This is a genomic window from Thermophagus xiamenensis, from assembly GCF_900112795.1.
Lineage (GTDB): Bacteria > Bacteroidota > Bacteroidia > Bacteroidales > Marinilabiliaceae > Thermophagus > Thermophagus xiamenensis.
Genome location: NZ_FONA01000001.1, coordinates 1 through 115,343 on the forward strand (window position 1 = coordinate 1; position 115,343 = coordinate 115,343).

88 protein-coding genes (1 of these 88 running past the window's edge) are annotated in these 115,343 nt (G+C 40.6%); 61 read left to right on the forward strand and 27 right to left on the reverse strand.

Translation table 11 applies throughout. From position 1 onward, the window contains the following. The 4 genes from BM130_RS15730 to BM130_RS00020 form a co-directional block, all read left to right on the forward strand. The coding region (locus BM130_RS15730; protein ID WP_139217714.1) for a PKD domain-containing protein at nt 1-1,399 on the forward strand (1,399 nt) is incomplete at its 5' end. A 124-nt stretch (nt 1,400-1,523) separates the two neighbouring features. Next, nucleotides 1,524-2,600, forward strand: coding sequence for a PorP/SprF family type IX secretion system membrane protein (locus BM130_RS00010; RefSeq protein ID WP_010527337.1), 1,077 nt, complete (start codon nt 1,524-1,526; stop codon nt 2,598-2,600). A gap of 455 nt (nt 2,601-3,055) precedes the next feature. After that, on the forward strand, nt 3,056-3,631 hold the full coding sequence (locus BM130_RS00015) for a superoxide dismutase (protein ID WP_010527336.1): 576 nt from the start codon (nt 3,056-3,058) through the stop codon (nt 3,629-3,631). A gap of 131 nt (nt 3,632-3,762) precedes the next feature. Then, a complete protein-coding gene (locus tag BM130_RS00020) occupies nt 3,763-4,341 on the forward strand; it encodes a nitroreductase family protein (protein ID WP_010527335.1) in 579 nt (192 codons plus the stop codon). A gap of 72 nt (nt 4,342-4,413) precedes the next feature. Here the strand turns inward: BM130_RS00020 and BM130_RS00025 are convergent, their stop codons facing one another. Beyond that, nucleotides 4,414-5,622, reverse strand: coding sequence for a T9SS type B sorting domain-containing protein (locus BM130_RS00025; protein ID WP_237706117.1), 1,209 nt, complete (start codon nt 5,620-5,622; stop codon nt 4,414-4,416). A 144-nt stretch (nt 5,623-5,766) separates the two neighbouring features. Here BM130_RS00025 and BM130_RS00030 point away from each other — a divergent pair, with 144 nt between their 5' ends. From BM130_RS00030 to BM130_RS00175, 29 genes are all read left to right on the forward strand, one after another. Next, on the forward strand, nt 5,767-7,926 hold the full coding sequence (locus BM130_RS00030; protein WP_010527333.1) for an alpha-L-fucosidase: 2,160 nt from the start codon (nt 5,767-5,769) through the stop codon (nt 7,924-7,926). Nucleotides 7,927-7,981: 55 nt separating this feature from the next. Then, complete coding sequence (locus tag BM130_RS00035) at nt 7,982-10,288, forward strand: ATP-dependent helicase (RefSeq protein ID WP_010527332.1); 2,307 nt, start codon at nt 7,982-7,984, stop codon at nt 10,286-10,288. A 359-nt stretch (nt 10,289-10,647) separates the two neighbouring features. After that, complete coding sequence (locus tag BM130_RS00040; RefSeq protein ID WP_010527331.1) at nt 10,648-11,253, forward strand: DUF4290 domain-containing protein; 606 nt, start codon at nt 10,648-10,650, stop codon at nt 11,251-11,253. A 30-nt stretch (nt 11,254-11,283) separates the two neighbouring features. After that, the gene (gene murA, locus BM130_RS00045; RefSeq protein ID WP_010527330.1) at nt 11,284-12,588 is read left to right on the forward strand and encodes a UDP-N-acetylglucosamine 1-carboxyvinyltransferase; all 1,305 of its coding nucleotides are present in this window, start codon (nt 11,284-11,286) and stop codon (nt 12,586-12,588) included. 278 nt (nt 12,589-12,866) lie between these two features. Beyond that, entirely contained in the window at nt 12,867-13,394 is a 528-nt protein-coding gene (locus tag BM130_RS00050; RefSeq protein ID WP_010527329.1) for a TlpA family protein disulfide reductase, read from the forward strand. A gap of 160 nt (nt 13,395-13,554) precedes the next feature. Then, nucleotides 13,555-14,295 (forward strand): nucleotide exchange factor GrpE, encoded by a 741-nt coding sequence (locus BM130_RS00055; RefSeq protein WP_010527328.1) that lies wholly within the window; start codon nt 13,555-13,557, stop codon nt 14,293-14,295. 15 nt (nt 14,296-14,310) lie between these two features. Continuing rightward, nucleotides 14,311-15,462, forward strand: coding sequence for a molecular chaperone DnaJ (gene dnaJ, locus BM130_RS00060; protein ID WP_010527327.1), 1,152 nt, complete (start codon nt 14,311-14,313; stop codon nt 15,460-15,462). A gap of 306 nt (nt 15,463-15,768) precedes the next feature. Next, on the forward strand, nt 15,769-16,701 hold the full coding sequence (locus tag BM130_RS00065) for a LysR substrate-binding domain-containing protein (protein WP_010527326.1): 933 nt from the start codon (nt 15,769-15,771) through the stop codon (nt 16,699-16,701). A gap of 895 nt (nt 16,702-17,596) precedes the next feature. Then, on the forward strand, nt 17,597-19,021 hold the full coding sequence (locus tag BM130_RS00070) for an anthranilate synthase component I family protein (protein ID WP_010527325.1): 1,425 nt from the start codon (nt 17,597-17,599) through the stop codon (nt 19,019-19,021). 345 nt (nt 19,022-19,366) lie between these two features. Then, nucleotides 19,367-19,936, forward strand: a complete 570-nt coding sequence (locus BM130_RS00075; RefSeq protein ID WP_010527324.1) for an anthranilate synthase component II — start codon at nt 19,367-19,369, stop codon at nt 19,934-19,936. A gap of 47 nt (nt 19,937-19,983) precedes the next feature. Beyond that, the gene (gene trpD / locus BM130_RS00080; RefSeq protein WP_010527323.1) at nt 19,984-20,979 is read left to right on the forward strand and encodes an anthranilate phosphoribosyltransferase; all 996 of its coding nucleotides are present in this window, start codon (nt 19,984-19,986) and stop codon (nt 20,977-20,979) included. Nucleotides 20,980-21,049: 70 nt separating this feature from the next. Beyond that, nucleotides 21,050-21,844, forward strand: a complete 795-nt coding sequence (gene trpC / locus BM130_RS00085; protein ID WP_010527322.1) for an indole-3-glycerol phosphate synthase TrpC — start codon at nt 21,050-21,052, stop codon at nt 21,842-21,844. 39 nt (nt 21,845-21,883) lie between these two features. Next, nucleotides 21,884-22,495: a phosphoribosylanthranilate isomerase gene (locus BM130_RS00090; protein ID WP_237706116.1), complete on the forward strand. Its 612-nt coding sequence runs from the start codon at nt 21,884-21,886 to the stop codon at nt 22,493-22,495. 168 nt (nt 22,496-22,663) lie between these two features. Then, on the forward strand, nt 22,664-23,869 hold the full coding sequence (trpB, locus tag BM130_RS00095; RefSeq protein ID WP_010527320.1) for a tryptophan synthase subunit beta: 1,206 nt from the start codon (nt 22,664-22,666) through the stop codon (nt 23,867-23,869). A 110-nt stretch (nt 23,870-23,979) separates the two neighbouring features. After that, entirely contained in the window at nt 23,980-24,753 is a 774-nt protein-coding gene (gene trpA, locus BM130_RS00100; protein WP_010527319.1) for a tryptophan synthase subunit alpha, read from the forward strand. Between the two features lie 607 nt (nt 24,754-25,360). Beyond that, nucleotides 25,361-26,224 (forward strand): formyltetrahydrofolate deformylase, encoded by an 864-nt coding sequence (gene purU / locus BM130_RS00110; RefSeq protein WP_010527317.1) that lies wholly within the window; start codon nt 25,361-25,363, stop codon nt 26,222-26,224. A 10-nt stretch (nt 26,225-26,234) separates the two neighbouring features. Beyond that, nucleotides 26,235-26,765 (forward strand): TlpA family protein disulfide reductase, encoded by a 531-nt coding sequence (locus tag BM130_RS00115; protein ID WP_081474940.1) that lies wholly within the window; start codon nt 26,235-26,237, stop codon nt 26,763-26,765. Beyond that, on the forward strand, nt 26,765-27,367 hold the full coding sequence (gene hisH / locus BM130_RS00120; protein ID WP_010527315.1) for an imidazole glycerol phosphate synthase subunit HisH: 603 nt from the start codon (nt 26,765-26,767) through the stop codon (nt 27,365-27,367). The genes BM130_RS00115 and hisH overlap by 1 nt, the downstream gene beginning before the upstream one ends. A gap of 31 nt (nt 27,368-27,398) precedes the next feature. Continuing rightward, entirely contained in the window at nt 27,399-28,133 is a 735-nt protein-coding gene (gene hisA, locus BM130_RS00125) for a 1-(5-phosphoribosyl)-5-[(5-phosphoribosylamino)methylideneamino]imidazole-4-carboxamide isomerase (protein WP_010527314.1), read from the forward strand. A 123-nt stretch (nt 28,134-28,256) separates the two neighbouring features. Continuing rightward, the gene (locus BM130_RS00130) at nt 28,257-28,616 is read left to right on the forward strand and encodes a four helix bundle protein (protein WP_010527313.1); all 360 of its coding nucleotides are present in this window, start codon (nt 28,257-28,259) and stop codon (nt 28,614-28,616) included. 85 nt (nt 28,617-28,701) lie between these two features. Beyond that, nucleotides 28,702-29,457 carry an imidazole glycerol phosphate synthase subunit HisF gene (gene hisF / locus BM130_RS00135; RefSeq protein ID WP_010527312.1) on the forward strand — a complete coding sequence of 252 codons (756 nt, stop codon included), beginning with the start codon at nt 28,702-28,704 and terminating at the stop codon, nt 29,455-29,457. Between the two features lie 264 nt (nt 29,458-29,721). Next, complete coding sequence (gene hisIE / locus BM130_RS00140; RefSeq protein WP_010527311.1) at nt 29,722-30,318, forward strand: bifunctional phosphoribosyl-AMP cyclohydrolase/phosphoribosyl-ATP diphosphatase HisIE; 597 nt, start codon at nt 29,722-29,724, stop codon at nt 30,316-30,318. A 252-nt stretch (nt 30,319-30,570) separates the two neighbouring features. Continuing rightward, nucleotides 30,571-31,128, forward strand: coding sequence for an HD domain-containing protein (locus tag BM130_RS00145; protein WP_010527310.1), 558 nt, complete (start codon nt 30,571-30,573; stop codon nt 31,126-31,128). A gap of 38 nt (nt 31,129-31,166) precedes the next feature. Further along, on the forward strand, nt 31,167-31,919 hold the full coding sequence (locus BM130_RS00150; protein ID WP_010527309.1) for an acyl-[acyl-carrier-protein] thioesterase: 753 nt from the start codon (nt 31,167-31,169) through the stop codon (nt 31,917-31,919). A gap of 163 nt (nt 31,920-32,082) precedes the next feature. Beyond that, nucleotides 32,083-33,675 carry a tetrathionate reductase family octaheme c-type cytochrome gene (locus BM130_RS00155; RefSeq protein WP_010527308.1) on the forward strand — a complete coding sequence of 531 codons (1,593 nt, stop codon included), beginning with the start codon at nt 32,083-32,085 and terminating at the stop codon, nt 33,673-33,675. Between the two features lie 11 nt (nt 33,676-33,686). Then, entirely contained in the window at nt 33,687-34,325 is a 639-nt protein-coding gene (locus tag BM130_RS00160) for a cytochrome b/b6 domain-containing protein (protein WP_010527307.1), read from the forward strand. A 19-nt stretch (nt 34,326-34,344) separates the two neighbouring features. Then, complete coding sequence (locus tag BM130_RS00165) at nt 34,345-34,869, forward strand: YeeE/YedE thiosulfate transporter family protein (protein ID WP_010527306.1); 525 nt, start codon at nt 34,345-34,347, stop codon at nt 34,867-34,869. A 20-nt stretch (nt 34,870-34,889) separates the two neighbouring features. Beyond that, nucleotides 34,890-36,089 carry a YeeE/YedE thiosulfate transporter family protein gene (locus BM130_RS00170; protein ID WP_010527305.1) on the forward strand — a complete coding sequence of 400 codons (1,200 nt, stop codon included), beginning with the start codon at nt 34,890-34,892 and terminating at the stop codon, nt 36,087-36,089. A 749-nt stretch (nt 36,090-36,838) separates the two neighbouring features. Next, complete coding sequence (locus tag BM130_RS00175) at nt 36,839-38,812, forward strand: alpha-L-arabinofuranosidase family protein (RefSeq protein ID WP_010527303.1); 1,974 nt, start codon at nt 36,839-36,841, stop codon at nt 38,810-38,812. Nucleotides 38,813-39,482: 670 nt separating this feature from the next. Here the strand turns inward: BM130_RS00175 and BM130_RS00180 are convergent. The 8 genes from BM130_RS00180 to BM130_RS00215 form a co-directional block, all read right to left on the reverse strand. Beyond that, on the reverse strand, nt 39,483-41,630 hold the full coding sequence (locus BM130_RS00180; protein ID WP_010527302.1) for an alpha-glucuronidase family glycosyl hydrolase: 2,148 nt from the start codon (nt 41,628-41,630) through the stop codon (nt 39,483-39,485). Nucleotides 41,631-42,068: 438 nt separating this feature from the next. Further along, nucleotides 42,069-44,735, reverse strand: coding sequence for a glycoside hydrolase family 3 C-terminal domain-containing protein (locus BM130_RS00185; RefSeq protein WP_157998103.1), 2,667 nt, complete (start codon nt 44,733-44,735; stop codon nt 42,069-42,071). 35 nt (nt 44,736-44,770) lie between these two features. Then, nucleotides 44,771-45,853: an endo-1,4-beta-xylanase gene (locus BM130_RS00190; protein WP_010527300.1), complete on the reverse strand. Its 1,083-nt coding sequence runs from the start codon at nt 45,851-45,853 to the stop codon at nt 44,771-44,773. Between the two features lie 119 nt (nt 45,854-45,972). Further along, entirely contained in the window at nt 45,973-48,729 is a 2,757-nt protein-coding gene (gene galB / locus BM130_RS00195) for a beta-galactosidase GalB (protein WP_010527299.1), read from the reverse strand. A gap of 75 nt (nt 48,730-48,804) precedes the next feature. Beyond that, nucleotides 48,805-50,763, reverse strand: a complete 1,959-nt coding sequence (locus BM130_RS00200; RefSeq protein WP_010527298.1) for a RagB/SusD family nutrient uptake outer membrane protein — start codon at nt 50,761-50,763, stop codon at nt 48,805-48,807. Nucleotides 50,764-50,774: 11 nt separating this feature from the next. Then, on the reverse strand, nt 50,775-53,843 hold the full coding sequence (locus BM130_RS00205) for a SusC/RagA family TonB-linked outer membrane protein (protein ID WP_010527297.1): 3,069 nt from the start codon (nt 53,841-53,843) through the stop codon (nt 50,775-50,777). Nucleotides 53,844-54,242: 399 nt separating this feature from the next. Continuing rightward, nucleotides 54,243-58,502: a hybrid sensor histidine kinase/response regulator transcription factor gene (locus BM130_RS00210; RefSeq protein WP_010527296.1), complete on the reverse strand. Its 4,260-nt coding sequence runs from the start codon at nt 58,500-58,502 to the stop codon at nt 54,243-54,245. Between the two features lie 342 nt (nt 58,503-58,844). After that, entirely contained in the window at nt 58,845-59,993 is a 1,149-nt protein-coding gene (locus BM130_RS00215; RefSeq protein WP_010527295.1) for a helix-turn-helix domain-containing protein, read from the reverse strand. Nucleotides 59,994-60,485: 492 nt separating this feature from the next. On the opposite strand from BM130_RS00215, the gene BM130_RS00220 reads away from it, so the two are divergent. From BM130_RS00220 to BM130_RS00235, 4 genes are all read left to right on the forward strand, one after another. Then, nucleotides 60,486-61,514: a LacI family DNA-binding transcriptional regulator gene (locus BM130_RS00220; protein ID WP_010527294.1), complete on the forward strand. Its 1,029-nt coding sequence runs from the start codon at nt 60,486-60,488 to the stop codon at nt 61,512-61,514. Between the two features lie 101 nt (nt 61,515-61,615). Beyond that, the gene (locus tag BM130_RS00225; protein WP_010527293.1) at nt 61,616-62,362 is read left to right on the forward strand and encodes an SDR family NAD(P)-dependent oxidoreductase; all 747 of its coding nucleotides are present in this window, start codon (nt 61,616-61,618) and stop codon (nt 62,360-62,362) included. Nucleotides 62,363-62,428: 66 nt separating this feature from the next. Next, nucleotides 62,429-63,637, forward strand: coding sequence for a D-mannonate dehydratase ManD (gene manD, locus BM130_RS00230; RefSeq protein WP_010527292.1), 1,209 nt, complete (start codon nt 62,429-62,431; stop codon nt 63,635-63,637). 71 nt (nt 63,638-63,708) lie between these two features. Further along, nucleotides 63,709-65,091, forward strand: a complete 1,383-nt coding sequence (locus BM130_RS00235) for an MFS transporter (RefSeq protein WP_029626559.1) — start codon at nt 63,709-63,711, stop codon at nt 65,089-65,091. A 200-nt stretch (nt 65,092-65,291) separates the two neighbouring features. Here the strand turns inward: BM130_RS00235 and BM130_RS00240 are convergent, their stop codons facing one another. Continuing rightward, complete coding sequence (locus BM130_RS00240; RefSeq protein WP_010527290.1) at nt 65,292-66,266, reverse strand: hypothetical protein; 975 nt, start codon at nt 66,264-66,266, stop codon at nt 65,292-65,294. A gap of 364 nt (nt 66,267-66,630) precedes the next feature. Here BM130_RS00240 and BM130_RS00245 point away from each other — a divergent pair, with 364 nt between their 5' ends. Continuing rightward, on the forward strand, nt 66,631-66,951 hold the full coding sequence (locus BM130_RS00245; protein WP_010527289.1) for a single-stranded DNA-binding protein: 321 nt from the start codon (nt 66,631-66,633) through the stop codon (nt 66,949-66,951). A gap of 129 nt (nt 66,952-67,080) precedes the next feature. Here BM130_RS00245 and BM130_RS00250 read toward each other — a convergent pair whose 3' ends face one another. Then, nucleotides 67,081-67,824 carry a CDP-alcohol phosphatidyltransferase family protein gene (locus BM130_RS00250; protein WP_029626558.1) on the reverse strand — a complete coding sequence of 248 codons (744 nt, stop codon included), beginning with the start codon at nt 67,822-67,824 and terminating at the stop codon, nt 67,081-67,083. Between the two features lie 475 nt (nt 67,825-68,299). Between BM130_RS00250 and BM130_RS00255 the strand changes: the two genes are divergently transcribed. From BM130_RS00255 to BM130_RS00325, 15 genes are all read left to right on the forward strand, one after another. After that, a complete protein-coding gene (locus BM130_RS00255; protein WP_010527287.1) occupies nt 68,300-68,695 on the forward strand; it encodes a bacteriohemerythrin in 396 nt (131 codons plus the stop codon). 26 nt (nt 68,696-68,721) lie between these two features. Further along, complete coding sequence (locus tag BM130_RS00260; protein ID WP_010527286.1) at nt 68,722-69,129, forward strand: bacteriohemerythrin; 408 nt, start codon at nt 68,722-68,724, stop codon at nt 69,127-69,129. A 223-nt stretch (nt 69,130-69,352) separates the two neighbouring features. After that, nucleotides 69,353-70,213 carry an ATP phosphoribosyltransferase gene (gene hisG, locus BM130_RS00265; protein ID WP_010527285.1) on the forward strand — a complete coding sequence of 287 codons (861 nt, stop codon included), beginning with the start codon at nt 69,353-69,355 and terminating at the stop codon, nt 70,211-70,213. Nucleotides 70,214-70,420: 207 nt separating this feature from the next. After that, nucleotides 70,421-71,701 carry a histidinol dehydrogenase gene (gene hisD, locus BM130_RS00270; protein WP_010527284.1) on the forward strand — a complete coding sequence of 427 codons (1,281 nt, stop codon included), beginning with the start codon at nt 70,421-70,423 and terminating at the stop codon, nt 71,699-71,701. Nucleotides 71,702-71,970: 269 nt separating this feature from the next. Next, the gene (locus BM130_RS00275; RefSeq protein WP_010527283.1) at nt 71,971-72,804 is read left to right on the forward strand and encodes an alpha/beta hydrolase; all 834 of its coding nucleotides are present in this window, start codon (nt 71,971-71,973) and stop codon (nt 72,802-72,804) included. Nucleotides 72,805-72,870: 66 nt separating this feature from the next. Beyond that, on the forward strand, nt 72,871-73,905 hold the full coding sequence (gene hisC, locus BM130_RS00280) for a histidinol-phosphate transaminase (RefSeq protein ID WP_010527282.1): 1,035 nt from the start codon (nt 72,871-72,873) through the stop codon (nt 73,903-73,905). Between the two features lie 43 nt (nt 73,906-73,948). Then, entirely contained in the window at nt 73,949-74,857 is a 909-nt protein-coding gene (locus BM130_RS00285; RefSeq protein ID WP_010527281.1) for an alpha/beta hydrolase, read from the forward strand. Between the two features lie 94 nt (nt 74,858-74,951). Further along, nucleotides 74,952-76,088: a bifunctional histidinol-phosphatase/imidazoleglycerol-phosphate dehydratase HisB gene (gene hisB / locus BM130_RS00290; protein WP_010527280.1), complete on the forward strand. Its 1,137-nt coding sequence runs from the start codon at nt 74,952-74,954 to the stop codon at nt 76,086-76,088. Between the two features lie 63 nt (nt 76,089-76,151). Beyond that, on the forward strand, nt 76,152-76,631 hold the full coding sequence (locus BM130_RS00295; protein ID WP_074964205.1) for a hypothetical protein: 480 nt from the start codon (nt 76,152-76,154) through the stop codon (nt 76,629-76,631). Between the two features lie 117 nt (nt 76,632-76,748). Beyond that, complete coding sequence (locus tag BM130_RS00300; RefSeq protein ID WP_010527279.1) at nt 76,749-77,192, forward strand: DUF6146 family protein; 444 nt, start codon at nt 76,749-76,751, stop codon at nt 77,190-77,192. Between the two features lie 175 nt (nt 77,193-77,367). Then, nucleotides 77,368-78,309 (forward strand): ABC transporter ATP-binding protein, encoded by a 942-nt coding sequence (locus tag BM130_RS00305; RefSeq protein ID WP_010527278.1) that lies wholly within the window; start codon nt 77,368-77,370, stop codon nt 78,307-78,309. Further along, nucleotides 78,306-79,652 carry an ABC transporter permease gene (locus tag BM130_RS00310; protein WP_010527277.1) on the forward strand — a complete coding sequence of 449 codons (1,347 nt, stop codon included), beginning with the start codon at nt 78,306-78,308 and terminating at the stop codon, nt 79,650-79,652. Before BM130_RS00305 ends, BM130_RS00310 begins: the two co-directional genes overlap by 4 nt. Nucleotides 79,653-80,068: 416 nt before the next feature. Further along, nucleotides 80,069-81,010 carry a Ppx/GppA phosphatase family protein gene (locus tag BM130_RS00315; RefSeq protein ID WP_010527276.1) on the forward strand — a complete coding sequence of 314 codons (942 nt, stop codon included), beginning with the start codon at nt 80,069-80,071 and terminating at the stop codon, nt 81,008-81,010. Nucleotides 81,011-81,206: 196 nt separating this feature from the next. Further along, a complete protein-coding gene (locus BM130_RS00320) occupies nt 81,207-82,370 on the forward strand; it encodes a sigma-54-dependent transcriptional regulator (RefSeq protein WP_010527275.1) in 1,164 nt (387 codons plus the stop codon). 11 nt (nt 82,371-82,381) lie between these two features. Next, nucleotides 82,382-83,845, forward strand: coding sequence for a lyase family protein (locus tag BM130_RS00325; protein WP_010527274.1), 1,464 nt, complete (start codon nt 82,382-82,384; stop codon nt 83,843-83,845). A 159-nt stretch (nt 83,846-84,004) separates the two neighbouring features. Here BM130_RS00325 and BM130_RS00330 read toward each other — a convergent pair whose 3' ends face one another. Continuing rightward, entirely contained in the window at nt 84,005-85,003 is a 999-nt protein-coding gene (locus BM130_RS00330) for a TolB family protein (RefSeq protein WP_010527273.1), read from the reverse strand. A gap of 379 nt (nt 85,004-85,382) precedes the next feature. Between BM130_RS00330 and hydF the strand changes: the two genes are divergently transcribed. Beyond that, nucleotides 85,383-86,606 carry a [FeFe] hydrogenase H-cluster maturation GTPase HydF gene (gene hydF, locus BM130_RS00335; protein WP_010527272.1) on the forward strand — a complete coding sequence of 408 codons (1,224 nt, stop codon included), beginning with the start codon at nt 85,383-85,385 and terminating at the stop codon, nt 86,604-86,606. A gap of 19 nt (nt 86,607-86,625) precedes the next feature. Here the strand turns inward: hydF and lpxA are convergent, their stop codons facing one another. The 3 genes from lpxA to gltB all read right to left on the reverse strand — a co-directional run bounded on the left by lpxA (nt 86,626) and on the right by gltB (nt 93,795). After that, entirely contained in the window at nt 86,626-87,435 is an 810-nt protein-coding gene (lpxA, locus tag BM130_RS00340) for an acyl-ACP--UDP-N-acetylglucosamine O-acyltransferase (protein WP_010527271.1), read from the reverse strand. A 300-nt stretch (nt 87,436-87,735) separates the two neighbouring features. Further along, complete coding sequence (locus BM130_RS00345) at nt 87,736-89,154, reverse strand: glutamate synthase subunit beta (protein ID WP_010527270.1); 1,419 nt, start codon at nt 89,152-89,154, stop codon at nt 87,736-87,738. A gap of 120 nt (nt 89,155-89,274) precedes the next feature. Then, nucleotides 89,275-93,795, reverse strand: coding sequence for a glutamate synthase large subunit (gene gltB / locus BM130_RS00350; RefSeq protein WP_010527269.1), 4,521 nt, complete (start codon nt 93,793-93,795; stop codon nt 89,275-89,277). A 704-nt stretch (nt 93,796-94,499) separates the two neighbouring features. Between gltB and BM130_RS00355 the strand changes: the two genes are divergently transcribed. From BM130_RS00355 to BM130_RS15330, 7 genes are all read left to right on the forward strand, one after another. Beyond that, entirely contained in the window at nt 94,500-95,225 is a 726-nt protein-coding gene (locus tag BM130_RS00355) for a LiaI-LiaF-like domain-containing protein (protein WP_010527268.1), read from the forward strand. 229 nt (nt 95,226-95,454) lie between these two features. Then, complete coding sequence (locus BM130_RS00360) at nt 95,455-96,540, forward strand: sensor histidine kinase (RefSeq protein WP_010527267.1); 1,086 nt, start codon at nt 95,455-95,457, stop codon at nt 96,538-96,540. Continuing rightward, a complete protein-coding gene (locus BM130_RS00365; RefSeq protein WP_010527266.1) occupies nt 96,533-97,288 on the forward strand; it encodes a LytR/AlgR family response regulator transcription factor in 756 nt (251 codons plus the stop codon). The genes BM130_RS00360 and BM130_RS00365 overlap by 8 nt, the downstream gene beginning before the upstream one ends. 673 nt (nt 97,289-97,961) lie before the next feature. Beyond that, nucleotides 97,962-98,186 carry a DUF4492 domain-containing protein gene (locus BM130_RS00370; RefSeq protein WP_010527265.1) on the forward strand — a complete coding sequence of 75 codons (225 nt, stop codon included), beginning with the start codon at nt 97,962-97,964 and terminating at the stop codon, nt 98,184-98,186. A gap of 79 nt (nt 98,187-98,265) precedes the next feature. Beyond that, a complete protein-coding gene (locus tag BM130_RS00375) occupies nt 98,266-99,873 on the forward strand; it encodes a cytochrome ubiquinol oxidase subunit I (RefSeq protein ID WP_010527264.1) in 1,608 nt (535 codons plus the stop codon). Then, nucleotides 99,866-100,999 (forward strand): cytochrome d ubiquinol oxidase subunit II, encoded by a 1,134-nt coding sequence (gene cydB, locus BM130_RS00380; RefSeq protein ID WP_010527263.1) that lies wholly within the window; start codon nt 99,866-99,868, stop codon nt 100,997-100,999. Before BM130_RS00375 ends, cydB begins: the two co-directional genes overlap by 8 nt. 165 nt (nt 101,000-101,164) lie before the next feature. Beyond that, nucleotides 101,165-101,326 carry a hypothetical protein gene (locus BM130_RS15330; RefSeq protein WP_169313095.1) on the forward strand — a complete coding sequence of 54 codons (162 nt, stop codon included), beginning with the start codon at nt 101,165-101,167 and terminating at the stop codon, nt 101,324-101,326. 165 nt (nt 101,327-101,491) lie between these two features. Here BM130_RS15330 and carA read toward each other — a convergent pair whose 3' ends face one another. From carA to argC, 12 genes are all read right to left on the reverse strand, one after another. Continuing rightward, nucleotides 101,492-102,577, reverse strand: coding sequence for a glutamine-hydrolyzing carbamoyl-phosphate synthase small subunit (carA, locus tag BM130_RS00385; RefSeq protein ID WP_029626556.1), 1,086 nt, complete (start codon nt 102,575-102,577; stop codon nt 101,492-101,494). A gap of 200 nt (nt 102,578-102,777) precedes the next feature. Continuing rightward, nucleotides 102,778-104,124 carry a citrate synthase gene (locus tag BM130_RS00390; RefSeq protein ID WP_010527261.1) on the reverse strand — a complete coding sequence of 449 codons (1,347 nt, stop codon included), beginning with the start codon at nt 104,122-104,124 and terminating at the stop codon, nt 102,778-102,780. Between the two features lie 18 nt (nt 104,125-104,142). Beyond that, nucleotides 104,143-105,477 (reverse strand): argininosuccinate lyase, encoded by a 1,335-nt coding sequence (gene argH, locus BM130_RS00395; RefSeq protein WP_010527260.1) that lies wholly within the window; start codon nt 105,475-105,477, stop codon nt 104,143-104,145. A gap of 787 nt (nt 105,478-106,264) precedes the next feature. Further along, complete coding sequence (locus tag BM130_RS00400; RefSeq protein WP_010527259.1) at nt 106,265-107,338, reverse strand: M20 family metallo-hydrolase; 1,074 nt, start codon at nt 107,336-107,338, stop codon at nt 106,265-106,267. 65 nt (nt 107,339-107,403) lie between these two features. Next, on the reverse strand, nt 107,404-108,180 hold the full coding sequence (gene argB / locus BM130_RS00405) for an acetylglutamate kinase (protein ID WP_010527258.1): 777 nt from the start codon (nt 108,178-108,180) through the stop codon (nt 107,404-107,406). Between the two features lie 28 nt (nt 108,181-108,208). Beyond that, nucleotides 108,209-109,156, reverse strand: a complete 948-nt coding sequence (locus BM130_RS00410; RefSeq protein WP_010527257.1) for an N-acetylornithine carbamoyltransferase — start codon at nt 109,154-109,156, stop codon at nt 108,209-108,211. A 46-nt stretch (nt 109,157-109,202) separates the two neighbouring features. Beyond that, entirely contained in the window at nt 109,203-110,450 is a 1,248-nt protein-coding gene (locus tag BM130_RS00415; RefSeq protein WP_010527256.1) for a glutamate-5-semialdehyde dehydrogenase, read from the reverse strand. Between the two features lie 37 nt (nt 110,451-110,487). Then, the gene (proB, locus tag BM130_RS00420; protein ID WP_010527255.1) at nt 110,488-111,597 is read right to left on the reverse strand and encodes a glutamate 5-kinase; all 1,110 of its coding nucleotides are present in this window, start codon (nt 111,595-111,597) and stop codon (nt 110,488-110,490) included. Next, complete coding sequence (gene proC, locus BM130_RS00425) at nt 111,594-112,400, reverse strand: pyrroline-5-carboxylate reductase (RefSeq protein WP_010527254.1); 807 nt, start codon at nt 112,398-112,400, stop codon at nt 111,594-111,596. Before proC ends, proB begins: the two co-directional genes overlap by 4 nt. Further along, nucleotides 112,393-113,004, reverse strand: coding sequence for an NUMOD4 domain-containing protein (locus tag BM130_RS00430; RefSeq protein ID WP_010527253.1), 612 nt, complete (start codon nt 113,002-113,004; stop codon nt 112,393-112,395). The genes proC and BM130_RS00430 overlap by 8 nt, the downstream gene beginning before the upstream one ends. An 11-nt stretch (nt 113,005-113,015) precedes the next feature. Further along, nucleotides 113,016-114,143, reverse strand: a complete 1,128-nt coding sequence (locus tag BM130_RS00435) for an aspartate aminotransferase family protein (protein ID WP_010527252.1) — start codon at nt 114,141-114,143, stop codon at nt 113,016-113,018. 262 nt (nt 114,144-114,405) lie between these two features. Further along, nucleotides 114,406-115,343, reverse strand: partial view of an N-acetyl-gamma-glutamyl-phosphate reductase gene (argC, locus tag BM130_RS00440; RefSeq protein WP_237706115.1) — the 3' portion only. Its footprint extends 31 nt past the window's final position; 938 of the gene's 969 nt are visible here — the last part of the coding sequence; its start codon lies beyond the right edge, outside the window — the gene reads right to left on this strand; it ends in the stop codon at nt 114,406-114,408.

The window sequence follows — 115,343 nt, forward strand, 5'->3', positions numbered from 1 at the left end:
GAAGGTTAACCATTTGGGTGAAAATTTAAAATTAAATATCGCCTTTAAAATTAATACTTTCAACACAATTATTAATTCCTATTACATAATCCGGGTTTATCCGGTCCGTGAAATAACCCTTACCGCCAACCCAATGGAAGGCTGCGCCCCCCTGGCCACACAACTGACCACCGAAACGGGTGCCAAAGAATATCTTTGGGATTTTGGAGACGGAATCAATGAATCGGGTTCTTATCAGACAACACATATATTTGAAAATAATTCCAATGACACGTTATCCTACACTGTAAAAGTAACAGCCATTTCATCTTTTGGATGTTTGGAAGAGGCGTCCACTCAATTAATGGTGCATCCCACGCCACAACCGGAATTCTCTGTCGCGCCGGAGACACAACAAATGCCCGGCAGGACCGTCACTCTGGAAAATCAAACTGATGGAAATTGGCAATTTGAATGGGACTTTGGCGACGGTAACGCTTCCTCGTTACGACAACCGGGCAGTTATCAATACAACTTCTCCGGCAATTATACAATAACTTTGAGAGCTTTTGATGACTTTTGCGAAGCTTCTCTTTCCAAAGAAATTGTCATAACCCCCATGTTACCGGCCATCGATTATGGTCCCAATGCAGAAGGGTGCCCGCCGTTGACGGTGAATTTCTATAATAACACCCTGGATGCCACATCTTTTCTGTGGGATTTTGGTGATGGAACATTTTCCGACGAATTATCACCAACCCACACTTATCGTATTGCAGGTACTTATACTGTAACGCTGAAAGCCATTGGACCAGGTGGTGAAAACTCGGCTCAAGAGGTTACCATCCGAGTGTTTCCTAAACCCACAGCTCTTTTCGAACCCATCCCAAAAGTTATTTATATTCCGGATGACCAGGTAACTTTTATAAACAAATCAGAAGGGGCGGTCTCATATTTCTGGGATTTGGGTGACGGAAATACTTCCGACACATTTTCACCCACTCATATCTACTCTGAAACGGGAACTTACGATGTTACATTAGAAGCATTTAATGAATTCAACTGTTCAGATAAATTGGTTCTTCCTGAAGCCGTAAAAGCATTACAAGGCGGTGAAATAAGTTTTCCCAATGCATTTACACCGCAAGAAAACGGACCGACCGACGGCAAATATCAGTATGGTGACAGACAAAATCTTGTTTTTTACCCTTTTATTCAAAAAGGAATTGTGGAATATCATCTTCAGATATATACCCGATGGGGCGAATTGATTTTTGAAAGCCATGATATTAACCAGGGCTGGGATGGCTATTACAACAATCGTCTTTGTCCGCAAGGGGTTTACATTTGGCGAGTAATTGTTGCCTTTAGCGATGGCCGGCGTATGGAAAAAACAGGTGATGTCACATTGCTTCGGTAGAAAAATTTGCGGGGAGGGAAGTACCCAGCTTCATGTTTTGGGATGAACCAGACGGCTCGATTTAAAGCGGTGAGCAATGGATTAAAGATTCCCTAAATCAACACCTTAAGAAAACTTTTGACAAATGAAGAACTTTTTTCAAAAAGCATATTGTCTGATTGGGATTATTCTAATAATGACAGTAAAGACAAAGGCTCAGGATCTCCATTTTTCACAGTTTTATGCTTCACCTTTGTATCTAAGTCCTTCCCTGGCAGGTGCTACAGATGGTGCCCGATTGGCAATGAATTACCGCAACCAGTGGCCGGGAATAGAAAAAGCATTTACCACCTACGCCGTTTCCTTCGACAATTATTTTAATGCCTTTAATAGTGGTTTGGGCGTTCAGCTAATACAGGATAAAGCCGGCACGGCAGGATTAACCACTACTCAGGCGGCCTTCCAATATTCCTACAATATTCAGATTTCAAATTTTTGGCAAGTAGTTCCGGCCATTCAGTTTGCCTATGGGAACAGGTCAATCAATTTCAGCAAACTAAGATTTGCTGACGAAGAAATAGGTGGCGGCGCATCAGGTTCATGGGATCAGCTATCAAATGATCAGGCTCAATATGTCGATTTTGCTTCGTCTGTTCTTTTTTACAGTCCACTTATGTGGGTTGGCGTAACAATAGACCACCTTACCAAACCTAACTATTCATTTTTGGGAGAAAAAATGCAGCTGCCCTTAAAGTTTGTTTTTTATGGTGGCATTAACATATGGACCGAAAGGCGTAGGCGCAAAATGGAATCAAAAACCTTTGCCGCTACTTATCGCATTCAACGACAAAAAGATTTCAATCAGGCCGATATAGGTGCCTATTGGTTCAATGACCCTTTAGAAATTGGTGTTTGGTACAGAGGTCTCCCTTTGTTTAAGAGTGAACCTGAAAATAAAATCAACCAGGATGCAATTGTTGTTTCCCTTTCATACCGTCACGGTTCCATAAGATTTGGATACAGTTATGATATAACCATTAGTGGGCTTGGTTGGAATTCGGCCGGAGCACATGAGCTATCATTGATTTATGAATTCAATCAAAATCTTCGTCTTCGAAACCGTGGCCGTCGGCCGGCGGTTCCCTGCCAGGATTACTCCAATCCTCTAATCAAGCAGGATTACACCGGAAAATATAGAAAAAAGAACAAAAGAATTTTCTAGAATATTTGCACCATGCGTTTCTTTTATCCGAATAAAATTTACTTATTTCATTGAACTATTGATTCTTAAAGTTAGTCATTAGTGGTTAGTCGTTAGTGGTTAGTTGGTTAGTTGGTTAGTTAATTGTCTGTTTAGCCACTCAATCCCTTCAATCTCTTCAATCTTTTCAATCCCCTCAATCCCTTCAATCCCCTCAATCTCATTATCTAACGACCTGGTGGCCTAATGACCTATCAGCCTATTGGCCTAATAACCTAACAACTTTGCTGCCTGGGTACTTCTACCTCCATCATTTAATACAAACCCTTTTATGACAAAAGTCGCACGTTCATTTCCATTCAAAAATTTCATCATTTTATCCCCATAATTTTATTATATTTGTTAGAAAAGTCGAAACAATTATCAACAACATTTTTGGGCAGAGATTAATTGTTAAACTCAAAATAAAAAGCAACATGAAATTTTCACTTCCTCAATTACCCTATGCATTAGATGCATTGGAACCCCGTATTTCCAAAAGAACGTTGGAGTTCCACTATGGCAAACACCATCAGGCCTATGTCAACAATCTTAACAAACTCATCCTGGGCACCAAATTTGAAAATGCTGACCTTGAAACCATCATCAAAGAGGCTGAGGGCGGCATTTATAATAATGGTGCACAGGTATGGAATCACACATTTTATTTTTCATCCCTCTCACCTAATGGAGGTGGTGTTCCAACAGGGCCATTGGCTGAAGCTATTAATGAATCGTTTGGTTCTTTTGATGCCTTTAAAGAAAAATTTTCTGAAGCAGCAGCTACCCTTTTTGGTTCCGGATGGGCCTGGTTAGTAAAAAATGATGATGGCAAACTTGAAATTGTTAAAGAAAGTAATGCAGGCAATCCTTTGCGCCAAGGTAAGGTTCCCATTTTAACCTGTGATGTTTGGGAACATGCTTATTATCTTGACTACCAAAACAAACGACCGGACTACATACAAGTTTTTTGGGACTGTGTCGATTGGAATATAGTTGGCGGGCGATTCTAACTTTTAGTCGGTTGATTAAACTTTATACGAATGAAACGAGCATGGCGACTTTTGCCACAAAAGGATATGTATAAATTTTACTAAGCCATGCGAGTTCCATTCGGCCAATGAGTTAAATAAATTATATACGAATGAATAGTTTAAAAGATCTTGTCAGGCGAAACAGGAGTTATCGTCGATTTTATCAGGATGTTTCAATCCCGGAATATGTATTGGAGGGGTTGGTGGATCTGGCTCGCCTGTCTCCTTCAGCTCGGAACGCCCAAACCTTGAAATATTTTATATCATGTATGCCCCAAACCAATGAAAAGATATTTCCCCATTTATCGTGGGCAGGTTATCTGAAAGACTGGGATGGTCCGGCACCGGGAGAGCGCCCTGCGGCTTATATCATCATTTTAAATGACACAACCATTTCGGACACTTATTTTTGTGATGATGGTATTGCCGCACAATCCATCCTTCTTGGGGCGGTAGAACAAGGCTTGGGCGGATGCATTATTGGATCGGTAAACCGGTTAAAATTGCAAAAAGCATTAAACATTCCGGAACATTTAAAAATTATAGAAGTCATTGCATTGGGAAAACCACGTGAACAAGTGGTGATTGAAGATATGAAAAACGGGGATTATAAATATTGGCGCGACGAAAACCAAGTTCACCATGTCCCCAAGCGTTCGTTGGAAGAGATCATCATTAAATGTAAATAATAGCATTATACGCATTATCAGCTATGCTATCCATAATTTCAAACGCTCTGTAATAACCTCGACAGAGCGTTTTCATTTCCCTCGAATCAAATGGACCGCACCCTCCTTCTTATAAACTTCACCTTCGTTATATCCTTCTGCATATATATAATAAAAGTAGACCCCCGGGGCATGCCCATCGCCATCCCATCCTTTAGCCGGGTCTTTGCTCTGGTAAACCTTTCTTCCCCAACGATTAAACACTACCATTTCAAATTTTTTCAATGATTTATATGCAACCCTGAATTCATCGTTTATTCCGTCGCCATTTGGTGTAAAAACATTAGGCACCTCCAGTTCCGATTCGGAGATATTGATTTGAAAAACATCACTTATACTTTCACATCCCGAGTCCCTGTTTAGCACATAGAGGGATACCTCATAGGTTCCGGCCTCTGCAAAAACAAATCGCGGATTTTGGTCAATAGAACGCCCCGCCTCACCAAATGTCCATTCCCACGCACTTATCTTCCCCTGAGAATTATCCACAAATTGAATTTCATAGGGCGCTGAAAGATTAACCTCATCATTTCTTTCATTTAATACGGTATCTTTCAAACTTTTCACCTCAAAGTCTGCCTTTACTGCTATGGCCTCATACTCAATACTATCATTTACGCTGTTACCAAACTGGTCTGAAACGTTAACCACAAAACTAACATCATTGAAAGGGGCATTAAAAGAAACCTCCTGTCCCGTATATTGCTCATCGCCCTCGGGATCGGTAGTCCAGGTATAAGATAAATCATACATTAATGGAACATAGCTACCATTTGCCGGATCAAAATAAAACAACGGCTTAATTGTTGATGTGGCATATAAATCAACACCATAGCAATCGTCATTTACAATCTCAGCCTTAACATCTGTTATGGATTGCGAATTAAAGACCCAGAATCGTCTGTCGGCAACCATACTACCATCTTCTTGAACAACCACACGATAACCACCCTCTTCGGTAACCTGTAACTGTTCTCCACCATTCTGAATAATATTATCCCACGAATTATCATTTACATCATACTTGAACCATGTCATAGAAAAGTTTGTACCACCATCAAATCTAACAACCATTGGAGAAGTGGGTTGAAAGCAAAAAATTGTATCGTTCATTACCCCCGAAGGGTAATCAGTTAAAGTTATAATTGCAGATTGATCGACAGACAACTGACCATAACCAAAAGTTGTCGGCAGAAACATTATTAATCCAATAAAAACCAACGTGTAGAAGTTAACTCTCATTTCTTCTTTTTTAGGACACGAAAAATACAATTTATTAACGTATTCAGCGGTTTTAAAATTGTGAAGATTTAAGCAAACATTATTTTCATGTTCCATCGCTTAGGAATTCTTATCTTTGGATTTCAAAAATTATAACAGACAGCCATGTCAAAAAAGAGTTCATTTTTTATAATTGTCAGCATTTTACTATTTTTTATTCGATGCACGGAAAAGCAGCAAGAATCTCAACAAGCAATAGCAATAAAATCTGATTTTCCTAATAACCAAGAGCTTAAAGAACAATGGGGTGCAAATAAAATTTCCCTATTCGTTCATTTTGGTGTTTATTCTTCTCTTGGTGGTGAATGGAATAACCAAAAAACAAATGGAGCTGCTGAAAACATTTTGGCCAATATGCCAATAGCGACCGATGAATATCAACAAATAGCGAGAGACTTTTCACCAAAAAAATGGGATGCTGATGAAATTGTAGCTCTGGCTGAAGAAATTGAGGCCGGGAGTATAATTTTCACGGCAAAGCATAACGATGGATTTTGCTTGTTTAAAACAACAACAACGCCCTTTAACGTAGTTGATTTTACCATTTTTAACCGCGATATTTTGGCCGAATTGTCGGATGCCTGTCAAAAAGCCAATATAAAATTGGGTATCAATTTTTCGCTTACCGACTGGAATCTGCCTGAGGCATGGCCTGTTACTTCTCACAACGGTGGGCCGGTAACAAATGCTCATTTTCAAATTAATTTACAACAGATTAAAGAATTATTGACCAACTACGGGCCTATTTCCACCATTTATTTCCATTCAGGCCTTCACACTCCGGAACAGAGCAAAGAGTTGCGCCAACTTATTAAAAGTTTACAGCCACAATGTTTAATAAGTGATGGTATTGGTAATGACATGGGCGATTTTATTGCCAGTCCATTTAATCAGCCATTATCTGAATTGCCTGAAACGCCGTGGGTATATCGATCTTCTTTCTTTCCTCCATCGTTGGGCTATGATAAAAACAAAAAAAGTGTCGATCCGCTTTTTCTGGCTCAACAAAAAATTCGTGAGTTGGTTAAGGTTATTTCTGACGGTGGAAATTATGCGCTTAATTTGGCGCCACGTGGTAACGGCTCACCAGACCCCGTCGAAGTTGAGATTTTGCAGCACATGGGCCGATGGATTAAAGTTAATTATCCTGCTATTTCAAACACAGACGGAAACGCAGCAACTGTTCAGTCCCCACCCTTTTGGATGGCGACCAGCAACGAAAATCTTCTTTATCTGTTCGTAGACTCAGTTCCCTCCACACAAAAACTCAATTTACCCAATCTAAATCAAACCATTGCCAAAGTAAGATTTTTGGGAAGTGGCATTGAACCCCAGTTTTACCGCAATCTTCCGGGAAATGAAATTATCTGGACTTCTCCGGCCATGGCCGATCCTATGCAATTGCCCGTCCTTGAAATTACTCTGGAGGAATCACTTCGCCCCATGCCTGAGGAAAAAATATCTGTTGCACCAAACGACACCGTTATACTGAATTCCAACAATGCTTTTTCTGACAAAAGCTTCTCCGGAATTGATGCTCTTTCATCCATCCCTTCCACCACTAAGCTAAGGTGGAACCTCGATGCTGAAAACCTATTCACTGCTCAACTAAGGTTCACCGACCATGAAACAGGGCGATCGCTTAAGCTCAAAACCGATTCTTTTGAAACCATTGAAGCATTAAAAGGCAAACTCGGTGAATTTATTCATGCCACCGGAGATACCATTAAAATACTTCATATTTACAGAACTACGCCATATTATGGTCCTTTTAACGAGCTTCATATAAATCCGAATGGGAATAATCGAATTCAGGTATCTTCAGGTTCATGGATGGTGTGGCCGCCCAAAAAAGACAATACAATAACACTACCATTAACAAACTACTATTATTATGTGGAGATTAATTCGGACATTGCTCAACAATATTGTTTTGAGATTCGGGGAAACAATGGCATCCAGCTTTGGGTCAACGGTCAGGAACGATATAGAAAGATTAATTATGCTCCCGACCAACCCTTAGGCTGCAAAATTGTTCTCGATTTGAAAAAGGGGATTAATATACTGTTGATTCGAAACTTTAACCGATGGGGCGGTAAAGACCATTTTGAACTCACCCCACTTCCCGATGCCCGATGGCATGTACAATCGGTTGACATTCCAGGGCGTCAGAATTACCTGGAAATAACAGAAGCATCCCCAGCAAATCCCCATGCGGATATAGATTTACCCAATTTTTCAATCGAAATTTTGCCCAAAAATTAATTTAGAAATAGCGGGTAGAACACTTCGCACAACTTAATAAAAAACAAGCACACTTGTGAAAAGTTATCTCGAACATCTCAATGAAGCCCAACGAAAAGCGGTTGTTGAAACAGAAGGACCGGCCCTGATCATTGCCGGTGCCGGCTCAGGGAAAACACGCGTTCTCACCTACCGTATCGCTCATCTTATCAGTCAGGGCGTTCCGCCCTGGTCTATATTGGCTTTAACCTTTACCAATAAGGCGGCACGAGAAATTAAAGAACGCATCAGCCATATAGTAGGTCAGGAATTAGCCGCTAAAATATGGATGGGTACTTTCCACTCCATATTTGCCCGTATTTTACGGATGGAGGCCGAACACATCAATTTCCCCGGCACCTTTACCATTTACGACACCACCGATGCCAAAAGTCTTATCAACAGCATCCTAAAAAACATGAAGCTTAACAAGGAAAAAGCATACAAGCCGGGCACCATCCTGGGGCGTATCTCTTCTGCCAAAAACGACTTGCTGGTACCGGCGGCGTATGCTCAGGATGCCAAACGTTCCATGGCCGATGCTGCTGCCAATATTCCCATGATGCCCGAGATTTATGAGCGCTACGTCCGCGAATGCCGGAAAGCCGGAGCCATGGACTTTGACGATCTGCTGCTTTACACCAATATTCTTTTTCGAGACCATCCCGAAGTTTTGGCCAACTATCAGGAACGTTTTCGATACATCCTGGTAGATGAGTACCAAGACACCAACTTCTCGCAATACCTCATCATCCGGAAATTGGCCGGAAAACACAAAAACATCTGTGTTGTGGGCGATGATGCCCAAAGCATTTACAGCTTCAGGGGGGCCCGCATCGAAAACATTCTGAACTTCCGAAACGATTATCCCGATTATAAACTTTTTAAGCTGGAACAAAACTATCGGTCGACCCAAACCATCGTTAATGCAGCCAACAGTGTCATTGAAAAAAACACCGGGCAAATCAGGAAGAAGGTTTTTTCTCAAAACGATGAAGGCGCTAAAATTACTGTGATTCAGGCCCACTCTGATGTTGACGAGGGTTTTATTGTTGCCAACCACATCAATGAAATGCGGTTGCGGCACCGGTACCAATTTCAGGACTTTGCCATCCTTTACCGCACCAATGCCCAGTCCCGGATTTTTGAAGAAGCGCTCAGAAAAAAGAACATTCCCTATAAAATATACGGAGGCCTCTCTTTTTATCAACGAAAAGAAATTAAAGATATTCTGGCTTACCTTCGGCTGGCAGTAAATCCGCACGATAATGAGGCACTGAAAAGGGTTATCAACTATCCGGCACGAGGCATTGGCAAAACCACGCTCGACAAACTGGAAGCTTTGGCCAACCATTACAACGTTAGTTTGTGGAATGTTTTAACCAACCCGGGGCTGCCACAAGCAGGCTTCCATTCCGGAACCGTAAAAAAACTTAATGCCTTTACAAACCTTATTTCCGGCTTCATCAGCCAGGTGCCCAACATGTCGGCCTTTGATATTACAAACGAAATTGCCTCTCAAAGTGGAATATTAAAGGAGTTACACCAGGATAAATCGCACGAGAGTCAAACACGTTTGGAAAACCTGGAAGAGCTTTTTAACGCCATCCGCGAATTTTCTGACAATAAGGAGGAGAGCGGCGAAAATAACGGGTTGGTAGATTTTCTGCAGGAAGTGTCGTTACTTACCGACCAGGATACTGAAAAACCCGACGATATCAATAAAGTAACCCTCATGACCATCCATTCGGCAAAAGGGTTGGAATTTAAAACCGTGTATATTGTTGGAATCGAAGAAGGATTGTTCCCTTCAGCCATGGCCTCAACCAGTGAGGCCGGACTGGAAGAAGAACGTCGCCTTTTTTACGTTGCCCTCACCCGGGCGCAGGAAAGAGCTACATTAACCTTTGCCAGAAGTCGGTATAAGTTTGGAGAATTAACCTTTGCGCGCCCCAGTCGGTTCCTTGGCGAAATAGACCAATCCTATCTTGACATTTCGGCAGGTGCCAACAGCTTTGACCCTGCCAATGCCTTTTCGTCAGTATCCGAAAGGTCCGAAAGAAAATCTTTTAACCTTAAGCGCAACAACGTATCGAAACCGCAGTTCCGTTTCTCGGAAGAAAAACTAAAAAAACAGTCAGCTTCACCCTCATTCCATTTTTCAGACCATGACTCTTCATCGCAAATTCAACCCGGTGTCATTGTTGAACACCAGCGTTTTGGCCGCGGAAAAGTCATTCAGGTAGAAGGTGAGGAGCCCAATATCAAAGCAACGGTAGATTTTACAAATGCCGGAAAGAAACAATTACTATTAAAATTTGCCAAACTAAAAATAATCACTTAGCTTTGCAACAGCAATAATCTGCAATGCCTTACAACCACAAAGTTTATTTTCACTTGCCGGAAAATACATACTGGAAATAACATTTTTTTCTACGAACGTAAATTTTTTAATGTAAAAGTCGATATTTGCAGCTCAATTTTATCAGCTCATACGTTTTAATTGTATTAGCTGATAACAGAAAAATATACTTTTTACTATCGATCAATTATCTCAGGAATTTCTATTCCTGAGTTTTCTCCCGATTAGTAAAAAGCGATATCTATAAATTAATTCTTTATAAAAATTGCTGTGGTGCACAAAAATTCTTTTTAAGGAGAAGCTGACCGTTTAACAGCCATGTCTAATATTTCTTAAATTTTATGGATTATAATTCAAACCGAAAGAAGTTGGTTTTGCCTGAATATGGCCGTCATATTCAGAAAATGGTAGATTACGCCTGTACAATAGAGGACAAAGAAGAGAGAACACGTGTTGCCAAAGCCATTATCGGCGTAATGGGGAACCTTTTTCCCCACTTGAGAGATATCAATGACTTTAAACACAAGTTATGGGATCATTTAGCCATTATGGCCGATTTTAAACTGGATATAGATTATCCGTTCGATCCCCCCAAAAGAGAAAAATTTCAGGAACATCCAAGGCGTATTCCTTACAATCAGGGAAACATTACCTACAAACATTACGGCCGTATAGTGGAACGGATGATTCATGAAGCTACAAAAATGGAAGATGGGCCGCTCAAACGCCATTTAATTATGCTCCTGGGCAACCACATGAAAAAGTCGCTCTCTAACTGGAATAAGGATAATGCTACGGACGAACGTATTTTGAGTGACATCAAAAAACTTTCCAGAGGTAAATTACAGATTGATGAGCAAGCCCGCATCGCCGATTATCGCGAACATCAGTCCAGCAACAACAACCATGGGCGAAACAGAAAAAAACATATTCGCAAAAACAATTAAATCCTTCACCAAACCTTTTCTCCACAAAGCATGAGTAGTTTTGAAGTCATTGGGGGCCGTCCAATTAAAGGGGAAATAACTCCTCAAGGTGCAAAAAACGAAGCTCTTCAGGTTATTTGCGCCACATTGCTTACAAAAGAGACGGTTATCATCGATAACTTACCGGACATTCTGGATGTTAAAAACCTAATTCATTTAGTTTCTGACCTGGGTGTCGAAACCCAAAAGCTTTCTGACCGAAAATACAGCTTTAGGGCGCAAAACATCAATCTGGATTATCTAAAGACCCGGGAGTTTAAGAAAAGAGCCGCCGCCCTGCGGGGATCCATTATGATTATGGGACCTTTATTGGCGCGATTCAAAAAGGCGTTTTTCCCAAAACCCGGTGGCGACAAAATTGGCCGGCGCCGACTGGATACGCACTTCTATGGCTTTGAAAAACTGGGTGCTTCGTTTGATTTCGATTCTGAAGAGTTCTTTTATACGGTTCATGCCGATAAACTTAAAGGAGCCTACATGCTTTTGGATGAAGCCTCGGTTACAGGTACAGCCAACATTATCATGACAGCCGTTCTAACACCGGGCACAACCACCATCTACAACGCAGCGTGTGAACCCTACGTTCAGCAATTATGTAAAATGTTGAATTCCATGGGTGCTCGTATTAATGGTATCGGCTCCAACCTGCTGACCATCGAAGGCGTTTCTGAACTAAATGGTTGTGAACATCGTATTTTGTCAGATATAATAGAAATAGGAAGTTTCATTGGTCTGGCAGCCATGACAGGCGGAGAAATCACCATTAAGGAAGCCAACACAGAGCATCTGGGTGTCATCCCGTTGGCATTTAGAAGAATGGGAATAGAAATGGAAATCCGCAACAACGAAATTTACATTCCGCCCAATCAACGCTACACCATAGAAACCTTCATCGATGGTTCCATAATGACAATTTCCGATGCTCCGTGGCCCGGTCTCACCCCCGACCTGTTAAGTGTTTTTTTGGTGGTAGCTACGCAAGCCAATGGCAGTGTGCTTATTCACCAAAAAATGTTTGAAAGCAGATTGTTCTTCGTAGATAAGTTAATTGATATGGGTGCTCGCATCATACTGTGTGACCCACACAGAGCTACCGTCATCGGCCTTAACCACGAAACACCCCTCAAAGGCAGCATTATGACCTCGCCGGATATAAGAGCCGGCGTGGCTTTGCTTATCGCGGCCCTTTCGGCTAAAGGAAAAAGCATTATACACAATATTGAACAAATTGACCGCGGTTATGAACATATCGATAAAAGATTGAGAACTCTTGGAGCAGAGATTAAACGCATTTAAAGAATATTTTCTTCAATAATCTACGCATGTTTGCCTTTTTTACAGCTTTTTAACTAAGCCGTAAGACTCTGTATATCAATAATTTGGATTTATTGGCCTAAAAAATAAAACTTTTTTTGTCATTTCCAACTTTTTCCCCTTCATATTTTCATGTTTTACAACATAGCTTTGTGCGCTCAAATCGTTACCCCGTCACATAAATCGGGTCATTCGTCTAAAATTTGTCAGCTGTTTAAATAAATAGTCGAACCTTTGCGGAGTAACAAACAGGGATTTATATGAAAAACAAGTTGTTATTAATTACCATTTTTGCAGGTATTCTATTCCTGTCTTTTGTCAATGGTACGCCAGAACCTCAGACAGGAACCGATATTGGCAACCGAATACCTGCTATTAACCAGCCTTTGGTTAACGGAGCCCCATTTCACTCCGATAGCCTTAGAGGGAAAATGGTACTCTATGATTTTTGGGCCTCGTATGATGCGCCCTCAAGAATTGAAAGTGCAAGAAAAAAAGAGTTGTATCAGAAATATCACAACAAAGCATTCCTCAATGGTGAAAAATTTGTGATTGTCAGTATCTCACTCGACAGGTTCAAAACCCCGTTAATGGAGGTTATCGAAAATGATAGCCTGTTTGACATGTATCACATTTGTACATTTGAAGGCAGAGAATCGGAAATCGCCAAAATATTCAATACCACCGATGAAATGAAAGACTATCTGGTGGATGGGGATGGGCGAGTAGTTGCGGTTGCCAACAATATCGACGACATCGATAAAAATCTGGCTCGATTGCAACGGTAATACCTACAATTATTAATATTTTAATATTACTTTTGGCAGGCCAAAGACTGTGGAAAAATTTTTCATGGTCTTTGGCTTTTTCTAATGCCAAAATGTCCCCCTTTTCAATATGGCAAAGAAATTGTATAAATTTGTCCGCCACATTTAAACGTACCCTGATATGAGCAAGAAAAAAGAGACACAAAAGCAAGAAGAAAAAATAAATAAATCACAAACAAAGACAAACCATACTGAACAGGAACAACATACATCAAAACCTGAGCAACAGGTTGATGACATACCCGAGGTAAAAGAACCTCAGGAAGTTGAGGCAACTCAGGAAAGCGAACCTACTCAAAGCACCGAAACGCCTCAGAACGAAAAAATAGGTAAAGAAAATAAAGAGACCCAACCGGCTGATGAAGCTCAGTCAAAAGATAAGAAATGCGAAGAAGCCATACAGGACGCGCAGGATGAAAAAGAATTATTAAAAAGGCAATTGGAAGAGTTAAACGATAAACATTTGCGGCTCATTGCAGAGTATGATAATTTCCGCAAGCGCACACTCAAAGAAAAAATGGAGCTGTCGAAAAGTGCCGGTGAAAGTGTTTTATTAGGGCTTTTACCTGTGATAGATGATTTTGACCGTGCTTTGGAGCATATTGATTCTGCCAAAGACATTAATGCTGTTAAAGAGGGTATAAATCTTATTTACAATAAATTCCAAAACTTTTTGAAACAACAGGGCGTAACCGAAATCGAAACCAAAGAGCAGGAATTTGACAGCGAAACACATGAAGCCGTTACTAAAATCCCTGCGCCTTCCGAAGAGTTGAAAGGTAAAATCATTGACTGTATTCAAAAAGGATACAAGCTCAATGACAAAGTAATACGCTATCCCAAAGTTGTCGTAGGCGAATAAAACCAAACCATTATCATGTCAAAAAGAGATTATTACGAAATACTTGAGGTTCCCAGAAATGCCAGCGCAGAGGAGATAAAAAAGGCTTACCGAAAGAAGGCCCTGAAGTATCACCCCGACCGCAACCCGGGTGATAAAGAAGCCGAGAATAAGTTTAAAGAAGCGGCTGAAGCCTACGAAGTCCTTAGCAATCCGGAAAAAAGACAGCGTTATGACCAATTTGGGCATGCAGGAGTGGGAGGTGCTTCTTCCGGCGGATTTGGCGAGGGTGGAATGACCATAGAAGACATTTTTGCCCATTTTGGCGATATTTTTGGCGGAGGTTTTGGCAGTTTTGGAGGGTTTGGTGGTTTCGGAGGTTCTTCGCGCGGAGGACGCAAAGTCAGTAAAGGTTCCAATTTAAGAGTTAAAGTAAAATTAACGCTCCGGGAAATTGCCAATGGCGTAGAAAAGAAAATCAAAGTCAAAAAATACGGGGCGTGTGACCACTGTAACGGCACAGGTGCTGCCAACGGCACGGCCTATTCTACTTGTTCAACATGCGGAGGTAGTGGTAGGGTTACCAGAATTTCGAACACCATTCTGGGGCAAATGCAAACGACCTCTACCTGTCCAACATGTAACGGCGATGGACGTACCATAACGCAAAAATGTGCGCATTGTAATGGTGAAGGGGTCATCAGAAAAGAAGAAATTATCAGCATCAATATTCCTGCCGGAGTGGAAGAAGGCATGCAACTGTCGGTTTCCGGCAAAGGAAATGCTGCACGGCGCGGAGGTATTAACGGCGACCTGTTGGTCCTCATCGAAGAAGAAAAACACCCGGAACTCAGGCGGGAAGGGTCCAACCTTGTTTACGATTTAATGCTAAGTATTCCTGATGCCATTTTAGGTACAGCCGCAGAAATACCTACGGTTGACGGAAAGGTTAAAGTAAAAATAGAACCCGGCACTCAACCCGGGAAAATATTGCGTCTGAGAGGGAAAGGTCTGCCTGAGGTGAACAGTTATCATCATGGCGACCTGTTGGTAAAAATTAACGTTTGGATTCCTTCTGCTGTCTCAAAGGATGAAAAGAAAACGTTGGAAAAAATGAAAAATTCACCTTCTTTCTCACCAAAAAAAGAACAAAACGGGTTCTTTAACAAGATGAAGGATATCTTTTAAATTACCTCTATCGGTTTTAGTAGCAAAGCCGGCAACCTAACACTCAACAGGAGATGCCGACCAACGGTTTGTGAGAGAAAAAGGTTTAATTAACTTAACAGCTCCGTTTTCAGCCAGGATGGTTTTTCCATCAACAGAGGTGTGAGTGTTAAAAACCTGACATAAAAAATTTTAACAATATATCATCAAAACCGTACACGAATATAATATTTAAGCAAATACAACACTAAGACCATAATATTATAAAAACGGGCTCCTTTGAGTTTCCGTTTTTTTTATATCTTTTGCGCAAAATTTTTCGAAACCATGAACATTCAGCAACTGGAATACATCGTGGCCCTTGATGACCACCGACATTTTGTGGAGGCAGCCGAAAGCTGCCACATCACGCAGCCTACCCTTACCATGCAGGTAAAAAAATTGGAGGATGAAATCGGTGTGCAAATTTTTAATCGGGCTAAAAAACCGATTGAACCCACACCGGCAGGAGAAGAAATTATCATTCGGGCCCGACAAATTTTAAGGGAAATAGCTGAATTACGCAATTTCGTTTCTAACGAACAAAAAAGTATTGAGGGAGAATTCAGACTAGGAATTATACCTACTCTGGCACCCTATCTTATTCCCAGATTTCTGCCTCAATTTGTTAAAGACAACCCTAAAACCCATCTGCATATCGAAGAAATTGAGTCGGAACAATTGCTCAAAGCCCTTCACAACGACCGTATTGACCTGGGTCTGATGGTAACACCCGCTGAAGAACGTCAAATTCGGGAAATACCCCTCTTTTACGAGCCTTTTCTTTTCTATGCCCCGTACGACCATCCCTATATGCATAACGAGTTGATTGATGACAAGTCGCTGGACCCGGCTAAAGTATTGGTTTTGACTGAAGGCCACTGTTTTAGAAATCAAACTCTTGATATTTGCGGAAAAAACCGGCAAAACAACAACGCTTTCGGCTTCTTTTATGAAAGCGGGTCTATAGAGGCTCTCAAGTCTATGGTCAAAAAAGGCATCGGATATACACTGGTTCCCGAACTCTCGGTTGACCCTTTAACCGATAAACCCTTTGTTCGAAGATTTGCTGAACCCGAACCGGTACGGGAAGTCAGCATCGTGGTTCATCAAAATTTCACACGCGAACTTCTCGTTGAAAAACTCAAAGAAGCTATCCTCGACAACCTACCGGATAATTTCAAAAAAACCAAATCATTCAAAAAAATTAAATGGAGATAACCTACCCCAACAATTAAATTGCCCAAATTTTATGTCCCTCAACCCATGAAATACCGGCAATGAGGTGTTGTAATATATCCATTTCGCACTCTAAAGCTTTATTGAACCAAAACAAACTGCCAATGAAGCAGTCTCAACATTCAATACTTGATAGTAACTGACAATGATTCAGTCGCACTATTCAATGTTTGAATCACAACTATCAATGCGTCAGCCACAACCTTAAACGACTGAACAAAAACTGTCAATGCGTCAGCTCTATACTTTGATGATTAGGCAGAAACTGTCAATGCGTCAGTCGTTGGGTTCAATTCTTAAAGTTAAACTGTCAATGCGTCAGGCAAAACCTTCTGTGATTGAATACAAACTGCAAATGCGTCAGTTATCGCATTAAAAGAACAACCACAAATAAAAAATGAATCAATTCCCCTGTCAAATGGCTGACTTTAAACTGGCAGGGGGACAGCCGCCACGTTAAATGACAAACTATAGAATTTAGCCGAACCAATTGCTGGAATATTGAATTGCATCGACCTTAAAAAACACCGTCAGCGGGAAAGATTTAGGCCCTTTGTTCCGGAATATAGCAAACAGCTATCTTATCACATCCATTTTTGTTAAAAAAAGTAAATACTTGCATTTTAAAAAATCATTGCCTAATATTGCACTGTCAAATCATAACAAAAAACCTATAATCGGAAACAAAATATCATTCAAACGAATATGAACAATACAATTTACAATATTTGGTGGTGGCGTCATTTCTTGCATCCTATATCGGGGTGAAGGTGATGCCCGTTTACCATTTGTTGTAAAGATGAAATAAAAGGCTTGCCGAACCCCGGCAAGCCTTTTTTTATGGAATTAATCTGAAAACCAAAAAAACATCGCACCTATGAACCAACAAAAATTAAATCTCAAGTGCAGTCGCATCCCCGCCCATGTTGGCGACATAGTGACACCCGTGAGCGTATATCTAAAATTACGCGACCTTTTTCCCAACACCATTCTGCTTGAAAGTTCAGATTATCATGGCAATACCAATTCGCTGTCGTTTGTTTGTTTTAAACCTATTGCCGATTTTATTGTTGAGAATGAGACGGTAAAGTACCGCTATCCGGATGGTACCGCTCAACAAATAAACATAACTGCCGATACTTCTGTCACCAATCTTATTCAGGAGTTCATCAACAGCTTTGACATCAGCCAGGAAGAGCAAAAACAATGCCCGGTACCTGCCTCCGGATTGTATGGCTACACCGCCTATGATGCAGTACGTTATTTCGAAGATATCCACATTGATGTTGACCCACAGGCACCCTATGCCATCCCCGACATTCGTTACCACCTGTATCGTTCTATTATAGCTTTCAATCATTTTACCAATCAACTTTACTTCATAGAACATCTTTTACCCGGTGAAACTTCACAATTTAATGAAACACTGGAGATATTAAAAAACCGCTCCATCCCTTCCTTTAAATTTCAACCCGGGAATAATGAGCAATCTCCCATCGATGGAAACGCCTATATGGAAATGGTTCGCCATGGCAAGGAACATTGTTACCGTGGTGATGTTTTCCAAATAGTATTATCCAGACCATACAGACAGTCGTACAAAGGCGATGAATTTAATGTATACCGGGCCTTGCGACATATCAACCCATCCCCCTACCTCTTCTTTTTCGATTACGGCAATTATCGTTTAATGGGTTCATCGCCCGAAAGCCAACTGGTAATCGAGAAGGGCGTCGCAGCCATCAATCCCATTGCCGGAACATTCCGTCGTACGGGCAATGACCTAAAGGATATGCAATTGGCGGAAGACCTGGCAAAGGACCCTAAAGAAAATGCCGAACATGTGATGCTGGTGGACCTGGCACGTAACGACCTGGGACGTAACTGCCACAGTGTGGAAGTAAAGACCTACAAAGAGGTTCAATATTATAGTCATGTTCTCCATTTGGTGTCAGAAGTTAGTGGTGTATTGCGTAACCCCAGGGAAATTGCCAAAGTTATGGCCGATACCTTCCCGGCAGGAACTCTATCCGGAGCACCCAAATACAAAGCAATGGAGTTAATCAATAAATATGAGGCGCAAAACCGTGGATTTTATGGCGGTTGCATCGGAAAATTAGGACTGGATGGGTCATTTAATCAAGCCATTATGATTCGTTCTTTCTTATGTAAAAACAACACCCTCTTTTATCAGGCCGGCGCAGGTATCGTTTCCGAATCGGTTGAAGAAAAAGAACTGCAAGAAGTTAACAATAAATTGGGAGCCCTAAAAAAAGCCATAGAAATGGCTGCCAGGTTTTAATGAAAATCAAAGGCAGAAGAAGTCATTAGTCATTAGTCATTAGTTAACAAGTGGTTAGTATTAAATAACTAATGACTAACCACTAACCACTAATAACTACTTATATTATAAGAAGCAATATACCAACGAAGTAAGTAAAATTTATACGAATGAAACGAGCATGGCGACTTTTGCCACAAAAGAGCATGTATAAAATGATATAGGCAGAAGTGCACAGGCAGAAGGCAGAAGTGAGATTTATCGATTTTATGATTGCGGGTTGGGAAATTTCCCCTTTAGGGGATTAAGGGGTGAGGGATGGCCATAATGGACTTTAAACTAATTATATAAGTAAATTATATACGAATGAAAATATTAGTTATCGACAACTACGACTCTTTTACCTATAATCTTGTTCATTATCTTGAAGAAATTGCTGAACAAAAAGTAGCTGTTTATCGCAACGATAAAATCAGCATAGAAGAGGCCGGCAAATACCAAAAAATAGTTCTGTCGCCCGGTCCGGGAATACCTGATGAAGCAGGAATCCTCAAACCACTTATCAAAGCGTTGTCGCCCACCCATTCCATATTGGGAGTATGTTTGGGTTGTCAGGCTATCGCCGAAGTATTTGGCGGCACTATTACCAACCTCTCTAAGGTATATCATGGTGTGGCGACACCCATTTCGGTATGCGACCGCGATGAATTACTGTTTAACACCCTTCCCGATACTTTTTTGGGCGGACGTTATCACTCGTGGGTTGTTAATGAAGCCAACCTTCCCAACGACCTTCATATCACTGCCCGAGACATGCAGGGACAAATCATGGGCATTACTCATAATAAATTCGATGTCAGAGGTGTTCAGTTCCATCCCGAATCTATTCTCACCGAACATGGAAAGCAGATGATTAAAAACTGGCTCGAAGGTTAATTCCCTAACTCATATGATTATCGTTTAACCAAAAAATTTTGAATACCATGTTACAACATACATTAACCAGACTTTTTAATTACAATACACTATCACGAGAAGAAGCAAAAGAAATCCTCATCAATATTACCAGTGAGAATTACAGCCAATCGGAAGTGGTGGCTTTTCTCTCTGTCTTCATGATGCGTCCGGTAACAGTAGAAGAACTCTCAGGTTTTCGTGATGGCCTTATGGAACAATGCAAAACCATAGACCTCTCTGATTTCGAAACCATTGACATGTGTGGCACCGGTGGCGACGGGAAAAACACCTTTAACATATCTACCCTGGCATCATTGGTTGTGGCAGGTGCAGGCTATAAAGTGGCCAAGCACGGGAACGCAGGGGTTAGTTCGGCATGTGGCTCGTCCAATGTTATGGAATATTTTGGATATAAATTCACCAACGATAATGACCGGTTAAAGAAACAGACAGATAAAGCGGGTATTTGCTTCCTTCATGCACCACTTTTCCATCCGGCCATGAAGGCGGTAGGTCCTATCCGTCGCGAATTGGGCATTAAAACCTTCTTTAATATGTTGGGGCCAATGGTTAATCCCTCGAATCCGCAAAATCAACTGGTGGGCGTTTTCAGCCTGGAGCTTAGTCGCATCTATCAATATATCTACCAGGAAACCAATAAAAACTTTAGCATTGTACACAGTATCGACGGCTATGATGAAGTTTCATTGACCGATTCCTTTAAGGTAATTTCTCATAGAGGAGAAAAATTGCTCTCGCCGCAAGACATTAACCTTCCAAAAAATAAACCTGAAGAGATTTTTGGGGGTAACACTGTCGAAGAGTCGGCCGCCGTTTTTAAAAAGGTACTGAACGGTGAAGGTTCCGATGCTCAAAACAACACTGTTTTAGTAAATGCAGCTTTAGCCATCCAAACCATGGACGACTCATTATCTTTTGAGCAATGCATGGAAAAAGCCCGTAGTTCGCTTTTTGACGGAAAAGCTTCTGATGCACTTAAAAAACTTCTTGAATTACAATAACTTTAAAAAAAAACAATGTGCCTTAGTGCTTTTGGCTGAAGACACTTAATTATTTCAACACCTTAGAATTATGAATATTCTCGATACAATAGTTGCCCAAAAAAAGAAAGAGTTGCAAGAGATTAAAGAAAAGGTATCGGTAAAAGAACTGCAGTATTACAGGCACTTTTCATCGCCGGTAACTTCATTGAAAAAAAGTTTGGCAGAAAATACCGAATTCCCCATCATTGCAGAGTTTAAACGAAAATCACCATCAAAAGGCAATATACATATCGATGCCAACATAAAAGATGTCGTAAAAGGCTATCAGTTGGCAGGTGTCTCAGGCATTTCGGTGCTTACCGACACACAATTTTTTGGTGGTTCGAATGAGGATTTAAGCGATGCCCGCGATTTAACCTCAGTCCCAATTCTTCGGAAAGAATTTATTATCGACCCCTACCAGGTATACGAAGCCAAGGCTATTGGTGCCGGTGCCATTTTACTTATTGCGGCCATCCTGACAAAGGAAGAGGCCCGCGATTTGGCAGCCCTGGCCAACTACCTCGGATTGGAAGTCTTAATGGAAATCCATGACATGCAGGAAGTAGAAAAACTAAACAGTTACGTTGACATGGTCGGCATTAACAACCGAAACCTTAAAACGTTCGAAGTAAATTTGGAGCATGCCGCCACCCTGGCTTCTGCACTGCCGGATGACATTCTTCCCATTGCTGAGAGTGGTATTCATTCGGCTCGCGATATTCTTTTCTTAAAAGAGGCAGGGTTCAAAGGATTCCTCATAGGTGAGTATTTCATGAAACATGACCATCCGGAAAAAGCGTGCATGAATCTTAAAGAAGAGTTAATAAAAATACAAGTATAATCCGATATGGACAAAAGCATTAAAATAAAGGTTTGCGGAATGCGAGAACACGCCAATATTGAAGCATTGGTCACATTGCAACCCGACTATATTGGTTTTATCTTCTATCCCAAAAGCCCCAGATATGCCGGTGATATCTTAAAGTCACATACAACTAAAAACATCCCCGCCACCATAAAAAAAACGGGCGTATTTGTCAATGCCGACAACAAGACCATTACTGACATTGCCAAAATTCACAACCTAAACGCTGTTCAGTTACATGGCGAAGAGTCACCCGAACAATGCCGGCAATTACAAGCCGAAGGTCTTGAAGTGATAAAAGCTTTTAAACTCACTCAAGCATCCGATTTACAGGCAACCAATGCTTATCACGCTTCATGCCACTTTTTCCTTTTCGATACCCCCACCCGACATTATGGGGGTAGTGGGAAAAAATTCGACTGGTCTGTTTTATCTCATTATAAAGGCAATAAACCCTTTTTCCTTAGTGGTGGCATCGGCGAGGAGGACATTAATGCCATCATCGAAAAATGTCCCCTAAAACCCTATGCCGTGGATATTAACAGCCGTTTTGAAACAGAACCAGGACTGAAAGATATTCAATCCATTCAAAGATTTTTGGCCTCAATCAAAAAATTTAATTTTTAACCAACAACACAGAAAACAGAAGGATGAATGGATGACAATAACATGAAACGCTTAAATTCCGGCCCAAAAATCCAAATCCTTTAATACCGTAAATAAGCAAAACCTGATAACCGTAAAAACATCCTTAAGCATCAACCATTAAAAGGCAATAAAAAATTAATATTAATCATGACAAAAGAAGAACTCTCAAAGTCATTTCATCCCGACGAAAAAGGATTCTACGGTCCTTTCGGGGGAGCATTTATTCCTGAAATGCTCATTCCCAACATCGAAAACCTTAAAAAAAACTATTTAAAAGTAATCCATTCCGAAACGTTTAAAAAAGAATTCAAGTCATTATTGCAAGATTATGCCGGCAGACCCACCCCGCTTTATTATGCCAGCCGACTCTCAAAAAAATACAATAGTCACATATGGCTCAAACGAGAAGACCTGACACATACAGGCAGCCATAAAATCAACAACACCATAGGACAAATCCTACTGGCCCGCGAAATGGGGAAAAAACGTATCATTGCCGAAACCGGTGCCGGACAACATGGAGTAGCCACAGCCACCGTTTGCGCACTGGCAGGCCTCGAATGCATCGTTTATATGGGTGAAATCGATATTAAACGGCAAGCACCGAACGTTGCCCGCATGAAAATGTTAGGGGCCGAAGTGAGAGCCGCCACCTCAGGCAGCCGAACCTTAAAAGATGCCACCAACGAGGCTATTCGCGACTGGATAGCTCATCCCACTGAAACCTATTACCTTATTGGGTCGGTAGTAGGCCCCCACCCTTATCCCGACCTGGTGGCAAGACTACAATCAATCATCAGTGAAGAATCGAAACAACAATTCCGGGAAAAAACCGGAAATGAATTCCCCGATTATGTTGTGGCCTGTGTTGGCGGAGGCTCAAACGCAGCAGGTTCATTCTATCATTTTCTTGAACATCCTCAGGTAAAGCTTATCGGAGCCGAAGCTGCCGGAATGGGATTGTCATCGGGAAAAACAGCAGCATCCATGGCACTCGGAGAAACCGGCATCATTCATGGTAGCATGACCTACCTTATGCAAACCGATGACGGACAAATCACGGAACCCTACAGCATTTCTGCCGGATTAGACTATCCGGGTGTAGGACCGCTTCATGCCTGGTTAAACAAATCGGGAAGAGCCAAATATTTATCGGTCACTGATAAAGAAGCACTGCAAGCCGCTTTGCTGCTCACAAGAGAAGAAGGTATCATCCCTGCTCTGGAATCGGCTCATGCCCTGGCAGCTCTTAATCAGATGGAAATAAAACCTGATGACAATGTTATTATCACCATTTCGGGTAGAGGAGATAAAGATATGCAAACCTTTATGGACCAACTAAACTTAGTGTAGCAAAATTTTACATCATCATTTTTTGTTGATGCCATTTTCCCGAAAGGATATAATTAATCTCTTGGAATAAAGAAACGAACCATTCTTAAAACCAATAACACATATATTGTATGAACAAACTCACTAATGTGTTCAACCACAATAGCAATCTGCTTTCTATTTATTTCACGGCAGGTTTTCCTAACGCGGATAGTACCCTTCATGTATTAAAAGCACTGGAACAAGGCGGCACCGATTTTGTAGAAGTAGGTATCCCCTATTCCGACCCTCTGGCTGATGGCCCTGTGATTCAAAACAGCAGTTCCAGAGCGTTAGCCAACGGCATGTCCCTAAAAATGCTTTTTGACCAACTAAAAGAACTAAAAAACACAGTTAACATTCCGGTCATTTTAATGGGCTACCTTAATCCCATCCTCAAATTTGGTATCGAATCATTCATTGAAAACTGCCGACAAGTGGGTGTAAGCGGGCTCATCATCCCTGACCTTCCCTATGAAATCTATTTGGAAAAGTATCAAACCCTATTTGAACAAAATAATATCAGCAATATTTTTCTGATAACGCCCCAAACCGGCGAAGAAAGAATCAGAAAACTGGACAGGGCATCCACCTCTTTTCTCTATATGGTCTCTTCGGCAGCAGTTACCGGTGTAAGGGATGGCCTATCGGAAAGCCAAATTCAATATTTCGAGCGGATAAAAAACATGCAACTCAAAACACCTGCCATGGTAGGTTTTGGAATTAGCAATCATAAAACCTACCGCGAAGTTTGTCGTTATGCCCATGGCGCCATTGTGGGTAGTGCCTTTATTAAACATCTGGAAACCCATGGTGATGATGCCAGTGAAATAATTAAATTCGTAAAAAATCTCAAAAACAACTAATAAATAACCGTTCTACACCACCCCTGCACCTTTAAATTATTACTTTTGTATGGTTTTTACCTTAAAAAGGCCCACGTCTGCGGGGATTTGTAATCCACGCAGAACGAAATGTGGATTTACAATCCACATAAACAAACTAAAAGAAAAAAGTTTAAAATATGATTTAATATTTATCGAGTTTAATAAAGGGATTAAAAAGCTAGAAAATAATGCGTTGTGGATTGCAAATCCACAACGACCGTTAGTTTGTGGGAGCATACTAACAACAAAAAAATCAATAACTAAATGACTATTGACTAACCACTAATGACTATTAACCACGTCTGCGGGGATTTGTAATCCACGCAGAACGAAAGATGTGGATTTACAATCCACATAAACAAACTAAAAGAAAAAAGTTTAAAATATGATTTAGTCTTTATCGGGTATAATAAAGGGATTAAAAAGCCAGAAAATAATGCGTTGTGGATTGCAAATCCACAACGACCGTGTAGTTTGTGGAAGCATACTAACAACTAAAAAACTAATAACTAAATGACTATTGACTAACCACTAATGACTAATTTTAAGAACCAATAATTCAATAAAATAAGTAAATTTTATATGAATGAAGAATAAAGAAACGGCAATATTAAGGATTCATTGTCCTGACCAAAGAGGCATTGTTGCCAGAGTAACGGAATTTATCTATCAAAACAACGGAAACATTGTTGCGTTAGACCAATACACCAACACAGCAGAGAAACGCTTTTTCATGCGTGTTGAATGGGAGTTGGAAAATTTCTTGCTTGAGCGTAATGACATAGCCGCGGTTTTTGGGCCACTTTTAGGGAAACCGCTCGAAATGGTTTGGGACTTAAAGTTTTCCGATAACGTGCCCAAAATGGCAATTTTCGTATCCCAAAGTTCCCATTGTCTTTACGACCTCTTGGCACGTTATAAAGCCGGAGAATGGAAGGTAAAAATACCTGTTATCATCAGTAACCACAACAATTTGGAAGAAGTAGCGGCACAATTCAACATCCCGTTCTTCCATATCCCAATAAACAAAGACAACAAAAAAGAGCAAGAACAAAAAGAACTGGAAATTCTTAACAAACACCAGATTGATTTTATTGTATTGGCTCGGTACATGCAAATTCTTTCTGCCGATTTTGTTAAAAACTATCCCAACCGTATTATTAACATACACCATTCCTTTCTTCCGGCCTTTGCCGGCGCAAAACCCTATCATGCGGCACATTCCAGAGGCGTGAAAATTATTGGAGCCACCAGTCACTATGTAACTTCCGATTTGGATGCCGGTCCTATCATTGAGCAGGACGTCATTCGCATTTCGCACCACGACACTGTGGAAAGTCTCATTCAAAAAGGAAAAGACATTGAAAAAATCGTTCTTTCGCGGGCTGTTAAAGCTCATCTCGAAAGAAAGACACTTGTTTATAAAAATAAAACAATTGTTTTTGAATAAACAGCAACATATGAAACGAACACTAACAGCTACAATCTCTTATTTATTAATATACTTATGCATGTACGGGCAAAACCCAGGTGATAATCGAGGTTATATAGTAAAAACCGGTGATGAAGCCCCGCTATTTGAAACCACCCTTGCCAATGGCGAAACCTTCCGGCTAAAAGATTTCCGAGGCAAGGTGGTGATGCTGCAATTCACTGCCAGCTGGTGCGGTGTATGCCGCAAAGAGATGCCCCACATCGAAAAAGAGATATGGCAAAAGCACAAAGACAACGGCCTTATAGTTGTAGGCATAGACCGCGACGAACCATTGGAAACCGTTAAAAAGTTTGCTACAGAAACCGGGATAACCTACCCGCTGGCATTAGACCCCGGTGCCGAAATATTTGGCCTGTACGCCGAAAAGAAAGCCGGCGTCACCCGAAATGTGCTCATCGACCGGAATGGTAAGATTGTTTTTCTGACCCGCCTTTTTAACCCCGACGAGTTTAAAGCTTTGGTAAATAAAATTGACTCATTAATGGAACTAAAGTAATGAATATAGCCATCATAAAATATAATGCCGGTAACATCCGTTCGGTAAGTTTTGCCTTAGAACGGTTAGGGTACAAACCCATTATCACCGGCGACCATGATACCATCCGAAAAGCCGACAAAGTAATTTTCCCGGGTGTGGGTGAAGCCAGCACCACCATGGCCTTCCTGAAACAGAACGGACTGCATGAACTTATTCCATCGCTCACGCAACCGGTATTGGGCATTTGCCTGGGATTACAACTCATGTGCAAATATTCGGAAGAAGGAGATACCGAATGCCTCGGCATCTTTAATGCCCCGGTAAAAAAATTCATCCCTCTGAAAGATGTATCACCAAAACAAAAAATACCGCACATGGGGTGGAATAACCTGACGCATGTCAAAAGTCCTTTATTCAATCCGGAGCTGGAAGGTGAATTTGTCTATTTTGTGCATAGCTATTATGTTCCAACCGGCGCCGAAACCATTGCTCAAGCCAATTACATTCACCCTTTTAGTGCGGCGCTGCAAAAAGATAATTTCTTTGCCACCCAGTTCCACCCCGAGAAAAGCGGTTCAGTGGGCGAACAAATATTAAAAAACTTCTTATCGCTTAAATAAACCTGTTTAGCCAAACAAACAACCATTTCAGATGAAGGCCATAGAACTTATTCCTGCCATAGATATCATAGGGGGCAAATGTGTCCGTCTCAGCAAAGGTGATTACGATACAAAAAAAGTGTACAACGAGAATCCGCTGGAGGTAGCCCTGCAATTTGAGGATGCCGGCATCCGGCGCCTTCACCTGGTAGACCTCGATGGCGCCAAAGAAGGAAGAATCATCAACTATAAAATTCTGGAAAAAATAGCATCCCGTACCAATCTGATTATTGACTTTGGCGGTGGCCTCAAAACATCCGATGACCTCAGAATTGCCTTTGAATGTGGTGCTCAAATGGTCACGGGAGGCAGCATTGCCGTAAAAAATCCTGATGAATTTCTGTCGTGGCTCGAAAAATATTCGCCCGACAAAATCATCCTGGGTTCTGATACCAAAGATGGAAAAATCGCGGTTTCGGGATGGACTGAGACGGCCGAAACCGACCTGTTCGATTTTCTGGATAGCTATGTTCAAAAAGGCATCACAAAAACCATCTGCACCGACATCAGCAAAGACGGCATGTTGAAAGGTCCCGCAATAGAATTATACAAAAACATCCTGCAACGCTTTCCGGACCTTTACCTCATCGCCAGTGGAGGCGTCAGCTGCATGAAAGACATCGATGCACTTGAAGCAGCGGGCATCCCCGCCGTCATCTTCGGCAAGGCCATTTATGAGGGGCGGATAAGAGTGGAAGAGCTGAGCAAAAAGTTGATTGGCGGATGATACAAGGCAGAAGTGCACAGGCAGAAGGCAGAAGGGTGAAAGGGAATTTTAACTTTACTGAAAAAAGTCATTTTACAAAGTGCGTTTTATTATAAATTTAATTTTACAATAAAACCATAAATCATGAAAACCTATCGAGAACTGATTGTATGGCAAAAAGCAATGGATTTGGTCTGTCTGATTTATGAGTTAACATCCACTTTCCCAAAAGAAGAAGTTTATTCCCTCACCAGCCAATTAAGAAGAGCGTCAGTTTCCATTCCCAGCAATATAGCTGAAGGTTACGGACGAAACAGTTTAAATGATTACATTAGACATTTGCAAATTGCAGCCGGTTCCCTATATGAATTTCAAACGCAAATTGAAATAGCAAAACGACTAAATTTTTTGAACGATGAAGCTTTTTTAAAAGCCTACAGGCTCAGTACCGAAGTGGAAAAAATGTTGGCCTCTTTAATTACAAAATTGAAAAACAAACAATAGCAAAATGTATATCACTGCACAGCAGCAGAACACATGGAAGTAATCCCTTCTGCCTTCTGCCTGTGCACTAATTAACTTAAAAATTATGCTCTCAAAACGTATCATACCTTGTCTCGACATACGAAACGGGAAAACCGTTAAAGGCGTCAAGTTTCTCGACATTAAGGAAGTGGGCGACCCTGTAGAATTAGGGGCACTGTATGCCCGTCAGGGTGCTGACGAGCTGGTGTTTCTCGACATTACGGCCAGCCACGAAAAGCGAAAAACCTTTGCCGACCTGGTACTTCGTATCGCCCAACACATCAACATTCCTTTTACGGTAGGCGGGGGCATCAGTGAATTGAAAGATGCCGAAATTTTACTCAATGCCGGTGCCGATAAGATATCCATCAACTCATCAGCGGTACGTAACCCACAACTGATTAGTGACATGGCCAAACATTTCGGCAGTCAGTTTGTAGTAGTTGCAATAGATGCTAAACAAGTTGAGGACGATGATTGGGTGGTAACGGTTAATGGCGGACGTATCCCTACCGAAAAAAGATTATTCTCATGGGCCCGCGAAGCAGAAGACAGAGGAGCCGGTGAAATTCTTTTTACCAGTATGGACCACGATGGCGTTAAAAAAGGGTTTGCCAACGAAGCGCTGGCGCGTCTGTCCGAAGAACTGTCAATACCCATAATAGCCTCGGGTGGTGCCGGCGCTAAAGAACATTTCAAAGATGTCTTTACCATCGGAAAAGCAGATGCCGGACTGGCAGCAAGTATTTTTCACTTTAATGAAATTCCCATTCCGGAATTAAAAGATTATCTGCGAAGTCATAATATTCCGGTCAGATAAAAATTAGATTACAACCTCAATCCAATATTATTATCTTTGCAATCTTTAAGTTGCTTTTGTTTCTCAACAATTTTTTTATAAGTACCAAGGAGCGTGTCTGAAAAATCCTATTTATATACTTTGAGATACCCCTCAAGCAACTCACTTATATCATGCAAAAACAACCAATAAAAAAACGCAACTTGATATAACGATAAATTCTTGAGAAACTTTCAGTTTAGCAACACTATTAGAAAATACATTTTAGACCAAAATAAAGAAACCATGCAATTAGACTTTTCAAAATTAGGGAACGGACTTCTTCCGGCCATCATTCAGGATGCGGATACCAACGTTGTTCTTATGCTGGGATTTATGAATGAAGAAGCCTTTGAAAAAACCCAAAAAGAGAAAAAAGTCACCTTTTATAGTCGCACCAAACAACGATTGTGGACAAAAGGCGAAGAATCAGGTAACTTTCTGGAAGTAGTCAAAATCATTTCCGACTGCGATAATGATACCATATTGATTAAAGCCCATCCGGCCGGTCCGGTATGTCATACCGGTAACGACACCTGTTTCGCCGAATCCAATAAAGGAAATATCGATTTTCTGGTAGCGCTGCAAGACCTTATTGACAGTAGACGTCAAACCATGCCCGAAGGCTCTTACACCACCTCTTTGTTTAAAAAAGGCATTAATAAAATAGCCCAGAAAGTGGGTGAAGAAGCTGTTGAGACAGTCATTGAAGCCAAAGACCACAACGATGATTTATTTCTGAACGAAGCGGCCGACCTCACCTACCACCTGTTGGTATTACTCACGGCCAAAGGCTTTCGGATTGAAGATGTGGTAAAAGTTTTACAACAAAGACATAAATAGCCCGCAAACTTCATCTAAGTTATTGGTCGAATGGAATTAAAGGTTAGAGATATTAGGGGATAGTGGTTAGTCATTAGTGGTTAGTGGTTAATCATTGGTGATTACTTATTTAGTCATTAGGTTATAGTAGTTTGTGGAAACAAACTAATAACTAAAAAACTAATTACTGATTACTAATTACTAATGACTATTGACTAATCACTATTAACTAATCACTTTTATCTAACAATAACCGATTAGCAATAAAACAAAATGACTCTGATAAAGAGAGATGTAGCCATCTCAATATTGGATAAATATTATCCCGGGAATCATCCGGCCAGGAATATATTACTGACACACAGCCGAAAGGTTCAACAAAAAGCGCTTCAAATAGCCGACTTACATCCCGAACTAAATGCCGACCGACAGTTTATAGCTGAAGCAGCGATGCTGCACGATATCGGCATCTTTCTGACTTATGCGCCGGAAATAGGGTGCAACGGAACAAATCCATACATATGTCATGGCTACCTGGGGCGTGAAATCCTGGAAAAAGAAGGCTTGCCTTGTCATGCACTGGTTTGTGAAAGACATACAGGGACAGGCTTAACAGCAGAAGAAATAAAAAGCCAAAAGCTTCCGCTTCCGGTTAGAGAGATGGTTCCCCTTTCCATTGAAGAACAAATCATCTGCTTTGCGGATAAATTTTTCAGCAAAGGACGTAACCCCGAAAGAGAAAAAAGCATCGATGAAATAACCCGTTCTCTGAAAAAATATGGCAACGATAAAATTGAGACTTTTTTAAAATGGAAAAACATATTTCTATAAATTATAAATAAAAAACCTCATTAAACCCACGCATCCACATGAACACTGAAATCTGGAAAGAACCGGTCACCATCTCTTCATTCGACGTAGGGGCTTCCGGCTGTTTGGAACCCACATATCTTATGAAACATCTTCAGGAGGCGGCTGCCAAACATGCCATCGTACTTGGCGTAGGCTTTGAAGAGCTAAAAAAAGATAATATTTTCTGGGCTCTGACCCACCTTCAGGTCGAAATCGAACGCTGGCCCCTCATGATGGAACAAGTCACCGTAGAAACATGGCCACGAAATATTCAAAAATTATATACTACCCGCGATTTTTTAGTTAAAGATAAGAGCGACAATATCCTCATCCGAGCATCCTCAGCCTGGATTATGGTGGATATATCCCGAAAAAGGCCTGTACGACCTTATGACCGGCTACAAAACAAACCTTTTGTTCCTGCGATTATGGCATTGGGCGATTTTCCCACCACCCTCAACCGGATTCCGGACAACATCAAACTGACGGAGCATCGTCGACAGGTTGTCTATTCAGACCTCGACATTAATCACCATGTGAACAATACCCGTTACATGGAATGGCTCATGGATGCCATTGACCCCACAAATATTGAAATCACCTCTTTCAATCTCCATTTCTCCAACGAATTCAGGAAAGGGGAAGCGGTAAACATAAAAACAGGTAAACCAAATACTGATACCAATCACTTGATATTTGAAATTGAACATCAATCAACAGGTAAAACCGGTTGCAGCGGAGAAATTTATTTTAAGCCGATTCAACAATAAACACTTAGCATTTAGGCCCGCCCATCCCTTTATTTAAAATCAATCTTGTTATAAATTGTTATTTATACATATCTATTCTTTTATATATTTTTATTATTATTTATTTTTATTGCCGATAAACCTTTCAGTGCATTAACAACAAACAACCAAATAAAAGAGCTCTATGCAAAAGGTGGTTTTCTCGGTAATAGTATTCACCCTTGCCTTGCTGGCACTTTTACGCATTCTGTACACTCCCCCTCTGCCCAACCTGAAGGAGATGAAACTCAGGCAGGAATATGCTATCAAGCCCAAACCTGCCGTTGACCATTCACTGTTCCCTGAACTACAAAAAGACTTCAAGACCCCTCAGGAAGTTACCGAAGCCTGCATTGGATGTCACAACCAACGGCATAAAGAAATCATAGCTTCCAGTCACTGGAACTGGGAACGAATCTCTTATATAGAAGGTCGCGGTATTGCATCTATTGGCAAAAGCAATGTAATTAACAATTTCTGTATTGGTGCCACCTCAAACGAGCAGGCCTGTGCCAAATGTCACATCGGTTTTGGCATGGGTAGCGACCAGTTTAGCTTTGAAGCGGCCCGAAATGTGGATTGTATGGTATGCCACGACAACAGTGAAGAATACATCAAAGGAGCTTCCATGGCCGGCTATCCCGACCGGTCGGTTAACCTGACAAAGGTGGCTCAAAATGTGGGACGACCCCAAAGTATGAATTGCGGCTCATGCCATTTCTACAGTGGCGGCGGAAACAATGTGAAGCATGGCGATTTGGAAGACGCCTTACTTTCGGCAACCCGGGAAATAGACGTGCATATGGCCGTCAATGGCATAAACATGACCTGTGTGGATTGTCACTCTGCGGAAAACCATCAGATAAAAGGCAAACTCTATTCTGTTTCCTCCGGCAACGAAAATCGTCTCACTTGTGACCATTGTCATACCAACACTCCCCATATGGATAGAATGCTGAACCTGCATACTGCTCGTGTGGCTTGTCAAACCTGTCATATCCCAACCTATGCCAAAGTCAACCCCACCAAGATGGAGTGGCGATGGTCTGAAGCAGGAAAACTCATAGACGGTCAACCATATCACATTGTGGATACCATCACCGGTGCCGAAACATATATGTCAATCAAAGGCTCCTTTGTTTGGAAAACCAATGTGGAACCCGAATATTTTTGGTTCAATGGTCAGGCTTCCCATTACATCCTGGGCGACAAAGTAGATTCCATACCGGTTCAGGTGAACCGCTTGATGGGTTCGGCCAGTGACCCCCAATCCAAAATCTTCCCTGTTAAAGTTCACCGAGGTGACCAAATCTATGACCCCAAAACAAAAATGTTGATTCAGCCCAAATTATGGGCAGCGATAAAAGGCGACAGCGCTTATTGGCAGGACTTTGACTGGAACCTGGCTGCCGAAGCGGGCATGAAACGTGTCGGCCTTCCTTACAGCGGTGAATATGAATTTGTGGAAACCGAGATGTACTGGCCTGTAAACCATATGGTGGCACCAAAAGATATGGCTCTCTCCTGCGAAGAGTGTCACACGCGTCACAACAGCCGGTTGGCTTCGATAACCGACTTTTACATGCCGGGACGCGACACCAATGCCGGCATCGACCTTATAGGCAAGTTACTTATTATCGCGGCCATTACCGGTGTAATACTGCATACCCTGGGACGTATCGCTGCATCGGTAAAAAACAGAGAAATAGAAACTGAAGTAATCAACACCCATCAATAAAATTATCGGCCATGGCAAGAGTTTATATCTATAGAAAATTTGAACGTTTCTGGCATTGGACCCAGGCTATTCTCATATTTTACCTGGCCCTTACCGGTTTCGAAATTCATGGCAGTTATTCCTTTCTGGGTTATGAACAAGCAGTGAAGTCTCATCGAGTAGCTGCCTGGATGCTCCTCATTCTTATCGCCTTTTCCATTTTCTGGCATTTCACCACAGGCGAGTGGCGACAGTACATTCCCACATTTTCCAAACTTAAAGCACAAATTCGCTATTACACGGTAGGTATCTTCAAGGGAGAAAATCACCCAACCCGCAAGTCACCGAAAAGCAAGCTCAATCCCCTCCAGGCTCTCACTTACCTGGGTTTTAAGCTGGTAATGGCTCCAATGCTCATTATCACCGGTCTGATTTATATGTTTTACCGAACCATCGATGCCAACAATATGGTTATTATAAGCGACATACCACTGGAAACGATAGCCTCCATCCATACACTTGGAGCATACCTAATTATCATGTTTGCCATTGTTCACGTTTACATGACCACCACCGGTGAAACGCCCACCTCAAACATCAGGGCTATGATTACCGGTTATGAAGACCTTGAAACAGATGATGACAGCTCAAAAGCTACTGACACCAAATAACATCTAAGAAGAGTTAACTATGAACAAGAAAAATGGATATATGAATCCCTATCTTGCCGGAGTACTTCTGGGTTTCGTGTTGTTGACGACCATTTATATCACCGGACGTGGTTTGGGTGCCAGCGGCGCCATGAAGAGTGTAGCTGTTAGTGCAGTAAAAGCAGCTGCCCCGGAACATTACAGCAACACCCCTTATTACCGCAGCTATGCCGCTGACCATCCTCAGGGACCCATGAAGTCGTGGCTTGTATTCGAAATGCTGGGAGTATTGGTCGGGGCATTCTTCTCAGGCACCCTATCGGGACGCATAGGACTGAAATTGGAGAAAGGACCCGGTGTAACCAATGTTGGCCGTTTGGCAGGCGCCATAGCGGGAGGTTTTCTCTTTGGCTTTGGGAGCCAGCTGGGGCGGGGATGTACCAGCGGGTCGGCTCTCAGTGGGATGGCTGTCATGTCCTATGGTGGTATTGTCACGATGGTTGCCATATTTGGTGGCGCCTATGCATTTGCCTGGTTCTTCAGAAAAATGTGGATTTCACGATAACCCTAAAACAAGCATAAATTATGGCACCGTTAATTCCGGATATCATAGCTCCAGAATACAATTTTATTATTGCCTTTATTGTGGGCATAGGTTTTGGTTTTGCTCTCGAGCAGGCAGGCTTTTCCTCTACCCGAAAGCTGGTAGGTCTTTTCTACGGTTATGACTTTACCGTATTAAAAGTATTCTTCACAGCGGGGATTACAGCGATGATTGGCGTTCTGCTACTTGGACACCTTGAATTACTGAATACCAGCATTATTTTTGTCAATCCCACCTTTCTGCCTTCAGCCATCACAGGCGGATTAATTATGGGATTAGGTTTTGTGGTAGGAGGTTTTTGTCCCGGAACAAGTGCTTGTGCCGCTGCCATAGGAAAAATAGACGGATGGGCCTTCATTTTTGGCGCAACGCTGGGTATTTTCACTTTTGGCGAGTTTTTCCCTTTTCTGGAAAAATTATATATGGCCGACCCCCAAGGACCGGTACTTATTAACGAAGTTTTGGGAATAAAACCTGCCACTTTTGCATTGCTAATGACATTAATAGCCATAGTTGCATTTATGGCCACGGGGGTGATTGAAGATAAAGTAAACGGTAAAGCTGTAAAAATATTTAACGGGCAATGGAAAAATAAAGCGTTAGCAGCAGCAATACCGGTAATTTTAGTTGTCCTCATCATGGTCACCCCATCCCGAAAGGAATATGTTATGCAAAAATTAGAGGCACGAGCTGCGGCCGGTGAGTGCAAACCCGACCTTATTGATGCCGACCAACTGGCTTTCGAATTGATAAACAACTACTATCAATACAACGTCATCGATGTCAGAAGCCCGGAGGAGTACCAACAATTTCACATTGCCACAGCTATCAATATTCCGCTGGATGAATTGCATAACCCTGCATACCGCGAATTACTAAATCAACGTATACAAACTAATGTATTCTACGGTTCTACCCCTCTTCAGGCAAAGCAGGCCTGTCTCATTGCACGCTATCACGGAAATACTACCAGCCGTGCTCTTGCCGTTACAGCCCAGGAATTCAAACAGCTGTTCTATGAATATTCGGACATGCCTCAAAACCCCACTAAAGAGCAACAAACCCTGGTACTTTTTCGCCAACAGGCCGCTAAAAAAATGCAAGAAATAGAAAATAACCTGGCCGCAAAACAAAAACCGGTAAAGAAAAAAATTACCAGGGTTCAGGGTGGGTGTAGTTAATATTATCTAAAAAAAGATTGTCGGCTTGTTACTGCCCTTTATAAACGCCCTAAAAACCTAATTATATACGTTTTTTTCGTATAGCTTATTTTAAGACCATAATTTTTAACTCTACCCTTAAACCCCGATGGATTATTCAGGTCTGAAGAAGAAATTCTGGAGCACAGCAAAAACGGGGATTTAATTCAACCCAATGCCCAAGTTGGAGATATTCGTTTTGTTGATGCCAATGATGATGAAAAATTACCCCATACAAGAAAGCGAACTTGACAACAATCCCAATATGGAACAAAATGATCCCTGGTAAAAACCCGGTGCCCCTCTAATGAATCATAATCCTTCACGCATTAGCCCCAGACCAAAAACTGGAAGTTATGCAACCCTTCTAACATTCAATAGACTAACGGAGCCGGTACTTTAAACAAGGTACCGGTTTTTTTCAACTGGGCACTATGACATAAAACTGGTGGGGCTTAATAAAGATGAAAGAAAGCATTATCACAACTTATCACGACTTGTCCCGGTCAGGTCTGGTTTCTGGAGAAACATGCATAAACCAAAAAGTAATTTCTTCATCCATCCCTACAAATCACCAACATTATGAAGGGGACAAATAGGTAAAAAAAGTGTACTTTTAATTATTAACCATACTCTATGTTGTCCTAAAATTCATTTTTATCTATTTTGGCTGCAATCAAAAAACAACGACCAAAAACCATTTAATAATCATTAAATCAAATTTTGATATTATGAAAAAGCTTCTTTTAAGTTTGATCTTTTCAACAATAATAGCCGCAACGCCAGGTATGGGTCAGAGCCGGTTAACGCTGGAAGTGGATCATGCCACCGCAGCAATAAAACCTTATATGTGGGGGATATTTTTCGAGGATATCAACTTTGGTGCTGATGGCGGATTGTATGCAGAATTGGTAAAAAATAGATCCTTCGAATTTTACGAACCCATGATGGGATGGAAAGAAGCCTCCAAGGAAGAGGGGAATGGTAAAATATTTATTCTGAAACGTGAACAAAAAAAGCCGGTTAATCCCACCTATCTGCGAATCGATAGCCGGAATGACCAAGGTTTGTATGGTGTGGTAAATGAAGGTTTTCGCGGGATGGGTGTCAGGGCCAATGAACGATACAACTTTTCGGTCATAGCTCGAAAGGCAGATGGTGACACCCCTGAAGTAGTGGTAGAATTGGTAAACTCCGAAGGTAGCGTTATAGGGCAAACCACAATCACAGGGTTCACCAAGGAATGGCAAAAGCTGGAAGGCTCCCTCACCTCTTCTCAGACCGATCCCAAAGCATCGCTCAGGGTAATGGTCAAGGGGAAAGGCATCGTGGATATGGATATGATTTCTCTGTTTCCGGAAAATACATGGAAAAACCGAAAAAACGGCCTTCGTGCTGATCTGGTTCAGATGTTGTATGATCTAAAACCCGGCTTTCTGCGTTTTCCCGGGGGATGTATCGTAGAAGGTCATGACCTTAGTCTGCGTTATCAATGGAAAAAAACGGTAGGTCCGGTAGAGGAACGGGAAATGATCATCAACCGGTGGAATACGGAGTTTATGCATCGCCATACGCCCGATTATTTTCAATCTTTCGGATTAGGATTTTACGAATATTTTCTTCTGGCCGAGGATCTTGGTGCCGAACCCCTTCCCATCCTCAATTGTGGCATGGCTTGCCAATACAATACCGGCGAACTGGTTCCACTGGATGAGTTGGATCCATATATCCAGGATGCATTAGATTTAATAGAGTTTGCCAATGGTGATACAACTACGCAATGGGGAAAACTAAGAGCCCAAATGGGACATCCCCAACCTTTTAATCTTAAATTTCTGGGAATAGGCAATGAGCAATGGGGCGAACAATATGTGGAACGCTATCAAAAATTCGCAGAGGTTCTTCGCCAAAAACACCCAGAAATAATGTTGGTGGGTGGCTCAGGTCCAAAACCTGAAGATGAGCGTTTTCATTATCTATGGAACGAAATGAAAGATGAAGAGGTAGATCTGATAGACGAGCATTATTACATGAGTCCAGATTGGTTTTTTAGCAATGCAGATCGCTACGACGATTACGACCGTAACGGGCCAAAAGTTTTTGCAGGTGAATACGCTGCACACGGACCGGAAAAAGAGTATCCATTATCTAAAAACACATGGTTGAGTGCCTTAAGCGAAGCAGCCTTCATGACCGGGCTGGTGCGGAATGCCGATGTGGTGAATATGGCATCGTATGCCCCGTTAATGGCACATGTAGAAGCTTGGCAGTGGCGTCCTGACCTCATTTGGTTCGATAATCTCAATGTGGTTGGTACTCCAAATTACTATGTTCAAAAACTTTATTCTACCTGTACAGGTAATGAAGTTTTAAACATCACTAAAGACGGGTCGCCTCTTACCGGACAAAATAAACTATATGCTAGTGCATCAAGAGATAAAAATAACGGAAAAGTTTATATAAAACTTGTAAATGCATCAAACAATTCGCAAGAAGTTATAATAAACATGAACGGGAATGCGAAGTTTGATAAAAAAGCAACGGTTTATCTGATGACTGCCGATGACCCCTTGGCGTACAACACTTTTGAAACGCCCAAAAAGGTTGTTCCCGTTCAATCGACAATCAAAATCAAGGGTAAGGTTATCCATGAAACTCTTCAACCCATGTCTTTCTATGTTTTTGAAATAGGAGCTAAGTTTTAAGTCAAGAAATTTTAATTAAAAACTTATAGAGCCCGGCAACAAATTGTTCTTTTCATTCGTATATAATTTATTTAACTCATTGGCCGAATGGAACTCGCATGACAAAGAGTTTTATACATTCTCTTTTGTGAAAATCTCTCATTGTCATGCTCGTTTCATTATTATATAATTTATCTAATTCATTGGTCTAATGGAATTCGCATGGCTTAGTCAAATTTATACATGTGCTTTTGTGACTAAAATCGCCATGCTCGTTTCATTAGTATAAAATTTACTTATTTTATTGAACTATTTAAAATTAGTCATTAGTGGTTAGTCGTTAGTCATTCAACACTAACCACTTGTTGACTAATGACCTAACAGCCTATCGGCCTATTGACCTATTAGCCCTTCTGCCTGTGCACTTATGCCTAAATATTTATATACATGTTCTTTGGTGGAAACGTTCTTGGTTCTAATCATTTCATAACGATTAATCATTGCCGGGCCTTATGCTTTTAATCTGTATCGATGCAGTACTTTAACCCTTTCTGGTACCAGTCATTATGCACAAACTTCAAATCTTTGACAGAAAAACGACCGAAAAAACGATCACGGTTTCTCTCAATTAAATCAAAATTACATCATAACCGGCATTTTCTAATCAATAATCCATCGTAATTGAACAAACTTAATTATGATTTTTCATATCAAATTTAAGATTCATTAATTCATCCAAATCGTGTTCGGGACGTTCCAGCTCATAAGGGATGGGCATCTTTGAAAAAGTCTGAAAATAAAGAACGCACGCATCTCGCCACCATTTGGCTTCGCGAACCTGTACTTTTAGTTTATGTTGCACATGTTCAAACCGCTCATCATCAATCCTACCTCGTAAGCGATCCCACTTTTTTTGCATAAGCTTAACCTCATCAACACCACGATAATAGTGATAACACAATTCCTGCCATAAAGTAAGTCCGGAACTAAGTCGATAATCCCAAGGCAGATGATGAAACCACAATAATAGATTTTGAGGACAAGTCTTAGGATTGTTAAACATAGAACACAAAGGCTCAGCATATTGAGAAACGGCATTACTACCCGATTTACTTCGATTAAAACCAATCCCTTCTTCCGAAGCATTATGATAATAACGAGGCAACCAATCCGGACGGGCACCTTCAATGTCAGTCCAAGGCGCAGGACCATAATGATGATCCCACCCCATTAAGTGATGTAACCCCATAGGTGTCATATAATTAACTACCGCCTCACGCGACCGCATCATAATATCCAGCACAGACTCCACGAATACCGAATCATGGGTAAAAGTCATTTTTATCCATTCCCTTGCTATGTCTTCGGGCTTCAGGTTATGATTCCAGGCGAGACGTCCAAAAGCATACCAGTTAGCCTGGGCAAAATGATGACCGGTCCAATTAATATCACGACCTATATTAGCCACCCCAGCAATAGCTGAATATTGATGTTTGAACAAAGTACCGTTGGTAACTATGGCTACAGTTGAGCCCTCATTTTTAACATAAGTATCACTATCCAAACACTCTTTTTGTAAAGGGGCCAAATAAACCAAATGATCAGAAAACCCTAAATACTCTTGAGTAATTTGAAATTCAATCATGAGAGGAGTTTTTTCCATAGCGCCAAACAGAGGACTAAACGGCTCTCTTGGCTGAAAATCTATGGGCCCGTTTTTAACCTGAATAATCACATTATCCCGAAACTGACCATCAAGAGGAACAAACTCATCATATGCCTGTTTGGCCCTATCATCCCCGGAAGGCGAATAAACGAAAGCTCTCCACATCACAATGCCGCCATAAGGTTCAAGTGCCCTGGCCAGCATGTTGGCCCCATCGGCATGAGAGCGGCCGTAATCCTGAGGTCCTGGCTGTCCTTCGGAATTGGCTTTTACAAGAAATCCACCAAAATCGGGAATGGCTTCATATATCTCTTTTACTTTTTGATTCCACCATTGCTGAACATCTTCCCTTAAAGGATCTGAACTAGGCAACCCTCCAATTATGACAGGGGAAGAAAAATTAATAGACATAAAAACTTTAATATTATACGGTCGAAGCAAATCGGCAAAACGAGCAAATTTCTCTATATATTCTTGATCAAGCACTTTAGGATTAGCATTCACGTTATTTAAAACTGTACCGTTAATTCCAATAGAAGCATTGGCACGTGCGTATGTCAGATATTGATGTTTCAGAGCATCCAAAGTTTCTTTACGGTTCCACCAAATGGACCGACCTGCATAACCTCTCTCAACGGTCCCATCAAGATTATCCCAGTGATTTAGCAACCTAAATTTATATTTTGGTCTTTCAATAATATTTAAAGAATCTAATGGACATCCTGTTTGCATAAGACGAATTAAAGCAAAGGTACCATAAAGGATGCCTGCGTCGGTATTGGCAGTAACGATAATTCTTCTGACGCCATTTCTCTTTACAGACCTGATAACAAACCCCTCATTAGCACATTTTTTCAAATTCTTTTCTATGTCCGGAATATTCCAAAACTGATTTACATTTTTACCAATTAAAAGACTGCACTTAAAGGGTTTCTTCTGAAATTTTATATCCACACCTGTCAAACCTACAAAAGCCTGTGCCAGTTCTTGTTTAGCAACTTCAATTGTAGAGCTGCCTTCCTCAAAATAAACCTGCGCATAGGGAATATAAAGAGACTGGAGGTCCGAAGGAAGCTTTAAATACCTCATCCACAACGCCTCACCAGATTCTGCAGAGACTTTTACAGAAATAACCATCAACCCCAATAACAGAATATATTTTCTTACATACATATCATTAATTTTAACATCCAGATAATAGATAAAGCCATCGTCTATTTAAATTAGACCATTCTATTTAAATCAATCCAATTACCCGGGAATTAATAAACAAGATAGATTAAGTAGTCGGGAGGACGTACCATCCCCCTTTCCCTTATAAACAAACGCCAACTAAACCCAAAACATTGGAAGGGAATTATGGGTTGCCAATGGGTCGGTATAAGGCGCTAACTGGTTCAACTCATTTTTTTACACCGCTTTTTATTCGGGGAAATTCAGAGAAACGTACAGATCAGCTAGCAAATATGTCTGAGGATGCCTAAATCACCGTGAAACTTAAAATATACCTGGATAACTCTTATGAAAATCCAAAGAAGTTACAAAATAAATAGTTGTTGATTATGACATCCTCAGACACAATAAAATATCAAACAGATAAATAGGTTAATTTCAAGGAACAATATAATCACCTTCTATATATACCAATTTTTCCAAGGCATATCCCTTGGCAATGGCTTCAGGATTTGGCTGCCGTCCTCCCACGCTCAGTTTAAGATTTCCAGCTGGAACCACCAACCCGTTTTGAGGCTGATAAACGGCCAGTTGTTCAGGCTTGAGAGTAAATGAAACCGTTTTAGTTTCACCGGCTTTGAGTGCAATTCGGTCAAACCCTTGCAGGCTCCGAATAGGTGCTGATTCTACATCAGGATGTGAAACATAAAGTTGGACAACTTCGTCGCCATCCCTGTTTCCCGTATTGGTTACATCCACATGAACGGTAACCTCTTTACCTGCTTCTAATTTATCCGGAACAACCAGGTTGTCATATTTAAAAGAAGTGTAGCTAAGACCATAACCAAAAGGAAATAGAGCTTCTCCTTTAAAATATTGATAAGTACGGCCGTCCATACTATAGTCTTCAAACGGCGGCAATTGCGTTACTGATTTATAGAAGGTAACGGGTAACCGTCCAGCGGGATTGTAATCACCAAACAGAACGTCGGCAATAGCTGTTCCACCAGCTTGTCCAGGATACCAGGCTTCAAGAATAGCCGGAACATTCTCGGCCTCCCAATTGATAGCCAAGGCACTTCCGTTAAGTAAAACCAGAACCACAGGTTTTCCCAGAGACATTATGGCTTTCACCAAATCGGTCTGAATCTGTGGCAATTTTATGTCCACCCGATCTCCACCTGAAAATCCAGGAACATTAACCGGCATCTCTTCTCCCTCTAAGTTTGGACTCAATCCCATAAACATCAAGACAACGTCAGAGGCAGCAGCTATTTGAATAGCCTCTTTTTTCAGGTTACGACCCGGGACATCCCAGAGGAATTTCATTACCGGATACTCAGTATTATTCTGTGTATATTCTATAAGAACCTTATATTTTTTCCCTTTTTCAAGATGAATGGTTTCATAAAAAGCTCTTGGATGATGAATATCATTCCATTGAGCCATAACCTTATCATCGAGTAATACTTTATAGGAAGAAAACCCTTCGCCACCAATAGCATACTGCCCTGATACAGGTGGTACCAACCATCCGGACCACCTTACCGAAAACTTATCGTATTGCATATCCTCGAAAGGAGGGGTTGTCCACCATGTGAAATCAACATTTTTATCGATACGAACATGTAATGGATCACCTTGTAAGTTGATATTAGCAAAGTATTCACCTTTCAATCCGTTTTGAGAAAGCTCTTCATCCACGAAAAGATATTCTGAGGGAACGGGCAATAAATAAGGGAAGCCCTCGGCATGCCTGCACCCTAAAGCATATTGAACATTAGCGTTGGGAAGCTTTTGTCGTATCCCATCTAAAGGTGTAACAGGGTTAGATGGATAGCCATTATAATTCGCCAGCAAAACGTCCAGATTATTGGCATTAGGTCCAATAACAGCAACATTTTTAACATTTTTGTCTAACGGAAGGGTATTATTGTCATTTTTAAGCAACACCATTGATTTACGTGCGGCTATCAATGCCAGTTCCCGATGTTCTTTGCTGTCGACCACGGAATAGGGGATATTTGTATAAGGCACCATTTCAGGAGGATCAAACATACCGAGCCTCAAACGTGCTTCCATCAATCGTTTCACTAAAACATCAATCTCTTCTTCACTAACAAGCCCTTGTTTAACAGCATCCACAAGGGCCGGATAAGAATTTCCACAATTCAAATCGGTGCCTGCTTTAACGGCCATAGCAGCAGCTTCTTCCACGGTTGGCACAACCTCATGATGCCCTTTTTTATAGAAATCGGCTACTGCCCAACAATCGGAAACAATGTAACCTTTAAATCCCCATTCATTACGCAAAAGATTTTCAACCGGTTTGCTGCCACAGCAAGGCAAACCGTTATATCGGTTATATGCACACATAACCGAATAAACACCAGCTTCCTGAATTGTTTTCTTGAAATGAGGAGTATAAGTCATCAGAGAATCGCGAGCAGAGGTTCTGGCATCAAAGTGATGACGGTCGGGTTCAGGACCACTATGGACTAAAAAGTGTTTAGAAGTGGCCACCAGTTTAAGATATCGATCATCATCACCCTGCAAACCCTTAATATAATCAACCGCGAGCTCACCTGTCAAGAAAGGATCTTCACCGTAAGTTTCCATACCTCTTCCCCATCTTGGATCGCGAAAAATATTAATATTAGGTGTCCAAAAGGTGAGTCCTTGATAGATTCCGCGTTTTCCCCGTCGTGCAAAATCGTGATGCTTAGCCCTGGCTTCATCGGAAACAGCTGTTGCAATACGGTACATCTCTTCATCATCCCACATGGCCGCCATACCAATAGCCTGAGGGAAAACGGTTGCAATTCCGGCACGTCCCACCCCATGCAAACACTCATTCCACCAGTTGTACTCAGGGATTCCAAGACGCTCAATAGCAGGAGCTGCATGCTGCATTTGAGAAACTTTCTCTTCTAAAGTCATCTTCGACACCAAATCGGCTGCCCTTTCCTCAAAAGGAAGGGTTGGATCTAGATACTTCTCTTTTTGTTGCTTACATGCTGTAGTAAGACCAAGCAATAAAAATAAAAACAAAACTTCCTTTAACCAATTTTGTTTATGGTTCTCAAAAATATTTGTATTATACATAACCATTAATCTTTAAAAATTTTATTTCAATCGAATTAATCATTCAATACTTCTAATAATCGATAGTAAGCTGGTTTTGGATTTAATGCAGAGTCGAAAATTAAAGGGGCAACTTTTTTCCCTTCGGTAAATCCCGGAATCCAAGACAACCCATCATGCTCACCCCACACAATAAAGGAATTAGAATTTTCACTCTCCAAAATCATCTGCATTAGGGCACCATAATAATGAGCTTGCTTTTCCAAAGCTTGAGGTCCAAAATCATTAGAAGGGATGCCAATGTCAAGTTCTGTAATATTAGCCATCAGCCCTAGATCCCCTATTCGTTTAATATTTTGTTTAATTTCGTCCAAATCAATCTGATCAACAGTAAAATGAGACTGGAGGCCGATGGCATGTATGGGGATATTATTTTTTACCAATTTGGATGCCAACTCATAGACGGCATCAGACTTTTCATTCATCCCTTCTGCATCATAATCATTGTAATATAATATGGCATCAGGGTCAGACCGATGCGCATAAACAAAAGCAGAATCAATATAATCCGGACCAATAACCCTATACCAAACAGATTTCCTAAAATTATCTTCTTCTTCAACATCAATAGCTTCGTTAACAACATCCCACTCCTTTATTCTTCCTTTATACCTGGAAACAACCGTTGTAATATGATCTTTCATTATCTGCAATAATTCCTGGCGAGATAAAGTAGTATCATTCATCCAATAAGGTATTTGTTGATGCCAAACCAGACAATGTCCTCTAACTTTCATATCATTGGCTTCCGCAAAATTAATCAACTGATCGGCCAATTCGAAATGAAAGACCCCTCTTTCTGGTTGTATATAAACCGGTTTCATGATATTTTCGGCCACCAAAGTATTGGCATTTTCTTTTAGAATTTTAACATAAGGATCATCTGCTGACATATTGAAAAAACTCGTGTGGACAGCAAATCCAAAGTTTAATCCTTTTTTATCTGCAGCTTTTCGTAATCCATGATATGAATTTTGACATGACATCCAAAACATCCCAAGAATTACCAAAACACCAATTTTTTTCCCTATAAGCATATCCAATAAATTTAATTCAACAATTATAAAAAAAGCATTCATTCACAACAGGTTAATCACATAAAAAGAACTTCAAATCATAAGTTCATATTTTTCTATGGAATCCCTACAGAACATTGTAAAATTCCATGTTTGAGTAACGATGACTTTCCGGCACATAATCATTTACTTTTAATTTTTACTTTGGCAGCTTTTAAACCGGAAGAATTAGCCGAAACAACGATTGTACCTGTTTTTTCCGGTTCTGCCCGGACAATAACTAAAGCCAAACCGTTAAAAGCATTCCTCACCTTTGAAGGGAAAGCCGTCATATCAGCAGGATTTCCATTATCGGTAGCAACAATAGTTCCCGGGCCTTCAATACTGAATACAATTTCGTGATTACTACGGGGAACTACAAGACCATCCTTATCAACAATTTCTACTGTAATAAATGCAAGGTCATATCCGTTGGCCTCAATGACGTTTCTATCGGCCGTAAGGCGAAGTTTGGAAGCTTCACCAGTAGTTTTCACAACCGTCTGAGCCCAAGGCTTTCCATTTTTAAAGGCCAAAGCCTTCAATTCACCCGGTTCATAAATTACATTATCCCACCTCAACCGATATTCAAATTTATTCTTTCTTTTACGACCTAATGATTTTCCATTAAGAAAAAGTTCAACCTCATCACCTGAAGTGAAAACATGAACCGGGGTAATCTTCCCAACTCTTTCGGGCCAGTTCCAATGGGGCAATATATGAACCATAGGTAAATCTGGTCGCCAATGAGCCTGATAAAGATAAAACCGATCTTTTTTAAAACCAGCCAAATCAATGATACCTGTATATGAACTGCGGGATAAATAATATGGTGTTGGTTCTCCCAAATAATCAAAGCCATTCCAAACAAATTCCCCCGCAACAAATGGATGTTTCTCTAGTTCTCTAAAGACTTTATCGGCAGATGATCCAAAATCTACAGCATAAAGTTCATAGGAACTTACTTGACGATTTTTTGAATCTCCGCCCATTCCATCCCGAATAGGTGAACTCAACTTATCAGTAACAGGAAATAAATAAACACCTCTGCTGCTCATGGCAGATGCTGTTTCACTGCTAAGAATCACTTTATTGGGAAATTTATCATGAAAGGCTTGATAAGAAGGTGGTCTTCGTATACGCTCAGTACCTTCAAACATCGGATCTTGCCTTATTCCTTCACCCTGATAATTTAGGCTAATAACATCGAGAGCTTCAGGGAAAGGCATATGTGGTTGAGCATAATTCATGGATGCAGTAGTCAATCGGGTAGGGTCCTCATCCTTTACAATTGCTGCTAGCTTTCTTGCCAATGCAGCCCCTTCTTCGCCGGTATATTGTTCACCAACCTCATTGCCAAAGCTCCAAAGAAAAACAGAAGGGCAATTTTTATCTCTACGAACCATTGCTCTTATATCCTGTTCAAACCATTCAGGGAAAATAAGATGAAAATCATGAGGTGTTTTTTTCATCTCCCAGCAATCAAAAATTTCATCAATTACGAGAAAACCCATCTTATCAGTTAGCTCTAAAAGCTCGGGTGCCGGAGGATTGTGTGCCATTCGTATGGCATTACACCCCATTTCTCTAAGTATCTCAAGCTGACGTTCGGCAGCGCGCGTATTGAAAGCTGCCCCCAAAGCACCCAAGTCGTGATGCTGGTTAACTCCCCTAATAGGAATATGTTCACCGTTGACAATCAAACCACTATCAGGGTTAAATTCAATCTGTCGAATTCCAAATCGAGTTTCATAACGATCTAGTCTGCTTTTATTTTGAAAAATTTCTGTAATAGCCACATATAACTTAGGCTCTTGTGTAGGTGGTGGGCCCCAAAGTCTTGGATTGGGTATTTCAATAACATTTTCAACATGAACCTTCCCTTTAGGAAAAACGGATGTTTCTTTGAGTTGGGAAACAGCTACGGGAGATTTTTCCGGAAGATCAACTTCCTCAAAAGCAAATACAGAAGTAACCACCTCAATATCCGCTTTTCGATTTCCTGTATTTTCAATATCAATTTTAATTTTAACGCTTGCTTTAGCCGAATCGATGTGCTCAGTAGAAATAAAAGTACCCCACTGAGCCACATGAACAGGATTGACCACTGTTAACCATACATTACGGTAAATGCCTCCACCGGGATACCATCGAGAAGAATAGTTTGGATTGTCTAACCGAATAGCCAATTGATTGACTCCTCCGAAAACAAGATAAGGAGTAAGATCCAGTCGCCATGAGTTATAACCATAAGGCCATCCCCCAACCAAATAACCATTAAGCCATACCATAGCGTAAGACATGGCACCGTCCACATCTAAAAAAACCGTTTTCCCAGACCAATCCTCAGGAATCACAATTTTTTTCCGATACCAGGCTACGCCGTTAACGGGTAATCGGCCCATACCACCCCCTACTTCAGAATCCCATCCTTCCTGAAAGGGTCCGGTAATGGCCCAATCGTGAGGCAAATTAACTTGCTGCCAAGAAGTATCATCAAAATCAATTTTAACAAACGGGAAATTTTCTCCAGGGTTACCCTCGGGTCGTACAAAGTGCTTGGAAGAATCTTTAATGAAAGCATTTCCGGAAGGGAGAATCCAGGGTTTTAATACCACCTGCCGGGCTTTCACTTTCTCTGCTTGCGTAGGCCGGGAATCGGCCACTCTCAATTCGGCCACCTGTTTTAACTCAGGACGTACATCATAAATTAAATCATCCGGTTGCTCGCCCTCTTTATATTTATAAAATTTCCAATCCCTGTTGATGGAAATTTTCTGCCTTGCCGGAAGTACTTTTTGATCAGAAGAAGAACAACTAAAGAATAGAAAAATTATGGCAGTAATAGTATAATACCTTGAAAATCTTGAAGCACAATTACCAGAATAAAATAACCCCATAAGTTAAAAATTAAATTTGGTGTTTTGGTTGTCCCTAAAATAGAACAACCAAAACACTTGTTCTAATGATATGAATTAATAATATCCTGGATTTTGATAGGCCTGTTTTTCTTCATCAGACAATTCTAATGCATCAATTTGGCTTTGTGGGATAGGACGAAGGTAATGATAATCTTCTATGGTTCTTGTAAACACCTGAGGATCTTCTCCTTGCCTATCAAGTTCTGACGGTCCAATCTCATAAGTAGCTGCAATTCTATCCCAAGTCTGCGTTCTTACCAGGTCATACCACCTGTATCCTTCACCATAATACTCTCTAGACCTTTCGTCCAGGATATAATCAATGGTTATCTCATTTGGTGTGGCAGCGATCATTTCCGCACTACGATCTTCATCTTTAGGTACATTGCCATTGTTATGCCAACGCCACTTTCCAGCGCGAGCCCGTATAACATTAATTAAATCTCTAGCACTTTTACCTGGCTGAGTTATAGCTCCTTTAACAGCAGCCTCAGCACCAATAAAGTAAAATTCGGAAAATTTTGCAATATTGAATGGACGAGTACTTCCAGCATTAGGTTGACCTAACCCTCCGTTATTATCGGTTCTATAAACCCCAAGTTTCCAAAGACCGGGATATCTCAGCCGGCTGATTCCCCGAGGAGAAATAACATAATCAGCTCTGCCTGGCAAAACGCCTGCACCTACATTACTATTATATTGAGAATTAGAATAATCAATAGGTTCTGAAGGTTCTTCATCAAGAAAAGTTAAAATAGGTTCTCCCGGATATACTATCAAATTATTAGCATTGTAAACATATTCAACCTCACTACCACCTTTAGGCCAGTTACCCCGATAAACCGTAGTAAAGGTTCCATCATAACGAGAATCATTAGTCTTATCGGCAAAAGTGTTTTCAATAACACCAATTGTGGGGCACATACGAGTCCAGGGCCTACCTAATGCCTGAGTAGCTTCCCTTTGAACAGAGCTAATAAGTTCATTCCACTCTGGGTCCGTTGCACTTCTAAGGTTGGTATAATTCCAGGTCATCATCCACACAGCAAAATTATCCGGGGCACTACCACTTCCGTAGGTCAGACTTCCTCCGTTATAATACTCACTCTCTTCAGTGTGATCAGCATATAGTAAAATTTCATTGTTTCGATCATTTTGTGCAAGATTGACATCATAAAAAGTCTCCTGCAAACCATAAGGTCCTGGATTATCAATTGCTTCAACAGCTATGTCATAAGCCTTTTGAAAATACCATTGGGCATCATGCCCGTCAGGATCGACCCGATCAGTTTCCGGATAGGTTGGAATGTTATTAGGATTTTCCAACCACCAGCCATAAGTCAAATAGGCTTTTGAAAGAAACAAACGCGCCACATTTTTGGTAACACCACCGGTTACTCTTGGGTATTCGGGTAAATCATTTACAGCCTCAATTAAATCGGGGAAAATAGCTTTTGTATATACTTCCGGAACTGTATTACGAACTGAAAGACGTGAAGGGGAAGTATTAAACGCTAATTCTCCGGCGCCCAAATCCAAAGGCACTCCGCCAAATGTTTGAACCAGCATAAAATAATCAAAGGCTCTAAAAAACTTGGCTTCGGCAATAAGGGAAGGCGGAATAGACTCTACCTCTTCGGCATTTTCTATAATTCCGTTGGCAGTATTAATATTAGGGAAGGCTGCCGACCATAAAACATCAGCCCTACTGCTGCTAGGGGTTAATGATCCGGCACCGGATAAATCCATATCTTTAAAATTAGCATCAGCACTTTGAGCATACGTTACCTCATCCGTTCCTGTTAGGCAAGCATTGTAATAATATGCTTGTCCATAAATATATCGTAGATGAGCATACAAAGAAGTTATACCTCCTATAACTCCTTTTTCGGTTTTAAAATATCCTGGTTCATAGATGCTTCTAGGTTGCTCATCGAGGACATCCGAACATCCCCAAAGGAACGCCATTAATACTATTGTTCCAACAACTTTTTTTATATATCTGTTTTTCATTGTTCTGTTGTTTAAAAGGTCAAGTTAATACCAAATAAGAAATTTCGAGTAGATGGGGTATTAGTACCTATGGTTAATAACCGAGGTTGATAAGTTTCTGTAACAGCGACATTTTCATTCCCATACGAATTGGTTTCGGGGTCCATTCCTGATTCTTTATGATAAGGAGAGAACAAAACAAAAGGATTTTGAACAGAGAAATAAACTCGGCATCTATCAATCCCTGTTTTATCTAACCAATTATTCTGATTAAAGTTATAACCCAATGTAAGGGTACGAATTTTCAGATAAGATGCATCAAAATAACCTAAAGTACTACCATACTTGGGATTATCCCCGTCGGTAATTCCTCCTGGTTTGGGGTATCTTACATTAGGGTTTTCGGGCGTCCAGTAATCAACATCCACATTACCTCTTCTACCATTTAACATATTAAGATAACCTGAGGCAGAGTAAAGAGTACTAATTAATGTACCACCTCCTTGAAAAACACCAACGGCAGAAAAATCAACATTTTTATATGCTACTCGTGTATTAAATCCACCCTGAAAATCGGGATCTACTTCAATAACCTGACGGTCGTCGGGACCTATTTGGCGAACCGGGGTTCCGTCTTCATTATACCCACCTGTATATTTAACTTTAATCATCCCAACATTACCTCCGGGTTCCAAAATATCCAGATAGGGATCTCCCTCTTGCCAGAGCCCAATTCTTTCATAATCATAAATAACATTTATAGGGTGTCCAACAAACCACCAATTGCTTTCATCCCTATCCTGTCCAGATGCCAATGCCACCAATTCATTTTTATTAGAATACAGGTTTATTCCGGCTTCCCAGGTCCAGCCATTAAGATCATCGATAATGATTCCATTAAGAGATATTTCAAAACCTTTATTTTGTGTTTCTCCAATATTGGCCATATAACTGCTCACCCCTGAAGTACTTGGCAAGTTAACTTCCAGCAATATATCCTTTGTTTTCTGAACATAATACTCGAAGGTACCGGAAATGCGATGTCCCAATAAAGAAAAATCTACCCCATAATTCCAGGTTTCGGAATACTCCCAGCCCAGCTCATCATTAGGTAACTCTGAGACATAAAAACCAGTTGCGAACTCACTTCCGAAATTATAGGGTCGAGTATTTAATAATCCCAACGTTTTATAAGGGTCAACGGCTTGGTTAGATGTTTGCCCGTAACCAACTCTTAATTTTAGGTTATTAATAAAATCCAAATCCTGCATGAAAGTCTCCTCCGAAATATTCCAACCCACGGATACAGCCGGATAGGTATGCCATTTATGACCTTCGGCCAGTCGGGAAGAACCATCGGAACGAATCGTCGCCATTACCATATAGCGATCATCAAAAGAATACATAACGCGTCCCATCCAAGACAGGAGTCCACTCACTTCATAATCTTGATCTGCAGGGTCGATGGTAATCTCACCATCTGCCCGGCCCAGATTATAAAACTGAAAATGGTCGGCCGGAATATCCTTAGCTGAAACTTGTGACTTGTTATATTTGGTCTCTTCAGCCGAATAGAGTGCTACAACATTCAATCGGTGTTTGTCGGCAAAAGTTCGATCGTAAGTCAATAAATTTTCGATAGCCCAATTAGTGGTAAATGAATTGGCAATGGTAGCAGTAGACGGGGTTGTAGCATTGGATGCAAACACACCTTCTCCGGTATAGCTTCCTTCGTTCTTTGTACGAAAATTCAAGCCAATATTTAACCGATATTTTAGTCCTTCGATTCCCGGGATTTTCACCTCTCCAAACAAAGTATTGTAAGACCCAAAAACTTTATCCTGATCAATCCATTTGTCTCCTAAATTATTTATTGTCTCCTCAGTATAAACCCACTGTTCATCCAAAGGCATCTGAACAGTTCTTTTCAAGGAACCATCTTCATTATAGGGATTAGCTATTGGAGATAAACTTAATAATCCATAAAGGCTTAAATTATCTCCATTAGAGATAGAATAGTTATTATTGGATGTAAAACCCAAACGAAGATACTCACCTATTTCCTGGTCAAGAGTTCCTCTAAAAGAAAAACGTTCATAGTCTTGCCCAGGGATTACTGCTTCATCCTTATAGTAGCCAATTCCAAAGTTATAACTACTATTTTCACCTCCACCGGCGATACTCAAATCGTGACTAGTAACCATAGCAGAGGTATAAAACATATCCTGCCAATCGGTATTTATGTCATTGGATTCATCCAGAGTATTGGTAAACTGACCGGCAGCTTCTCTTAATTTAACAAAATCAGGGCCGTCCATCATCGGATATTCAGCAAAAAGAGTTTTGATTCCGTAATATCCATTATAAGAAACTTTTGCAGCTTGTCCCTTCTGTCCTTTTTTGGAAGTAATTAAAATAACGCCATTTGCTCCTCTCGAGCCATAAATAGCTGTTGCTGAAGCATCTTTTAAAATATCCACACTTTGAATGGTATTAGGATTAATATCACCAATTGACCCGGCAAAGGGAATCCCGTCCAAAACAATCAGCGGATCATTACTGGCATTTAACGAACGCGTACCCCGGATGCGAATTTGCATTTCAGAACCTGGCTTTGTAGAAGTCCTGCTCATCTGCACACCGGGTAACCTTCCCTGCAGCGCTTCAGTAACATTGGAAGAAGCCACTTCATTCAATTCCTCACCTTTAATTGATGCAACTGAACCAGTAACAGCTTCTTTTCTTTGTGTACCATAGCCTACAACAACAATCTCGTCCAGAGCCAATAGATCTTCTTTCATCACCACATCAATAACATTTCTGTTTTCTACCGGAACAACAATTGGTTCAAATCCAACAAAATTAAACCTTAAAGAAGCGTCCTCTGGAACACTTAAGGAATACTCACCATTTATGTTTGTAATGGTCCCTGTAGTGGTACCTTGAACAACAATATTGACACCGGGCAAAGGCTCACCATTGGTGTCAGTAACTTTTCCTGTCACCCTTATCTCTTGTGAAAGGGAAACAAATGATACCGATAAAAAAAGGGTTAATGCAAAAAATACCCTTTTCGATAATAGTCTATGATTTTTTTTCATTTCGTTTAATTTGTTAATTAGTTAATATATAGAAGAAACCAAGCCATTCAATTATCCAAATCCAAGAAGACCGTTCTGTGCTGTAATGCCTCAACAATTAACAAATATGCACACCTTACTTTTCCCCAAAGCTAAAAATTCATTTTTTTTAACAGGGCATCCAATCATTTAGCTTTTAAACTATCCAAAAATACGGACAAAGAATGGCGAACGAGGAGATATTTTTATTTTAAAGGTTTACAAATGCTAAAAAAGGTGGAGATTTTTAGCAAAACAGTGGATATTTTTACATTTAAGAAAATTAAACCAAAAATTCATTAAAAAAATACGTCCACGATTGTATGATTAATAACTATAACTCAACACACAAAAATAGAGATAGTAAGTAACAGTATTTTCTCAATCGTGAAATTCTTTAATATAATCCGAAGGCTTTTTCCCAAACTGTTTGTAAAAACATTTACTAAAATATTTGGGATCGGAAAAACCGACCATAAAGCTTACTTCAGAAACAGAAAGTTTATCTTGACGAAAAATCTGCGCGGCTCTTTTTATCCTCATAGAACGAATAAATTCGACTAAAGAAAGACCGGTTAATGTTTTTACTTTTTTCAGGATTATTGAATGACTCATATTCATCTCTTGTACTAAAAACGCCACATCAAATTTCGGATCTGCCATTTTAGCTTCGGTCACTTCCATAAGTCGTTTCAGAAATTTTTCATCCAATGGAGTAATTACTTTTTCGGAAGGTTCGACCAACAACTTTCCGGTAAACTTTTCTCTAAAAGCTTTTCGAGATGCCAACAAAGAATCGATTTGTGCATTTAATATTTCCAAATTAAAAGGCTTGGTAAGATAACTATCGGCCCCGGATTTTAAGCCCTCGATAACATCTTCTTCTCGAGATTTAGCTGTAAGCATAATAACGGGAATATGACTAGTTTCAATATTAACCTTAAAATTATTTACCAAAACCAACCCGGAAATACCGGGAAGCATAATATCACATATTATCAAATCAGGCATTAGGGCTGGAACCTTTTTTTGTGCTTCATTCCCGTCATGAAGAGCATACACCCTGTACTTTTCTCCTAAAACGGTTAACAACCATGAAACCAATTCCAAATCATCTTCAATAAGACAAATTAAGGAGCGACTATCACGACCATTATTTATTTTACTGTTAGAGTATTTCGGCTTTTCAAAGGTAAAACTTTTAGGTTTAGTTATAGTAGAATGGTTAGTTCCAAAAGGCTCGAATGAAGATATGCTATCAATATTTGTTTTTTCTAAAACTTCACCAACTTTTTCAGGTAAACATATCTCAAAGCAACATCCTCCTTCCGAGCGATTGTAGACATGAATGGTCCCATGATTCAATTCCACAAACTCCTTTACGATCGAAAGACCTATTCCTGAACCGCCATGATATTCCTGTTCTTCGAGAATCCCCTGGTTAAAACGTTCAAATACCCTTGACAAATCTTTTTCAGGAATACCGGGTCCTGAATCACAGACACTAATTTTAATTTTATGCTTATTATGGTCATTACTGTCTCCTATTTTTCCCATTTTTAAGATCACCTCTCCACCCGCAGGTGTAAACTTAAAAGCATTCGATAACAAATTATAAATTGAAGTAGAAATCATTTTTGGGTCTGCAACAATAAAAATATCTTCTTTAGACTCAAAATGCACCATAATGCCCTTTTGTAAAGCCATGGTACTAAATGCAGCCAAATGATCTCTCGCTATTTCAGTTAAATTAAATTTGGATAGTTTAAGAATAGAGTGTCCAGCATCAATTTTTCTGAATTCTAATAATTGATCAACCAAATTCAGCAATCGTTTCACATTCCGAAACATAACCATAAGCATCTCATAAAGCTCGGGTGTAATATTTTTTCGTTTGATAATTTCTTGAAGAGGGGCATAAATTAAGGTTAATGGCGTACGAATTTCATGCGAGATATTGGTAAAGAATTTCATTTTGGCCTCGCTTATTTCCTTGTCTTTTTTATGTTCCAGGCTTTCAATAATTAACTTATTCTTTTCTTTTACTCCAATTAAAGAATATTTTCTAAATGAAAACAATAGCGCCAGCAAAAGAATCAAATAGCCACCATAAGCCCACCAAGTTCTCCATAAAGGTGGATTTACAGTAAAAGAAACAGATGCCACAGGTGCCGCCCAATTGCCATAAAAATCAGTTGCTTTTACTTCAAACACATAGTTGCCCTCATGTAAATTGGTATAGGTAGCCCGTCTATTTTCACTTGATGTTACTTGCCAATTTTCATTATAACCTTTTAATCGATAAGCATATTGATGCTTGCCCGGATTTGAATAGTGCAGTGCTGAAAAATCAAAAGATATTTCATTGTTACTGTAAGATAAAACAAAATGATCGGTATAATTAATAAACCGATCAAGAATCACTTGTCCATTGATCTTAAGACCCGGATAAATAAGTTGATTATTTACACGAATATTGGTGATCTGGACTTTAGGTGGGAAAGGATTAGCCTGCAGACTGTCGGGATGAAAGCAAGCTATCCCGTCACAACCTCCAAAATACATAACACCGGACGATTTATCCTTAAAGGATGCATTAATATGCAATTCTCCGATAGGTAATCCATCATTAATGCCATAATTAAAGAAACTCTGACGTACGGGATCGAATTTGGAAACACCTTTATTGGTTCCTATCCAAAGATTTCCATGACCATCCTCTTCAATAAAAAAAACCAAACCACCAGAAAGTCCCTCCCGTTCAGCATAGGTCTTAAAAGATAATGTTCCTTGAAGAGCTGATTCCACTAAATCCCTGCCGCCTGCTGAGACGACCTTATTTAATCCGCTTCCGGTAGCAATCCAGATATTTCCTTTTTGATCTTCAAGAATATCATAAACATCATTATAACTGAGACTATTTAAATTTTGAGGATCATTTTTGTAACTAACAAATTCCCCCCTTCTATTAATCACGTTTTCCAAAAGACTTACATTTATGCCGCCTCCTTTAGTGCCAACCCATAGTAAGCCATTAGAATCCTGCAAAAAAGAAAGCACTTTATCACTACTCAACCCAAGAGATTGAGCCACAGAACCAAAATACCGTTCAACCAGACCTTTGTTCTTATCCACAAATCCCAGTCCTTGGCCCCAAGTTCCATACCATATACGCCCGTCACGGTCTTCATAAACCGAAAACACAAAACCATTGACCAGATACTTTTTAAAACCGGTAACCTCATCATAAGCGATTAGGCTATTGGTAGCAGTCCCAATCCACAAGATGTTATCTCGGTCTACTAAAAGAGACATTATTTCATTTGAACTTGGTTGGTCAAGCAACATTGCAGGATCTATATTATATAGCCGTGTCAGCCGGCCCAAATGATGCTCGTAAACGTATATACCATTTCCTGCGGTGCCCACCCATAGCCGCTTGTCATTCCCGGTCAATGCCGTAACCAAACTATTGTCAAAACGGTTTATACCCTCTTTTGCAGGATGAATTATTTGAAAACTTTTTGAATACAAATCAGTATAGGCTATTCCTTTACTTTCGGTGCCAACCCATAAAACCCCCGTACGATCAATCATCAGGGAATTTATCAAATCATCCATAATATAACCTGTCCCATCACCATTACTATCATAATGAGCTGTCACCTCTTCGCCGGTTATTCGAAACAACCCGGCCCCTCGTGTCCCTGCCCAAATATTACCTTCATGATCTATTTCAACGCCTTCTACACGATTAACAGGCAACCGTCTCGATGAAGGAGAAATGGCATTAAACCAGAGTATCTCTAAGTTTCTTCCCTTTAAAGCACCTGATGGAATTTTTAGCAACCCATCATAAGAACCTGCCCAAACATTACCTTCTTCATCTTTTTTAAGAGATGTAAAAACAGACGTTTCTATTGTCTCATTAGAAACTGAATAAAAATTATTCTTTCGAATATCATAGAGAAATAATCCTTCTTTGCACCCAACTAAAAGCGATCCCTTTTTAACCTCTAAAAGAGAAGTAATAACCAGGTTATTCCTATTAGGTTCTATTACCCTTCCTTGATCATCATAAAATAAAGCCTCCTTGGATACATTTCTGATGGAAATATTTTCCTCATTATTTTTTTCTAAAGAAAAGACCAAAAGGCCCTCGGAAGTACCTACCCATAAATTATTCAAGCTATCCAGAACAAGACTCTGAACAAGATCATCATAAGTTAAACCATTGAATCTAATAATTTTACCCGTTGCATATTCCAGTCGATTCACCCCTCCACTCCGGGTTCCTATCCATAAATATCTGTCATGATCATTTTCCAGGCATGTAATTTCGTTATTAGAAAGACTATTAGGATTATCCTTGTCATATTTATAAGTCAAAAATTCGTAACCATCAAAACGGTCTAACCCATTCTTAGTTCCTATCCACACAAACCCTTTATTATCCTGCAACATACAATATACTGATGCCTGCGAAAGACCCTTATTACCAGGTATACTTCGAAAAGAATCCGTATAATAAGAGGTACCGGACAGTTGTATGGCGCAAAGGAAATTAACTAAAATGAAAACACCAATCTGTTCTATTCGAATACGAATTATATTTAAGACCCTTTGAAAAAAAACTTTCATCCGTATAAAATTTATCTAATTCATTGGTCTGATGGAACTCGCATGACCTAAAGTTTATAAATGTTCTTATTGTGACAAAATTTCCTGGTCATGCTCGTTTCATTCGTATAAATTTTGCTTATTTCATTGAATTATTGGTTCCTATATTTAGTTATTAGTGGTTACTTGTTATATATCAGCACATCGTTTACATGATTTTAATTGAATAAAATATCAGTACCTCGTTTACACTAATTAAAATCTGTAACGAGATACAGTTTGTTTAATTCAGCTTTTGCCCCCCGAGGGGGGCGCGCCTTCTAAGGGAGGCAAAATATCATAAGTTCATTGACATATTGTTTTTTAGTCAACAGGCATTACAAATGGAAACACATGATGGATATAACAATCTTGCTTTACCAGAAGAACGTGTTGATCTACGACTATTTCTGCAATGACATAAGTATAGATCAACTCCTTCTTAACAATGAAGCTGGTTTGTAATATTGAAAGTTTTCTGTCGCTTCTTATGAAACGTATAAAAATTACAGAACCATCAACCATTGAGATTGGATCCTTCATGTTTATATGCCCAAGCTTGTATTCTTCGGAGATTGACTTTATTTGATTCGGAGTTTTACCTCCTTGGATAGAGTAACGGTGATTCTGATTGTGAAAATCAGCAAATTCAAGTGTCTTCTTTTCCAGATCTTCATACGATGTGAACATTTGGGCAGAGAAGAAGTACTTAGCTAAATTCGAGTTAAATTTTTCAATTACTCCGTTCCTCCAAGGTTCAGATGGAGGGATGAAGATGGGCGTTACACCTTGGGACAAAGCCAACCGTATTACTATTCCAAAACTTCTGGGATAGCGATTACTTCCTCTAAATGATAGTTCATTATCCATTTGGAGATAATCCGGTATGCCATAAATAGTCCAGAACTGAGCAAGACGTTGCGCTATTGTTTGAGAGCTTTTGTCTTTAATTGGATAAACTCCAACATGATGATTTTCAATATCGATGATGTTTTGGAAATAGAATCGGGAACCTCCTGATAGATACCTGGGACCAACCAAATCCATTTGTTGAACAAGAGTAAAATAATTTGGGTATTTAATGCCTTTCTTCTGTTTTACAATGCTGGTATTTATCAGATTATTCCGTTTCAATATCCGGTTTATTGTCGGTATTGAAGGCGGCTTTAATCCTAAACGTTTTATCTCATACATAATGCTTAAAGCTCCTGTTTGAGAATAACGGCGGCCTGCTAAAGTCTTTCTCACATTTATCACAAGTTCCTCCACTTTGGGGGAGATTTTGTTGTGAGTTTGCTTGGGTGCAGTTGATTTGGATAGATACCACGTATCTAAACCTCCTTGGCCATAGCGAGTAATCCATTTATGGACCCATTGTCGTGAACGCCCTAGTTTTTGGGCAATGTCAGATACCGCAATACCTTTTAAATATTGTTCTACTGCTTGTTGTCTGAGAATAAGTTCGTCTTCCATAATTATTGCTTTTTATGAAGACGAAAAAAACAATATTTCAAAGAACGTAAAAAATCGTTGTGTAAACGATGTATTGATATTTTGCTCTTACTTAGATGTAAACGATGTATTGATATTTTGTGTAAACGATGTGCTGATATTTATCAGTTACTCGTTAGTCATTAATTATTCAACACTAACCACTTGTTTGACTAATGACTAATCACACGGTCGTTGTAGATTTGCAATCCACAACGCATTATTTTCGGGATTTTTAATCCCTTTATTATACCCGATAAAGATTAAATCATATTTTAAACTTTTTTCTTTTAGTTTGTTTATGTGGATTGTAAATCCATATCTTTCGTTCTGCGTGGATTACAAATCCACGCAGACGTGGGTGGCTATCAAAATAACAAAACAATATTACAAAGTTCAAAAAATAATTTAATTGTGCAATCGATTGCATAATTAAAAAAATAATCTCTAATTTTGTCACACAAATAAAATTAGATGTTTCCCAGAGAGACAACCATACACGACATAGCTCGCGAATTAAATGTCTCAGCCTCAACGGTTTCAAGGGCATTGAAAGACCATCCAGCCATCAGCCCTAAAACCAGAGAAGTCATAAAAGCCAAAGCGCACGAAATGGGTTACCGTTCCAATGCTTTGGCCAGCGGTTTGCGGACTCGCAAAAGCAGTACCCTGGGGGTAATTGTGCCACGACTGAACAGCTATTTTATGTCAACGGTATTGGCAGGAATGGAAAAAGCAGCTGTAGAGGCCGGGTATCACCTCATTATCATGCAGTCGTTCGAAATGGAAGAGAAAGAAAAGGAAAACATCCGTCTTTTGTTCAATCACCGGGTGGACGGACTAATGGTATCTACCACTTCACCCGCTTCAGACCCGGACTATTTTGAGCCATTTTTTAAAAAGAACATTCCGGTAATCTTTTTTGACCGCACACCGAATAATCAGGAGAAATACAATTGCGTAACTATTGACAATAAAAGAGCAGGTTATCAGCTCACTCGTCATCTTTTGAAAAACAACAGAAAAAAAATCCTGCATGTCACGGGAAATAAAAAAATAGAAGTATACCGGCAAAGGCTTGAAGGCTACAAACTTGCGTTACATGAAAAAAACCTGGCGTTTGACCCTACGCTGGTGTGGGAAACCGGACTCGGTGTCGATGACGGAAAACAAATAGCAGAAAAAATACTTAAAATGCCCGCCCTACCCGACGCCATTTTCGTAGCTAACGACACCTGTGCCATTGCCATTATGCATCATTTGCAGGCCCAGGGAATAAAAATACCGGAAAAGATTCAGATTACAGGTTTTAACAACGATCCGTTTTCTGCGTTTGCCAAACCTGCCCTCACAACAGTCAATTATCCCGGCGAAATAATGGGAAAGGTCACCGCAAATTCACTAATCCATTTAATAAACACTAAACATGTTGAGGAAAGGCCTTTTCACCATATTCTGGATTTTGAATTATTGATAAGAGAATCAACAATGAATCAAGCATAACCATGTTTGCCAAAACTAGTAACACAGATAACCTTGTGGTCAATAACTTAAATAACCACAAGAACCAACCAAAAGATTAGCTCAACTAAAAAACAAATCCAATGACAGAATCAAAAAAGACAGCAATAGTAACGGGTGGCGCAACAGGTCTTGGGAAAGCCATCACTAAAGCTTTTACGGAGGCAGGAATATTTACCATCATTATAGGCCGTACTCAGAAAAAACTCGATGCAGCAAAAGAAGAGTTTGGCGACCGTTGCGGGTATGAGCAATTCGATCTCACCAATCTCAAAGCAATACCGGACCTGGTAGATGCTTTGGAAAAAAAATATGGCTCATTAAATATTCTGGTCAATAATGCCGGGATACACCTTAAAAAGTTTGCACTTGACACCACGGACGAAGAGTTCCAAAAGGTTATCCTGACCAATCAGAATGTTGTTTTCACGCTCTCGCGCGAAGTAGCAAAAAAAATGGTCAATTACGGCAGCGGGGCCATACTAAATATTAGTTCTATGGCAGCCCATTATGGCATTCCACAAGTAATTGGTTATACGGCGGCCAAAAGTGCCGTAGAAGGGATGACCCGTGCTCTGACGGTGGAATGGGCACCCAAAGGGATCAGGGTCAATGCCATAGCACCGGGATTCATTTATTCCGAAATGTCGGCCAAAGCATTAAACAACGATCCTGAACGCAAACAAAAAGTCTTTTCCCGCACCCCCATGGGCCGGATGGGACAACCCGAAGAGGTAGCTTCGGCCGCGCTCTTTCTGGTTTCGGAGGCGGCCAGTTACATCACCGGTGTAGTTCTGCCCGTTGATGGCGGAAATTCCATCGGCTTTTAATTTACAGAAAACAAATATTCTACCCATTTCTTAAAAACACACGAACAAAACTTAAGAACTCATTGTATGAAAATAACCGATGCAAAAGTCATAGTCTGCTCGCCAGGTCGTAATTTTGTCACCCTTAAAATTTATACCGACCAGGGGATCTACGGGTTGGGCGACGCCACCCTTAATGGCCGCGAACTAGCTGTGGCCAAATATCTGGAAGAGTACTGCATTCCGGCACTCAAGGGCCGTAATCCCCTCAACATCGAAGATATATGGCACTATTTTTACCGGGGTGTATACTGGAAACGTGGGGCCGTTACCATGACAGCCCTTTCGGCCATCGACATGGCCCTGTGGGATATCAAAGGCAAAATGCTCAACACACCACTGTATAACCTTTTGGGCGGAAAAAGCCGCAACAAGGTTTTGGTTTATGCCCATTCCAACGGCATAGATCTGGATCATGCGTTGGAGAGTGTGGCCCAAGAACTAGACAAAGGTTTCAAAGCCATCCGGGTGCAGTCGGGGATTCCCGGACTAGATCACACCTACGGTGTAGCCCAAAAAGGCGAAAAATATGAACCCGCCACCAAGGGTCTCCCGCGGGAAGACTTCTGGGACACCCACAAGTACTTGAACTGGGCTCCTAAACTTTTTAGCAAGGTAAGGGAACACTTTGGGGAAGACCTCCTTTTGTTGCATGATGTTCATCATCGGCTCACCCCCATTGAGGCTGCCCGCCTGGGCAAGGAGCTGGAACCTTTCCATCTGTTCTGGATGGAAGATGCGGTGACCGGAGAATTACAGGAAGGCTTCAGAGTGGTGCGCCAACATACCACAACCCCTTTGGCAATTGGGGAGGTTTTTAATTCGGTATATGATTACACCACCCTCATATCGGAGCAATTGATCGATTTCGTGCGGATGCCCATCGTACATGGCGGCGGGATCACCCATTTGCAAAAGGTGGCGGCATTTGCCTCCATTTATCACGTTCAAACCGGATTTCACGGAGCTACTGACTTGTCGCCGATCAATATGGCGGCCGCCCTTCATTTCGACTTTGCCATTAACAACTTTGGCATTCAGGAATACATGCCTCACGAAGAAATCGTCAACGAAGTGTTTAAAATCAATTACCGTTTCGAAGAGGGGTACATGTACATTGACGACACCCCGGGTATTGGCGTCGATTTGGATGAAAAGGCCGCTCAAAAGTTCCCCTATATTCCGGCCAGTCTACCCGTAAACCGGAAAACCGACGGCACCTTGTTTTACTGGTAAAAGGAGTTCAGAGGTAGACTTTTATCATAAGATGATTGTTCCTATATTTGCCAGGAACAATCATCTATATTATGGACTGGACACGAAAGCAGTTCTCTATTCTATCTATGGTAGCCATAACCTCCTTCATGGGTACCTTTCTGATCTCCTCCATCAACATTGCATTACCAGCCATCGAAAAAAGTTTCGACATGGATGCGGTTACTCTTAGCTGGGTGGTTACTTCGTTTTTATTGTCGATGGCCCTATTGTTACTTCCGGCGGGGCGCTGGGGCGATTTTACAGGCATTCGTCGACTCTTTAAATTCGGCGTCATTCTTTTTACCATGTCTTCTCTTTTATGTGGCATAGCACCATCAGGGTATTGGCTCATTCTGTTTCGGTTTATTCAGGGTGCAGGAGCTGCATTTACCAGCACCACGGGTCCGGCCATTCTGGTATCTGCGTTTCCTCCCCGGCAACGAGGAAGAGTATTGGGCATGTCGGTATCGGCCGTTTATCTGGGTCTTGCTTTTGGCCCTTTTGCCGGGGGCATTCTAACCCAGTCATTAGGGTGGCGTTCCATATTTTATGCTTCAGCCTTTTTGGGAACAGGCGTGGCGATTATCACTCAACTCTTTCTTGGGAAAGATGACACATCCGCCCAGGAAAGTAAAAGTAAATTAAGCCTGAACAGCCTTGTTTTTTACGTTGCAGGCCTTACGTCAATGGTCTTTGGATCCTCATTAATACCGAAGCTACCAGGATGGGTGTTAATAGGAACAGGTTTTATAGCTCTCATGGTGTTTTGGAAAAGGGAAAGCCGCTCGGCCCATCCTGTTATTCCCACCAGACTATTCACCCAAAACCGGCTGTTTGCCTTTTCCAACCTGGCTGCCCTGATCAATTACAGTGCCACTTTTGCCATTGTATTTTTGCTTAGTCTTTTCTTACAAAAAATACAACATATGACACCCCGGCAAGCAGGCATGGTGCTCATCGCACAACCAACAGTGATGGCTATATTTTCACCTGTTGCAGGCCGTTGGTCAGATAAATTAGAACCCCGAATTCTGGCTACCCTGGGAATGACCATGTGTGCCTTGGGGCTGGGTGCCTTCACTCTTTTAGGCCAAAACACCTCCATTGGAATGTTGGTGGCACTTTTGATATGGATGGGACTGGGATTTGCTTTATTCTCCTCCCCCAACATGAACACCATTATGAGTTCTGTTGACAAAAACAGGTACGGACTGGCTTCGGGGACGGCAGCCACCATGAGGGTTCTTGGTCAAATGGCCAGCATGACCATTGTCACCTTCATGTTCGCCCTGCTCTTTAACGGACATAGTGTCGACACTATTTCATTTCCCACTTTTCTAAAGGCCATGAAATATGGATTTCTGACTTTTGCGTTGATTGCAGCGGCCGGCATTTTCTTTTCTTATAACCGGGGGAATATGAACAGGGAATAAAAGAAAATGTCTTTATGCGCTGATACACCACAAAAAAGGGATTCAGCGTTCAAAGAAATCCTATACCCCCATAACCAAAGATCCGATTTGTTTTTCATGGCTCCGTGTCAATGCATTTTGCCATTCATCTTATGAGGGAAAAAGCCGAAAAGTAGTTTTTTTGTTACCACAGTTTTCCCTCCCACCAGCGTTCCCCGATGTCATTCTTCCTCAGGAATCTCGTTTTCGCCAAATTTTACCGATCCCAGGTTGGTAAGCTGGTATTCGTCCAAAACCAATGATACATCCGCATTTTCATCTACCTCCGTAACCGTCATCCTGTTAATAGTTCCTTTTTCCTTGTCATGGCTTTCGCTCTCCATCACCATACCTTTGTTTATTCCCTGAGAGTACAATTTACTCTTCAAAATGGAAGTGTAAATATCCGCCGACAACCATTTCACCGATTGAGTGATCCATAAAGTTCCCTCATACTCATCCGTTTCATAAATGTATTCTTCACACTTGTAGCCAAGAATATTCTTGGTACGACCTGTTGACTTCAGCACTTCATGGCCCTCATCGCTATCTATTTCTTCATCAACAACATCTGAAAAAACATTGTCCCAACCTCTTATGCCATAAACGACACCGGTTTTTTCACCATCTTCTTCGGTAAGAACAATCGTTGCATTGTTGGCAAAGTCCATAATAAAAATACCTGCCGAGGTTTCCTTTCCTGTATCTGGATCACCGGCTATAAACTGGTAAGCAAAGTTTTTCTCACCGGGGGATATCAGGGTAATCACATCACCTTCCTCTTTTACTTTACCTTGTTTGTTCAACGAGGTAAAATGAAATTTAATTTTTGATGAGAAATGGTACTTATCGGCAACGGATACAGGCTCGGACGAAATGCTCATACCTTCCATCATTGAGCGAATTTTATTTCTCTCTGTCGAATTTTCAGATTGCCCTTCATTAACAGATGTATCACTTCCTTCCAAAGCATCTTCAACGTTATCCAGACCTTTGTCGATTTGTTCATCCAGTTTCTTCTCGGCCCTTTCTTCGGCTTTCTGTTCAGCTTTTTCCTTTGCTTTTTTAGCCACTCTATCCAGAAATCCCTGCGAATACCCGGGCATTACCATTGACCCAATCAATAACATCATCCACAATTTCAGCGTATATCTCATCGTACTTTAAATTTTAAGATTAAACCCTATTAAAATTAATTATCACGTATTGCATTATCACACAATAACAAAAGACTTTAGCCTTTATACAATTACCGGAAGTTATTACGACTGAATCATTTTGTCAACACCAAACCAGATTACGAGTAAATATTGTTTAGGATACACATAAAAACGTGACTAAACTTTAAAGCGAAAAGCCACTTCCCGCAAACACCTCATCAATAACACTTTGAAGATTGAAATTGTTTAAAAACCATGTCTGATAACATTATTACTGTAAAAAAATATTTTATAACTTTATCAATCATTAATATGACAAATCCATAATCAATTAGTTGTTAACCCTAAAATTTAATTTGTCATGTTAAAAATGATAGTATCCGGCACCCTTGGACAAGATGCCGAAATACGGGAAGTAGGCAATAAAAAAGCCATAAACTTTGATGTTGCCGTATCTATGGATTACAAAGATCAGCAAGGCAACAAGGTAGAACGCACCGAATGGGTCAGAGCCGTTATTTGGAAAAATGAGGGTCAAAGCACAAAAGTGGCAGACTACTTAAAGAAAGGGCGCAAAGTGCTGTTAGAAGGAATACCATCAAGCGAAGGTTTCAAAACCAAAGATGGAGAGATAAAATCTGCTTTGAACATTAACGTCAAAGAACTGGAGTTTTTAAGCTAATGCCCTATTTTTTGGACGCACCAGTGAAAGAGGGAGTCAATCCTAAAATTAACATTACCAATGTCAATGATATAAGTTATCGGCATTTCAAAACCTCCACACAAACGACGAATCTGTTACTACCTGCTTTTAGACTCCCTCTTTGCGTTTACTAAAAAGTAATTTTCCAATTGAAAAAAGAACATATAACAAAACGGTTACCGCTATCCCCCCAATACCAATAAACAAAACCGACAACAAACCAATCAATAACAAAAGATAACGCAATTCGTTGCCTTTCACACAAAACGACTTAAACTTTAGTGAAAACATGGGTATCTCGCTCACTAACAACAGGCAAAAGACAGCAATTAAACCCAACACCACATAGGGCGAAGCCAGTTTCGGCCAAAGACCTCCGTTTGTAAAAATAAAATGTACCAAAGAAACCGAAAACATACCAGTAGCAGTAGTGGTAAGTCCTAAGAAAGTTTCAGTTTGACGGGTATCTATGTTAAACTTGGCCAAACGCAATGCCGAAAAAACGGTCAAAAGAAAAGGTATTAATAGTAATATCCGATCCGAACTTGTTAGTTGCCAAAAATTAATATTCCAATCCTGCGTCATGCCATAATGTAACAGCGACATATAGGCAGCGGCAGGCGCCAAGCCAAAGCTAACCAAATCGGCCAGGGAATCCAGTTCTTTGCCTATATCGCTATATGCATTTAACATGCGGGCGGCAAAACCATCCGAAAAATCGAAGACAGCAGCCAAAAGGACACACCATGCCGTCAGGTCTGGTTGGCCCTGTAAGGCCAGAAACATACCGATGGTTCCTAACAACAGATTTAAACTCGTAAGCGTATTGGGAAAATGTTTTAATAGATTCATATCGAACAGAGAATTTTTACAAGCAACAAAAGTAACTTTTTTAAGCTGATTATCGATTTTACAGAACCGGTCTTTTTGAAACATCAATTAAACCAATTGAATGTTTAAGAAAACCGACAAAAAATAAAACAACCTCCGTTAATCGATATTTTTTTGTACATTAATCAAATATTTTCATCCCTTCATCACTTCAACTTGACTTTTTCTGCTATTGTTTTTTTACAAGCCATTATTTTTGCCCGCAAAATCATTACAAGACAATTTTCTTAAAGAAACAGGACTACTTTTTACTAACCCTACAGCAAATTAATGCAACCCCAACCTGCATTGACCATCTAATCCATTCAATAAAACTCATTTTGTCATTTTATTAGGGTTAAAACAATTTTAAAGTAAATATCACATTTGTCAAACCAGTTTGAACAGAATATTTAAACCAATAATATTTTCTGTTTAAATTCTAAATTTATTTAACATGCTAATTCAATGGACAGAGGACTTGTCGGTAGGCAATCCAACTATAGACAAAGAGCACCAAAAATGGATTTCTCTTCTCAATGATTTTTACGAAGGGTTAAAAGCGGGGAAGTCAAAGGAAAAATTGACCGAACTTGTTTTAGGGATGCTGGAATATACAAAATATCATTTTGCCGATGAAGAGCGCTACATGAAATCTATCGGCTATCCCGACCTTGAAAAACATAAAGAGAAGCACGATTTCTATGTAAAAAAAATCACCGAATTTTACGAAAAAATTCAAAACAATAAGTTAATCCTTTCATTAGAGGTCACTAACTTTCTAAAAACATGGCTTATAAATCACATCAAAGGAACGGATCAGAAGTATGCAGAATTTGCTAAAAACAAATAATGTACCACTCAAAAACCCAGTAAATTATGAGTTTAATCAAATGGACGCCTGAATTTTCAGTTAACCATCCTGAGATCGACAAAGAGCATCAAAGTCTTTTTGAGATGCTGAACCGGTTTTATCAAGGTATTCAAGAGAGCTCGCCAAAAGAAAAACTGGCACAACTCATTAAAGGACTTATCAATTATGCTCGGACTCACTTTAAGCATGAAGAAGAATATATGCGATCCATAGCATATCCAGGGCTTCTGGCTCATCAAAAAGAGCATCAGGAATTTATGGATAAAGTCAATGAATTTTATGAAAAATATACTAATGGTCGCCTAATTCTTTCTATTGAAGTAACCAATTTCATTAAAAACTGGATTACGAATCATATAAAAAAAGAAGATAAAAGGTATGCCACCTTTGTCGGAAAAGAGAAAAACGCCTAAAAATTTGATTTTGCAAAAAAAGAAGCTATTTTTGCATTGAATTGACAGATAAAAAAGAAAGTTACTTATGATTCATTCAGTACATCACATCCATTCTCATCATCATTACTGCGTTGTATGACGAGGGTGGGCTGATTGTACCATAAAAAGATAGAAAAGCTTACCTCGTTGGTAAGCTTTTTTTTTTGCTAAGAAAATTAATAAACAAGGAAAAGATTATTCAATGGAAACAAAACTACGTATTGCGTTACAAAAGAAAGGGCGATTATTCGAAGATAGCTATGCCCTGCTTCGCGAGGCGGGTATTAAGTTTAACTTGGGCAATGGGCGCCTGGTAGCTTCGGCCACTAAATTTCCCATCGAAGTACTTTTTTTACGCGATGATGACATACCACAAACTGTGAACGACCAGGTGGCAGATATCGGCATCGTTGGAGAAAATGAACTAAAAGAAAAAGGATTTAAACTAAAAACTGTCAAAAAACTGGGTTTTAGCAAATGCCGGCTATCACTGGCTATCCCCAAAGAAATAGAATACCCGGGTCTGTCATGGTTCAACGAAAAAAAGGTTGCTACCTCCTATCCTAAAATATTGAAAGATTTCTTTTCAAAAAAGGGGATAAATGCTCAAATTCATGAGATTGCCGGATCCGTAGAGATCGCTCCCGGTATTGGACTGGCCGATGCCATCTTCGACATTGTCAGTTCGGGCAGTACCCTGGTGGCCAACCACCTGAAAGAGGTGGAAAAAGTCATGGACTCGGAAGCAGTATTGGTCTCGTCCCAAAATCTGCCTCCCGAGAAAGAAGCCATTCTCGACCAGTTGATTTTCCGCATTAATGCGGTGATGGCCTCCAGTTCTAACAAATACATTCTTTTAAATGCTCCTAACGACAAGGTAGAACAAATTGTAAAAATTCTGCCCGGCATGAAAAGTCCAACTGTATTACCACTGGCACAAAAAGGTTGGTCAAGTATACATTCGGTAATTAAGGAAGACCATTTTTGGGAAGTCATCGGACAACTGAAAGAAAATGGCGCTGAAGGCATACTAATTGTACCTATTGAAAAAATGATTTTGTAAATTGGCCCAAATCTCATTAAATATAAGTACACAGGAAGAAGACAGAAGAAGTCATTAGTAATTAGCCAATAGTCATTAGTCTTTAGTCTTTAGTCATTAGTCTTTAGTCATTAGTGGTTAGTGTTGAATAACTAGTGACTAACGACTAACCACTAATGACTAATTTTAAGAACCAATAGTTCAATGAAATAAGTAAATTTTATACGAATGCAAATATTCACCTATCCGGAATCGTCTCAATGGGTTCAACTCACGCAACGAGCCATTGTCGACCAACAGGAAGTAATGGAAAAAGTAAAACCCATTCTTCAAGCGGTCAAGCAACATAAGGACAAAGCCTTGCAGGAATTAACAGCTCAATTTGATGGTATTGAATTGAGTAACTTCGAAGTTACTGAGGAAGAAATTAAACAAGGATGTTTAGATGTTGACAGCCAATTAAAGGGTGCTATAAATAGTGCACGGATCAACATACGTCACTTTCACGAAAGCCAACAATTACCAATAAAGAAAATTGAAACCACACCGGGGGTCCAATGCTGGCAACGCAGCACCCCCATCGAAAAGGTAGGTCTATACATTCCTGGGGGCTCTGCCCCTCTCTTTTCAACCGTACTGATGCTGGCCATTCCTGCCACCATTGCCGGATGCAAAGAAATCGTATTGTGTTCACCGCCAGATAAGGAAGGAAAGATCCACCCTGCCATTCTATTTGCGGCTCACCTAACAGGCGTAACAAAAATTTTCAAGGTGGGGGGTGCCCAGGCAATTGCAGCCATGGCCTACGGCACTGAAACCATCCCTAAAGTCGACAAAATTTTTGGGCCAGGAAATAGTTTTGTGACTGCAGCCAAACAACTGGTAACGCTGGATGGCATTGCCATTGATCTTCCTGCCGGACCGTCAGAGGTAGCGGTTATGGCCGACGAAAGTGCCCATCCCGAATTTGTCGCTTCTGATCTTTTGTCTCAGGCTGAACATGGGCCCGATAGCCAGTCTATTCTTATTACCGACAGCGAGCAATTAGCCAATGATGTTACCATTGCCATCAACGAACAGCTAAAAAGTCTACCCCGTATCTATACTGCAAAAAAGGCACTGGAAAACAGCCGCATTATTTTACTAAGCAACCTGGATGAGATGATAGACTTTTCTAATCTATATGCTCCCGAACACTTAATCCTGGCGGTTCGTAACCCCAATTATGTTGCCGAAAAAATCACAAATGCCGGATCGGTCTTCTTAGGCCATTTCACACCTGAAAGTGCAGGCGACTACGCTTCCGGAACCAATCACACCCTACCCACCTATGGCTATGCCAGGGCTTACAGCGGTGTCAACCTCGACAGCTTTTGCAAAAAAATTACTTTCCAGGAAATCACAAAAGATGGCCTCAAAAAGCTGGGACCCATAATTGAAACCATGGCCGAAGCAGAGCAACTGGAAGCACATAAAATGGCCATATCGGTGCGATTAAATAAAATCTGACGACCAGGCATGATGACTTTCCCATTCAATAGGCACAAAGCAATAACTAAATTAAAAATCATTGGAATGAAACGAGCATGACCAAGAAAGCTTTTCACAAAAGAAAATGTATAAACTGACGATCATGCCAGTTCCATCAGACCAATAACTTAATTTAATTTTATACTGATGAAACGAGCATGGCGGCTGTTGCCACAAAAGGACATGTATAAATTTTATTAAGCCATGCGAGTTCCATTCGGCCAATGAGTTAAATAAATTATATACGAATGAAAGCAACATTTCTGATTTTTCTGTTACTTGTAGCGGGACAGTTGTCCAATGCACAGCAGAATACTGGATACCAAACCGATTCAAATATCCATTACTATTCCGAAGACATCAACCGTTCGAATGACTATATAAACGAACGATGTGTTTTGGATATCTACTATCCTGTCAACAAAAAAGGTTTCAGCACCATAGTATGGTTTCACGGGGGCGGGCTAACCCAGGGGCACAAAGAAATACCGGAGGCATTAAAAAACAAAGGGATCTGTGTCGTTGGGGTCAATTACCGGTTGTATCCCAAGGTCAAAGCGCCCAGATACATTGAAGATGCCGCAGCAGCTGTGGCCTGGACCATCAAAAACATCCACCGATACGGGGGCGATTCCTCCCTGGTCTTTGTATCGGGACATTCTGCCGGCGGCTACCTCACCAGTATGGTTGGTTTGGACAAACGCTGGCTGGCTAAATTCAATGTAGATGCCAATGAAATAGCCGGCTTAATACCTTTTAGCGGGCACACCATCACTCATTTCACCATTCGGGAAGAACGAGGAATTCCCGGTACACAACCGGTGGTTGACGACCTGGCACCCCTCTACCATGTAAGGCCGGATGCACCACCATTGTTGCTGATCACGGGCGACCGAGAGCTGGAAATGCTCGGACGTTATGAAGAAAATGCTTATCTGATGCGTATGATGAAAGTGGCGGGCCACACCCAAACCCGATTATATGAGCTCGACGGTTATGGCCACAACATGACTGCCCCGGCCTTTCCCCTGCTTATCCATGAAGTGGAGCGTATCACCCGTGAGAAAAACAGGAATCATTAAACCGCCTGTAAGTCTCATAATCCGGCAGCATGCCACAAAATATGCCAACACTAAAATAGTTTAGCAATGAAACCACTAGAACAGTTATTACGTCCCAACATAAAGGATCTCAAACCCTATTCCTCGGCCCGCGATGAATACAGCGGCGAAGCGGCCGTCTTTCTCGATGCCAATGAAAATCCGTTCAATGCCCCCTATAACCGCTATCCCGACCCCTATCAAAGGGAACTCAAAAGTCATATTGCCGGCATTAAAAACATACCACCAGAGAAAATTTTTCTGGGCAATGGCAGTGATGAGGCCATCGATATCGTTTTGCGGGCCTTTTGCGAACCCGGCATCGACAATATCGTTTCCATAGCTCCCACCTACGGCATGTACCAGGTGGCCGCCGACATTAACAACATCGAAGTCAGAAAAGCATTCCTCACTTCCGACTTTCAGCTCGATCCCCAAGCCGTCCTCAACCAAGTGGATGAACACACCAAAATCATCTTCCTTTGTTCTCCCAATAATCCTACCGGCAATTGTTTCCGCGATAGGGATGTCCTTGAAGTCCTTAAAGGTTTTGACGGGATAGTGGTAATGGACGAGGCCTATATCGATTTTGCCCCCGAAAAAAGCTGGCTCCCCCGCCTTAACGACTGGCCGGGGCTGATCATATTACAAACCTTTTCCAAAGCGTGGGGAATGGCCGGCATACGACTGGGAATGGCTTTCGCCAACAAGCAAATAATAAACACGTTTAGCAAAATTAAATATCCATATAACATTAACATTCTGACTCAAAAAACCGCCTTGGATTTTATAACCCAAAAACATACGCAGATGCAGGCATGGGTTAAAGAGATACTATCCGAAAAAAAGATACTCACCAACGCCTTAAAACAATTACCCTTTGTTCAGCACATTTTTCCCTCTGATGCCAATTTTCTTTTGATAAAGACCCAAAACCCAAAAAAAATCTATAATTTTCTCGTGGAAAAAAAGATAATTGTCCGCGATCGTTCATCGGTGGCGTTATGTGAAGGATGTCTGCGCATTACCGTAGGCACCCCCCGAGAGAACCGGACACTGATAAGTGCCCTTAAAATGTTTTGACATCACGAAACATCAAGGATATAACTTTTTAAACCATACCAACATGAAGCAATTAATTATATGGATTTCGATGACCACGTTCGTTTTCACCAGCCTGGCACAAGATGCTGTTTTCCCGCTTTACAAAGGAAACATTCCCGGCAACAAAGAGGTTGAAGTGGAAGAGGTACGCCACGTCTCGGGCAGCGGTTCACCCATGCTCACCAAGGTTACAAAACCCGAATTATGGTGGTATTCGGCCGGAACCGAATCGCCCAGGCCGGCCATCATCATTTGTCCGGGTGGGGGATACGGCTACGAAGCCTACCAACACGAAGGGGTGCAGGTAGCTCAATGGCTGGCCGAGTTAGGCTATCAGGCCTTTGTGCTTAAATATAGATTGCCCGACGAAACACTCTTTGAGCAGGCCACATTCATCCCTATGGCCGATGCCCGTCAAGCCATCCGTTTGGTTCGAAAAATGGCCAAATCGGTTGGCGTCGATGCCCAAAAAGTAGGCATCATGGGCTTTTCGGCCGGCGGACACCTGGCTGCATCGGCCTCCACTCTTTTCAACAAAAAAATTCCCTACGCTAAAAAAGGAAAGGCTGTCCGCCCCGATTTTTCCATTCTTATCTATCCGGTAATCTCAATGACTGATGAGCTCACCCACAGAGGCTCAAGAAAGGCTTTGCTTGGCGATGCACCTTCACCCGAAATGATCGAACTCTTTTCGCTCGAAAAACAAGTATCGCCCAGCACGCCTCCGACTTTTATCCTTCACGCTGCGGATGACAAGGCCGTACCGGTAGGCAATACCAACGCCTATGCCGCCGCTTTGAGAGATAACAATGTGCCGGTAAATGAAATAATCCTGCCTCAGGGTGGTCATGGCTTCGGCTTCCGAAAAGAAAGTCCGGCCTTTCAGTGGACCGATCATCTGGCCAAATGGTTGGAAAACAATATTCGATAACAAAACATCAATCCTACCCTTCGATATTTCAACATAATACATTAGCCACCAATCTATCTTGTCACAATATATACCGTCAAAATTGAAAATTCCTATGGAAAAACCAAAACGTATTCTGTTTATTGACCGCGACGGCACCATCATAAAAGAACCCCCCATCGATTACCAGGTAGATAGTCTGGAAAAACTGGAATTTTATCCGGGGGTCATGGTCAACCTGGCCCGCATAGTCCGGCATCTGGATTTCCAGTTGGTGATGGTAACCAACCAGGACGGACTGGGGACACCCTCATTCCCCGAAGAGACCTTCTGGCCGGCTCACAATAAAATGCTGGAAACATTAAAAGGCGAAGGCATCCAGTTTTCGGCCATTCACATCGACCGCTCCTTCCCCGAAGATAATGCCCCGACACGCAAGCCACGCACCGGAATGCTTAAAGATTATCTGTCGGGGAACTATGATCTGGACAACTCCTTTGTCATTGGCGACCGGTTGACCGACGTGGAGCTGGCCAAAAATATGGGATGCAAAGCAATCCTCATGAAAAAGCCTGAAGAAGCTATCCCCCTCCTCGAGGAACAGAACCTTAAAAATTATTGTGTTCTCTGTTCTACCCGTTGGGAGGAGATTGCCGACTATCTCTTTACTAAAGAACGCCAAGTCACCGTTGAGCGCAACACCTCCGAAACTAAAATTAAAGTCACCCTCAACCTCGACGGCACAGGCAGCTGTGACATAAGTACAGGCCTCGGTTTCTTCGACCACATGCTCGAACAAATAGGCCGACACTCGGGTTGTGACCTCCAAATAAAGGTTACGGGCGACCTCCATGTGGATGAACACCATACCATCGAGGATACGGCCCTGGCGTTGGGCGAGGCCCTGAAAAAAGCATTGGGCGACAAACGGGGAATAGAACGTTATGGTTTTTCATTGCCCATGGACGATTGTATGGCGCATGTGGCCATTGATTTTGGCGGGCGTCCATGGTTGGTCTGGAAAGCTAAATTCAAAAGAGAAAAAGTGGGCGACTTACCCACCGAAATGTTTTATCATTTCTTTAAAAGTCTGGCCGATGCCGCCGCTGCCAACATTTATATTAAAGCCAAAGGAAAAAATGAACACCATAAAATAGAAGCTATCTTTAAAGCACTGGCACGAGCCATAAAAGCAGCCATACGAAAAGACCCTTTGAACAGGCAGCTCCCTTCTACCAAAGGATTTCTATAACAGGAAATTCGATTCGTTCCGAAGATTATTACTTCGCTGCAGGAAAATTTCGGCAAGGAGCGAATGCCTTTGCAACGCTGCAGCAAAGTTTCGGCAAGAAGCGAAAGCTATTACAACGCTGCAGCAAAGTTTCGGCAAGGAGCGAAGGCCATTACATCGCTGCAGCAAAGTTTCGGCAAGAAGCGAAGGCCATTACATCGCTGCAGCAAGGTTTCGGCAAGGAGCGAAAGCTATTACATCGCTGCAGCAAGGTTTCGGCAAGAAGCGAAAGCTATTACATCGCTGCAGCAAGGTTTCGGGAAGGAGCGAAGGCCATTACATCGCTGCAGCAAAGTTTCGGCAAGAAGCGAAGGCCATTACATCGCTGCAGCAAAGTTTCGGCAAGAAGCGAAGGCCATTACATCGCTGCAGCAAGGTTTCGGCAAAAACATCATATTGGCACATCAATTGCATGACAATCAACCAGATATTTTTTCATTTCGAAGCATTGACACAAAGCCCAGCCAATCATTTTTGAATTTCAAGATAAAAAGTTTGTATTAGCTGGTATAACAAAAACACGTATTGATTTTACGGCTTATTACTCTTAATTTAGAGTAATTGCAACAAATTAGGATAAATAGATCGGGATATAAAACATATCACTTCAAGATTTCAACCATGAAAAAGATTGCAAATTTTATCTGGGGAATGCTTTTGATTCTGGGGGCCCTTTTGGGCCTTTTCCTGCCTGCCTGTTCATCAACCCAAAAAGCCACAGACACAGCGCCTAAATTAAAATTGGAAAAGAATGCCAATGTCCCTGGTGAAGATTCGGTTGAATACGAACTTATTGTTCTGGATCCAAGGTATGAATCATGGCTTGCTACTCAACCACCCGCCAATTTTTATTCGCAGCAATATTATGAAAACTGGAACCACCGTTACGTCACCGAATGGAACCACCGGCACAACCATCCGTCGCGTTACGGAAACTTCTATGAAACCTACATCGATTATGATCCAAGTGTCGATTATGGCCTTGAACTAAATTACAGGCTCTACAATTACTTTCGTTTTATTGAACATGCCTATGGCATTGTTTTAATCCCACGCGGGAGGTAAAGTAATTGGTTTATGCCTTAACCCACCCTAAATTGCATAAACTATCCGGAAATTGGTACCTCACATTAAGTTCCTACTAGCTTTTCTTGCCTTTTAATTCCTGAAATATATTCATTCCTTTGCCACAAAGGTTAATTTAATTACTTTTACCAGTCAATTATAAAATTAAAATAATATGGCCTTTTTAGAAGCCAGGGGCATAGTCAAACGTTTTGTTAATCATCTTGCCCTTGACAAAGTAGATATTGCAATACCACAAAACAGCATTTACGGCCTGTTGGGTCCCAATGGTGCCGGTAAAACCACTCTTATTCGCATCATTAACCGTATTACAGGCCCCGATGAAGGCACCTTATTGGTTAATGGACATGAGCTAAAATCCTCCGATATCCGAGATTTCGGGTACCTGCCTGAAGAAAGGGGCCTTTATAAAAAGATGAAAGTGGGCGAACAAGCCATCTATTTGGCACGGCTCAAAGGTCTGTCGCGTAAAGATGCCATGAAGCGGCTAAAATATTGGTTTGAAAAATTTGAGATCCAAGCATGGTGGGATAAAAAGGTGGAAGAGTTGTCGAAAGGGATGGCTCAGAAAGTACAGTTTATCGTCACCGTTCTTCATGAACCCTCCCTCTTGATTTTTGATGAACCCTTCAGCGGTTTTGACCCCGTTAATGCTGCCTTGTTAAAAAACGAGATTTTAAAATTAAAAGAGAGAGGGGCTACCATAATATTTTCAACCCACAATATGGCCTCAGTTGAGGAGTTATGCGATCATATTACGCTTATCAACAATGGGAAATCGATGTTGGAAGGCCCTACCGAAGAGGTTCGTCGGAAATTCAGTCAGCATCTGGTGAAGATCGATTTTTCTGGTAATGCTCAAGCAGTAAAAAAGATTTTGAATGAACAATTTTCACTGCACCGATTAGAGGCAATTGATAATCATTATACCGCCGAGGTAAAAACCGGTGAAGATCAGTCACTCAACCATGTACTGCAGTCCATAATGCCGAAATGCCACATTCATAGCTGCCAGGAGTTGTTACCCAGCATGAATGATATATTCATTCAAGTAGTAAATCAGAAAGATCTCTCTACTCAAAATCAGAAATCATGAGTAAAATATCGTTAATAATAGAAAGAGAATATCTTACCCGAGTTCGGAAGAAAAGTTTCATCATCATGTCGATTCTGGGGCCGATACTATTTGCGGCTATGATGGTCATCCCGGCGTGGCTGGCATCCCTCGAAGATGATGAAACCAAAATTATTGCCGTTATTGATGAAACGGGGCTCTACAGCGAACAAATTAGTGACACCCCACTATTGAAATTTGAATTTTTAAACAATCAAAACGAACAAGAAGTTCGCCAGAATTTTTCGGAGTCGGGATATTACGCTTTTTTGGTGATTTCCGACAACTTATTGGAAAAACCTGATGCCATTAGCCTTTATAGCGACTCCCAGATCACTATGGATGTTAAAGACCACGTACGTCGAAGCCTTATTCAATATCTGAAAGAGTCGAAACTCACTTCTTATGACATCTCCGGGCTAGACAAAATAATCGATGACCTCGAAAATATAGACCTCAAAATATCCACTGTTAAAATAGGTGACGACGGTACTGAAAAACAAAGCTCTGCCGAATTAACCATGATCATTAGCATGGCTTTTGCCTTCATATCCTACATGTTTATCTTCATTTATGGGGCGCAGGTGATGCGCGGAGTGATGGAAGAAAAGACCTCACGAATAGTAGAAGTGATTGTCTCCTCTGTCAAGCCATTTCAGCTGATGATGGGTAAAATCATTGGACTGGCATTGGTTGCTCTTACACAAATATTGTTATGGGTGGTACTCACCATGTTAATAGTAACGGGAGTAAAATCCGTCTTTTTCAACGATTCACCCCTTCCGGACGCAAGTCGCCCGCAAACCGAGTTATTGCAAAACCTAGAGAATAGCGATCAGGTGACTACCCCGACATCTAAAGAGCTCCAGTTTAACAATATTATGGAGATGATTAAAAGCCTGGAGCCGGGTAAAACCCTCTTATTGTTCCTGTTCTATTTCTTTGGTGGTTATTTGCTCTACAGCGCTTTGTTTGCGGCTATAGGCGGAGCCATAGACCATGAAAGCGATCAGCAACAATTTATGTTGCCCATAACCATACCAATCATCATTGCCTTATATGTCGCCATGATGACTTTTCGTAATCCCGGAAGTGAGATTGCCTTTTGGTTTAGCATTATTCCTTTAACTTCGCCGATAGTAATGATGGCAAGAGTACCTTTTGAAGTGCCATTATGGGAGCTACTCCTATCCATGTTCCTATTGGTGGCCGGATTTATTTTCACCACCTGGCTGGCCGGAAAAATCTATCGAACAGGAATTTTAATGTATGGCAAAAAAGTTGATTATAAAGAAATCTGGAAATGGATTAGATACTCAGATTAAAATATAATCAACCAGTTGCCATGAAACGAGCATGACGAACAATGGTTACCACAACAAGAAATAAAAAGACAAAAGCAGAAGTGAACAGGCAAAGGGGGGGTAATTTTGTGATTAGTGAAAAGTCAATAATAGTCATTAGTGTATGTTACAGCAGAGACTACTGACTTATGGCAAAAAACTAATTTCCACTTCCGTCAGACCAATGAAATAGGTGAATTCTATCTTGTTGTTAAAAGGCTAATTATAATTTAAAGCCATACCGTAGATTCTTCAGACATTGAGTTACTCGGTATGGCTTTTTTGATTTATCACAAAAAATTAAAATAACATCATGCTAATTTCAGAAATAAATCAAGGATGATAGGATCACATAAAAATGATTATTTGTACCTTTGAAAGATATCTCAAGACAAATTATGGATCACAACAGAATTGCCATCATTGACTTAGGAACGAATACATTTAATTTGCTCATTACCGAGATTAATCCAAACAAGAGTTATAATATTCTTCTTGAATCTAAATATCCGGCCAAACTCGGTCAAGGGGGAATCCATAAATCTACCATTACCCCTGAAGCCATGGAACGCGGTATTGATGCATTAAAGATGCATCTTATAACTATTTCTGAATATCAGGTAGATAGTATTTTTTGTTTTGCCACCTCGGCCATTAGAAGTGCCAATAACGGGCATGTATTTGTAAAGAGAGTCAAGGAAGAGCTGGGACTATCCATTCGTATCATTCAAGGTGACGAAGAGGCACAAACCATTTTCGACGGGGTAAAACAGGTCTTCCCGCTAGATGAAAATCATGTTTTAATAATGGACATAGGTGGTGGCAGCATCGAATTTATCATTGCCAACCGCTATGGGGTGGCCTGGAAACGAAGTTTTGAAATAGGTGTTACCCGCTTGTTGGAACAATTCACACCCTCAGATCCTATTACCGAGGATGAAATCAAAGCTATTCAGAAACACCTAAAAAAAGAACTGACAAGCCTTTGTGAAGCAGTAAAAAAATTCCCCGTTAAAAAACTGGTGGGATCATCCGGCTCATTTGATACATTAGCAGCAATTTTGAGCAAAAAATATTATCCACTTCTCGACATATCCAAGCTCTCCACAATGTTATTGGATCACGAACGATTACTTCGACTTCATAGTGAATTGATTGCCTCTGACTCTGATCATCGAAAAGTAATCCCTGGTATGGAACCCCATCGGGTCGACAGTATTATCCCTGCATGTATTATCATTCAATATATTATTGAAGAATTAAAAATTAAAGAAGTATGGCAATGCGCTTTTTCGTTAAAAGAGGGGGCTATCTTACAAATTATCTCTAGTCAGTTATAAGCATTACCCGCCCCTTTCATTAGCTTTACCCGCCCATAAACAAAAAATAAGGGACAAAGATCCAAATACAAATAATGATAAATAAGGACGTTGAAACTGAAAAGTACCCAATCCAATGCTTTTAGCCAATAAAAAATTAAAATAAGACCATATATTTTTCACCCATCAACAGATGTAAACCGAAAATAATTGAGTTATGTCCAAAATACTTGTTATTGACGACCACAAAAGTATTCGAAATACGCTCAAGGATATTCTGGAATATGAGAAGCATGAAGTAGTGCTGGCCGAGAATGGCATAGAAGGGTTGGAGCAATTTGCTGCTCATAAGTTTGATGCCGTATTGTTGGATATAAAAATGCCGGAGATGGATGGCATGGAAGTATTGGAAAAGATGATGGAAACGTCGCCTGATGTTCCGGTAATTATGATATCAGGGCACGGTAATATTGATACGGCTGTTGAAGCGATAAAAAAAGGCGCTTACGATTTCATTGAGAAACCCCTTGATTTAAACCGGTTACTGGTAACCATTCGTAATGGCCTCGACAAAAAAGAGCTGGTCACCGAAACAAAAATCCTGCGCCGCAAAGTAAGTAAAACCTACGACATGATAGGTGAATCGGAACCCATGAAAAAAGTGAAAGCCATGATCGACAAAGTGGCACCTACCGATGCAAGGGTTCTTATCACCGGCGAAAACGGAACAGGCAAAGAACTGGTGGCACGCTGGTTACATGAAAAAAGCCATCGTGCCGGAAAACCTTTTGTTGAAGTCAACTGTGCAGCCATACCTTCTGAACTTATAGAAAGTGAGCTCTTTGGCCACGAAAAAGGGGCTTTCACATCAGCCCACAAACAACGAAAAGGAAAATTTGAACAAGCCAATGGGGGTACCATCTTTCTGGACGAAATAGGTGATATGAGCCTGGCCGCTCAGGCAAAAGTATTACGTGCACTTCAGGAAAACATTATTTCCAGAGTGGGCAGCGATAAAGATATTAAAGTTGATGTTAGAGTTTTGGCCGCTACCAATAAAAACTTGCAGGATGAAATCAAAAACGGAAATTTTCGGGAGGACTTATACCACCGTCTCAGCGTAATCATTATCAGAGTCCCCTCACTCAACGAAAGGAAAGATGATATACCGTTATTAACCGATTATTTCAACAAAATAATCTGCCAGGAATTAGGAATTCAACCCAAATCATTTGATGCGTCAGCGATCAAAGCCTTACAAGACATCAACTGGACAGGGAACATAAGAGAATTTCGAAATGTTATTGAACGGCTGCTCATACTTTGCGGGGATACCATTACTGAAGCCGATGTTAGGACCTACTCCATGCCGCTTACTTAAAAATATGAGGGATGCGTATTGAAGAAGATTTTTTAGGGAAAAAAGAAATTGCTGACGATCATCTTTTCGGCATCCATGCTTTACGAGCACGTGAAAACTTCGACAATTCCACGCTTTTCCCGGTGGATTGGTATCAGGCAATAGGCCTTGTGAAATTAGCCTGTTACAAGACATATGAAAAGTTTTGCAACACAGCCATAAAAAAAGGATTATCGGCTCCAGAGGGGCACCAATGGATGCCTGATGCAACGATTGAAGCTTTAAAAAAAGCAGCCGGAGAAGTTAGCCAGGGTAAACATTTTGAACATTTCATAGTACCGGCAGTTCAAGGAGGTGCCGGCACCAGTATTAATATGAATATTAATGAGATTATTGCCAACAGAGCACTAATTTTAATCGGTCATAAACCTGGCGATTACCACCTAATAGATCCCTTGGACCATGCCAACATTTATCAATCCACCAACGATGTTATTCCGACCGCACTGCATATTGTCCTGATTGACCTGGCTTCCTCTCTGGAAAAAGCCATAAATGAGGTAAGGAATGCTATGGAGTCGCTAGAAAAGAGTTTCGGCAACCTATTGCGCCAAGCCTACACACAAATGCAGCAAGCTGTTCCCTCAACTTACGGTTACCTTTTGGGCAGTTACAATGATGCACTATCGCGTGACTGGTGGCGCACCAGCAGAATCAGGGAAAGGCTTAAAAGAATCAATATAGGCGGCGGAGCTACCGGAACCGGAATGGGAATCCCCCGCTATTTCATTCAACAGGTTCCCAAAGAATTACGTGAGATTACCGGAATGCCGTTAACATCAGCCGAAAACCCGGCGGATGCAACCATGAACCATGACGATTTGGTGGAAGCACACGGAATATTAAAAGCTTTGGCAGTAAATTTGGAAAAAATTGCCAGTGATTTAAGACTATTAAGTTCCGATTTATACATCCATCAATCTGTAAGGATACCACAACGACAGATGGGCAGTTCCATCATACCAGGCAAGGTTAACCCCGTAATCTCGGAATATATGATATCTGTCAGTCATAAAGTTTACGCAAATGACCAACTCATATCAAGCCTTGCCTCTCAGGGTTGTCTGGATCTCAACGCCTATTTGCCCATTATCGGTTGTGCATTTATTGAAAGTTTCAGGTTATTATCTTCGGGCTGTTATAGCCTGGCCAACAGCATGCTTCGGCAATTAACCATTCACCCGGGAAAGGAGCAGTCTGAAATTTTTAAAAACCCGGCCATCACTACTGCATTAGTCCCCTTTATAGGCCATAAAAAGGCACAAATGCTGGCCCAACACATGAAAGAAGAAGGGATTGATATATTTGAAAGCAATCAACAACTGAACATATTATCAACCGAGAAGATTCAACAAATCTTGAACCCGGCTTCACTGACAGCAAGAGGTTTCAGTTTAAAGGATTTAAACTCTGATACCTGGAATCAAGTTCAATAGGGAAATGAAACGAGCATGACCAAGAAAGTTGGGCACAACAAGAAGATGTATAAAAGTGTTTAGGCAGAAAGCACAGGCAGAAAAGTTTTTAGTGATTAGTCAACAGTCTTTAGTGGTACACTAATGCCGAATGACTATCCAGTTATCCAAAATATTATTTTACTTCTCATGCCCGAGTCTATGGTTAATGGCAGCTGCCTTTATATAACGGATGTCAAACGCCCCATTACCATGTCCTAACAACCATTTTTTCAGGTTACGGTAATCAACCTTTTCGGGTCTGGGATTTTTCAAATTACTGGAAAACAGAAGCCATTTACCATCACCGGAAAAAGCAGGACACCATTCGTAGGCACCTGTATTAATTCCCTCGCCTAAATTAACAGCTGGACTCCATTGCCCATCTTGAAAGAAGGAGACATATAAATCGGCCGAACCCTTACCGCCACTCCTCATAGAACTGAAAACCAAAGTTTTTCCATCAGGCGAAATGGCAGGTGTCTGCTCTATAGCATCGGTATTTATCTCTCCTCCTAATTTTTGAATGGGTCCCCATGCCCCATCAGCCTCTTTTTTGACCCAATAAATATCCTGAACATTTGGGTCCAATGAGAGCCCTTGACGCTCGTAATCGGCACTAAAATAGACATTACCTGCACGATCTACAGAAACCGATAGCTCATTTCCTGAATCAGAGCTAAACCCGATTAGTTCAGGAGCACCCCAACTATTGTCTGTTTTTCGGGGACACCGCCAGATATTAAAATTTTTTATTTCCGTGGAATCATTTCGAGGACGGTCGGAAACAAAATAAAGATATTGTCCATCAGGAGTAACAAACGGACTCAAATCGGTATATTCACCCGAAAATGACAACACCTCCGGGAAAGTCCAAAAACCATCTTCAAAACGAATGCCAACAATAACTGACTGGTCAAAGCCACTCTTTATACAGCAATAAAATTCATCACCTGAATGGGATATCGTAGCAAAAGTCTCGCTCATTCCGGTAGATATAAAAGAGGGTGCCATCAATATGGACATTTCATCTGCAGCATCGGAAAAAAAGAAGTCTGAAGGAGATTCTTCATAGGTTTGGCCTATCATATTCAGACTTAAACTAATCATTATCAACAACAAACAAATTCTATCATTCATAAATTACCTATTTTCTAAAATATTCACACCCAGCCTTTAAAGCGAAACAGACCTGACAAACATTAAAAAAAATTCGTATACAAAAAGCTATAAATATTGGGATTAGGCCAGGTAAGCATATAATATCATATTAAAGCCAATAAAACATTCGGCAACCAACAAAACCATTCAAGCTCAAATTAACTCAGGGTATATTGAAACTATCAAGATCAGAGGCTTAAGTGATACGCGGTAACTTACGAATAATGCCCTAACAGGTTACATAAACAAATTAATTGGGCAGAGAAATTTCATTTTTAAAGCGGACTTTTTTCCTATATTGAAGGAAAAGATATTGCCAGGGTGATGAAATTTTGATTATTTTACCGTCTAAAAAGGTATGGGCAGGGATAGACAACCGTATATTGGTATATATGGCAGAAGGAATAATGGGAAAAGTACCATCATCAATTGTCTGTCGGGTCAAGAAATAGCGATTATATCCTCCACACCGGGGACAACCACCGACCCGGTAAAAAAGTCATTTGAGATCACCGATTTTGGGCCGGTTGTATTTGTAGACACAGCCGGAATAGATGATATAGGAACCCTGGGTTCTAAAAGAGTTTCCAAATCCTATCAAACCATTGACTGGATTGATTTAGCCATTTTAGTTATTACCGAAAATCAATATGGGGAGGCTGAGAAAACACTGATAAACGCCTTTAATGAGCGGGATCTGCCTTTTATTGTAATTCACAACAAGGAAGATTTAAAGAAAGCAGAGAGCCAAACCGAAAAAAGCTACCAACAAAGCGGTGCCAAATATTTCGTCAGATTTTCCTCACAATCGTCCACCGACCCGATCATAAATGCCATAAAACAATCAGTTCCTGAATCAGCGCTCAAAACCCCGACAATTGTTGGAGACCTTATTCAACACGGGGATATAGTTTTGCTTATCACGCCCATTGATATGGAAGCACCATCCGGCCGCCTAATCTTGCCCCAGGTTCAAACCATAAGAGATGTACTGGACAACGACGCAGTTTGTGTGGTATTAAAAGAACGGGAAGTAGACACCTTTTTATCGAAAACAGGAATAAAACCGGCACTGGCAATAACCGACTCACAAGTATTTCCCAAGGCAGACGCCTCAATCCCTGCTGATATTCCGCTGACAAGTTTCAGCATTCTTTTGGCGCGCTTAAAAGGGGATTTTGAATATTACAGGCAAGGTACACCCTTCATTTCGAAACTAAAGGATGGCGACAAGGTTCTTTTGCTGGAGAATTGCTCACACCATGTATCGTGTGATGACATCGGCCGAATAAAAATACCCCGGTGGATAAGAAACCATACCGGCAAAGACCTTTCATTTGAAGTGATATCCGGCCTTGATCCTATTCCACAATCTGTTACCGACTATGCTTTAGTAATCCAATGCGGAGGGTGCATGGTCACACCCCGCCAGCTAAAAAATAGACTTAGACCATTCATCCGGGCAGGCGTTCCTGTCACCAATTACGGGATGGCCATAGCGTGGCTTCATGGCATATATAAACGCGCCATGGCACCCTTTGGTGACAGCAATATTGGGCCCGATGAAGATGTAATTATTTAAAGGACATATTCGAAAACTTTCAGGATTCTACAGAAGCAGTCTGCCTAAAGACGCTTTTCACAATACCCCGTTTGGAAGATTTAATGAAAGAAATAATATTTCCCATTTCAGGATTAGGATCCAAATAGGTCTGAATATATTCTAAAGCTTGAGAAATGTTACGTCCTTGTTGGTAAATTACTCTGTAAATTTCGTGAATATTATCAATTTGCTGCTTAGAGAAGCCACGTCGCTTAAGGCCTACAACATTAATTCCCATATAAGCAACCGGAACACCAAAAACTTTTGAGTAAGGAGGAACATCCGATAATACGCCACTCATTCCCGAAACCATGGCATGTGCTCCGACCCGACAAAACTGATGAACAGCACTCATGCCACCAATAACGACCCAATCTTCCAACACTACCTCGCCGGCCAGTTGCACACTATTGGATATTACACAATGGTTACCAACACTTACATCATGTCCCAGGTGAGAGTATGCCATCAGTAAGGTATCATTACCTACGCTGGTAACACCTCTTGCGGCAGTTCCACGATTAATGGTTACATATTCACGCACCGTGGTCCGATCTCCAATCTCCACGGTAGTATACTCTCCTTTAAATTTCAAATCCTGAGGTTGAGCAGAAATAACCGCTCCCGGAAATATCTTACAATCCTTACCAATGCGTGCACCAGGATATATAATGGCATTTGATCCAATCCATGTGCCATCACCAATTACTACATCTTTATCTATTTTAGCAAAAGCTTCAATAGTTACATTTTTCCCAATTTTCGCATCGGGATGAATCTCTGCTCTGTTCGAAATGAGTTGCTCCATTTTTTCTGGTCTATCAATTTAAAAATCAGAAAGTGTTTTTATTGAAACAGCTCTCTGTTAACAATTAATTAACGTCTTCGCAATTTTGCCTTAAACGTATGACAAACGAATGATAACAAACACGTACAAAAAAAACATCAAAAATGCATCTTCCCAAAGAGAGCGGATTCTTACAAACTAATTATCAAGAAAATACTCACCCGAACATTTTTTTTTTAAATCAACAAAAAAAGCCGGTTCTTCTACAAAACCGGCTCCAAAGGAAGATATTGTTCGGCTAAAATAACAAACTTAAAGTGGTTATTTTGATAAAAACTCATGAATATGCTGAGCGGCCTCACGCCCTTTGCTTATAGCAGTAACCACCAAACTTGCACCAATAGCAGCATCGCCTGCGGCGAAAACTTTGGTCTGAGTTGTAGCAAATTTCTCATCAACCTTAAGGTTTCCACGCTGATCAAGCCCCAACTGTAACTCTTCAACTAACCCTTTATGCACGGGATGAACAAAACCCATAGATAGAAACACCAGATCAACCTCAATGGTTTGCAGTGTATCTTCTTTTTCCTGCATAACCCACTTACCATTTTCCTTATTCCACTCTACTTCTACTACTTCCACAGCTTTAAGTTGTCCATTTTCACCGATAAACCTTCGTGTGGAAAGACTCCACCTGCGTTCACAACCTTCTTCATGCGAAGTTGATACTTTCATAACATTAGGCCAATAAGGCCAGGGGTTATCAGGAGAACGTTTTTCCGGTGGTTTAGGTAATATTTCAATTTGCATAACTTTAGCAGCTTTTTGTCGGTTGGCAGTACCAACACAATCGCTACCGGTATCCCCCCCTCCAATAACCAACACTTTTTTACCGCGGGCATCAATACGTTCTTCAGGTGAAAATGAAACACCCCGATTAACTTTATTCTGTTGTTTCAGATAGTCCATGGCGAAATAGATACCTTTCAAATCCCTCCCTTCAACTTTCAAGTCGCGCGGTTGCATTGCACCGATAGCCAAAACAACGGCATCAAATTCTTTCAGCAGCTCTTCACCGCTAATATCCTCACCCACACAAGTGTTAGTTTTAAACACAATTCCTTCTGCTTCAAAAATTTTAAGTCTTCGGTCAATAACTTTTTTATTTAGTTTAAAATCGGGAATGCCATAACGCAACAAACCTCCAACAGCATCTTCCTTTTCAAAAACAGTTACATAATGTCCTTGCTGATTCAACTGATCGGCAACCGACAGTCCGGAGGGGCCGGAACCAATAACGGCCACCTTTTTCCCTGACCTTTTTTTGGGGGGTCTGGGTTGAATAAAACCCAGTTTAAGAGCTTTTTCAACGGTAGAAGCCTCATTTTCCCGAATGGTAACCGCCTCGTCATGAATTGCCAATACACACGACTTTTCACAAGGTGCCGGACAAACCCTACCGGTGAACTCCGGAAAACTATTGGTAGAATGCAAGATATCACTTGCCAGTTTATAATCGCCACGATAAAGGGCATCCTGCCATTCGGGGATCTTACTTCCAACCGGACAGGCCCAATGGCAGAAAGGAATGCCACAATCCATGCACCGGGAAGCCTGCAAGCGGCGATCTTCATCATTTAAAGTCTGTTCAACTTCACCAAAATCATCCACGCGCTCTTCCACCGGACGATTTCCACTCACTTTACGCTGAACTTCTATGAATCCTCTTGGATTTCCCATAATTAACTCCTTTCCGAACCTTTCATGCCGTTAAAAACGACAGAGATAAATAAATTTTAATACTTCAATAATGGATTAAACTACTAGACTAAAAGGTAAACTTCCACCTATCTACATTATTTATTCTCTGAGATAAGGTGCATCTTCTGTTTCTCTAAGTTTTTTCTCCAATTCCTTAACCTTTTGTTGTTCTAGCACTTTTTTGTATTCAAAAGGAATAACTTTAACAAATTTGGGTAAGTACTTTTCCCAATTCACCAGAACTTCTCTTGCTTTTGAACTATTGGTATGTAATAAATGCTTATGCAAAAGAAATTGCAATTCCTGAATATCATCATAGTCTTGAACCGGCATTAAATCGACCAATCCTTTATTGCAGAAAAAGTCAAAATTTCCACTTTCATCAAGGACATAAGCAATTCCTCCGCTCATACCAGCGGCAAAATTTCGTCCTGTGGGCCCAATAACTACCACCCGACCACCGGTCATGTATTCACAACAATGGTCACCGGTCCCTTCCACTACTGCATTGGCGCCCGAGTTACGAACGGCAAAACGTTCACCGGCCATACCTCTAACATACAGATGTCCGCTGGTGGCTCCATAAAGGACAGTATTTCCTACAATAATATTTTCCTCGGCCTTGAATTTATGTCCGGTAGGTGGTACCACAACAATTTTCCCACCGGAAAGACCCTTTCCCAAATAATCATTGGCATCACCTTCCAGTCTGAAACTAACGCCATTGACGAGGAAAGCCCCAAAACTTTGGCCTGCCGAGCCGGTAAATGAGCAATTGATGGTATTTTTGGGAAGGCCTTCTTCTCCATAAATACGAGAGACCTCGCCCGACAGCATTGCCCCTACAGCTCGGTCCACATTATTGACGGGGTGAGCCAGCCAAACACGGGAACCGTTTTGCAACGCAGGTCGGGCCTCTTGAATGAGTTTACGATCCAATACGTCATCAATTTTATGATCTTGTTCCATAGTTTGCCGCAAAGGGAACTTGTGCCCTTCCTCGGGGAAGTGCAACAAAGCAGAAAGATCGACGCCCTTAGTTTTCCAGGTTTTCACATCCGGGTCTTGTTCCAACAGATCGCTTCGCCCAATAATCTCGTCAAGAGAACGATAGCCCATTTGAGCCAAAATTTCCCGCACTTCCATGGCAATGAAAGTAAAGAAATGGACAAGATTTTTATACTTTCCTATGAACCGTTTTCTTAATACTTCATCCTGTGTTGCAATACCTGCCGGGCATGTGTTCAAATGACATTTTCTCATCATCACACACCCCAGGACGATAAGACTGGAAGTTGCAAATCCAAACTCTTCGGCACCAAGCAAAGCCATTTTAACCACATCGTGTCCGGTTTTTAACTGCCCATCGGTTTGGAGCTTAACCCGTCCTCTCAAATTATTAAGAACAAGCGTTTGTTGCGCTTCGGCCAAACCGAGTTCAACAGGTAAACCGGCATATTTGATGGAGCTGGTAGGGCTGGCTCCTGTTCCTCCTTCGGTACCGCTAATAACAATCAAGTCGGCATGTGCTTTTGCAACACCAGCAGCCACTGTTCCGACACCTGTCTCAGATACCAGCTTAACACTAACTTTAGCCCTGGGGTTGGCATTTTTCAAGTCGAAAATCAATTGAGCCAAATCCTCAATAGAATAAATATCATGGTGCGGTGGTGGAGAGATAAGGGTAATACCCGGGGTAGAGTGCCTTAATTTGGCAATTACCTCATCCACTTTATAACCGGGGAGCTGACCACCTTCACCAGGTTTAGCCCCTTGTGCAATTTTAATCTGCAACTCGTCGGCATTTACCAGATAATTATTGGTAACTCCGAATCGGGCACTGGCAACCTGCTTAATGGCGCTACGTGCTGGCGACTTAAACCGTTTGGCATCCTCGCCTCCCTCACCGGTGTTACTACGACCACCTATTTCGTTCATGGCCATAGCCAGCGCTTCATGCGCCTCTTTCGAAATAGAGCCGTAACTCATAGCCCCTGTCACAAAGCGCTTCATGATAGCTTCCACCGGTTCTACCTCATCAATATTAATGGGATTTCCGGTTTTAAATTTCAGGAATCCCCTCAGAAACAAGGGTTTTTTATTGTCTTTCTCGACGATAGAAGAGTATTCCTTATATTTTTGGTAATCATTACGAGAGGTAGCCCATTGAAGCAACCCAATGGTTTCGGGATTCCAGGCATGTTTTTCACCATATTTTCGATAAGCGTAGATACCGGCTGTTTCGTACGGGCCTTTGGGTAACGACTCATCAAAGGCCTTTTGATGAAATTCCAGCGCTTCTTGAGCTATTTCATCAAAACCAATACCTCCAATGCGAGATGTGGTACCGGTAAAGCATTTGTCGATAACTTTTTGGGAAATCCCTATGGCTTCAAAAATTTGGGCGCCATGATAACTGCGCAGGGTAGAAATCCCCATTTTCGACAATATTTTCAGGATCCCTTTATCGACGGCTTTAATATAACGTTGTCGCGCCTCATGATAAGGACCTTCAATTTTACCCTGTTCAACCAGTTGGTTAATGGTAGCAAAACAAACATAGGGGTTAATGACGCTTGCACCATAGCCAAGCAACAATGCAAAATGCATCACTTCTCTTGCTTCCCCAGTCTCAACAATTAACCCCACCTGCATTCTTTTCTTGGCTTTAATGAGATGATGATGTACCGTAGCTGTTGCCAATAAGGAAGGGATAGCTGCATATTCGAGACTTACGTCGCGGTCGCTCAGGATGATGTAATTATTACCATCATCAACCGCCTTTTCAGCTTGGCGGCAAATATCCTCCAAAGCTTTTTCCAGCCCTTTTCCTCCTTCAGACGCCCGGAACAACATGGGGATAGTAACATGCGTAAACTCCTCACGACGATAGTCTTTAATTTTACCAAGATCGGTATTGGTAATGATCGGGCTGGCAAATTTAATAGACCGACAATGCTCAGGATTTTCGACCAATAGATTTTTCGAAACAGAGCCAATATAATTGGTCAGAGCCATCACCAATCCTTCCCGAATAGGATCAATAGGCGGATTGGTAACCTGTGCAAAAAGTTGTCGGAAATAGTTGAACAACCTCTGAGGCTTTTCAGAAAAAATAGCCATTGGTGCATCATTCCCCATCGATCCCAAGGGTTCTACACCGGTTTGGGCCATTGGAGAAATAATGCGTTCTATCTCCTCTTTGTTATACCCAAAAGTTTTAAGATAAACATCATATTTTTCGCCCAGTTGCGAAGGAACCCTATGTTTAACTTCGATATCCTTCAAACTAATTCTATTCTCTTTCAGCCAATTTTCATAAGGATGGCGACGAGATAACTGAGCTTTAATCTCTTCATCAGGGATGATAATTCCTAATCTGGTGTCAACCAAGAGAAGTTTTCCGGGCTTCAACCGTCCTTTAGCCACAATTTTATCGGCAGGGAAAGTCTGCACGCCCACTTCCGATCCCATAACAATGAGGTCATCATCAGTAATCACATAGCGAGAAGGACGAAGTCCGTTTCGGTCGAGAGTACCTCCGATATATCGTCCATCGGAAAAGACGATGGATGCCGGACCATCCCAAGGTTCCATAATGGTACTATGGTACTCATAATAAGCTTTAAGACTAGGCGGAATCGGATTTTTATCGTTCCATGATTCCGGGATCAACATTGTGAGAGCATGGGGTAATGATCGTCCGGCCAGGAATAAAAATTCAAGCACATTATCGAGTGAGGCCGAATCGCTCTTTCCCTCTTCAATAATGGGGAATAACTTTTTTAAATCTTCACCAAACATGTCAGATTCCAGCAAACCTTCCCGAGCCTGCATCCATAAACGGTTGCCTTTAATAGTATTAATTTCGCCGTTATGAGCCAGAATGCGGAAAGGTTGAGCCAAATCCCAGGTAGGAAAGGTATTGGTACTAAAGCGGGAGTGAACCAATGCGATAGCGCTGGCCATGCGTGGGTCCTGAAGATCGAGGAAATATTGACCCAACTGAGCAGGGGTTAGCATCCCTTTATAAATAAAAACTTTTGAAGAAAGACTTACGATATAAAAGCAATCCTTTCCTTTAATATTGGAATTCCGAACGGCATTTTCGGTCACCTTTCTGAGGAGATATAATTTACGTTCGAGGGCATCCTGTTCTTTAAAATCACCTGTTACAAACACCTGTCGAATAACAGGCTCGCTGCTCCTTGCAATCTCACCAATAACACCCGAATCAACAGGCACATCACGATACCCGATAAGAGAAAGCCCCTCTTCAATAATATTCTGATTCAAAATATCAAGACAAGCTTTAGCACTTTCGGGATTCGAAGGCAAAAAGATCAAGCCGGTACCATAACTTCCGGCCGGTGGCAAGTCAAATGAAAGGGAATTAAAAAATTGATGAGGCACCTGCAATAAAATACCTGCCCCGTCGCCCGATTTATTATCGGCACTTTCGGCGCCCCGGTGAGTCATATTCACCAGAACTTCCAAGCCTTTTTGGACAATGTCATTGGAGGGTTTTCCTTTAATGTGCGCCACAAAACCAATTCCACAATTATCATGCTCATTAGCCGGGTCGTACAAACCCTGAACTTTCGGAAAACGTTGCTGCATACCTAACTACTTTTTATGGAGAAAACACTATGACTGACTGCAGTTACACAGCCAAAACTTTTACACTATCACTAATAACTTGAAAAAACTTATTTTTCGAAACAAAATTAGCGATTTTATTTACATTTATCAAATTTACAACCACTTTATCTTATAATTTACCAATTTTTAAGAAACATGATTGTGCGATAATTTTGCGCTTTTTTATCTTCCATTGCAACCGGTAACAGAACACTATCGCATTTTATCTTGAAAATCCTATTGTTTATCGATAATCCCATTTTATAAAAAGTTAAACATATTAACTTTGTTATCACCAATCTATTCATCCAAATCAATTTAAGATTGCCAATTACCGGGATGAAGCAGAGCCAAAATTCAGAAAAAACGAGTATGACCAAGAGGGTTTGTCACAACAAGAACATGTATTAAAATATTTAGGCAGAAGTACACAGGCAGAAAAAGTTTTTAGCGGGTGGTCAACAGTGTTCAGTGAACAGTCATTAGTGTTGATTACTAATACCTAACCATTAATCAATAACCACAAGTTCCGCTTGACCATTTTTTAAGAAGGTTTTACACAAATAAACAACCAAGGCTATTTATAAACAATGAGATTAAAATGAAATTCTGCTTAAACAATTAAACTAGTATATCATTCTCTTCAATAATGAATCATTATGTACAATAAAAAACATTTAAACATGGCAACTAAAAGCCAATCTCCTTGTTGCAAGAATAATAATTCTTCAATAGGCATAGTTTTAATACTAGCTGGTGCTGTTTTATTGGCAGGGAATTTAGGATTGATACCGTCACACCTTTGGCAGCTTCTTTATTCCTGGCCATCCATATTTTTACTTTTGGCAATAATTAACATTGCCAAGCAAAAAATAATTCCTTCCATAATATATTTAGCCATTTGGTTTATAATAATTTTACCTGACATATTTCCCGGGATAGACGTTTCCCAATATTGGAATTACTGGCCGGTCTTACTGATTCTAGTAGGCCTTTTATTTCTTAATGCCAAGAAAAGAAGGATGCAGATTTTTAAAAATCAAACAAAAAGCTCACAAATTAATGAATATTTGGAAGAAATAGCGATTTTTAGTGGCACCGTTCGGAAAGTTGATTCACCCAATTTCAAAGGGGGAGAAATCATCTCTATATTTGGAGGAAATGAAATTTACTTTAATCAATCTACCCTTGCACCCGAAGGGGCTGTTATCGAAATGGTAAACATATTTGGAGGAACCAAGTTGATCGTTCCGCGCGATTGGCAAATTAGAATTGAAGTAACAAGCATATTAGGTGGTTTTGCAGATAAAAGAGTTTTTGAAACCACTAAAACCGAATCCTCAACACAACCAACATTGACCATAAAAGGAGTAATTGTATTTGGAGGAGGCGAATTAAGCAATTATTAATATATTGTATTTTACAATACAACAAGCCTGCCCATAAAAGTTTGTCATAGCAAGAATCATTCTAAATGTAATCCGAAGCTACACCAGACCAATAAATTTGATAATTTTTATACTAATGAGGCGAGCATAACCAAGAAAGTTTGTCACAACAAGAACATGTATTAACAAATGGTCATGCGAGTTCCATTCGGCCAATGAACAAAGTAACCTAAATGCAATAAGACAAGCCATGCTACACCCAATATTGGCCCAAAAAAGAATCTTTATTGTCTATGTTCTGGGTTGGTTTATTTTATTTTTCATCCATGCCGGAATTTTAGTAGAATACACTGCCCTAACAGAAGGTCAAGCCATTTCTGATTCAGCCATTTACAATTTGATATTAATGATACTCTCTTTATCATTATATTTCCCATTGGCCTATTCGCCAAACAGCAGGAATACAGCACAGAACAAGATTATAAGACCTAACTTATATTATTTTGTAAACCATGCCATAATCTGCCTGATTACCTTAATCCTATGGCTAGGAGCATCATATCTTTTATCACAGTTATTTTTAGGAGATTCCCATGAATATGTAACTTTTACCAGAGACAGTCTCCCTCTGCGAGCGGCCATTGGAACCCTTTTATTATCCTTGCAACTATCCCTATATCATATCATTGATTTTTTTAAACACATCGAAGAAAAAACAATTAAGGAAGAACAATTAAAAAAAATGGTAAAAGAAGCGGAACTTAAAGCTTTAAAAGCCCAGCTAAATCCCCATTTTCTTTTTAACAGTTTAAATTCCATCAATTCATTAACAATCACTGATCCTCAAAGTGCCGGTCAAATGGTAACTAAATTGTCGGACTTTTTAAGGTATTCGCTTCGTAACAATACGGAATCGATGCTACCTCTTCGTGAGGAGTTAAACAATATGCGTCGCTACCTGGACATTGAAAAAGTAAGATTTGGAGACCGACTTAATTGTAATTTTGATATTTCAGAGGAATGTTTAGATGTATATATCCCTGCGATGCTATTACAACCGGTTTTTGAGAATGCCATCAAACATGGGCTGCATGAAAGTATTGAACCGGTACACATACACACATCATGTTATATTCAAAACAATTACCTAATAATAACTGTTTCAAACAACTTTGATCCAGAGAGCACCCCGGTAAAAGGAGAAGGAGTAGGACTTGACAATATCCGAAACAAACTTTTTCTTTTCTACAATCGAAATGACCTTTTTTCAACAAAGCAAGAAAGTAATTTTTTTGAAGTTAACTTTTCTATTCCCAAACGAATAAGTCATGCCTAAATCCAATTTTACCGCACTGATTATTGATGATGAACCACCGGCACGAACGGTAATCCGTTCATATTTAAATGATCACCCGAACATTTCGGTGATAGGAGAATGCAGCAATGGTTTTGAAGCTTTAAAAGCCATCCAGGAATTAAAGCCGGATATTATCTTTTTAGATGTCCAAATGCCAAAAGTTTCCGGACTTGAACTGTTGGAAGTCTTAGACGAAATTCCTGTTGTGGTCTTTTCAACGGCCTATGATCGGTACGCATTAAAAGCATTTGAAATGAGTGCGGTTGATTACCTCCTAAAACCTTACTCTCAAGATCGCTTCAACAAAGCAATGGGAAAAGTGTTGGAACAACTTAACAAAGGGGAAAAAACCGATGCGACAAATCTTTTAATTAAACATTCCGAAAATTCAAACACTCCTCTTAAACGCATTGTAGTAAAGACAGGAAATAAAATGCATGTGATTCCTGTTAATAAAATCAGTTATATTGAAGCCAATGAAGATTACGTAATGATCTATTCAGAAAAATCAAGGCATTTGAAAGCTCAAACAATGCGCTATTATGAGGAAAATCTCGACAGCACTCAATTTGTTCGCATTCACCGCTCATTTATTGTCAATGTCAATTTCGTAGAACGCTTGGAACCCTACGACAAAGACACCTACGTGGCAGTGATGACTCAAGGTCAACGATTGAAGATCAGTCGAAATGGCTACAGAAAGCTAAAAGAAACACTTAATTTCTAAATTATAGCTCAAGTTACTTTAACTAAAAAAATTTACCATATAGTTAAGTTTGATAATTCTCCCTTAACTCAGACTTTTTCAGACAAAACAAGCATGACCAATTTAAGTTTATCACATTAATAATGTGCACAGGCAGAAGGGAATCTTTTCAATTCCATGATTTGAGGGAAACATGGTTCGCCCATTCGATCAGCAATTTAAATAAATTTCATAAGAATGGACAAACGTAAATATTCGCCTTAAAAAACACTTTGACTCAATTTCATAACTCCCAGCTTCAACCAACAGGTCTTATAAGGCAAAATAAAATACCCAATTTAGGTATTGCAGTTCCTATTTATTTTTTTATTTTAGCACACCAAAATCCAAAGGCTATTTCATGTTAATTTGTTTTTTAAACAGGTGCGTTTTTCAATACGGGAAAGAAATGCCAATATGCTTCTACTTAAGATTTCAACCACCTGCCAGTTATTTAATTCAAATTTAAAGGATTGAAAAAATTTTTCAACGCCATTACTTAACAAGAAAATACAAATATTTTTATATATTAATAGGCGATTAAAACTTTCAACCGTGTCAAATTAATAGTTAAAAGATGAATTATGTAATTAGAAAAGAGATTTATCGAACAACAAAACATAAAAATAAAGCCATCCAATAAAGAAGGATAAACATGGAAAAGGTAAAAAAAATTGTCGACTTTTATGTCAGCGGCTTTCAAGGACTTCCGGCATGGGGAAGAGCTTTATGGGTCATTATTCTCATCAAGCTATTCATTATGTTTGTTGTACTTCGGCTGTTCTTTTTCCCCGACCATTTACAAACAAACTTTCAAACAGACTCGGAAAGAGCAAATTATGTAATCGAAAACATAACCAATCCAACCCTAAACAATTAAATATCTAGTTTGGAGTTTACCCAATGGATAACCATAACATGTGAAATATAAAACAAATAACCATTAAACGCCTGAAACAATGCTTGAGAACATTGACTTCACACTGGTCAATTGGTCACGTGGCCAATTTGCTTTAACGGCCATGTTCCATTGGCTTTTTGTACCGTTAACTCTTGGCCTGTCGTATATCATGGCCTACATGGAAACCATGTATGTTAAAACAGGAGATCCGGAATGGAAAAGGATCACCAAGTTTTGGATGAAACTATTTGGAATCAACTTTGCGATAGGAGTGGCAACCGGCATAATCCTGGAATTTGAATTTGGGACCAACTGGAGTAACTATTCCTGGTTTGTAGGAGACATTTTTGGTGCACCGTTAGCCATTGAAGGAATCATGGCCTTCTTTTTGGAAAGTACTTTTATTGCGGTAATGTTTTTTGGGTGGGACAAGGTAAGTAAACGCTTTCACCTTTTGTCAACGTGGTTAACAGCTTTGGGCGCTAGTCTGAGTGCTATATGGATTCTGGTAGCCAATGCTTGGATGCAAAACCCGGTAGGCACCTTTTTTAATCCGGAAACGGCCCGCAATGAAATGACCAATTTTTGGGATGTCTTTTTATCGGAAACAGCCGTCAATAAATTTGTACATACTATAACATCCGGCTTTGTATTGGCAGCCATATTTGTGATAGGCGTCAGCAGCTGGTATCTTCTGAAGCATCGTGAGCAATTACTTGCCAAACGCAGTATTGTTATTGCCTCGGTTTTTGGTCTTCTCAGCTCTCTGGTTTTAATTTGGTCGGGAGATAGTTCTGCCAAAGAAATTGTAAAAACCCAACCCATGAAGTTGGCTGCCATGGAAGCGCTGTATGAAGGCCAAAGTGGTGCTCCATTGGTAGCATTTGGCATATTACGTGGGGCCGACAAAGAGCTAACCGCAGATAGCCAGGCCGATTTTTTATTTAAGATAGAGATACCTTCAATGCTTTCGTGGCTGGCCTATGGCGACGGAGAAAGTTTCGTGGCAGGGATCAAGGATCTTATTTTAGGTAACGAAGAAAAAGGCATCCTCTCTTATAAAGAAAAAATTAAGCGAGGTTATGAAGCCCAACAAGCCCTAATAGCACTAAAAGAAGCCATAAAAGAAGACCCTGACGGTCAGGAAGCTAATGCCTTAAAGGCAAAATTCCGGGATCCTGTTTTCATAAAGAACAATGTTCAATACTTTGGATATGGTAACTATTATGACCCCGACCCGGAAAAATTGGAAAAAAATGCCTTTATGATGGTTCCACCCATCTCTATGACCTTTTATGCCTTCCATATAATGGTTATTCTAGGGGGATTATTTCTCTTGCTATTTGTAGTATTTCTTTATTTAATTATGAAAAATCAATTACACACCCAACGTTGGTTACTATGGGCAGGAGTATGGTCCATCCCCCTTGTATATATTGCCTCACAAGCTGGATGGATTGTTGCTGAAGTAGGGCGTCAGCCTTGGGTAATTCAAGACTTAATGCCAACCATGAAGGCGGTAACGCAAATTGATGTAGGGTCGGTGATGACCACATTCATTTTATTCGCCATTACCTTTATCGGTTTGTTTATTGCCGAAATTAGAATCATGTTAAAACAAATAAAAGTAGGACCACAAAAGAAGGAGGACATAAACCATGTTTGAATCACTGTCACATCTGGCTCTTCAACAATACTGGTGGGTAATCATTTCGGTATTGGGCGGTGCCCTGGTCTTTTTAATGTTTGTACAAGGGGGTCAAACACTCATCTACCAAACCGGAAAGACACCGGAAGAACGCACCCTCCTGATCAATGCCTTAGGCCGGAAATGGGAATTCACCTTTACGACTTTAGTAACATTTGGCGGTGCCTTTTTTGCTTCTTTCCCATTATTTTACAGCACTAGTTTTGGGGGTGCTTATTGGGCATGGATGATTTTATTGTTTGCTTTTATTCTGCAAGCAGTGTCATACGAATTTAGGAATCGAAAAGGTAATGTTTTTGGCGCCAGGACCTATGAAACATTCCTATTCATTAACGGGTTAATAGGCTCATTTTTATTGGGCATAGTTGTGGCCAGTTTTTTTACAGGTTCTTCATTTACTATTTCTGAAATGAATGAAATGCAATGGGAATCTCCTTTACGGGGCATAGAACTATTGTTTAATGTTCATAATTTAACTTTAGGTTTGGCCCTGTTTTTTCTTGCCCGTACGCTAGGACTTCTTTATTTCCGTAACACCATTGATGACAAAAACATTGCAGTCAGAATCCAAAAACAGTTGTGGTATAATGCCATCCCATTCTTGATTCTGTTTCTGATATTTGTTATTTGGTTACTGTTACGTGAGGGTTATGCAGTTAATCCCGAAAATGGGAATATTTACCTGCAACCGTACAAATACTTTTATAATCTTATAGAAATGCCCTTGGTTCTGATACTATTTCTGGCAGCTGTAGTATTAGTTATTTTAGGCATAGCGAAGACACTATTTAAAAATTCCTCTTCCGGAATTTGGTACACAGGCCCGGGAACTTTTCTGGCAGTATTCTCATTATTTCTGATTGCAGGTTTTAACAATACTGCTTTTTATCCATCAAAGGTGGATATCCAGAGTTCTCTGACCATAATGAATGCCTCATCAAGCCATTTTACTTTAACAGTGATGAGCTATGTTTCATTACTGGTTCCATTTGTAGCCGCTTACATTTGGTATACCTGGCGTGCCATAAATAAAAAGAAGCTTACCAAAGATGAATTATCATCGGGCGAAGCACATTTTTATTAAAAAAAGAGTGTATAAAAAACCGGGAAAACTCTGTGTTTACTCAATTGCATCATAAAAAATTCAAATATTTGCCGCAGGTAAGTTAAAGTACACACGGAGTTCCCGTTTACAGATAAAACCAATTTAGGGAAAACTATTGTAGAACCATTCAATAAGAAAATAGATATGAGTTATTTAGGATCGGTCCTCATGTATTGTATATGGCTGGCAACTATAGCAATAGGGTATTTTGCATCAGAATATGCCATAAAAAAATTTGATAAAAGATGGAAAGAAAAAACTGAATCGGAAGAACAATCCTCACGTCCTCAACCGGAAGCCCAATAATGTAGCGGCAGAGCTGCCTACATAAAAATATATTAAGGGTGGCGCAATAAAACCTAATAAGCTAATAACATCGATATAAATACCAATAATCCTACTGCTAGCTTTAGCAAATGAATTGATAAAACATATGTCATTAAAGGTAGCAGTAGGATTAAAAAGGTATTATCAATCACCCTTCCATTTTTTAATCAGATTAATAAATTCATCAAACAGAAATTCGGTGTCGGTAGGTCCGCTTGAGGCTTCTGGATGAAATTGTGTAGAAAAGAAAGGTTTGGACTTATGACGAATTCCCTCGTTTGTATTATCGTTAATATTAATAAATAAAGGTTCCCACTCATCGTTTAAACTATCGGCATCAAGAACGTAACCATGATTCTGACTAGTTATATAACAAGTTCCAGTGCCAACTTTTATTACGGGGTGATTGTGAGCACGATGCCCATATTTCAATTTATAAGTAGTACCTCCGGCGGCCGTTCCAAGCAACTGATTACCCAGACAAATGCCAAAAATAGGTTTATCGCCTTTTAATGCCTTGCTAACATTATTAATGGTAGCATCACACATTTGAGGGTCACCGGGCCCATTCGCCAACATAATACCATCGTAATCATCATTGTTAAAATCATAATCCCAGGGAACAACAGTAACGGTAGTATCTCTTTTGAGTAAACAACGAATGATATTATATTTTCCTCCGGTATCTACTAAAACAATTTTGTATTTTCCGTTACCAAAAGTCTTCTTTTCACGTGTACTAACCCGCGCCACCAAATTTTCTTTATTGGGATCAAAAAAGTCAACCGTTTCCTCTTCTGTTTCAATTTTACCAAGCATGGTTCCTTTTTCGCGCAAAATTTTTGTCAGCGCCCTAGTGTCGACACCAAAAATACCAGGAACTTTATGCTCTTTAAGCCATTCTCCCAAACTCTCACGCGCATTCCAATGACTGTACTCGAAAGAATAATCGGAAATTACAAAACCTTTTACATGTATACGATCCGATTCAAAATACTTTAGAATACCATTTTCCCGCTCTTTATTTGGGACTCCATAATTACCAACCAATGGATAAGTAGATACCAAAATTTGACCTTCATACGATGGATCCGTTAAACTTTCTGGATAACCTGTCATGGCAGTATTAAAAACCACCTCACCTGCCACAGATTTATGATACCCAAAAGATTTCCCTTTAAAAACCGTACCATCTTCCAACACCAACTTAATAGACTTAAAATCAGGCATATTAAAAACAATTAAATAAAAATGCACATTTCCTGTAAAAAATGCACTTGTCGGAATCGACAAATGCATTGTCCTCTTTCGGCAATACAATACTATGGTTGCAAAAGTATGAAATTTTTTGCAGGGAAACGCCTTTCAGAAGTAAAAAAATTGAATATTTATAAATTACACCACTTTTTCGGAATAAATATTCATACTTTCTATTCTCTATTCCGAAGCGGAACATACTTAAGCTTGGGAGAAACCGCCTTATAAGCAGGCCGAATAATTCTACGGCTGGAACAAGTTACTTCTTCAATACGATGGGCACACCACCCGGCGATGCGAGCCACAGCAAATATCGGTGTATAAATCTCTTCCGGGATTTCCAGACATTGATAAACAAAACCTGAATAAAAGTCAACATTGGCACAAACCACTTTGGAATTGGAACCTTTAAACTTGTAAAATACTTCAGGTGCAAGTTTTTCAATCAAAGCATACAGTTTAAATTCATCCAACCGCCCTTTTTCTTTTGCCAATTCTTCAGCCTTTTCTTTCAAAAGAACGGCCCGAGGATCCGATAAGGTATAAATAGCATGACCAATACCATAAATTTTTCCGGTACCATCGTTAGCCTCTTTTCTTAGAATTTTTTCCAAATAAGCAGCAACTTCCTCTTCGTCCTCCCAGTTTTTAACATTCATCTTAATATTATTCATCATATTCACCACCTTCAGGTTGGCACCGCCATGTAATCCACCTTTTAATGACCCCAGGGCAGCAGCAATAGCCGAATAAGTGTCGGTTTGTGCAGAGCTGACCACCCGAGTGGTAAAAGAAGAGTTATTACCTCCGCCATGCTCGGCATGCAAAACCAGGGCAAGATCCAGCAAGTCGGCTTCCAACTTGGTATATTTCTTCCCTTTTAACATATAAAGAAAATTCTCAGCAGCACTTAGTTCGGGTTGGGGATGACGAATAATTAAAGATTTCCTTTGATAAGAATGGCGCATGCCATAATAAGCATAAGCCACAATAACGGGGAATTTCGCAATTAGGCTAATAGACTGCCGAAGCAGGTTTTCGGGAGAATAGTTTTCAGCTTCATCATCGGCGGTATATAATCCAAGTACGGAACGTGCCAGCATGTTCATCACGCAGCGTCCACGTAGCGACAATATCATATTTTTCGAAAAAAACTCAGGCAGTTCTCGTTCTCGGGCAAGCATTTCGGTGAACTCCTTAAGTTGTTCGGGATTGGGCAGTTTTCCGGAAAGTAATAAATAAGCGGCCTCTTCATATCCATGCCGCCCGTCTTTTTGAAATCCACGACACAAATCCTTTAATTCAATACCTCTGTAATAAAGTTCACCATGAGCCGGGATGATTTTCCCATTTTCATCCCTCTTGTAACCAACCACATCGCCGATGTTAGTTAACCCAACCAACACACCGGAAAAATCTGCATTTCGCAGTCCCCTCTTGACATTGTACTTTAAGTATAAATCCTTGTCAATATCACAAGACTGAACGGCAGACTTTGCTAACTCTTTCAAAAAGGCCATATAACTTTATTTTTAAAATTATGAAATTAATTTTTTCAAAGCAGATTGAACATGCTCAAAAGCAAAACCATTTAGGACCCTCTTCATTTTTTCCTCAATTTTGTCATTGCAAAGGTTTCCGATACTTCCTTCGTGCGTATGGTTTACCTTTGATGTATCGGGATTGAACTTTCCCTCTTCAATTTCCAAAGCAATCCGTTTATAGGCATCCCTAAAAGGAACACCTTGAAGTACCAAACGATTTACTTCTTCTACACTAAAAGCATATTTATAAGCTTCGTTGTCCATAATATTTTGGACAATTTCAATGTTACCAACGGCAAGCGCGGTTATATCAAGGCACGAAAGCAATTCGTCGAAGGCAGGAACAAACACCTCTTTAATAATCTGTAAATCTCTAAAATACCCGGAAGGAAGATTTCCGGTTATAGCTGCAATTTCTTGAGGCAAATTAGCAAGTTTATTACATCTGGCTCTTAGCAATTCAAAGACGTCCGGGTTTTTCTTATGAGGCATAATACTGGACCCCGTGGTAAACTCATCCGGCAATTTTATAAATCCAAAGTTTTGACTCATATAAAGGCAAGCATCCATTGCGAGTCGTGCCAGAGTGGATGCTATGGACGAGATGGCCATAGCCACCGTGCGTTCCATTTTTCCTCGTCCCATTTGAGCATAAACCACGTTATAATTTAAATCATCAAAGCCTAATAGTTTGGTTGTATACGCCCGATCTAACGGGAAAGAATTTCCATATCCAGCGGCTGAACCTAAAGGATTTTGATTGACAACCTTCCATGCTGCCTGGGTCAACAACAAATCATCCACCAAACTTTCGGCATAAGCCCCAAACCAAAGCCCAAAAGAAGATGGCATTGCAACTTGCAAATGGGTATATCCAGGCAAAAGGTCATGTTTATGCTTTTCACTTTTATCTTGAAGTACCTGAAAAAGCGCTTCAACCTTCTCTACAATTTCCATTATTTTGTGGCGAGCAAAAAGCTTTAGATCCAATAAAACCTGATCATTTCGAGAACGACCACTGTGAACTTTTTTGCCAACATCGCCTAGTTGCTTTGTCAGTTCAAATTCAACCTGAGAATGAACGTCTTCTATTCCCTCTTCAATCTTAAACTTACCTTCGACAGCTTGTTGATACAAATTTTTCAATGCAGGTAATAATACTTTCAACTCTTCTTCCGATAATAATCCTATTTTCTGAAGCATCATGGCATGTGCCATGGTACCCACAATATCAAAAGTGGCTATATGAAGGTCAAGTTCACGATCCTTACCAATAGTAAACAACTCTATTTTTTTATCGGTAGTTATACCTTTATCCCAAAGTTTCATGAAATTCAAATTAAATTTAATTTTTCTTCTAACTTAATTTGTTGGCTGAATGAATTTTTCAACAATTAATCAATAATCGCTAATTAAACCAACCCTAATGATTGTTCACAAATCATTAAACGCCTCTTATTTTTCTACCTGTTCTCTTTTAATCATATGGCTGTTATTACCAAAATCCTCCTGTCTTTGCTCGTTTCATTCTGCTTATTTTTGACCGTTCAACCTTCAAAAACAACTGCTTTCTCAACACGTCACATTTCACAAGAAATAGCAAGCAAGACAATGAATAATTGAAACTACTAAAAAAGAGAAAAGAAAGATTATCCACTGTCTTAACATCCCTTTATGGCTATTTTCAGCCTTAAAGGATCATGCAAAAAATATGAAAACAGGATTTTTTTGACGTTTCCCCAACCTCAAATCAACGCTTTTAAAGGAAAACGAATACTTGGCTTTAATTTCCCAATATTTGCCAAAAGCTCAAAAATAATCCCTTTAAACGGGTAGAAAATGCCCTTGTATAGGCAACGGAAATAAACTTCGAAACTTAATGAATGAGACAATTAACCATGACCAGCAGCACATCAAAGCAACATATCATCTCATTCTACCAACAGAAATTCTTCTTTCTTGAATAATATACAATCAGGGTTCAAAAACATTCATTTACATTCTCCAACCAATTTGAAGAAAATCGAACAAAATCATCACAAAAATAAAGCATTATTTTAAAAAAACATCAATTTACTTTCTGTGGCATTGAAAAAACAGCTTATTTAAAATTATTTCAAACAGGATAAATATACAAATCCTTTAATAAATTATAATAAGTATTTACCCCCTCAATAATTTCCTGAACACAGATAAATTCATCAGCGGTATGGGAACGAGCCGAATCTCCAGGTCCAATTTTAATAGTGGTAAAAGGCATTCGGGCTTGATCAGAAGTGGTGGGGGATCCAAATTTTCGAAGCCCCAACGTTTCACCACGTTTAACCAAAGGATGATCAGTTGGAATAAAAGAGCTATTCAGTCTAAAGGATCGGGCTTTTAGCTCACAATTAACATTTTGCGAAATTAAATGAAATAGTTCCTTGTTTTGATAATGCTCATTAACACGCACATCCACCATAAAACGACATTCATCTGGTATCACATTATGCTGAGTGCCAGCTTCGATACCTGTCACAGTCATCTTCACTGGACCAAGTAAATCCGAAACCAAGGGAAAACGATAATTCTTAAACCACTCAATTATCGGCAGTGCTTTATATATGGCATTTACACCTTCTTTGCGTGCGGCATGACCACTAACCCCCTTAACAATGCCATCAATCACCATTAACCCTTTTTCTGCCACAGCCATCTGCATTTGTGTTGGCTCCCCCACTATCCCCAAATCGATGGGACCTATTTCTTCCAGGATAGAAGCCACACCCTCATCTCCGGAGATTTCTTCTTCGGCCGTTGCTGAATAAATTAAATTAAATGGTTGTTGCATTTCCTCAAGTAAACGGAAAACAGTCAGCAGTGCAACCACGGAAGCACCGGCATCATTACTTCCTAACCCGAATATTTTACCATCTTCCTCATACGGCGAAAAAGGATCTTTGCTCCAGTTGGATGAAGGACGAACCGTATCGATATGAGAATTAAGTAAAACAACCGGTAATTGATCCGAAAAATTCTTCGACCTAATCCAGATATTATTACCTTTCCGTTGATAGTAATTTATCCCTGTCGATTTCAGAAAATCTTCAAACATTGCAGCCACATCGCCTTCTTGCCGGCTAAAAGAAGGTATAGAAATCATGGCTTTCAACAGCTCAATTGCCTGCTCAATATATGGATGAATAGACATCTTTAAATTGGATTAGAATAAGAATCAACAAATCTGACAACCCCAAAAATAGTTTCCTGGTAAGCCTAAGCTCCGAGTCTGGTCCCGCTATCCGGAATAGTTAAACCTTCAATATTGGTAATAACCACCTCATTAACTCCCATTGACAAAGCATTAAATCCATTTTCCAGCTTAGGAATCATCCCTTCGGCAATAATACCTTCCCGACAATACATTTGAAACAACTGCTGATTAAGGAAAGGGATTACAGAGCTGTCATCGTCAGGTTGAATTAACACTCCCGGTTTTTCAAAACAATAAACCAAACGGACCGAATAATTGTTGGCCAGTCCTCCGGCCAAATTAGAAGCAATAGTATCTGCATTGGTATTTAGCATTTGTCCTTTACCATCATGTGTTAAAGGAGCCACAACGGGCACAATTCCCCTGGCAATTAAAGATGCAAGCAGTTCAACATTTACTTCATCCACATCTCCAACAAAACCATAGTCTACATCCTTAACAATACGCTTATGTGCTCTAACAAGGTTTAAATCGGCACCGGTAAGACCTAGCGAATTAATGCCCTTAGCCTGAAGGGCTGCCACCACTTTTTTATTTACCAGCCCTCCGTACACCATAGTAACCACCTCAAGCATATGTGAATCGGTGATACGCCTACCATCCACCATTTTAGTTTCTATCCCTAAACGTTTAGCCAGTTGCGTAGCAGACCTTCCACCGCCATGCACCAAAAGCTTTGGGTTGGGAAGCACACAAAAATCATCCAGGAAATTTTTCAGGGCCTCATCAGATTCAAGTATTTTTCCTCCTACTTTAACGATTGTTAATTGAGCATTCATTTGCAAAAGAATTTGACAGATTGTAGAATCAGAGAGCTTCTAACATACGTTTCAGAACAGTTTGTGCCGACACCACCCTGTTAGCGGCCTCTTCAACAACGATAGAGTTGGGGCTATCAAGGACACCATCAGTTACAATCATATTTCTACGCACCGGCAAGCAGTGCATAAATTTGGCATTATTGGTAACAGCCATTTTTCTTTCATCTACCGTCCAGCTCCTATCGGTGGTAAGCACTTTACCATAATCTTTAAAACTGGCCCAATTTTTAGCATAGATAAAATCGGCCCCTTCAAAGGCTTTAAGCTGGTCGTACTCAACTTTAACTCCATCCATAAATTCAGGAGCCAGTTCATACCCTTGGGGATGAGTAACGGTGAGCTCAACATTAGCCACTTTCATCCACTCCACAAATGAATTGGGTACGGCCTGAGGAAGGGCTCGGGGATGTGGTGCCCATGTAAGAACCACCTTAGGGCGTTCCACTTTTTTATGTTCTTCAATAGTTATAAGGTCAGCAAAAGCTTGCAGTGGATGACGCGTTGCTGATTCCATACTTATCACAGGACGTCCGGAATATTCAATAAACTGGTTCAACAATTTTTCACTATAATCGTCCTCTTTATTTTCAAACTTAGCAAATGAACGAACCCCAATAATATCGCAATATTGACCAATAACCGGCACCGCTTCTCTAATATGTTCGGGTTTATCACCATCCATCACCACCCCAAATTCAGTTTCCAATTTCCAGCTTTCCTTATTGATGTCAAGCACAATTACATTCATTCCCAGGTTGAGGGCAGCTTTTTGAGTACTCAACCGGGTACGCAGGCTGGAATTGAAAAAGATCAGAACCGCCGTTTTGTTTTTCCCAAGATGTTGAAAAGCGTTAGGATTGTTCTTTATTTCTGCAGCCTCTTTCAAGGCCTTATTGATATCTCCCAAATCGGAAGGCGTCAAAAATCTCTTCATATTCAATTTATTTCTATAAAACTGTAAAAAAATACTTCAGTGAGAATTATGGGCGAATAGCCCCATCACTCTCCACGATCCATTTATAGCTAGTAAGTTCTTTTAACCCCATAGGGCCTCTGGCATGAAGTTTTTGCGTACTAATACCGATTTCTGCACCCAATCCAAATTGTGCGCCGTCGGTAAATGCGGTAGAAGTATTGGCATAAACAGCTGCTGCATCAACCTCATTTAAAAATCTATCAATAACATTTTTATCTTCAGCAATTATAGCCTCACTATGCTTAGAGCTATAATGATTGATATGAGTCAATGCCTCGTCCAAATCCTTAACTGTTTTAATAGCCATGCGTAAAGACAAAAACTCAGTTCCGAAAGATTCAGTATTGGCTTTTTGCAACAATTCGGAAGGGTAATGCCCTTTCAGGCGTTCCAAAGCAGGCTCATCCGCTTCAATTACTACTTTTTTCATAGCCATCGCAGCCATCAATTCAGGTAAATCGTCTAATCGATCCCGGTGGACAATTAAACAGTCAAGAGCATTACAAACGGCCGGTCGTCTGGTTTTTGCATTAAACACAATGGCTTTACCCTTATGAAGGTCCCCGGAAGCATCGAAATAAGTATGGACAATTCCGGCACCTGTTTCAATGACAGGAATTTTGGCACCTTGGCGAACAGTAGCGATAAGTCCCTGAGACCCCCTGGGAATCAATATATCCACCAACCCCTCGGCATGCATAAGTTCGCGGGCAGCCTCTCTGTCGGGTGGCAACAGTTGTACCACATCACATGAGACAGCATGAGCGGCTAAACACTCTCTGATGATACCAACAGCCGCCTGGTTTGAATTCCATGCATCTTGTCCACCTTTAAGCACCGAGACATTACCCGATTTAAAACAGAGAGAAAAAACATCAAAGGTAACATTAGGCCGGGCTTCATAAATGACACCAACAACACCAATCGGAACACTTACTTTTTTAAGACGGAGCCCGGAAGGCATTGACCGCTCTTCCAATATTTCACCTACAGGGGACTTCATATCGGCCACCGAACGCATATCGGCAGCAATATTTTCAATTCTCTCAGGTGTCAGTTTAAGCCTGTCATATCTGGGGTCGGATTCATCCATGCGTTCCAAATCTTTCTTATTGGCACTTAAAATCAATGCGCTTCGTGCCACCATTTCATCAGCCAAATCCAGCAAAACCCTTTTAATAAGATCATTGCTCAGCCTTACCATTGTTTTGGTAGCTTCGGCTGCCTTTTTAAATTGCTCCAGATTGGTCATTTTAAATACTTTAATAACAGTTAAACAACTGATTTATTCAAAGCTTATAAACATTGGGATAAATAAACAAATAATCGTAATGAACCAATGGTTTGTATTTCTCATCCGTCAAATGTTTCATAGCCACAGCACGATCATATTGGGCCCTTCCAATGCCAATAAGTTGTCCTTCTTCATCTTTGATACGCAGCAGGTCGCCCTTTTTAAAATCATCTTTAAACGCTACCACTCCAACTAACAAAAGACTTCGGGCTTTGGGCCCAGTAAGAGCATCTCTGGCCCCTCGATTAATCACCACTTCGGCCTTGGCGAATCCGTCGGCATAAGCCATCCACTTTTTAATAGCTGGTCTTCTGCCGTTAGGAATAAACCATGTATGAGGTACATCTTTTGTCTGCTCAACCAAATCAATAATAATATTGTCGCGCATACCGTTGGCAATAAAAACAGCGATTCCGGATGCAGCAGTTTTTTGAGCTACACGGCATTTAGTTAGCATTCCACCTCTTCCAAAATCGCTTTTAGTATGCAAAATGAAATCTTTAGGGTCGTCTCTACCTTCTTTTATTTCAGGGATCAATTCAGCACCTTCTTGTCCGGGGACACCGCTATAAATTCCGTCAACATTGGTCAAAATAAATAAGGCATCGGTATCCATCATAGATGCCACTAACCCGGCCAATTCATCATTATCGGTAAACATCAATGCCGTAACCGAGACAGCATCATTTTCATTCACAACAGGAATAATATTATTATCGAGGAGTACTGAAAAGCAATTTTTCATATTTAAGTAATGCTCCCGAGAACTAAAATCCTGTTTTGTAACCAATACCTGGGCACAGGTAATATTTTGTTTTTCGAAGAAACTGGAATAAATATTGACCAGTTTTACCTGTCCTACCGCCGACAGCAATTGTCTTTGCGACACGGGCTCTTTGGCAGCGGCATCTTTTACTATTTTTCGGCCGGCAGCAATAGCACCGGAAGAAACCAAAACAACACGAATACCCTGCTTATGTAACCAACCTATCTGACGGGTCAAATGTTCTATTCGGCAAATATCCAATGACCCATCATCTTTTGTTAGCACATTGGAACCGACCTTTATGGTTATCGATCTAATATTCAACTTTCTGTTTTTCACTTTTTCCTGGATCCGTTTTCTATTTTCTCAAAAGAGGTAACCAACCCTTTTATCAAGGCAGAACTAAATCCTTGATGTTCCATTTCATTGAGTCCTGAAATGGTAATTCCTCTTGGGGTAGTCACTTTATCGATCTCTGCCTCAGGGTGTGATTGACCCCTGATGATAAGTTCAGAAGCCCCTTTTACAGTCTGTGCTGCAATCTTCAAAGCCAAATCAGAACCAAAACCAATTTCAACCCCTCCCTGAGTGGCTGCACGAATAAACCTCAAAGCGTAAGCTATTCCACAAGCTGCAAGAACTGTAGCCGCCGACATTAATTCTTCAGGAATAAATTGAACGACACCAACCGTCTCGAATAATTCACGAATGGTTTGATCTTGCTCGGCCGTGGCATTAAATGAAGAGATACAGGTCATAGACTCTCCAATTGAAATTGCCGTATTGGGCATAACTCTGAAAATAGCTTTTTGCCCGGGACACATTTCGGCAATAGTTTTGGAATCGACACCGGCAGCCAATGATATCAATATTGCATCGGGCCGGATGGCTGAAGAAATTTCAGTTAATATATCTTTTAATTGAAAAGGTTTTACAGCAAGAATAACCAAATCAGCATTGTGAACGGCTTCAGCATTGTTTTTGATAACTTTAATGCCATTGGCTTCAAGGTGCTTAATAAGATGAACTCTTCGTCTGGTAACAACCAATTCTCCGCGATAGGGTTCACGGGCATTAACCAAACCTTTGGCAATAGCAGTACCCAGATTTCCGCCACCTATAATTGCAATTTTATTAATCATCTATATTAGTTTTTTCATCGTTGATTTGAATATTGTCAACTTTAATGTGCCCCCAGTTTTCACCTCTTTTAATGCGATGTAATTGGATTTCACTGATTCCAAATTGTCGAGCAATAATTTTTAATTTAGTTTTTCGATTCGGATCGGTAATTCGTTTTTTCAGTAACATTACCTGTGTATCGGTTAATTTACTTCCCTCTCCTCTACGTCGGGTCTTAAGTTTTTTCCGGCCATCGACCACATTTGGATTTTTTTGTTGGTGCTCAAACATCTCTGTTTTATTAGCCCACGCCAAATTTTCCACGTAATTATTGCACTTATTATAATCCAAATGGATAACATACTTCTGGTTTTCCTCTTTCTTTTCAAGAAATTGCTCTGCAACCAATTTATGAATATAAAAAGTACGAGATCGGCCAAAAGGCCTTAGAGGCAGCGTCTTATAACCTTTTATAACCCCTCCCTTTACTAAGACGGCATCACTCATGTCATCAGCACAAAAGCTAACGACCCTCCCGTAATTGGAAATAGCATAACGTTTTCTTAAAGCACCTTTTTCAAAGGGGATCTCCTTCCATTGTTCATTCCAGTATGAATTAATCATAATTTTGGGGTTTAAGGAGCCAAAAGACTCTTGAGAGCCTGCAGAAAGATCATGGCCTCATCAATGGTCAACCTCAACGGTGGCAAAAGCCGGATGATGTTGGAAGAAGAAACACCGGTAAAAATATGCTTTTCTTTTAAAAGCTTTTCCCGCAAAGGTTTTACAGGTGATTCAAACTCTAATCCAATCATCAGTCCACGCCCTCTTACCGCTTTAATTCCATTAATTTTTCTTAACTCAGACAAGAGAAAATTCCCGGTAGCAGCAGCATTGGCAATTAGGGATTCGGCATCAATGACTTCCAGCACTGCCAAAGCAGCAGCACATGCCAGGTAATTACCGCCGAAAGTAGATCCTAACATTCCGTACCAGGGTTTAATGTCAGGATGAATTAAAACGCCACCAATGGGGAAGCCATTGGCCATTCCTTTGGCTGTGGTTACTATATCTGGTTGTATATTAGCTTCCTGAAAGGCAAAAAAGCGACCGCTTCGGCCATAACCCGATTGTATTTCATCCAGAATAAGTTTGCAATCATACTTTCTGCAAAGTCTTTGGAGATCCTGTAAAAAAACATCTTCCGGAATATTAATTCCTCCAATACCCTGAATCCCTTCAATGATTACCGCACACACATCCCCTTTTTCCAATTCACGCTTAACAGCTTCTGTATCATTAAGCGGAAGAAACGTTACATCATGGTCATTATTCAATGCAGAACGTATAGTCTCATTATCGGTCACTCCCACGGCTGCTGAAGTACGTCCGTGAAATGCCTTCGAAAATGCCACTACACGTTTTTTCCCAGTAACAAAAGAGGCTACCTTTAAGGCATTTTCGTTTGCTTCGGCGCCACTATTGCAAAGAAATAGATTATACTGCTCCAACCCCGACAATTCTCCCAACTTTTGGGCAAGTTCTTGCTGTAACGGATTAACTACCGAATTGGAATAAAAACCTATATTATCCAGTTGTTCTTTTATCCGTCGGATGTAATGGGGATGTGAATGACCAATTGAAATAACTGCATGCCCACCATATAGATCCAAATACCTAACCCCATTCTTATCAGTAATATAGCAACCATTCGCCGAAACCGGGACAACATCCATTAACGGATAAACATCGAACAACTTCATATCAATTTTTTTTTAATTCCTAACAAATTATAATCAACATATTTATCCTCTCAATCCAAGCCCACTATCCATAATATTTAGAAATCATCAAATTTTGGGTACCTCAAAGCAATTCCAATCATATGGTTGGCCAGGAAAATGTTGGGTGGTTCGGAGTTGTCGCTGTCCTTTTCCTAAAGACAGCGACAAAACAACCGGAAGAAATGTGGGAATAAAAAATGAACACCTAAATTTAAACCGTAAAAAACAACCCTTTTCTATCTCAAAAAGCCACTGGCTTCAGATTCAGCCCTTCCGGTTCTTCCAAACCAAACATTAAATTCATATTTTGAACAGCCTGACCAGATGCTCCCTTCGTAAGATTATCGATAACACTTACAATATGAAGTTTACCACCATATTTTTTAATATGCAACAAACATTTATTGGTATTAACTACTTGTTTCACATCCACAGGCCTGCGCGATATGGTAACAAAGGGATGTGTGGCATAAAATTTATCAAACAATTCAACAGCCTCACTTTCTTGCAATTGACAATCCATATAAACAGAAGCCAGAATCCCTCTCGAAAAATTACCTCTCATCGGCACAAAGTTGAAAGGTTTATCAAATTCGGGCATCAAATCGGTCATGGTTTCTACTATTTCATTCAAATGCTGATGTCCAAAAGCTTTGTAAACCGACACATTACCATTTCGCCAACTAAAATGGGTGGTAGGTGATGGCGCTTGACCTGCTCCGGTAGATCCCGTTATGGCATGAACATGAATTTCATTAAGCAGATGGCTAACCGCCAGGGGCAACAAAGCCAGCTGAATAGCTGTGGCAAAACAGCCAGGATTGGCCAGATAGCGACACCCTCTAATTTTAGGTTTATTATATTCCGGCAAACCATAAACAAAGTCATTATTCACTCTATTCAACCTAAAATCATTACTTAAATCAATAACTTTCAAATTTGCAGGCAACTGATGACTGTTCATAAAAGTTTCCGATTTCCCGTGCCCCATACAAAGGAAAATAACATCAACCCGACCGAAATCCATTTGATTAGTAAATTTCAAGTCACATTCCCCAACCAAATCGGTATGAACTTCGGAAACCTCATTTCCGGCATTGCTGGAGCTATGTACCCACTCTATTCGAGCTATAGGATGTCTCAACAAGATACGTATCAGTTCGCCGGCGGTATATCCTG

Excerpts from the sequence above, each read along its gene's own strand:
- BM130_RS00010 (WP_010527337.1), top strand. The coding sequence starts at position 1,524 with ATGAAGAACTTTTTTCAAAAAGCATATTGTCTGATTGGGATTATTCTA.
- BM130_RS00015 (WP_010527336.1), top strand. The coding sequence starts at position 3,056 with ATGAAATTTTCACTTCCTCAATTACCCTATGCATTAGATGCATTGGAA.
- BM130_RS00020 (WP_010527335.1), top strand. The coding sequence starts at position 3,763 with ATGAATAGTTTAAAAGATCTTGTCAGGCGAAACAGGAGTTATCGTCGA.
- BM130_RS00025 (WP_237706117.1), bottom strand. The coding sequence starts at position 5,622 with ATGAGAGTTAACTTCTACACGTTGGTTTTTATTGGATTAATAATGTTT.
- BM130_RS00030 (WP_010527333.1), top strand. The coding sequence starts at position 5,767 with ATGTCAAAAAAGAGTTCATTTTTTATAATTGTCAGCATTTTACTATTT.
- BM130_RS00040 (WP_010527331.1), top strand. The coding sequence starts at position 10,648 with ATGGATTATAATTCAAACCGAAAGAAGTTGGTTTTGCCTGAATATGGC.
- murA (WP_010527330.1), top strand. The coding sequence starts at position 11,284 with ATGAGTAGTTTTGAAGTCATTGGGGGCCGTCCAATTAAAGGGGAAATA.
- BM130_RS00050 (WP_010527329.1), top strand. The coding sequence starts at position 12,867 with ATGAAAAACAAGTTGTTATTAATTACCATTTTTGCAGGTATTCTATTC.
- BM130_RS00055 (WP_010527328.1), top strand. The coding sequence starts at position 13,555 with ATGAGCAAGAAAAAAGAGACACAAAAGCAAGAAGAAAAAATAAATAAA.
- dnaJ (WP_010527327.1), top strand. The coding sequence starts at position 14,311 with ATGTCAAAAAGAGATTATTACGAAATACTTGAGGTTCCCAGAAATGCC.
- BM130_RS00065 (WP_010527326.1), top strand. The coding sequence starts at position 15,769 with ATGAACATTCAGCAACTGGAATACATCGTGGCCCTTGATGACCACCGA.
- BM130_RS00070 (WP_010527325.1), top strand. The coding sequence starts at position 17,597 with ATGAACCAACAAAAATTAAATCTCAAGTGCAGTCGCATCCCCGCCCAT.
- BM130_RS00075 (WP_010527324.1), top strand. The coding sequence starts at position 19,367 with ATGAAAATATTAGTTATCGACAACTACGACTCTTTTACCTATAATCTT.
- trpD (WP_010527323.1), top strand. The coding sequence starts at position 19,984 with ATGTTACAACATACATTAACCAGACTTTTTAATTACAATACACTATCA.
- trpC (WP_010527322.1), top strand. The coding sequence starts at position 21,050 with ATGAATATTCTCGATACAATAGTTGCCCAAAAAAAGAAAGAGTTGCAA.
- BM130_RS00090 (WP_237706116.1), top strand. The coding sequence starts at position 21,884 with ATGCGAGAACACGCCAATATTGAAGCATTGGTCACATTGCAACCCGAC.
- trpB (WP_010527320.1), top strand. The coding sequence starts at position 22,664 with ATGACAAAAGAAGAACTCTCAAAGTCATTTCATCCCGACGAAAAAGGA.
- trpA (WP_010527319.1), top strand. The coding sequence starts at position 23,980 with ATGAACAAACTCACTAATGTGTTCAACCACAATAGCAATCTGCTTTCT.
- purU (WP_010527317.1), top strand. The coding sequence starts at position 25,361 with ATGAAGAATAAAGAAACGGCAATATTAAGGATTCATTGTCCTGACCAA.
- BM130_RS00115 (WP_081474940.1), top strand. The coding sequence starts at position 26,235 with ATGAAACGAACACTAACAGCTACAATCTCTTATTTATTAATATACTTA.
- hisH (WP_010527315.1), top strand. The coding sequence starts at position 26,765 with ATGAATATAGCCATCATAAAATATAATGCCGGTAACATCCGTTCGGTA.
- hisA (WP_010527314.1), top strand. The coding sequence starts at position 27,399 with ATGAAGGCCATAGAACTTATTCCTGCCATAGATATCATAGGGGGCAAA.
- BM130_RS00130 (WP_010527313.1), top strand. The coding sequence starts at position 28,257 with ATGAAAACCTATCGAGAACTGATTGTATGGCAAAAAGCAATGGATTTG.
- hisF (WP_010527312.1), top strand. The coding sequence starts at position 28,702 with ATGCTCTCAAAACGTATCATACCTTGTCTCGACATACGAAACGGGAAA.
- hisIE (WP_010527311.1), top strand. The coding sequence starts at position 29,722 with ATGCAATTAGACTTTTCAAAATTAGGGAACGGACTTCTTCCGGCCATC.
- BM130_RS00145 (WP_010527310.1), top strand. The coding sequence starts at position 30,571 with ATGACTCTGATAAAGAGAGATGTAGCCATCTCAATATTGGATAAATAT.
- BM130_RS00150 (WP_010527309.1), top strand. The coding sequence starts at position 31,167 with ATGAACACTGAAATCTGGAAAGAACCGGTCACCATCTCTTCATTCGAC.
- BM130_RS00155 (WP_010527308.1), top strand. The coding sequence starts at position 32,083 with ATGCAAAAGGTGGTTTTCTCGGTAATAGTATTCACCCTTGCCTTGCTG.
- BM130_RS00160 (WP_010527307.1), top strand. The coding sequence starts at position 33,687 with ATGGCAAGAGTTTATATCTATAGAAAATTTGAACGTTTCTGGCATTGG.
- BM130_RS00165 (WP_010527306.1), top strand. The coding sequence starts at position 34,345 with ATGAACAAGAAAAATGGATATATGAATCCCTATCTTGCCGGAGTACTT.
- BM130_RS00170 (WP_010527305.1), top strand. The coding sequence starts at position 34,890 with ATGGCACCGTTAATTCCGGATATCATAGCTCCAGAATACAATTTTATT.
- BM130_RS00175 (WP_010527303.1), top strand. The coding sequence starts at position 36,839 with ATGAAAAAGCTTCTTTTAAGTTTGATCTTTTCAACAATAATAGCCGCA.
- BM130_RS00180 (WP_010527302.1), bottom strand. The coding sequence starts at position 41,630 with ATGTATGTAAGAAAATATATTCTGTTATTGGGGTTGATGGTTATTTCT.
- BM130_RS00185 (WP_157998103.1), bottom strand. The coding sequence starts at position 44,735 with ATGTATAATACAAATATTTTTGAGAACCATAAACAAAATTGGTTAAAG.
- BM130_RS00190 (WP_010527300.1), bottom strand. The coding sequence starts at position 45,853 with ATGAATGCTTTTTTTATAATTGTTGAATTAAATTTATTGGATATGCTT.
- galB (WP_010527299.1), bottom strand. The coding sequence starts at position 48,729 with ATGGGGTTATTTTATTCTGGTAATTGTGCTTCAAGATTTTCAAGGTAT.
- BM130_RS00200 (WP_010527298.1), bottom strand. The coding sequence starts at position 50,763 with ATGAAAAACAGATATATAAAAAAAGTTGTTGGAACAATAGTATTAATG.
- BM130_RS00205 (WP_010527297.1), bottom strand. The coding sequence starts at position 53,843 with ATGAAAAAAAATCATAGACTATTATCGAAAAGGGTATTTTTTGCATTA.
- BM130_RS00210 (WP_010527296.1), bottom strand. The coding sequence starts at position 58,502 with ATGAAAGTTTTTTTTCAAAGGGTCTTAAATATAATTCGTATTCGAATA.
- BM130_RS00215 (WP_010527295.1), bottom strand. The coding sequence starts at position 59,993 with ATGGAAGACGAACTTATTCTCAGACAACAAGCAGTAGAACAATATTTA.
- BM130_RS00220 (WP_010527294.1), top strand. The coding sequence starts at position 60,486 with ATGTTTCCCAGAGAGACAACCATACACGACATAGCTCGCGAATTAAAT.
- BM130_RS00225 (WP_010527293.1), top strand. The coding sequence starts at position 61,616 with ATGACAGAATCAAAAAAGACAGCAATAGTAACGGGTGGCGCAACAGGT.
- manD (WP_010527292.1), top strand. The coding sequence starts at position 62,429 with ATGAAAATAACCGATGCAAAAGTCATAGTCTGCTCGCCAGGTCGTAAT.
- BM130_RS00235 (WP_029626559.1), top strand. The coding sequence starts at position 63,709 with ATGGACTGGACACGAAAGCAGTTCTCTATTCTATCTATGGTAGCCATA.
- BM130_RS00240 (WP_010527290.1), bottom strand. The coding sequence starts at position 66,266 with ATGAGATATACGCTGAAATTGTGGATGATGTTATTGATTGGGTCAATG.
- BM130_RS00245 (WP_010527289.1), top strand. The coding sequence starts at position 66,631 with ATGTTAAAAATGATAGTATCCGGCACCCTTGGACAAGATGCCGAAATA.
- BM130_RS00250 (WP_029626558.1), bottom strand. The coding sequence starts at position 67,824 with ATGAATCTATTAAAACATTTTCCCAATACGCTTACGAGTTTAAATCTG.
- BM130_RS00255 (WP_010527287.1), top strand. The coding sequence starts at position 68,300 with ATGCTAATTCAATGGACAGAGGACTTGTCGGTAGGCAATCCAACTATA.
- BM130_RS00260 (WP_010527286.1), top strand. The coding sequence starts at position 68,722 with ATGAGTTTAATCAAATGGACGCCTGAATTTTCAGTTAACCATCCTGAG.
- hisG (WP_010527285.1), top strand. The coding sequence starts at position 69,353 with ATGGAAACAAAACTACGTATTGCGTTACAAAAGAAAGGGCGATTATTC.
- hisD (WP_010527284.1), top strand. The coding sequence starts at position 70,421 with ATGCAAATATTCACCTATCCGGAATCGTCTCAATGGGTTCAACTCACG.
- BM130_RS00275 (WP_010527283.1), top strand. The coding sequence starts at position 71,971 with ATGAAAGCAACATTTCTGATTTTTCTGTTACTTGTAGCGGGACAGTTG.
- hisC (WP_010527282.1), top strand. The coding sequence starts at position 72,871 with ATGAAACCACTAGAACAGTTATTACGTCCCAACATAAAGGATCTCAAA.
- BM130_RS00285 (WP_010527281.1), top strand. The coding sequence starts at position 73,949 with ATGAAGCAATTAATTATATGGATTTCGATGACCACGTTCGTTTTCACC.
- hisB (WP_010527280.1), top strand. The coding sequence starts at position 74,952 with ATGGAAAAACCAAAACGTATTCTGTTTATTGACCGCGACGGCACCATC.
- BM130_RS00295 (WP_074964205.1), top strand. The coding sequence starts at position 76,152 with ATGCCTTTGCAACGCTGCAGCAAAGTTTCGGCAAGAAGCGAAAGCTAT.
- BM130_RS00300 (WP_010527279.1), top strand. The coding sequence starts at position 76,749 with ATGAAAAAGATTGCAAATTTTATCTGGGGAATGCTTTTGATTCTGGGG.
- BM130_RS00305 (WP_010527278.1), top strand. The coding sequence starts at position 77,368 with ATGGCCTTTTTAGAAGCCAGGGGCATAGTCAAACGTTTTGTTAATCAT.
- BM130_RS00310 (WP_010527277.1), top strand. The coding sequence starts at position 78,306 with ATGAGTAAAATATCGTTAATAATAGAAAGAGAATATCTTACCCGAGTT.
- BM130_RS00315 (WP_010527276.1), top strand. The coding sequence starts at position 80,069 with ATGGATCACAACAGAATTGCCATCATTGACTTAGGAACGAATACATTT.
- BM130_RS00320 (WP_010527275.1), top strand. The coding sequence starts at position 81,207 with ATGTCCAAAATACTTGTTATTGACGACCACAAAAGTATTCGAAATACG.
- BM130_RS00325 (WP_010527274.1), top strand. The coding sequence starts at position 82,382 with ATGCGTATTGAAGAAGATTTTTTAGGGAAAAAAGAAATTGCTGACGAT.
- BM130_RS00330 (WP_010527273.1), bottom strand. The coding sequence starts at position 85,003 with ATGAATGATAGAATTTGTTTGTTGTTGATAATGATTAGTTTAAGTCTG.
- hydF (WP_010527272.1), top strand. The coding sequence starts at position 85,383 with ATGGGCAGGGATAGACAACCGTATATTGGTATATATGGCAGAAGGAAT.
- lpxA (WP_010527271.1), bottom strand. The coding sequence starts at position 87,435 with ATGGAGCAACTCATTTCGAACAGAGCAGAGATTCATCCCGATGCGAAA.
- BM130_RS00345 (WP_010527270.1), bottom strand. The coding sequence starts at position 89,154 with ATGGGAAATCCAAGAGGATTCATAGAAGTTCAGCGTAAAGTGAGTGGA.
- gltB (WP_010527269.1), bottom strand. The coding sequence starts at position 93,795 with ATGCAGCAACGTTTTCCGAAAGTTCAGGGTTTGTACGACCCGGCTAAT.
- BM130_RS00355 (WP_010527268.1), top strand. The coding sequence starts at position 94,500 with ATGGCAACTAAAAGCCAATCTCCTTGTTGCAAGAATAATAATTCTTCA.
- BM130_RS00360 (WP_010527267.1), top strand. The coding sequence starts at position 95,455 with ATGCTACACCCAATATTGGCCCAAAAAAGAATCTTTATTGTCTATGTT.
- BM130_RS00365 (WP_010527266.1), top strand. The coding sequence starts at position 96,533 with ATGCCTAAATCCAATTTTACCGCACTGATTATTGATGATGAACCACCG.
- BM130_RS00370 (WP_010527265.1), top strand. The coding sequence starts at position 97,962 with ATGGAAAAGGTAAAAAAAATTGTCGACTTTTATGTCAGCGGCTTTCAA.
- BM130_RS00375 (WP_010527264.1), top strand. The coding sequence starts at position 98,266 with ATGCTTGAGAACATTGACTTCACACTGGTCAATTGGTCACGTGGCCAA.
- cydB (WP_010527263.1), top strand. The coding sequence starts at position 99,866 with ATGTTTGAATCACTGTCACATCTGGCTCTTCAACAATACTGGTGGGTA.
- BM130_RS15330 (WP_169313095.1), top strand. The coding sequence starts at position 101,165 with ATGAGTTATTTAGGATCGGTCCTCATGTATTGTATATGGCTGGCAACT.
- carA (WP_029626556.1), bottom strand. The coding sequence starts at position 102,577 with ATGCCTGATTTTAAGTCTATTAAGTTGGTGTTGGAAGATGGTACGGTT.
- BM130_RS00390 (WP_010527261.1), bottom strand. The coding sequence starts at position 104,124 with ATGGCCTTTTTGAAAGAGTTAGCAAAGTCTGCCGTTCAGTCTTGTGAT.
- argH (WP_010527260.1), bottom strand. The coding sequence starts at position 105,477 with ATGAAACTTTGGGATAAAGGTATAACTACCGATAAAAAAATAGAGTTG.
- BM130_RS00400 (WP_010527259.1), bottom strand. The coding sequence starts at position 107,338 with ATGTCTATTCATCCATATATTGAGCAGGCAATTGAGCTGTTGAAAGCC.
- argB (WP_010527258.1), bottom strand. The coding sequence starts at position 108,180 with ATGAATGCTCAATTAACAATCGTTAAAGTAGGAGGAAAAATACTTGAA.
- BM130_RS00410 (WP_010527257.1), bottom strand. The coding sequence starts at position 109,156 with ATGAAGAGATTTTTGACGCCTTCCGATTTGGGAGATATCAATAAGGCC.
- BM130_RS00415 (WP_010527256.1), bottom strand. The coding sequence starts at position 110,450 with ATGACCAATCTGGAGCAATTTAAAAAGGCAGCCGAAGCTACCAAAACA.
- proC (WP_010527254.1), bottom strand. The coding sequence starts at position 112,400 with ATGATTAATAAAATTGCAATTATAGGTGGCGGAAATCTGGGTACTGCT.
- BM130_RS00430 (WP_010527253.1), bottom strand. The coding sequence starts at position 113,004 with ATGATTAATTCATACTGGAATGAACAATGGAAGGAGATCCCCTTTGAA.
- BM130_RS00435 (WP_010527252.1), bottom strand. The coding sequence starts at position 114,143 with ATGAAGTTGTTCGATGTTTATCCGTTAATGGATGTTGTCCCGGTTTCG.